The organism is Paenibacillus sp. Dod16, assembly GCF_049893405.1.
Classification (GTDB): domain Bacteria; phylum Bacillota; class Bacilli; order Paenibacillales; family Paenibacillaceae; genus Paenibacillus_AQ.
In genome coordinates this window covers 1-115,343 of sequence record NZ_JBNDYG010000040.1, presented here as the reverse complement: position 1 = coordinate 115,343, position 115,343 = coordinate 1, and the positions used below count along the sequence as shown (strand labels likewise).

Below are 115,343 nucleotides of genomic sequence, written 5' to 3'. Positions count from 1 at the left end.
GTCACGGAGGAGAGATTCCCCGCCGTTCTTAAAATGTCCCTGCTGTACTTGGTTTGTTCATCGGTCAGGCCCATGACTTCTTGGACAGAATCCACGATGCCCCTTCCGCCAGGATGGATGGCCCACAATTCCGGGAGCTTATCTCCTTTCAGCAGAACACGCATTTCTTCCTCCAGGTGAGTACCGAGCAGCTTGGGAATACGCGGCGATAAAAAAAGATCAAAGCCTGTATTGCCTACCTCCCACGTCATATCCTCCGTTGAATCCGGGAGCACGACCGAATAACCCGAGCCGAGCTCCAAATAATGTTGATGATCCGTTTCCGGGTGACCGATAACACAAGAGGAGGCACCATCACCGAAAAACGAAGCAGCAAAAAGCGCTTCCCTCTCCTTGACCGGCTGAAAATGAAGGGTGCAAAGCTCCACGCACACAATCAGAACCTGTGAAGCCGGCGCTCCTCTGACAACATCCCTTGCCATTTGAATCGCTTTAAGGCCCGCAGCACATCCCTGAAATATCAACGGCAGACGATTGACGCGCGGAGAAAGCCCCAAATGGCGAATCAACAGCACATCCATGCCCGGCTGGTATTGGCCCGTGCAGCTGACCGTAATGAGATGCGTGATTCGATCCGGTGAGATACCGGCATCTTTCATTGCCTTCTCGGCTGCTTCTATGCCAAGCGGGAGGGCCTCCCGCTTGTATGTATCCATTCGTTCCTCGGTAGTCGGGATGTCCGATTCGTCATGGGAAGGCAGATAGCGGCATTCTTCCGATGAACCAAGGTAATTGGATTCACAAGTATAACGAGTTTCGACACCACAGGATCGAAATACTCTTCGAGCAAAGCGGGCCAGGTCGGGTTGATCCTGCAGCGTAGAAGCAATTAAATCCGCAATATCCGACTGTGCCACCGAATGTACCGGCAATGCAGTGCCCATCCCGAGTATCCCAACATCGGATATACCGTTTGTATGTTTCATGCTAACCTCCTGTATCGTCTTGGAATTAAACATGATTACCCTTCCCTGGGCATTTTGAATTCGTTCAAAGACATACTCTTGAGATTAGGATAACCCGAGCATAGCAAATTATATCCAATTCAAACCAAACGCTTCATACGCATGACCGCAGTCGCAAAAATACCACGGTTTTCGTGGTTTCCTTGGCTACATATGATGGTTACACTTATGTGTAAAAGAAAACGCGATAGCTGTTGATCCTGAACGCGGATCCTGCGTTAAGACTCGTCTAACTGACTTCCTAGAATCTCAGCATTGGCAAGAAGCACCCATTGGTTTACTTCATCAGTTTATTAGTTCCCAGACTTCGTGCTCATTGACGGGCTAAACTGCTGCTCAAATTCCGTTAGCGAGATGACCTTTCCATCCACTCTCGACTGCTCAGCCGCAAACGCCATGAGATGACTTTGAACGGAACGGCTTGCCGAAGTCAGCCCTTGATCGCTCCCCCCTGACTGCACCAGTCTCAGAAAATCCTTGATCAGGCCCATATCACCGCCGCCGTGTCCGACATGCCCGCCTCTATCCTCAAAAGATATTCGCTCGATCTTGCCGCTGCCGAAGTGAATGATCTCGATCTCATTCTTCTCCATGGCGCCGCGGATTTCCCCGCGGGTTCCCATCAGCTTGATCGTGCGGCTGACATCTCGCGTAAATGCACTCATCGTAAATGCAGCCGTCACGGTGTTGGCAAATTCCAGATTGACGACCTGATGGTCCACAACGTCATTATCGCAATGGTATACGCAGCGGCCATATGGCCCCTCCAGCAACGCCTTGTAACGGGCATCATAACTCATATCATCACTGATCGCCGACGTTGGCCAATTCGTATCCTCTGTCAAATATAGATCAGGCGCATAATAGAGGCACTGATCCGAGACCGGGCATCCATCCAGACAGCGCTTGGGTGCGCCTTCCGGTGCCTGCGCTTCCGTAAAATGACTCAGCGAGCCAAAAGAGGATACACGAAGGCAATCCGAGTCGGCAAGCCAAAGCAAAATGTCGAGATCATGACAGGATTTGGCGAGAATCATAGGGCTGGAATCTTCCTTACGACGCCAATTCCCCCGGACAAAGCTGTGCGCCTGATGCCAATAGCCCACGTTCTCGTTATGCTGGATCGACATCAATTGGCCAATGGTTTCACGCTCCAGCAGTTCCTTTAAAGTTGTGAAAAACGGCGTATATCGCAGCACGTGACAGATGGAAAACACCAGCCCGGCCTGCGAAGCCATCTCGCCCATCCGGATGCACTCTTCGGGATCTGGAGACATCGGCTTTTCCAGCAGCACATGGTAACCGGCCTCTAGCGCCCGCATCGTCGGCTCGAAATGCTGCATATCCTGGGTGCATATCAATACCGCGTCCGCGAGCTTGGGCCCTGCAAAGAAATCATTCCAATTCTCGAAGCACGCCGAATCTTCAAGGCCATGCCTAGCTTTAAACTGTTCCCTCCGCTGCTGATTCGGTTCTGCAACGGCGACCACCTCAAGCTCATGGGGATGCAGCAGGGCATATTCCATATAATTGACGCCTCGCAGTCCTGCTCCGATGAGGGCAACCTTAACCTTATTCATCCGATTCTTCTCCTTTTTTGCAAGTACTTATTCTTTAACGCTCCCAACCGTCATCCCTTTAACAAAATACTTCTGCAGGAACGGATACACGACCATGATCGGCAGCGCTCCCATGAATATTTGGGCAGTCCGGAGCGTTTTCTCGCTCAAATTCTCCATCGCCTTGATCTGCTCGATCGATATCGAGGTCATTTGGGAGTTGATTGACATAATGAGCGTGGATAAATAGGTTTGCAGCGGATATTTATCCGGTGAATTCAAGTATAGAATTCCGTCAAACCAGGCATTCCAGTGTCCCACGATGGTAAACAGGCCGATCGTTGCAATGGACGGCAGGGAAACCGGCAGGTAGATACGCCATAATATTCTCCAGTGTCCGGCGCCGTCAATCGTTGCCGCCTCTTCCAGCTCCTTCGGAATCGTTCTGAAGAAGTTCAGCATGAGGACCATGTTCCAAACATTGAGTGCCCCAGGAAGAATCAGCGCCCATACGGAGTCAATCAAGCCGGTATTCTTTACGATCATATAAGTGGGAATCAAGCCACCGCCGAAAAACATCGTAATGGCAAAAAACCACACGTACGGCGTTCGGAACTTAAATTGATGATTGGATTTCGATAAGGGGTATGCGGTTATGAATACCAAAAACATATTCACTGCCGTTCCTAACACAACCCGTGTAAGCGAAACCTGAAACGATCGAAAAAACTCCACCTTTTCACCCAAATACCGGTAAGCATCCAGGTTGAAGCCGACGGGCCAGAGCCTCACTTCTCCCGCCATCGCCGCCGTATTCGAGCTTAACGAAATCGAGAGCAAATGAATGAACGGAATGATGCCGAGCAAGGTGATTGCGGATAGAACCAGCGTATTCAAGATTACAAACAGCCTTCTGCTGATCGTTGGTTTGTGCATTTTCCTACCTCCACTCCAGCCTAAAAGATCCGATAATTGTTATATTTATAAGCCGCATAGTATGTCACAGCCACGAGCGCTAGGGAGATGACGGATTTAAAAAAGCCGACTGCGGCGGCAGGTCCGAATTGCTGACTGAACATTCCGAGCCTATAGACGAAGGTATCGATAATATCCGCACCTTCATAAACCGTCGGGTTGTACATAATCAGAATCTGTTCGAAACCGGCATTGAGAATTCCGCCAAGACTTAATACACCCAGCAGGATGAGAATCGGTGCCATGCCGGGAAGCGTAATATGAATCATCTGTTTCCATCTTCCCGCTCCGTCTACTTCTGCAGCTTCATACAGCGTTGCATGGATTCCTGTTATGGCTGCGAGCATAACAATCATGTTATAGCCCATCCCTTTCCATACGTCCGAACCGATTATGATCCCACGGAACCAGTGGTTATCCAGCATAAACATGATCGGTTCCATATCGAGCGCACCCAGCAAGCCGTTTACCGGACCATTCAGGGAGAACAATTCTATGATGACGCCGCCAAGCACCGTCCAGGACAGAAAGAATGGCAGGAAGATGGCGGATTGGATAAAACGCGAGAACCATCTTCGGGTGACTTCGTTGAGAAGCAATGCCAGAATCAGAGGCACCAGTAAAAACAAAATCATTTTAAATACGGAAATGACAATGGTGTTCCACAGTACCTGCTTGAAATCGGGCAGTTCAAATACATATCGAAAATTATCAAAGCCAACGAAATCCGAGTGGAAGAACCCGGCCAGCGGCTCAAACTGTTGAAAAGCCATCACGAGGCCGGCCATAGGCCCATAAGCATAAATTAACGTGACAATAACTCCAGGCAGCAACATCAAATGCAGCAGAAATTCTTTTTTCAGCGTTCTCACAGATGAACCTCCCCGTCCATTTAAAACGGGAGGAATCTGCCAACTTCATAAAGGCTTATCCTCCCGTTCTATCATTCAAAGATTATTTGGCACTCTGCTGGCCGTACCAATCGTTGACCTCTTGCGTAATCTGATCGCCGCCAAGCGACTTCCAGCTCTGAACGAATTTATCAAATTCGTCCAGCGAAGCCCCCATGACGATCTTGGTGAAGGTTTCCTGCATCAGTTTATCGAGCTGGGATCCCTTCTCCACTTGCGTTGCCGTGGGAAGGCCGTAAAATTCATTGTTCACATAAGCCTCATTTTCTTTGATTTGACGCGTCATTCCCCAGCCGCCGTCTTTCGCCGCCCGACTGAAATACTGGCCCCAATTCACGCCTTTCGAGGCATCTGCGGTATTACCGGCAAGGTAATCCTTTGTTGCTTTGAAGACGTCGGCCACATTTTTGTAGTTCTCGTCATCCAGCGTGATTTCCGATTGGTTCGCGTCAAGCGCTTTGTTTACTTCGGTATAGATCGTATCGATTTGGGCCGGATTATAAATCCGTGGATTGAACCAATTGTATACATAACCTTTTTCCGCTTTATTCTGATCCATGTACTTTTTGTTGCCCATCTCGATGTAGAAGTTGATCATCTTAATGGCAGCTTCCGGATTCTTCATTTTTTTGTTCACGACCACGAGCTTGTTGCTGCGAATTTTGGGCACCATCGACTTCCCGGGTCCATCCAGCCCAGGAATTTGAAGGGCAATCCATTCTGCCTTAGGATCTTTATCGACATTGAGATTCAATGGCCAGTTCGGATACCACCATTCGCCGTAGGAAATGCCGACCTTGCCTGCGGTAATATCTTCAACGGACTTGTTCTCGTCCTTCAAGGCAAATTCCTTATCCAGAATTCCTTCCTTGTACCAGGACTGAAGCTTGCCCAGCGCGGTCTTTACTTCCGGCTGAATGAGTCCAGGTATAAGCTTGCCGCTGTCGTCCTTAATCCAGGCCGACTGATTGTCCCCAATGGACGGATAAGCGCCAAATCCATTAAAGAAACCTCTCAGGTCAAAGCCCCAGAAGAACAGATTCTTCTGCATCGCGATACCGTACGTGTCACTTTTACCGTTTTGGTCCGGATCCTGCTGCACAAAAGCCCTTGCAACCTGTTCCAGCTCATCCATGGTTTGCGGCGGCTGCAAATTCAGATTGTCGAGCCAGTCCTTCCGGATCCAGAGCAGCTGGGTAGACAGGAAAGGATCCTCAAATCCGGGAATCGCGAGCAGCTTGCCTTCCGACGTAAACGTCTTCATCGCAAATCCGCCGTCAGACTCCATATACTTTTTCAGTGCTGGTGAAGCAAAGTCGTTGTAAGCTTGGGTAAGATCGGCAAGCATCCCCTGCTTCTTCAGCTTCTCGAAGTTCTTCTGGTCCAGTTCCATCACATCCGGCAGATCCGCCGAAGCCATGGCTAATGAAAACTTCTGTTCAAACTGGCTGGAAGGCACCGTCCATTTGTACTGAACCTCAATGTTCAGCATGTCTTTGAGATCTTTGAAGTAAGCATTCTGTTCAGGCGTAATCCCTTGCGGTGTCCGCGGATCCTCCGGCGGATTGTAGCCGAGCACTTGCGTGACCGTGACCGTTTCAGGATATTTGCCTAGAGGGTCGGGCGGTGCCGTATTGGTTTTTGCATCCTCTGCGTGCTAATCAACATCATCTTCGCTAGTTTGATCCATCTCATGATTGCTTTCCCCCTTTATCTGGCGTAATCTTGATATCCGTGCTGCCTACGTCTCATTATAGATTCCGGCCGAAAGCGCTATCAATTTTAAGTTTTTTACATCTCTTTCACTTTTTTTACTTATTGGGCATTTCGGTATTCCTGTGGGGAAACCCCCATCTTTTTCTTGAAAAATGTCGTGAAATAAGAAGCAGATTCGAATCCGAGCCGAGTGGCAATCTCCTGCAGTTTCATATTCGTATGCAGCATCAGATGAAGCGCTCCCTCCAGCTTTTTCGCCTGGATATACTCCAGCAGGTTGTGACCTGTCAGCTGCTTGTAGTAGCGAGACAGATAGGACGGGTTAAAATGGACTTCCTCCGCAATCGCGGTCAAGGAGACATCCCCGGATAAATGCTCCAAAATATATTTATGGATCTGGTCAATCACATCGAATTTCATATCATCCTGCGTGAACCGATCGTAATCTCGCCCTTTATCTTCAAGCTCTTTAGCCTTTTCAATGTCCACAATGACCATATTTTGACCAAGCGCAGCCCTGCACTGCAGCATGGATTGTATAACATCAAGCTGCTGCCCCGAGGTATCCCACTTATGGAGCAGATTGCCGGATATCCCGAAAGAAACATGAACACCGAGCAGTTCCTCGCATTCATTTTGGACCAGCTCCAGGATGCCCCTCATATAGGAGATAAACCTGTGCCAATGCAGCTCATACTCCGGCTCATCCCCTCGAAAACGATTCCGAAGCTCCGCATCCGGCTGCAGCAGCCATACCTGTAAGGCGTCATCCAGAACAGCATGCTCACATGTAAATGAGGAGGGCAAATCGTTGATAAACGTCATCTGAACAGCTTGCGCCACATCCTTTGTTTTCGTCTCCGCTGCGCCGCTGATCCTTCCCATGATAAAGAATGCCGGCTGGTCTACATCAATGCGGAACTCCACTTCTTCATAGCGAGGCTCGGACAATAGACGATGAACAGGTTCTCCTTTCAATACCTTTCGTATCAGCTCCCGTTTCAGCAGGGGCTCGGCGATTTGAAAATGCACTTTTGCCTTTTCCGCCTGGATTCTGCGACGATTCTCCTCATCAAGCTTAGAGGAGGCCTCTTGAACAGCTTGAAAAATCGGATCGATTCCTTCGGTTTTCAGGATGTAATTATCCACGTTTTTTCGCAGTGCTTCATGCACATAATCAAATTCACTATAACCGGTTAAGAAAATGATTCGGCAATGCGGCCAATAGTATGTAATTTCATCAATCAGTTGAAGCCCGTTCTTATGGGGCATTCGTATATCGCTGACCAGGATATCCAGCTTCACTCTCATGGCAATCTCCAGCGCTTCCTTGGCGGAATAAGCTTTGCATACATCCAGTTCCAATTGTGCATGCTCCTGAAATAGCTGAACCAAGCCGTTAACGATGACAGGTTCGTCGTCTACGATCAACAGTCTATACATGATAATGCCCCTCCTCTATCCCATCGATGATAATGATCAGATCCACCTTTAAGCCGCCATAGACGCTGCGCGAGATGAATAATCCGCTGCCTGGCCCGTATTTAAGCTGAAGCCGGTTGTTCACGTTGACCAAACCTGTTTTTTCAATATGCTTCGAATCCATCGCAAGCTTATCCTGCAAACGCTGCAGCATGTCATTCGTCAACAGCTTCCCGTTATCCTCCACCGTGACACGCAATTGGCCTTCCCGGCAATCGCTGCTGATGTATAATTTCCCTTCCTCCATGCCGTCTTCAAACGCGTGCTCAAACGCATTTTCTACAATAGGCTGTATGATGAGTCTCGGAACGGTAATGAACGGAGGGATGTCCGAAAGTTCCTTATGCTCATATGTTATCCGGTTCGAGAAGCGGATGCCTTGAATCTCGCAGTAATCGAGAGCATGCTTGTATTCCGTATAGAAAGGAACCTCGTCGGAGCCGCTTCTCGTGATGTATTGATAGTAGCTTCCGAGCTTTTGCGAGAGCTCCGCTGCGCTGTCTGAGTCTCCAACCTTGCACATCATATAAATATTGAAGAAGCTGTTATATAGAAAATGCGGATTGATCTGGGACTGCAGCTGTTTCAGCTGCGAGTGCTGCAGTGCTATTTTTTGCTCATAGTTTTCCTCAATCGAATGTTTGAGCTTATGCGCCATCCTGTTGAACCCGTTAAATACGTAATGAAACTCATCTTTGCTTCTGGAATCGATCATGATGTTCAAATTATCGGTTTCGATCATATGAAAGGCTTTGACAAGCTTGGACAGAGGCCTGTGGATCATCAGATTAACCGAGAACGAATAGAGCACCATGACGGTCACCGCCAGAATAAACAACGTATAAAACCATGTAATGAATTGGCTTAAAGGCCGCGTTATTTCATTTTGGTTCACATACATGACCAGGGACAGATGCAGCGCGCTAACTTCATTCTGGATGATAAAATAGTCTACGCCATCCAGCTCCCCCGTCCCCGATACGCTTTGTTCCGGGCTGGGATTGTCCAGAATATGACTCAAAATCTCGGATGACTCATCGTCCCGCGAAGCTGTCGTTAATATGGTCCCCCCTTCTTTACTCCCGAGTAATACTTCGGATTCCGGATACAGCTTGGCAATTTCGCTTAAAGCCCCCAGCAGCTTGGATCTGGAAATTTCGATGTAGGACCAGATGCCGCCGTTGTTTTCGGTTTCAATTAGAAAAATCCGGTCACCGCTGCGGTAAAAAGAAGGCTTGGGCATAACCGACATCATGGAAGATATCCGTTCCATTTCCTTATTGGGCGTGTTGGTTACGCCCGTTGTGGTGGAGATCGTTTTCCCGATATCTTTTACGTAAACACCGGCGCTCACAATGTACTCGCTGGAGACCATGAGGGTTGCAAGCCGATCCCTGACCTGATCAATAAGCTCCACCTCTTCATAGTCTTCCAGCATGCTGCCCCGAAAGCTCAGCTTCTGCAGATCCTTGTCATTTAACAGCTGCAGCTGTAAATTCCGGATAAAATACATCTCTTTATCGAGCTGTTTGGAATAGAAGGATGCGCCTGCCGTCGCGGAGTTCAATAGGGACTCCTTCGTAACGGACATCCCCTTATAATTCAACCAAATATTCATCGAGATGAGAGGAAGTAATAATAGAATAAAAACGATGACGATTTTCTGATATACAAACCATTTCGATGCTTTGCCCGGAGCCTGAAGTTTCATGCGTTCCCCCCATTTTGTATCAACCGATCTATTATCATCTAGTATAGGGGGGCTGGCTGACATTACAACGAAATATTTTTACATGTTAGTTGTGAACATGACCAGCCATGAATTTCAGGCATAGAAAAAAGCCCCGTAGGGGGCTTTAAGCTGCTTTGAATTAAAGCAAAGGGCTCAGCACTATGATGTGGTCATTTCGAACCGATGATTTCATATTTTGGCTTCACGTTGTTGAAATCCGGATTGGTTCCGCTTACCATTAGCCCCATTCCCCAATCGAAGTGAACATCCGCTGTAGGGACATCCGCTGCATCACGATATTGGAACAGGATGTTTCTCCGCGTACGATCGCTCCGGTTCACGTCCGAGCCATGAATGGTCAGGTAATTAAAGAAGAGCACATCGCCCGCCTTGGCTGGGCACGGGGTTCCCGAAGATAATGGATACTCCTTGTGGTTCAAATAGTAAGCGCCGATATGCGGAAAAACGCCCTGTTTATGGGATCCCGGCACAACGCATAGGCAGCCGTTCTCCATATCGGCATCGTCGAGATGAACGCTGGCTGCTAACATGGTGTGATCGCGATGTGGGAAATACGGATAGTCTTGATGCATGGGAAACGCGGCCCCGTTAGCAGGAGGCTTCACCAGCATTTTCGAGTGATGCAGCTGCACATTCGGTCCGATGATCCCGTTCAACGCTTCTGTCATACGGGGATGGATTGCCGCTCGCATGAACGCGGCATCATGATAGTGCACATCGTGAAAACCTTTCAGGACCAGCTTCTTAAGCTGCTCAGGCGGCAGGAAGTCACCTTGCCAGGCATGGTTTTGATCCGATTTGGCGCGTGCCGCCCTCTGGATAATCCCCTCAACTGCCGCTCTCATATCCTCAACTTCCTGTTGATTATAAACGCCCCGGACCAGCAGGTACCCATTCTCTTTGTAAAATTGCACATCCTTCTCGTCAATCATCACCATGCACCCTCTCGATATTTTATGGAATATCTAGTTTAATTATAGTAAGGGCAAGCGAAATCGTATTTGCACGGTTATGACGACGTTTTGCAAAATTACGCCAAAGGAGCTGTAAACTGCCTTGTATCATTGGAGCAAAAGCGAGGAACGCCTTAATCGTTATGCTGGACGGCTTGAGGGTGAAAGCCTCTCATTCCTTGTCCATTACTGGGGGACCGTCCGGCATTTGACGGCCAATTCCATACATCGGCATTCATTCTATGAGATATGTTATGTGGACGGAGGGACCGGTGTATATACAGACGGAAATCAGTCTTATCCCTTATATGAGGGGGTAGCTTTCTGTACACGCCCAGGTCGGTTACATCAGATTAAAGACGTTCACGATCTGAATCTGTTGTTCGTTGCGTTTGAAGCGATGGAGAAACCATCAGCTCCCGATGTATCGGTGAAATACATGGAAGCGCTTGATCGATGTGCTGTTTGGACCGAGCATGCGGGCGAATCACCCGCCACCCAAATATGGAAATCCATGCTAATCCGGTCGGAATCCGATGACTCACTGCCTTCATCGCTTCTGCCCAAGCTGGCACATGTACTCCTGCAATCCTTTCCTGGGCTGCTCGGGGCTTCCGGCAGCTTCGAAAGCGCCCCTCTCCTATCATCCGCGTTACAGCTAATTCAAAAGGCAAAGTTGTACATAAGAGACAACCTCAGTGGGCCTGTGTCACTACCCGAAGTAGCGGCTTACCTGAATGTGTCCGAGCGGCAATTATCCCGATTGTTTGCGGAGAGCATTCATGAATCCTTTACCTCTATGGTTCGCACCGAACGGATCCGGGCAGCCGAGTTAATGCTCCAGCACACCCAAGATCCCATCAAGGTGATTGCAGAGCGAACCGGGTTCTCATCCGTTCATTACTTCACAAGGCTGTTCACCAAGTTCAAGGGCATCCCCCCTGCCGCCTATCGAGCGAAATGGGCCTTAGAGGCGGATCAACAAGAATGATCTCGCAGCCCTCCATTCACGAGGCTGCTTGTATTTCTAACCTAGACATTCGTCATCATTGCCTAGGTTAAGTCGCAGTTCAAGTATATTCCAAGCAAATGACTGCCTTGCACAGTTCCTTTGAGTAGAATAGATATAACGCATCAGCCCCGTAGGCCTGAAAGAAATATCCCGTTAACCGACCTATATATGTAAATGTCTCTCCCTCCGGCGTACGAGGCACATGAAGCAGATTGGTCTGCTCAAACCTGAGCCAATCTTCCAGCGACTCGCCCTCCTCCTGCAGATCCCGCTGGGCTTCTTCCGACATAAATCCGATGTCATCCAGGAGTCCGTTGATCTCAGGAAAGCTCAATCCCCAGCCCTTCTCCAGCTTTTCCTGGTATTCACTTTTCAGCTCATCCGACGATCCGGCAGCGCGACCGAACGACGAGTATGGGAAGATATGTCCCTTCTCTTCATAGAATTGCTTGCGAGCCATGAAGTCCCGCTCATTGTCGGCATAGGCTTCTATCAGTGTTTCATGATCGGGTTCCTGCTCGAGCAAGAAGTAGTTCCAACCGGTCTCGAAGCGATATTTACCATCCACCACATCAAAACCAAACATATCCTCCTTCGTGTACGCCGTGTGTTCGGAGGCCGTCTCTTCACCGACACTGCCTTCGTGAATTTCTTTAACGGATACAAAGTGCAGCCACTGATCCTCCTCGGGAAAGAGACATTTCAGGTTCAGGGAGAGAATCGGGAGAAAATGCTGCCGGTACCGCTCTATATCGCCATCAAAAACATCCTCATAAGCTGGAAAAGGACGAATATGCGATTTTGATATATTCATAATTGCTCACTCCTTAGGCTTTTATGAATCCATGAGATTCACAAATCGTTTCATCTTCTGCTCAAAAACTATATCATAGCGGAATTGCCGTGGGTATCGATCTTCGCGCAGCAGTTCGTACAATACCGATTGTCCTTCCTGATAGCGGACCGCAAACTCACATTCATCATAAAATTTGCGGGATAGCCGGCGAATCTCGTTATCCCCACTATGGCTCCGCCAACCCAATTGAATCATATCCAGCTGATCCAGCGGATCGCGATACGTGTCCAGCACGATGCAGGAAACCGAATCCTCCACCTCACGGAATACCAGAACATGTCCGCTGTTCACAGGACTATCGAAGTACCGTTCATATATATTTCTTACGGGAACGGTTATGTCAAGCCGATCCATCACCGCTTGGAAGTTCGGGTGCACCTTATACTCGTCAGACCATTCATCCGGATACCATACGAGCTCGGAAATTGACGCTGTAATATTGAACTCATATTTCATCTCTCGTTGCCCCCTCATAGGGGATATTCTACCATATTGCATTCCTGAGTTTGTATTCCCCACGCTTAACCACGGTGACTTGGCGTGTTATAATTCGATTAATATGCTGGAAGGGATGAAATAAATGCTGGAACTGGAAGCCGCTTTAACGAGATTCATAGAACAACAGGACTTATATAATCGGGATTTCGGGCTCTTCACCGATCATGAAATACGACAGCGGTCCGAGGTCCGGATGCCACCCGTGGATGAACGTATCACGCTGTCCCCTGAGCTGACCTATCTATATAGCCATTATGAGATGATTGACGCTATGGCCGAAGGAACCCATAAAATGAAAAACGCGGCGGTTGAGATCGGAGAATCGGCGGTTATCTACTTTGTTTCTCCTGAGCATCTGGCCCGGCAGCAATTGGGTTATCGCTGGATTAGCGACGGTGGTGAAATCGTGGAATCGAGCACTTGGCTAGCCCATCACCTCGTCATTGCCAATGTGAATGATGATCCGCTGATGGTAGACGTCCAAGCCAGTGGTTCGCCCGTATATGCCGCATTCGAAGGTGGCGAGCCAAAGCTGATCGCGAATTCGCTTGCGGATTGCTTTCACGCGCTGTCCATTCTCATTCAAGGTGCTCTTCATTTCCAAGGTGAAACCAGCGACGAAGAAACCTATGAGACCAAACCGGATTTTCTCGCCCATGTGATGCCATCACTGACTGATCTTTTGGGAAGCGAGCAAATGGATGCCCTGCTGGAATATTTATCGCTTCAGTAAAGATGTCTGATCGTTTAATCTAACCGTACCATTACAAGGTATATGTAATCGAAAGGTGCGATGATTCAATGTTCATAAGAGATAATAAATAAGGAGATTCGCATGACAGGAACTTTAACTTTAATCCGTTATAACGGAACCGAAAAACACGCTTTGGCCGGATCCAAAGCCTATGCAACCCGCAACCAAGTCAATGAACGGCCGCAAATCATGCTCTGGTTCGAGACAGAGACGGAACCCGAGCCGCTCCAGTCTTTACCGGACTCGGATGAATTATTGAACAATCCGGATGCGGAGCTTACGATTTATCTGGATACGTTAAAACTCGATGTCTTTGCTCCGCTGGAATTTACGATTGCCCAGGGTTACAACGAGAACTCCAGAAGCCTGGATGCAAGGCTGTATTATTTTGAACACCAAGAGGTAAATGATAACCGGGGACGCATTGAGTATCGAGGAAATAGCGTATTTTACGTATATTGGAAGGGGACGACGATGGACGTCAACTATTATGACGGCAGTAAGCCGGATACCCGATTGGAGCTGGAAGGCGAGTTTACTATGGAGAAATACGAGGATTGGTTATAAAGAAAAATAGATAATCTGCAGCAAAACCCTTCAACCCCGTAGAGCCAACCTTCGTTGGGATGGCTCTACGGGGGGGGATATAAGCATCCATACTGCACAGGTTTCTTGAGCCTTAAACACCAAACTGTTTCAAGTGATGGTCCAGATGCTTGTATAATCCCCTCCCCCATTGCTCCGGAGTCAATTTACCGAAGAATGCATGAGGATGCGTGGTACATTTCTCAGGTCCGTTCTTTTGGAATGCTACTATTTTTTCTTTCAATTGTTCTCTTTCCGTTTCAAATTCTCTTGGATCCGCAATCAAAATATCCGGAATCGTAGACATATTGCGGGGTAACGGTTTTTCATTATAAAATACAGGCTTCGCGAGATTCCCTACCAGCCTACCTAACCAGCCTCTTGGCGGGTTTGTGATGCCCATGGCGATATCTTGGAACGCGGAGCAGTGAGACAGCATTTGGGCAGCATCCATTTTTCCCCATACCGGTTGTGATTGAGCGCTTAATGCGTCGATTCGGTTTAAGATTTGAGTCATATCTACATGATTGAACATATTATTCATGTTAGCCTCTCCCCATAATGTAATCCATGTCTAAACACCTGATTACATTATAGGTGACCCATCTCCGGGACATTTCTTTTTGATTGCTTTTTTTAATATTTTTATAAGAGAATGAATATCATCAATCCTGTGAAGAAAAGCGAAACTGCAGCCAATAGGATTGAAACTTGATGGTGCCTGCTTTCGCGCATGTATTTCCACTCCATATATCCGCGAAAGCAGAAGATTACGGATAATAAGAACGGCCATATGGGATTGGGTCTGCTCCTATCCATCGTCCATATAAGGATGAGTATCGGAATTAATAAAGCCCATGAGCCCAGAAGATACCATTTATGCACCGGTGTATCACGCATCTCTTCCTCGCCGACGTCGATGATCTTCCTTAAGACCCATTGACCAACACAAATAACAAGGAGAATAAATGAGTATAACCCCTCCATTATCATCCTCCTTTAAGTGGAATAATAAGTAAGTTCTTCCTACAGCCATCTCATAAAAAAACCTTTAGACACCTTCACCTGTCTTTCGCGTGCCCAAAACTCCAGCTGCCTGATTCCCTCCGTCTGCTCCTCCGCGAACGTAAAACATAACTTTAGAGGTACGATTGCACGCCCTTTCAGTTTAATCCCGACCACCGGTTTCCTGTCATGGTTGATCAGCAAACATTTCACAGCTACAACGTTAATTACTGTACCGTTTATGACGATTCCGTCTTGAGTTATTTCCAACATGCCTGGTTTCATCAGATAGGTTCGATATACGGAGATGAGGAATACGGCGGAACAAAAAACTAACCACACCAAGCAGGCATAATAAAAGAAGTCCCTTTCTTCATGGCCTCTTATTATATTTCCAAGAAGAATAGCGATTAAAATCAACATCGATATCATCAATCTGATCCCTGAAGGAGCAGAAACTCGAAACATCTTCATATTCATCTTTACACTCCTATCATGAAATAATGATGGTCTGTATTCTGATCCATATGTATAGGTTCATTATACTTGAACTAACAAAATGTGGTGACCCTATGTACAAACAACAATAAAAAAAGCCCCGATTTAAGCGGCAGCTCCTGTCTTTATCCATTTACATTATCTCATATAAAAAGCAATCTGGAATTACATGATCAGCACCTCATTTTCTAATATTTAATGTTTATTACACTCACCCATCGTCTATTCCGCAGTTGCCAATTGATTCGGTTCGATCGGTTTGCTTAGCCAATGTTCGTCGGTTTGTACGTGATTCTTGCGAACGAACTTGGCAACGCTGCGCTTAAAGTCGTCATATGCAAATGCGGAAGCCAGCCGAACCACATAACCTTCCTGCTCCCCGCCGCAGTCTGACTGCTTCGTATAACAAGCCTTGGCAGCATCCTCGTCCCAGATTCCCCGGTACAAGACAGGAACCGTGACCAGCCCCAGACGTTCCGCCCATTCCTCCGTCTCATCCCATGACAGGCACACATTCAACTCATTCCATACGGAGAACAGCATGAAGTAGGACGGCAGCGCCGAATACAAAAGCGAATGCTTGGCATATACGTTTTCCCCGCAGAGACGATAACCCTCCGGAATCATATACTTGATGCCCCCATGCAGCGTCTTCACATAATGACGGGAAGGATGATCCTTGCTGTCCAGCGATCTCGCATGAATGAAACCGGGGTACATCGTGGTGTTCTCCCCGTCCATTTTCTCGGTAATGACGACCTCCTGTCCCGTAAAATGGTCCGTGTTTCGTAAAATCTTATCGTCATCCGTATACCCTCTGGACCAAGGCAAATGCATCGTTTTGGGATACTTTATTTTCATCGTTGTTCACCTCCTTATTTGCCGAAGGTATCGGCTTCTGCGAAGAAATACAGCTCAGCCAGCCTATCTTCGCCTAACAAATGATAGATTTTGGATGCCCCTGCATCCCCTCCATGCAAAATTTCCATATGAAAGCTCACAAGTTGAACGACGTGCTGAATGAATGCATCATCATACCCAAGGTCCTTCAATGTATGGCAGGCAATGCTTGCCGATACGTGCTCGTGCCCATAATAGGAATAGTACCCTCTTGCTTGCTTCCATACTTTGCAGAACGGCTTGCCCGCGTCATGGAACAGCGCTGCTAATTGCATAGCCAGCAGATGCTCGCCTTCATAGAAAGCATTGATATATTCCAGCACGGCATACGTATGCTCCGACAACGTTTTGGAATGATGCGGATTCTCCTGATCATATCCCAGCATCACATTGAAATAGGGAGATTGGGACAAGTAGAGAAATAACTCATCATGACCCGCTCTGCGTGTTAACAGCACTTCCAGTTCTTCTCTTGTAAGCTGCGTTTCGCCGTGCTCATGAACGAGATGCAGATCACTGAATCCTTCTCTCATGACAGGAAATTCAAGGTTCTTGGCATATTTCGTCATGATCTTCTCGTCGAGCCGGCGTTTTCGTCCCTTGACTCTTTCCAAAGCCACTTCATAAGGGGTTGTGCAGATATGGCATTCCACCGATCGTTCGCCAAATCGCTTCAGGAACTTCTGTCTCCGCTCCCGGCTGACATTGGTGGCATCAAAAACGACATTTCGTCCGGACGCAAGCGCCTGTTCGATCTCGGCGAAAGCTGCATCAAATACCAGATACGTATTTTTCTGTTTGGATTCGCTGCCGAACAATCTTTCACGGATCGAGTCCGTCGCAACGATGACGGCCCGCTCGCTTTTGCATAATTGTTTGGCATAATAGCTTTTTCCGCTGCCGGGTATCCCCACCAGCATATGAATGGTACACATGTTGTTCACCTCCTCCATGCCTCTAAATAATGTACCATCCTTGCGGAGTGATTGAGTAAGTAGAGAATTTTTATACTCAACTTTTACATACCTATAAAAAGGCTGATTGCAACAGGAAGAAGCCCTGCCCGGCAATCAGCCTTCATATCATCCTTTCTATCCTATCTACTCCGTGACTTTCCCTCTCGGAGCTGCTGCGGTTGTATCACGCTCCACCAGCTTGACGGGGATCAGTGTCCGGTCCGGTGTCTGTTTCCCTCTCTCGAGCCAGTTTACAACATGTTCGGCAGCTTGGCGTCCAATCTCGTAAAAATTCTGCTCAACGGTGGTCAGCGGAATCATGACATGCTCTGTGACAGGATTATTATCAAAGCCTATGATCGAAATATCCTCCGGAATACGGATCCCTCGTTCCAAACAGCGGTTCAGCAGGTTGGCGGCGATCAGATCATTCTCCGTCTGAACAGCCGTTACCCCTTCCGTCCGGTAAGAGTCCAGCAGCTCATTATAAAATCGTTCAAAGCCAACCTTCTCTCGATAATCCTTCATATTCAGCCTGATATAACGGCTATCCACAGGAAGTCCATGGTCCTTCAGCGCTTGGCAGTATCCGAAATACCGGTTGCGCACCGAAGAGGTTGATTCAATGCTGACTGCTGTAAGAAACGCGATCTTTCGATGACCGAGCTCAATCAGCCTGGATACGGCTTGATAGGATCCACTGAAATTGTCAGAAACCACCGCCCCAAGCGGCAGACTGTCAAAATATTTATCGATCGTCACGATCGGATAATCCTCAAGGCAAAGTCGATGCAGAATGTCGTAATTCGTCTGATCGTTCCGCGGATACAATATAATGGCCGCAATGCCCTTTCGGGTCAGCATTTCCAGCAGATCGCGTTCTTTCTGGGAATCGTAGTCACTTTGGTGAATACTCAAATAGTAACCGTTCGCGTTGAGCCAGTCCGAAGCTCCGCGAATATATCCCATCGTGCCGCGATCGTCTTCGGAAGGCAGGATCAGCGATATCATTTTATCCATTCCAACCGACCGCTGCTCTTGCCCACGTTGCCGGGGTTTAACAAAGCTGCCGCTTCCTTTGACACGGTAGATAAACCCGTCCCGCTCCAGCTCCTCAAGCGCTCTTCTTGTTGTAATACGGCTCACGCCGAAGGTGGAGCTTAGCTCGGACTCCGTAGGAAGCTGGGCTTCAGGAGCATAGTGGCCTGAAGAAATTTGTGATTTCAGCTCATCCATCATCACGCGATACAGCGGTGGTTTATTGTCTTTGGTCAACTTGGTTCTCATCCCATCTATATCTATTTTCCAGTGTAAATCTTGTCGTACTAAAATTATAGCGTTTGCATCATTGGCATGTAAACCGCTCCTATCTTCCTACTTCGAGTCATTTCGATTACTTTACATTTGTATAACGTTCATACTGCGCTCGTTTGATATCCAAGTAGCTCTGGGCTCCCATTTTGTCCAGAGTCTTTACGTAGTTATCCCAGTCCGTGTCCAGGCTGGCTTTCCCCGTCACAAACTTCACCCGCATCTCCTCAATGTATTTATTAATATCGGTCAGGATCGCGCTCGTTTGATTGGCTTCCTCATCCGTAGGAACAAAATCTGGCCAAAGCTCTTTAGGCGCCAACTGATTCAGCTCAGCCGGATCCGCCTTAATCTCGTCGGCTACCGTCGTCCCACGTGCCGCCATCCGCAAATCGTCGTCTGGCTCAACATATGGATAATAAGCACCATACACATTATCAACATATTGGAAAGCGCCCAGCTGCACGCCGCCCTTGTAATTTAGAATCTCGTCCTTGTATTTCGGTTTGCCGTCAACCATATCATAGGTTTCGCCCTCAAGTCCAAAGGTGGCAAAGTTAATCCCTTCCTCCCCATAGAAATAATCGATCCACTTGATGGTTTCAACCGGATATTTGTTTTTGTTGGTGATGACAAAGCCGAAGATCCCTTTGGCAGGCGGCCCAAGCACCCCGGCGACTTTATCCCCGTTCGGCCCCTCGAGGGCATGAATGCCTACATAGTTCTCGGCTGCATCCTTACCTATATATCCCGGTCCTTCCCATACAAACGAACCGATCAGATTGTTGGAGCCGTCCGTAGACCACTTCGCATAATCATAGCCTGTCGTAAAATTTTGCTGGGCCAGTGACCCGTCCTTGTACAAATCGCTCATGTAACGGAGCAGCTCTCTGTACTTCGGATCATTAAACGTTGTCTTAACCTGTCTGTCCGCGTCCTTATATAGATATTGACCGAATGCCTTGGCACCGCCTTCCCCCATGCCGAAGCTGCCGGCCAGAAAGCTCTCCAGGAAAGTCCAGTACTGCGATTCAAGCACCCACCCGAGACGGGAGCTGTCCTTCTCCCGAACCTTCATGAGCGCTTGTCGGAACTCCTCGGTCGTCTTGGGCACTTGAAGCCCTGCTTCATCCAGCCAATCCTTATTGATATACAGGCGAACGGAATTGAACGCTTTAGAGAAATCGACGTAAGGCAGGGCATAAATATGCCCGTCCGACATCGTGATGGCTCCCTTAATGTCCGGATTATCCTTCAGGAGTTTGTTCAAATTCGGAGCATGCTGCTCAATCAGGTCCTCGAGCGGAACAAATAAGCCCTGTTTGCCGTATTTCATCAGCTCGTCGGTACCGAAAGCAATGCGATAGAATGCATCCGGCAGGTCGTTGGAGCCAAGCATGACATTTTTTCGTTCGTTGACGGCGGAACCCGCCAGCTCCTCAAATTCGACTTGAATGCCGGACATTTCTTCGTATTTTTGCCACATCCATAATTGATCGGCCGGAGGATGCACATCGGTATACCCGCGCTTAACAATCCTTAGCTTGATGTTCCCGGGATCTCCGTCCGTTCCGGCCGGCTCCGGCTCCGCCTTCCCCCCTGAACCGCCGCAGGCGGAAAGCGTCAACGAAAATGACATCGTCAAGGCAAGCAGAAGTTTCATTCCTTTTCTCATATCCATATCCCCTCTTTTCATGATTATGAGTTCCAAGCGGTAATAACCACTCTCAGCATCGGCTTACCCTTTGATAGCTCCCACCATGATGCCTTTCTCAAAGAAACGCGACAGCAGCGGATACAACAGGAGCAGCGGCAGCGCGGATAATACAACGATCGCATATTTCAAGCCTTCCTTGACCATCATCTGATCCGCATATTCGGCACCGACCGATATTCCGGCCATTTCCTTGAAGTCGTTCTGAACCAGTATTTCTCTTAAAATCAGCTGCAGCGGGAATTTACTACGATCCGTCAAATAAATCATAGCGTCAAAATATGAGTTCCAATGGCCAACCCCGTAGAACAGGATCATTACGGCAATGATCGGCATCGACAAAGGCAGCACAATTCGATACAGCATATGAAAATCATTGCAGCCGTCGACGTAGGCGCTCTCTTCGAGCTCCACCGGAATCCGGGTCTGGAAGTAGGCTCGCATAATAATCATGTTGTAGGCGCTGATCGCACCAGGCAGTACCAAGGCCCACATCGTGTTCAGAAGTCCGAGCTCCTTGTTTACCAAATAAAGAGGGATCAGCCCGCCGCCGAAAAACATGGTGAAAGCAAACAGCAGCGTAAACAGTCCCTTGCCGTAAAAGCGCTTTCTGGAGAGCGGATAAGCGCCAAATACCGTCATCATAATATTGATCGCCGTCCCTATGAATGCATACAGAAGCGTATTGGCATACCCTCTCCAGATCTCGCTGTTCTCGAACACTTTGGCATAACTGTCAAGATTGAAGCCTGCCGGGAACAGCAGCAGCGGCTTGTCCCAAATTTGGCGCGGATCGGAAAATGAAGCAAACAAGACAAAGAGAAGCGGGTACAAAATGACGATGATTACCAGAATGGACAGCACTAGAATGATGATATCGGCCAGCTTTTCTCCAGGCGTTCGTTTGATGTTCAGCAGCACTTCTTACATTCCCTCCTTAATCCTGCATCGACGACCTCTACCATAAGCTGGTCTCCCCCGCTTTGCGTGCAACCGCATTAACGATAATCAGGATGATAAAATTGATCACATTGTTGAACAGGCCGACTGCCGCCGAAAAACTGTATTGGGTGTTAAGCAGTCCGCTCTTGTACATGTAAGTGGAGATCACCTCGGAGGTTTCCAGGTTCATCGCGTTTTGCATCAACAGAATTTTCTCGAAGCCGACACTCATGATGCCGCCGGCGCTCAAGATGGACAGGATCACGATGGTCGGAACGATGCCGGGAATCGTGATATGCCAAATTCGCCGAAATTTGCTGGCCCCGTCCATATAAGCCGCCTCATACAGGTCAGGCGAGATGCCCGAGATGGCAGCGCTGTAGATGAGCGAAGACCAGCCAACTCCTTGCCATACGCCCGACCAGACGTATAGATGCCAGAATTTCGATGGCTCTGCCAGATAATCGACCGGTTCCCTCCCCAAGGAAACAAGGATGGAGTTGAAGACGCCATTCGTCGGCGAGATAAAGAAGAACAGAATACCGACCGCGACCACAACCGAAATGAAGTGCGGTGCGTAGGAGATGCTTTGGGCGAATGAGCGGAATTTACGATTTCGAATCTCGTTGAACAAAAGCGCAAGCAAGATCGGAGCGGGAATGCCAACCAACAGGCCGTATAAACTGATCCCGATGGTATTCTTCAGAATCGTCCAAAAATAATAAGCGTCAAATAACCGCTCGAAGTGCTCGAACCCGACCCATGGACTGTTCCAAATGCCAAGGCCAGGCATAAAATCCTTGAAGGCGATCTGAACGCCGTACATCGGCCAATAATGCCAGATCAAAAAATAAAGCACCGCCGGCGAGATAATGATATACAACCCGATATTTCGCTTGAGCTGCCTTTTGACATGCGTCCATTTGTTGGACTTTGGAGCGGGCTGTGGGGATGCCGAGTTTAATCGGGCGTCCATGCTTTGTCATGACCTCCTTTTTCTCGATCAAAATAGTAAGTAAATATTAGCCACGGTGGTCGACTAATATCGGCTTCCGTCGGCAATGCATCACCTCCTTCTCGCAACTTACTTGTATTAACAATTTTGAATGTATTGATTATTTGTTATAACACATTCTAGTTAGCATTCAATTTCCAGTCAATATGACATCGAAAAATTGCTACTTTAGAAGTATAAATTGCACTTTTGTTATGACAAATTTCGACGGTACAGCCATTGTTAATGATGAGAAACAATCCATTCCATGCGTTTGGTTGATAACAAAAAAAAAGCCGCGTAATTCACGCGGCTGTTCCTACTATATGGACGACGATACGACGATATGGAAGAAAAGTGTCGTGTTTTTAAGATGGCTGAAGCTTTCGTCTGCTTACAGGTAACCTGCCAGTTTGGCAAGTATTTCTGCTTGTTCGCCCGTCAATATTTTGCCGGATTGTGCACTAACTTGATTGGAAAAGGCGTTCAGCATGCCTTCCTTGGCAGAGGTGTTACCTCTATTCTCGGCCTCTTTGGCATGGAGGAGTTTACTTGACAGCGATTGTGCGAGTCCTGGATCGCTCGCGGCGAAATGCGCTGCAAGCGCGGACAAGCTGTCATACGTTACAATCACCTCGAAACGAAAGACCGCTTCCGTTTTATTTCCCGCCAGATCGATTGCCTTGACGGAGATATCGTGGGATCCAGGCTCGAAGAAATAGGCAGGACGTTCAATCAGTGCATGAGAACAAGGATTGTCAGCTAACCCAGACAGACTGTCGACGGCGCTGCACGAAACGTATACAGAATCGGTTACGGTGTACGTACGCTCACCGGTGAATTCAACGACAGGTGCCGTCTTGTCGATCTGCACCTTCAGCGTCCCCGGAACCTCAGGCACGCCTGAGAAGTTAGTGGCGGAATAGGTGACCGTCGTGACGCCTTCCTTCGTGATTTCAAGCTGGGCCGTATTCCCTTTTATTGTAGTCTTCTCTATTGGCTGTGCCCCTTCCGCAGCGTATGCAATGGAGTACGCGCGGTCGGCAGAGATGGACAAGGACACATCGGAATTCACCCAGCCGTTCTCGTTGGGAGAAGGCGATAGACTAACCGTGGAGACGGGCGGCACACTGTCTTTTACCGTTACAAAGAAATCGTCATAATAGGCTGTTGCCACATTGTATCTGGAAGTTACCGCTATCAGTTTTGCATAAGCCGCATTAGCTGGAGCCTTCCCTCTTAGCGTCACTTTCTGCCATTGGGCCAATCGCGATTCATCCAAATGGGTTTCCAAGGTGGAGATGGTCGCGTTATTGCTATCAAAGAATCGGAACATAAAGCCAGGCTGACCGGATTCAATATAGAGATTCATGCCCGCCGTATATTCCTCTCCCGGAATGACGGGAATCGGATCACTCTGAACGGCAACAGATGCCGTTCTCAGCGTGTCCGTAATCTTCAGGCTGTGCGTTCCCGTGAAACTGCGTTCTGTGCTGCGATCATAGCGGTAACCGTTGCCTGGAGCGAATAACGGGCCCCAACCCTTCAACTCCTCTTCGAAGCCGGGATTGGTGATGGGAACAGCCGTATGCGGCGGTTCCTCCACGACCTCACCGTCAACTTCCATCCGATACAGGATCGTATTGGTTTGCATATCTGTGAAGTACAGGTTCCCGTCAGAATGCAAATCGAATCTGGAGGTGTCGGCCAATGTCCGATGTTCCAGCGTTTCAGGGTCAATGACCGTCAGTTTGTTGTTAAACAGCACATAGAGCAGTCCATCCTCCGACCAGCGGAGCGGGTGATGCGCCCATTGGCTGAAATTCAAGCTTGGATACACTTTTTTACTCTTCATGACTTCATACGTATCGGGATCGATCGCAAAAATATACTCATAGGATGCCCCCCAGATCAATCCGTCCGGACCTGCCGAAAGATCTCCGATGAATATCGGTTTATCCAGACCGGGAACCCGGAGTGGAAACTCGGCGATTTTTTGCTGCGTCTCCTCATCCCAGACAAAAATCTTCGCTTCCGCTTCCGTCGGTTCAGAACCCAGTCCGCCTCGAATCGTGGTGGAGCCGAACACCTTGCCGTCATGAACCGTCGTGCTGAGCACGCTCTGATTCTGGACGACATTGCGATGAACGTTGATTTCTCCGGTGACGGTATCATAAACGGTCAATGAGCCCCCCAACGTGCCGTAGCCGGATATCGTCGAAATGTACAGCTTGCCTTTGGAACTGGAGATATCCACCAGCCTCTCCTGATCGTTGCCCAGTACGGCCAGTCGCTTCGGATTGTTCATTCCAGGCTCCGTCGATAAATCGAACTCGTACAGACCGCCCTCCGGATACACGCCCATATAGACTTTATTGCCCACGGCATGAACGCTGTCGGCCTGACCGATGCTGAACGGCGTTGCGGTGTTATCCGTCAAATCGACGAGCGAGGAACGCGCCTGCGAGCCGGTGGTGATCAGCTCCGTATCGGACACGCTTTTCAACCGGTTGACAACGCCGGGCAGACCCGGAATAACAGGCGGCAACAGGTGCACTTGCTTCGTTTCGATATTCATGATCGTAACGCCGCCGTCATAACGGACGGTCACCAGATTTTTGCCCGAGTATTCCGGATTATGGGGAAATTCAACCCAATCTACTCCCCGAAATCCGCTGTTGTACTCCATTCCGGTTAACTCGACCTCATGCGTTACAAGATTAAACGTTTTCAGCTTCTTGTCGGACATATAATACAGTTTTCCGTCAAGCGAGTCCGTCGCGTGCAGCCCCGTTACGTTCTCCAGCACAACATCCAGCCAGCTTTCCGTCTGCGTATCGTAGATAAACGCCTCTCCAGGAATGCCGCTTCCGTCCGTATATCGGGCAAACAAATAACGGTTATCAATCGTGCTCAGGTCATACACGGTGTCTTCTTTAACCGGCAGGGAAGCAGCGATATTCGTTTTATCACCTGTCGCTAGATTCACGCGTACGATCTGCTTATGCGCGGTACCGGCATATATATTGCCGCCCTGGTAAGCAATTGAGCGCACATATTCCTGGTCAAGCAACCCGATGACGCGGCCATAATCTTTGGTTTGCTTTGTAGCCGGGTCATACTGATACACTTTGCCGCCGGGATAGGTTCCGACATACACGCGGCCCTGTTCATCCGTGGTGATGCTGTTCGGAACCGACTGGCCGTCGAACTGTGCCACTTGCACAGGGACATGAGTAACCGGCGAGTAACTCCACAGCCTTGCTCCGCCACCGTCAGCCGCAAGGAACAATGTTCCGTCCGGTGCCGTCGTATGTGCCCATGAGCTTTCGGAGGGTCCGATCGGAATGCTCCGCAGCAGTTTATAATCCTCCAGGTCGATCACGTTAAGATGCCCCGGCTTTCCTTTACTGGTCGCGTAAAGCACGTTGCGGCCCTCTTCCTTGCCAGTTGTACCGTTGAACACAGCCACCGTATAGTTGTTCGGGACCAGAATTTCTTCCGGTGTTCCATATGTTTTTTGGGCCAGCCTGCTCTCCCCGGAAGCAGCTGCGACACCGCTGCCTCCCGAGCATGCCAATATAAAACAAATTGCAAGCATGAAGACCTGGAACTTGCCACCCTTTCTAAATCTCATAAATAACCTCCTTGGAATCAATCGTTGTCTTCCCGAAAAACCACTGCGCATGCATGCGGCTAGCGAACGGGCGTTCGTCTCGGTTTTTGTATACGGAACCTCCTTTTTTCGATTAATTGACAAACCCTTGTTAAGTAGAATCCAGAACTTGGACCCGGGTCGTCTGGCCCGTATATTAGGCAAATAGCAAGATGGTGTCAATCGATATTTATTTTGCTTTATTACATTTATCTCGTTATGGGTCAAAGTGGATTTTGCAAAAGTGGTAGAATAATCGCAAAATCTTCATCGAAAATTTAAAGTTTGGAACCCAATAGAAAAATAACTAAACCCGAAGGTTAACAAGAAAAAAGCCGCAATTTAAGCGGCCCGGAGCAAAGTATAAATTCGTATCACACGCGGCATCCTTCCTTCTTTAGGAAGCTCTTTAGGAAATTCTTCACTTTCGTTTATATCGAAATCCCTTAATTTCTTGAATGCTTCAGTTAAGGTACAACGCGGGGATAAAAAATAAAAGACTGCCTCTCTAGCAGTCCTTCTTGGTGCTATTGAATGTTATTTAGTTACAGCAGCAACTCTTTCTTTTTGTGTTCGTCCGCCACGATTGGTGATAAACACCCCGGATAAATGAGAATTAGGCCGATGATCAGGCTCCACCCAATCGGTTCATCCAGCAGTGTATATCCCCAGATCATCGCCGTTGCAGGCACGAGATAAGTGACGGATGTCGCGAACTCGTGGCTCCCTTTCAAGACCATATAATTGAACAGAATATAGGCCACACCAGAACCGAATATGCCCAGGCCAACAAGAGAACCTATATTGGCAGGCTCCGCGATCTTGGCAAGCTCAACCGTTTCCGTTGTAAGAGCGATCACTCCACTCCCTGCCATTGCCCCAAGCAATGTCGCGAACGTTAACTGATACATACTCAGTCCGCCCAATAAGCGTTTGGATAACTGCGAACCAACGGCATAACACAAAGTAGCACCTATCATTGTCGCAAACCCAATGAAATCGACGGTAATAAATGATCCAGGTCGAATGCCGAGCAGAATGATCAGTCCGACAAGCGCGACACCCATGCCCATCCATTGAATCCGCCTAAACACGAAGCCGAAGAACAGCAACCCGACGATCATGGTCCAGATCGGCGTCGTTGCATTCAATACCGAAGCCATGCTGCTGGCCAGTGGAGGTTGTACAGCGTGATTCTATACAGCGCTCTTGCAGGCAGCTTCCATTGGTATGATTCATGAATAACGTAAGCCTGGCAGCCTTCATGTAGGCTTGCACGCCTGGCGGTACTGCCTCGGTGAAACCCCGTACTGTTTGCGAAACTGATCGGCAAAATGATTGTAACTGTTAAACCCGACATCCAACGCGGCTTCGTTCGCCGTACGGCCGGAATGGGTCATCAATAAGGCGGCATGGCGAACCCTCATTTGATTCAGATGCTCCACGATAGTGTACCCCGTTTCTTGCTTGAACAAGTGGGCCAGCCTTGACCCCGAAATTCCGATCTCTCGCGATATCGCGTCGATTCGAATATCTTCTTTTAACGATCGGGACAGCAAACCAAGGGTCTGCTCGACTCTGGGATCGAGTCTTTTGTTCATCCGCTGCGCAAGCAGGAGCAAAATTTCACGCAACGAATTCTCACACAGCGCCTCCCATAGGTCCAAACGATCCAGTGAATCTTGAAGTACATTCCGAAATGCTTGCTCGACTCGCCCACGGACACGTTCATCGGGCAGCGTTTCGACTAGAAACTCCTCATAACGCAGCATCCTGTTTTCCGGAAGTCCGGGATAATGGATCCACAGGAAGTTCCAGCGTTTCCCCTTCACAGTTCCGTATTCATGCGCGATATTGGCGCGCAGTAGGCCAAGCTGCCCGGGTCCGCAGCGCTTCTCTCCGGCAGGCGTACGGACATAGCCCTCTCCATGCAGCGTATATACAAGCAGCCAGTCCTTCATGCCATGAGGGCGACGTAAGCGATAAGCATCGTCTTGATCGAAATGGTCGCCGAATATGGTGCCGGTACTTTCTAAGGGTTTCACGTGCCTGCCCGCCGGCTTTCGCATGAACTTCTCCTCCTTTTGTACCTGTAATAACAGAATAACAGAATCCCGGTATTAATAAGCAGAAAACTGACTTCCTCTCAAGTTAAGCAGGCGATATTCTATTGTCAATAGGAAAAACAATAAACGTACAGGAGGCATTCCCATGCAAAAGCAGCCAAGAGTATTGACTCAAGAACAGTTGCAATGGTTCGAAACGGAAGGTTATTTAATCGTAAAAGGGCTCTTCCGCCAGGAGGAGGTGTCGGAAATCGAAGCAACGTTTGAGGAGATCAGCCATACTACCGTTCCTGGCCACTTTGAGCCGGTGTTGGATGAGGAAGTTGTCGAACCGCTGAAGCGTTATCCCCGTGTGATGCATCCGCACCGCTTTAATCCGACCGCGATGAAATATATGCTGCACAAGCCTGTTATGGATGTACTGGCCGATTTGTATGGCGAGCCGGCACTCGCGGCTCAAAGCATGTTCTATTACAAACCCCCGGGTTCCCGCGGACAAGCGCTGCACCAGGACAACTTTTACCTGCAGGTCGAGCCGGGTAACTGTATCGCGGCGTGGACCGCAATCGATGCGTCTAATGAAGAGAACGGCGGGTTGCTCGTCGTTCCGAAAACAAGTGATTATGCTCTGGTGTGCCCGGAGGAAGCCGACTCGAACGAGTCGTTCACCACCCATTTCGTAAAGCCGCCCAAGGACAGCAAGGCCCTCCCGGCGATCATGGACAAAGGCGATGTGCTGTTCTTTAACGGCAACCTGATCCACGGCTCCTACCGTAACAAATCCAACCGTTTTCGCCGAGCCTTCATCTGCCACTACGCCAACGCCTCGGCTGCCAAGATCGGTGCCTTCTATCGGCCATTATTCCGGGAGGACGGGACGGAAGTCAATCTCGACATCAATCCCAATGGCGGTCCGTGCGGCGTCGAATTTGATACGGCATATCCCCATTAAATTTCATGCGACCAGCGTATACCTTGATAGCGCTGGTCGTGCTGTTTTTAATCTTAATCTTCCCACACATTCTGCAGCGGAAGGCCCAGCTCGCTTCGGGCCGCATCCACAACCATCTGAATAAAAGCGGTTTTCTCCTTCGTATAGGCTTCCATGGAACTTGCGTTTAGGGCAGCCGCCCTTTTTTTCTGCTCCGTACTGCGTGACAAGCTCCGGATGAATACGCAAATAATCTCGCAGCAAAATTTCATTTCTCGTATGGAACAACGCATCATACATCATAAGGTGAACATTATGAGTCCACTTTCCTTCCGTACGCTTGGCAAATAAATATCTCCCCTGCATTCCGGTTGGAATATGCGTATAGCTAGCCGGATCAAACCTTGATTCATAATAGGCGACCGGCCGGAGCGGCGTCAAACCGACAAAGATGTCGATCACCGGCTTGGATGCCTGCCCGGGAATCGCGGTACTCCCCACATGCTCGATGGCTGCCGCTTCGGCACCAAGTCCCGAAAGAAGCGCTTCTTTTTCGGATTCAAAAGCTTCCGCCCAGCTCTGGTCATATTCTACAATGGTGATGGTATCCTCCATCACGCTCACCTCGCTTTGCTTTTATTAACCTAAGAGTGGTTTATGAAAATATGTAAGAATTAATTATATATAAAAAAATGCCTTTGATGAAGACTGAGTGGATAATAATTCCACCTCCCATTAAATTCGGCGTAAGGTACAGTATAGAAAAGCCCTACCATAGAGATCTTGGTAGGGCTGATTCATTAGGACAAGTGCATATCAACTAAAATTTTGCATTGTTTTCGATCATTGGCCAATGTTTCAAAGCCTTTCTCGACAATATCGCCGAGCGGTATGAGGCTTGTGATGACCTTGTTCCCATCAATGATACCTCCGGCGAGCAATCGAATCACCTCGGGGAACAGGTTTGCGTAAGCGTAAGAACCGGTAATTTTGGCTTCGGTCTTTACAAAGCTGTTCGGGCTAAAGGTGACCGGCTGTTCCCACAAACTCACAACCTTGAATTCCCCGCCTTTTCTCACCGCACTTACGCCGCTCAAGAATGTAGCCTGCACACCCGCCGCATCAAAGGCTACGTCCACTCCTCCGTCCGTCAGCTCCTTGATTCGTGCAACTGCATCGACTTCAACCGGGTTAAGTACGTGGGTTGCACCTAGCTCCAGCGCCTTCTCCCGGCGGTCATCGGATACTTCCACGACGATGATTTCGCTTGCTCCCGCCGCTTTCACCGCTTGCAGGAGCAAAAGACCGATCGGACCAGCCCCAAAGATGGCTGCCGTATCGCCAAGACGCAGCGTGCTTTGCCGTACCGCATGAACCGCTACGGCCGTAGGCTCGACGAGTGCTCCAAACTTAACGTCCATTTCAGCTGGAAGCTTAAACGCATTCTCCTCTTTAACAACGGCGTATTCCGCGAACCCGCCAGAAATGGAATAACCGTAACCGCCGCTGTTCGAGCACAGATTCACCATTCCTCTTCGGCAATTGGAGCAATGGCCGCAAGCGATGAGTGGTTCAACGGCCACCTGATCACCGGGCTCCACAGTGGTTACGCCTTCTCCTACTTCAACGACCGTACCGGAGAATTCATGTCCGAGAACCGGCTGCGTGCGGATTGGAAATGTACCCGCTACATATTCATGCATGTCGCTTCCGCATATGCCTGCATAATCCACTTTGAGGAGTATCTTTCCCGCTTCAAGAGGAGGAATGGCCGTTTCTTCAACCCTGATGTCTTTAGTTCCGTATATTTTCGCTGCTCTCATGATGTTATCCCCTTTGCTGTTCACGATGAATGCAAACCGTTCAAGACAAGACGAATAATATGCTCAGCTGCCTGCGCGGCGTTGTCCTCCGCAGGGGGCAAATCGCCGAACACTGGCTCGAGGAACGGGTTCTGTCTGGAAAAGATAACGGCCCCCATCACAAAATGGACGGCGTACACAATCGATTCGAACTGAAACACGCCTTGGCTCTTCCCTGCTTCCAGTATGGCTCTTAGATGTACCCAAGAAGGATAAAAGGCATTCGAAAGCATCTTGAGCCGGGGACTTTGCATCATCATTTCCTGCTGCAGGATATGAATCAACTCTTCGTTATCGTAACGGTATGCAACAAAACCACGGATAAACGCTTCAAGCGCGTTGATTGGCTCCTCCAAGTTGAAGGACAGCTTCGCAAAATGTTCATTAAGCGGTTCGAACAAAGCATAGAGCAGCTTGTCCTTTCCTCCGAAATGGTAGGATACCAGCGCTAATGCAACGCCTGCTTCGTCGCAAATTCCCCTGACGCTGGTGCCTTCAAAACCTTTTCCGGCAAACAGCTTCTTCGCTGCCCCTAAAATCTTCTGCTTTACGTCCTTTTCCTGATTCTGTACCTGTTTTTCGTTTACCATTCGATATCCATTACCTGTCTACATGTATTTGCTATTCCAATTATTCGTTAAGTTGATTCTTTGATTTGAACGTTCGTTTTGAACAATTGTTCAAGCAGCTGCGAATTCATTTTACTCCTCGTTTTTATTCATGTCAAATGTGTCTGCACCCTTGGATCAAGAGCCGCGGTCTTCCCCGCAGCCATGATCCTCGCCTCCGTATGCAGTTCATACTATCTCGCTCTTCTAGTCTTTAACCATGGAGTGATTCGCCTGGTTCTTCCGATCATTTTAGGGAGCAGCATCAATGCGACGATACAAGAAATGATCAAATACACGGACTGGACTCCTTTCTCTTCCGACAACATCTGTTCCACACTCGTACCGATCAGCAGAACAGGATGTTTCGTATCGTCCCCCGGTAAGGGAAAGGCTTCCAACTGGCCTTTGTTAGCCCGGCCAATTACCGTCACCCAATCCCCGGGGGAGACGGCATAATAACCGTAAGCCGTACCCTTGGGACTTTCCATCAGCAGCGGTCGGGATGAATTTCCTTGGTAAATCAGGGAGACATGTTTCGGGTCAACCGTCGCAAAATTCAGCGGAAGCCAGTCCGTGTAAAACCTGAACCGTTCCGCCTGAACCGTTACTCCGTTAAGCTCTGAACTTCCCCATGATTGATGGCTTCCGTTATCATCCAGCTTGTAATCGCAACCACCCTTGCCGCATTCCCAGCGGAACGGCTCTTTCTGGAGCAGAGCATAAAGATCCTGGAGCTTGCCTTCATCCGTATATGCCGCTTCTCCCCCAGCCTGACCTTCGAGACGTACATAGCCAGTCATTTCGGATGTCAAATGATGGACCGGCTGAGCTTTGTTTATAATGGTCGTGAGCCGGGCGGAATTCCAATACATTAGAAGCGATCCAAGCAGGATAATCCATCCGATCGCTTCCATAATCCGAAACCAGAACCGATCGAAGCGGGTGTCTTCGGATCGTTTACGTTGTTTTCTCGCTTTCTGCTTATATGTATGGATACCTGTACGACTGGGTTTATTTTTGCGTTGCTTGACCACGGGTTTTATCTCCTCCTCCCGTTAACGATGTCAGAGATGACAATTATCATATACGACTGCCAGGTACGCAGGGTTTCAGTCGGTTTCAGACAATGGATAGGATCAATACGGACCCTTCTACTCTTGTTCGCGACTGGATTGGCAACTGTGTAGCGGAGCATCGAAGAACGGATGAAGATTCTGCTGCCGAGCTATATTTGGCAGGATACCAATTGCAGCAAGCATTGGGAGGAAGGGAACATGTCAACAAGGAATTCGCTAAACAATTGCAAGAGCATTCCTTGACGAACCAGAAGGAGTTTACGCAGTTGATCTTGACGACCTATATGGATCTCGACCTTACGATTCCTTCGTGTTTATCCAAGACTTATAGAGGCTACGCTTATTCTCAAATGTTTTTGTTGGGCTTGATCGGTGATAAACCTAAGAATTTGACATAAATCACAATCGCCGTTATTCCTTAATAATGTCAGAGTGACTTCATCTATTAGTGCGCAATAGATAAACTTCCCTTTCCTGCCGGCTCAACATAAAAAACCGTCTACAAGTAGACGGATCGCACAAGCCAAGCTATTTCCATTTCAATAGCGGTTTCTGTGGATTTATCAATTAACCCACTTTGTCCTCCAACCGTTCAGGCGGATTTCGAGGACTTTTTTGTTTTTTTGGAACCTATTTTACGCAATCCGTGCATGCCGAACAACAACAGCGGGAGTATAAATCCGACGGTAATCGTATACGGAATCCAGGTCTTGTTGTCCCATACCAACTTGAATGGAACATTGGGGTAGATGAAGACGGAAACCGCAGCCAGAATCCAACCGAGCGGAACGACCAGAGGCTGATAGTTTTTAATATTAAATATTTGGCTTACGCCAATCGCTATGGCATAGAAATACAAGGAAATCCGATAAAACAAAGTGATAAACCACATCACGGCCATGACCGCCTCAATCCGCTGAAGAAAATTGCCGATATTGATTTTTTTGGAAAGCATATAACTCGGATACAGGTTTCTTGCTGTTATGTCTGGACCCAGTACCAAGATCGTTAAGGCAATAATCGTAAACAACACCATCGCTCCGAATAAACTGCCGATATAAACGGCTTTGTATGTTTCTGACGGTCGGTTGACGGCCCCCGGGTAGATGATCATCAACACGACATTCGGCAGAAAAGTAATGCTAACGAAAGAGACGGCGGCTGGAAAGAAGGGGTTAATCCCCGATTCCAAAATCGGCATAGCATTCTCCCATTTAATCTCTGACAATAATAATAAACTCATGGATAGAAACAGAAGAAGAAACCATGGAAAGAGCATTTCCGCTGAACGAGCCAGCACCTCAAGGCCTAAACGCACCCCAAGCACAACCAGGGCCCCAAATAGGTAGATGATCGCCTGAATCGGAGTTTCCGGCAGCATCTGGATCGTCATGAAAATACCGATCTCATGTAACACCGTAGCGGGACCGCCTAGGAACAACGTAAGCAGGAAGAGAAGGTTTATCGTTTTGCCGATCCATTTTCCAAAAAGCTTCTCGGACAACTGCATTAAATTCGTTTCCGGATATTTTTTGAACAATTGCAGCTGCAGCGCCAGAATGATGAATCCGAGGCCGGTACCGACCAAGCAGGCAATCCAGGCATCTTGCTTAGCGATGGAAGCCATACTCGAAGGAACGATAAGAATAGCACTTCCGATCGTATACAAGGCAGTTAATATGCTGACCTGACGCAGTGAAATTTTGACTACGGGCATCTTTCCCGCTCCTTTTCTTATTGGATCAAACCGATGGCAGTAAGCCAATCACTGAGCGGCTTGAATATGACCGTGATCATAGCCAAGGGCGTTGGGATATCTTTCATGACCGTTTGAGCCACGCTGATTCCCATGCCCATGATCATGAATACCGCGAACCCCCAGATTTCCCTGTATTCTTTTTCCCGGAGCATCCTCGGCAGCTCCAGCCAGGTTACGATCCCGGCTGAAGCCGCTATAATCGCGAAGTTGAGCATGAAATCGCCTCATTCCTTGATATCATTTAGAAATGAATCGTTGGTAGTTCCTGTACGCCGGATTTTATAATCCACCTGGATATGGGTCTCGAGATTCGGAAAATATCGGTCTTCCCACTCGTCCTTCATCCCTTTCCACGCCTTCGGGTGCGCACGGCGAAAAGCTTCCCCGAAGCCGAAGATGTCCACTTTATGCTCCGTTTGTACTTTAGCGATAACCGCCTCTAAGCTTTGGGTTAGTCTTTCTTCCATTTGGACTTCGAGGTCTCTTAAGGTATCAGGGTGAGACAGATCCAAGCCTCCGCACTCTACAGAGCCGATATTTCCCTCCATATTAATTCGGATATCCATTTGAGGACGGGATTGGACCATTCTTCCCTTCAGCTTCGTTTCGGACCTAAGCGTCTCCACAATAACCTTGCCATCGTTCCGGCGGCATGGTATGAAATCTACAGAGCTTTTCACGTGCCCCGTAATAAGTCGATACCCTCTGCTATCCTTCTCGTTTAACCACCCAATCTGCTTGTCCCTTTTGAAAACGGCAAGCCCCGAATATTTCAATTGGCTTGGCGTATTAATATTTTCTACATTCTTCTTCGTTTTTCCGATGTCCCGATTCCCAGTTATGATTAATCCTGTAAGCACGGGGTGTTTTCCAGTGCTGGTAATATCACTTATCAATTCATCCAGCGTTACGGCCATGCTGGGTGACCATACCTTCTCGGAGATTTGCAGCGATTCGTAAAGTTTATTTGCAGGGATGGTTTCCAGGGACGTCATGATTTTCAACGTTTCCTCCGCCGTTGCTCCTTTGGTCACAACCAAGTAGAAATCGGGTCTAAATTCATGATCCCTGGATAGCAAGTCCAGAACTTTGGCAATCCCTTCCTTTGCCATTGCCTCATCCATAAGAAACATCCGTAAATGGGAAAAATAAATTTTCCGCGGACTGATCTGTGTCATCCTCCGCGAGGCTTCAAAAATAGTGTCCCCTTCTGCCGTATACAATGTAGCAGGCGCTTAGGGACCTCCACTTCTTTTGGCGGTGAGCTGCCCGGGATTGGCAACCTGGACAGTTAAACGATAGCGGCCTTCCACCCAGTCCACCCCAGCGGCTACCGCTATGGCCAGATCGTTCAATTCCCTGCGACTCCAGCAACCGCTCAGAAGAAGCATGATGACAATATGCAGGAGAATCAACGCCGTGATCCGTTTCATCCATTTCACTCACTTTCCCGCTGGTCTGCAATAATCTATTCCCGCGATTTTTGGGGTGGTGTGCTTTTTCTGCGCTTTTGGTTGTTCTGATTCATCAGTCGGGGGCGACTCAGCAGCATCCAATGCGGGAGCCGCAATATCGTATCTTTTTGCCCCTCCGGAATTAACGGCGCGAAAGGTGACATGTACGGAACGCCGAACGAGCGTAGGCTGCACAAATGGAGAATTAGGGCGATGATCCCCACTAAGATGCCGAACAGGCCAAAGGATCCGGCAAGAGCCATTAACGGAAACCGGAGCATCCGAAAAGCAATGGACATATTAAAGGATGGAACGACGAAGCTTGAAATTGCCGTGATCGCAACCACGATGACCATGGCGGGCGAAATGATCCCCGCTTCAACGGCGGCTTGCCCAATCACCAATGTGCCTACGATGGAAATCGCCGATCCGATATTTTTGGGCAGCCGCACGCCTGCCTCCCGAAGGATCTCGAAGGTAACCTCCATAAGGACCGCCTCGACAAAGGCAGGAAACGGGATCTGCTCACGCTGCCCAGCCAGTCCGAACAGGAGCCTTGTCGGCAGCATTTCGTGATGAAAGGTGGTTATGGCAACATAGAGGGAAGGTCCAAGCAAAGAAATAAATATGCTCAGGTAGCGCAGCAAGCGCAGGAAAGAGCTGATATCCGCGCGCTGATAGTAATCCTAATCCTCCGCAGCATGCAAGAAAGAGACAAAGAGAGCCGGAACAATCAGAACAAACGGAGTCCCGTCCACGATAATCGCAATTTTTCCTTCCAGCAGCTCGGACGCAACCACATCCGGACGTTCGGTATTATAAACGGTAGGAAAAGGAGTTAACGTCTTATCCTGGATCAACTCCTCGATATAGCCGCTCTCCAAGATGCTGTCCACATCGATTCGTCCAAGCCGGGCCCGGACTTCCCCGACAATTTTTTCGTTTGCAATGCCATTAATGTACATCATGGCGACATCCGTCTGCGTCACTCGACCGATCTGTTGCGTTTCCATCCACAGTTGAGGATCCTTGATTTTCCGGCGAATCAAGGCTGTATTCGTACGCAGCGACTCCGAAAAGGACTCGCGCGGGCCGCGGACGACATTCTCCGCCGATGTTTCCATGACCCCGCGGTCCTTCCAACCGCGTGTACCTGCCGCGATGCCTCGATTCAATCCATCTACCAGAAAAATGGTGTCTCCCGACAATAAGGAATGGAACAACTTTTTATAATCGGTAATAGACTGAATCTCATTATTGACGAGGGAAATTTGTTCTAATATCTTTTGCCCGTCGAATGGTTTCGAATGTTCCGAATCTTCCCTGACCCGGGATTTTCGCAATATCTGCTACTACCATCATGATGGATTCCGAGATGATCTTTTGATCCGCCAAACCGTCCGTATAAACGATAGCGATATAGTGTATCTCCTCTTCATCCAGCGGAATTTCCCTGATCACGATATCGGTGCTGTTGCCAAGGGCTGCTCTGATATGGTTTAGATTGCTTTGTATATCCGGGCTTAAGGCATCGGGATCTGTAATCGATGTGTTAGCCGGTAGGGTATCTTTGATGCGGTTATTGACGGGATGGCCGGTTCTTCTTCGATACCGCATGGGAACATCCTTCCTCTCTCAGATGCTATTCCCCCATTATTACCGAAGAAAACCAGCTGTAAACTGTCTGATGCACATTGCTGTGTACCAAGCAGGCCAAGGGAAATTTCGATAACATCCACTCTCACAGGATGACGCGGCTGAACGAAAATTGAGTGATTTTGTATCATACGATTCAGCTCTATAACAGAAACGCTGAGGCATATTTGGGCAAATAAAAAAGAAGATACACCTGTGGAATCCCGGATTATCTTCTCAGTCAGTGCGGATATCAAATAGCTATGCGGAGAAATTTTTGTTCTCCATAACGATTACAGACTCTGTTCCAGACCTCGAGGCTGCGGTTTGTTTGGTATGTAGAACCAGTTCACGGATGTTGCTGCAGCACTGCTTCGCCCCTGCGATTAATAATGGATCGCCTATAAAACTCAATTTTAATCTTTTAGTTAAAAATCCCCCAATTGTCATGACCAATGGAACGGTAGGCGAAGTATTGGAATATACAATCGGCTCTGCGTTTTGATATTTGTCTTGAAGGATCAGGCTCAAATTTTTTAGAGCTGGAATGACAACTTTGGATGAGCCCCTTCCAAGTGTGTATACCGGATTCCCGTTCTCATCCAGCCCGTGGAAAACGAGTTTGCCCATGTCGGAAGTATTGAGTTTATTGAAATAGTCAACCGCCAGAATCTCGTCTGTAGTAAGCTGCCGATGCGTGGGTAATTTATTTAGATGATACGCGGCTGCCAGCGAGGTTGTATGGGTTCCACCGTAATCATTATAAATAAATATCATTTCATATAACCCTGCCTTCATGATGTAATGAGCTTATTATGCCTCATTAATCTATACTATATCCCATTCCTCCCCATCACCTATCCACAGTTTTGCTAGATTCAATATGATCGACATAAAAAAAGCCCTGAACATCAGGGCTTTTGCATGATTAAATCATCATATAAATCTAAACTTAGTCCAGGTAAACGGCTTTGCCGAGTTTTGCGGATTCGTAGAGAGCTTCCAAAATTCGAGATACGACATAAGCTTGTTCCGGGGTTACGACAGGATCCTTATCCTGATCGATCGCCTCGATCCATCTTCTCATCTCAACATCCGGAGCCTGCTCCTTCTTCCCGTCATAGAACGCAACTCCGCCGGAATTCAATTCGATCTCGTTGGTGTACAGACGACTGAATTTCTCGCCGTTGATGCGAAGACCGTTCTTCATGTCGGCTCCGCCTTCCGAACCGCTCAGCGTACATTTAGCTTCATCGATATCCAGCGTATTGAGCGCCCAGCTGGATTCCAGCATGATGGTCGCGCCATTCTCCATTACAATCATACCGAATGCGGAATCCTCAACGGTGAATTTTTCCGGATCCCATGGTCCCCAAGCATTTGCCGCGTTCTCCTTGCGAGACAATTCATGGTAAGTGGTACCGAGGACGATCTTCGGTTTGTAATTATCCATCATCCAGAGGGTCAAATCGAGAGCATGCGTACCGATATCGATAAGCGGCCCGCCGCCTTGTTTTTCCTCATCCAAAAACACGCCCCAAGTTGGAACCGCTCTTCTCCGTACGGCATGAGCCTTGGCAAAATAAATATTTCCGAGCTCACCGGCTTCGCATACTTGTTTCAGGTAAAGACTGTCTTCACGGAATCGGTTATTGTATCCGATCGTCAATTTCTTGCCTGTACGCTCTGCGGTTTCCATCATCCGCTTGGCATCCGCAGCCGTTTTTGCCATCGGTTTCTCGCACATTACATGCTTACCTGCTTCAAGGGACGCAATGGAAATTTCGGCATGCGAGTCATTAGGCGTCAGAACATGAATGATATCGATGCTTTGATCCTGAAGCAGCTCTTTATAGTCGCTATACACTTTAGCTTCCTCAATCCCGTACTTGCTAGCAGCAGCTTCTGCCCGATCAAGGACGATATCACAGAATGCCACAAGCTCCACGTTGTTCAATCTGCTTAAGCTCGGCAGATGCTTCCCGTTTGCGATACCGCCACAGCCGATAATTCCAATTCGATACACCTTAGACATGAATCATCACCATCACTTTTCATTAATTTTTAATCACTTCAAATATAAAGTCCTGCCTATCCATAACGCCTTAAAGAGCAGGCGGGCTTTTATGTATGTAATTCTGCCACAACATCTCTTCGGTCTCCGGATATGAACTTAGCTGCCATGACATCCACATATAAGGTATCACATCTCACTCGTTTTTTTAGTCCAACTATGCGACAAATCATATATAAAATTACGACATCCTTATGAGAAGAACATCATTAGGCAAATGGGGCTCTTACTACATATGATCCTCAGTTTACATAATATAAATTATGAAAAAATGAATTCTACCATGTAGCATGAGGGTGCCTGCGCATGGATTCAACCCTATGGGAATCCACCTGCAGACCCAAACTGCGAAATGCCATAAGCACGGCGCCGGCAGCCGCCGATAATTGAGGGTTCTGAAATTCATATTGCTTGTTGATGCCAGATTGCAAGCTGTTTATCAGCTTAGATTTCATATAAGCGCAGTTTACGACACTCCCGATGCCGGTTACCGATACATGATCCGACTTAAAAAATGAACCTATAATCTCAACACCTACCATGATTTGTTTCATGCCTTCATCGCATACGCTCCGAGCTAATGGGCTTCCAGCTTCAGCTGCTGTCGTGATAAGTGGAGCCATCTCCCCGAACTTCTTGTCCCGCTCTTGTGGATCTTCTATAAAGCCCGATAACGCCAACATTCGAAGCTGGTCCCTATTTTCGACTCCCCAATAGGTTTGGATTTGACGGACCAACGATTCATCGGACGGATGAATATTCCCGGCCAACATCTGATACACAGCATCATAAGATAGAAATCTCGCTGCGCTGGCGGCGTAATGGTGAAAATCCACATTTTTGATAGGAATCTCTCGTTCGGTTATTCCCAGAATCATGGATCCCGTCCCCGACACAACAACGATTCCTGGATTCCCCATGAATGCACCTGTGTGCGCGACAACAGAATCGTTCACGTACCATTTCGGGCAACCGAGTCCTTCGATCGCGGTTAAACGAGTTACCCACTCCATGTCTTGATCCGACTCGTAACCCGCTATTCCCGCATACAGACCCTTGACTTGATCCAATCTGCAGCCTGCCATGGTAAGTGCCCTGCGTATGGTTTGCTGAACATTCTTATGTGCATTCCTGTCTTTATGGATCGAGGAGGCTCCACCAACGGCATAGGAGAGAATATTTCCATACAAATCGCTGACCATGACGCGTGTTTGCGATCCACCTCCATCGATTCCGATCACGACCTCATGCTTCACATCCAAGACCTCCCGCGTTCTTAATTGCTAACGGCTTACAAAGACGGAGCTGAACCCCCGTCAATATTGATGGAAGTGCCTGTAACATAGGAAGCAGCATCGGATGCCATAAATACGATAACTTTTGCCGCTTCTTCCGTGTTTCCAATACGTCCGAGCGGAATGTTATGGCGCGGGTCCCGGGCATACTGTTCCCAAGCGAGTTCCGGTGATTCACGTTTCCAACGCGCTTCAAGCTGTGCACTGCGTATCGTTCCGATGCATACGGTGTTTACCCGAATCTGGTCTTTCGCCAAATCGTGACTCATGGCCTTGGTCATGGCTTGCCCTGCCGCGCGGCTGACGCTGCTTGGCATGGATGAGGCCGGCGGCGTTTTGGCCCAGGAAGTCGTGACATTAATAATCGCACCCCCGCCGGACTCTCTCATATGAGGGACAGCTGCACGGGCAAATCGAATCGCGCCAAACAGCTTGAGATCCAGATCCGATGCCCATTGTTCGTCGTCGATCAGCTCAAATGGCCTGGCAGCGGCGGTTCCGGCGTTGTTCACCAGAATATCAAGCTGTCCGTAATGCTGCACGATATCGTTCACCGCTTGTATGCAATCCTCAGGTTTCGTAACATCCGCTGCGATGGTTAGCGTTTCGATATCAGCTGCTTGTCGGATATGGTCTGCCGCAGCTTTTAACTGCGCCTCATCCCGTGCACAAATCGCAACCTTGGCCCCTTCCAACGCAAAAGTAACCGCGGTTTCAAGGCCTATCCCTCTGCTTCCTCCGGTGATTAACACGACTTTTCCTGTCAGTCCCAAGTCCATGTTCTATCGACTCCTTTACCTTGATTATTGGACAATCCCTACTAGATAGCTTCAACATCAAGAAGGAAATTCCCTCTTTCATTCCATCTATTCTCCGGCACATCGCCCCCCAAATCCCCGGTAAGCCTGTGTCAAGACAACATAAAAAAGCCGCGATGAATTCGCGGCTGCATAATCACTTCTATTGCTCTCCAAAATCATGATTGGTTTCTCTTCTTGCAAAATCAACGAACTGAAATTTATCCAATCGATGCCTCGATTCCGTATACTGGAAGAGCGTGGTATCTTCCAGATGAACGTAGCCCCGGACCACGACGACATGAGTATCGTTTCCGAGATCCATATAGGACTGGTCCATCGTAGTAACTCGTTCAACGGAGATCATTTTTTTCGAGTAGCTGATTTTCAGATGGAGCTCCTGCTCCAGGTATTGATAGATAGAATCGCCGGTAATATCTCTCGTTAGACCCGTTACGATGTCGGCAAGCAAATAATCGATATCGAGAATGATGCGCTCATCTTCGATTTCCCTGGCACGGATGACCCTCCATACAAGCCGATCCGTACGAATTTGAAGCTCCCTTGCAATTCCCTCCCCGGCCGGAACACAATCCGTCTCATATACAATCGTTCGGCTCTTTCGGCCTAGCCGTTCCGCTAGCTCTTTATAACTGACGAGCCCCGTTACCGGGAAGTTCATTCTGCCTGTATCCAGCACAAAAGAACCTTTGCCTTTTACCTTGTGAATATAACCGTTTTGTGCCAGCAAATTGAGTCCCTTGCGTACCGTTTCCCTAGTGATTTGATAGGTTGCCGCAAGCTCGTTTTCCGAGGGCAGCTTGCTGCCGGGCTGCAGAGTGCCGGTTTCGATTTTGTCGGCATAATCTTTGTATAGCGTCCAATAAATGTTGTTCGTCATCCTTTATCACCATCAGTTATTGTACCATTTTCCAGCGGCTATTACATGCTGCATCGGAACTTCAGCTTCCATTACCGAGAGTCACCTGAAGCACTCGCGTTTCGCCTGGAAACGCTTCGCCTTCAAACTCCGTAACCTTCTGAATATGTTCCTGCCCATCTGGAATAATGACCGGCGTAATGACGGGTAAACCGGCTTTCTGAATCCGTTCCATATCGAATTCAAGCAGCAGCTGCCCTTTGCTTATCTCCGCACCTGTTTCCACGTGAGCCGTGAATCCCTCTCCCTTCAAGGAGACCGTGTTGATACCGACGTGAATCAGGATCTGAACTCCGTTCGTATCCGTCAAAATAATGGCATGTTTGCTCTTCTTAATCAGATGCGCGACTTGTCCGTCAAATGGAGCATACACTTTTCCTTCGGACGGGAGGATGGCAATGCCCTGTCCCATCTGTTTATCCGCGAAGGCAGGATCCGGCACCTCAGACAGGGGAACCACTTTCCCTTTGATCGGAGCCATGATATCGACCACGTCTTCTTGAGCCGCTTCCATAGTTGGACTATTCGCCGATTCAGACGAGTCGAACGACTCGGACTGAAAACTGCCGTTCAATGCTGCTGGAACAGCTTGTTCTGCTGCATCCGAGCCAGCAGGATTCCCTTCCGTTGTACGTCGAGACTGCTTGGACAACTGGTAACGCCCAAACAGCAATGTCCCTGTGAACGGAATGACCAATACAATCGCCATGCCGAGGAAGAAGACGCCCCACTGGTTAGGGAATATCGATAGGAATCCCGGAATCCCGCCCACGCCGATCGATGAAGCCAGAACGTTGTTCACAGCCAGCAGCACACCGGCTGTTCCGGATCCGATCATGCCGAAAATAAACGGATATTTATGACGAACGTTGACCCCGAAGATGGCCGGCTCTGTGACCCCCAAGAAAGCGGAGATGGAAGAGGTAACGGCAAGTCCTTTCGCCTTCTGTTCCTTCATGATAAACATCATGGCCAGCGCTGCGGCACCTTGCGCAATATTAGACAATGCCAGCATCGGCCACAAGAACGTTCCGCCCTCACTGCCGATGAGCTGAATGTCCACTGCAAGGAAGGTATGATGCATCCCCGTGATGACAAGGAGCGCGTACAGTCCGCCGTAGATCAGGCCGCCGAGAGCGGCAAAGGAATCAAAAATGCTGACAAGACCTGAAGTGAGGACGTTGCCGATGGCAAACGTGATCGGTCCCACCAGAACAAACGCGAGGAACCCGGTCACCAACAGGGCCACGGGGGCCACAACAAGCAGCTTAATGGAGTCATGGACGCGTTTGTTCAGGAACTTCTCGATTTTGGCCAAAATATAAGCTGAGACTAGAACCGGCAGCACTTGGCCTTGATAACCGATCTTCTCCACTTCAAAGCCGAACAGGTTCCAGACGGGAACCGTACCCTCCAGCTTGGCATCGGCATACTGGTAAGCGCTGAGCAGATCCGGATTTACCAAGATCAGACCCAGTACAATCCCGAGCAGCGGGTTGCCTCCGAACTGTCTTACCGCCGACCATCCGATCAGAACGGGAAGGAAAGTAAAGGCAGTGCTTGCAATCAGATTAATAATCGAGGCTACGTCCGCCCACTCGGGATGGACCTGAATCAACGATTGTCCTTCATAGAAGATACCCGGTCCCGTAAGCAGATTGTTGATACCAAGCAGCAAACCTGCCATGACGATGGCCGGTAGAATCGGAATGAATATATCCGCAAGCGTCTTGATCGCCCGCTGCAGCGGATTTTGCTTCTTGCTCGCAATGTTTTTCACTTCATCCTTCGAAACTCTCGCTCCGCCGGTGATATCCATCATTTCATCGTAAACCTGGTCGACAAGACCCGGTCCGATCACGACCTGAAACTGTCCCTGGGACGAGAACTGCCCCTTCACCAGATCGTTCGCTTCAAGGGCTTGGGAGTCCACCTTGCTGTCGTCCACAAGGGCAAATCTTAATCGGGTTACGCAATGCGTAGCGGCTTCGATATTGTCTTTTCCGCCGACTGCCTCGACAATGCGCTCCACGTTTTTGCGATCAATGGCCATAGCTCTACGCTCCTGACATTATGAATTTAGTTGTTATGAATAAGCCACATATAGGATGCATACGGTCGAAGTGCAACGGTTGGAGTAAGGGCCTGTTCTTCCGTTGTGTTGCCAATTAACAGTTGAACCGATCGACTTTCGGTCAGCTTGTCTATCAACGTCTTCGGAATCTCGAACGAAACGTCGCGGTCGCTGAAATTGGAAATGACAACAAGCGTCTGCTCCTTGTTCGTTCTGGCATACGCATAAATTTCGGGATGACCTTCATCCAGGCGAACATATTCACCGTCCGTAATAACCGGAAGGTTCTTTCGCAATTCAATCAGCTTCCGGTAATGATGATAGATCGATTGCGGATTCTCCACTTCGGATTGCGCATTGATCAGCGGATACCGCTCATCGAGCTTGATCCAAGGCGTCCCCGTCGTAAATCCGGCTTGGTCACCGTCATTCCAGAGCATAGGCAATCTGGAGTTGTCGCGCGAGCGCACTTTGACGATGTGGGCAGCCTCCTCCGGAGTTTTACCCTGCTCCTGGAGAATGGTGTACATGTTTAATGATTCAATATCCCGAAACTCGGAGATATCATTCCATTTCGGATCGGGCATGCCGATTTCTTCGCCTTGATACACATATGGGGTGCCTTGTAACCCGTGAAGCGTTGTGGCCAGCATCTTTGCACTTTCCGTGCGGTATTTGCCATCATTGGTGAACCGGGTCAGCGCTCGCGGCTGATCATGGTTGTTCCAGAAGAGGGCATTCCAGCCGCCGCCCTTCTGCATGCCGATTTGCCAATCGGAGAGCACTCTTTTCAGCTCCTCAAAATCATAAGGCTTGAGCTCCCATTTTTGCCCGTTGGGATAGTCTACCTTCAAGTGGTGGAAGTTGAACGTCATGGAGAATTCATTCTCCTCCGGGTTCGAGTATCGAATGCAATGCTCCAAGGTTGTGGAGGACATCTCTCCCACCGTGACGAGATTGTAAGGCGTAAACACTTTTTCGTTCAATTCCTTAATGTATTCGTGCACTCGGGGGCCGTCCGTATAAAACCTGCGTCCGTCGCCCGGCGCCACCGAACCGTCGTCATCGGGAAAACTGGGATCCTTCGATATGAGATTAATGACATCCATCCGGAATCCGCTGACTCCCTTTTCCGCCCAATAGGTGAGGATATCCACAACCTCCGCACGGACCTTCTCGTTCTCCCAGTTCAAGTCTGCCTGCGTTTTGTCAAACAATGTCAAGTAATATTGCCCTGATCCCTCGTCATACTGCCAAGCTGGCCCTCCGAACTTGGATTGCCAGTTATTCGGCGGGCCGCCGTCTTCTGCCGGATCCCGCCAGATGTAATAGTCGCGATACGGGTTATCGCGTGAGGAAACCGCTTCTTTAAACCATCGATGCTCGGTCGATGAATGATTCACGACGATGTCGATCATCAGATGCATGTCTCGCTTTTTTAATTCGGCCACAAGCTTATCGAAATCGTCCATCGTCCCGTATGCAGGATCTATGCTGCAATAATCCGCTACGTCGTAACCGTTATCATTTTGCGGAGAAACATACACCGGCTGGAGCCACACAATGTCGATGCCAAGTCCTTTTATATAATCCAGCTTCTCCATGAGCCCGCGTATATCGCCGGTACCTAGGCCGGTCGTATCGTTGAAGCTCTTCGGATATACTTGATAAACCGTCGAAGTTCTCCACCAATCTTGAGACTGGGTTTCTGGGTTCAACATGAAACTTCGTCCTCCTCGTCATCTTGTATATACAGGTTGCATATAGGGAAATCATATACATGTATATACAGGTTGTCAACCGTTTAACATTTAGTACCCACTTCCCGGACGTTTCGACTACAGAATTAACAATTTAATTGGAATTTTTTTCTGATTTTGTGGAATGAATTGCTAGCCCCGAATGTCCCAAATGATAAAATGGTTTCTATCAAATGCAATAAACCCCATATGAAAAGAACGAGCTCTTGAGCTCATCCTTATCATATGGGGTATTCATTTTCCCACAGTTTATTAATTCACGGTCAGAACCGCCGTTGTTTCGCCTGCCCATTTGCCGACCGGTTTAATCGTATAGGTCGTTCCTGGCTTCAGTTTGCCCTCCTGATTAAGATCGAACACGCCTACTGCACCTTTGCGGCTTGAATATTTATAGGTTGCCATAAGCTTGCCGCCCTCTGTGTCAATCAATTCGATGCTCCGACCGGAGAACAGCTCATCTCCAGGGTCCTCGGATAATGTAATGGAAACGGAGCTGTCACTGATCGCCTCTTCTCCGATGATATCCAGCGGTTCGAAACCCTCCGCAACGAAAGTCGGGTTCGCAATCTGTGCCCAATCCGAGGTTTGTTTGCCATCCGTGGACTGGGTGAATGGTACGTATTTGGCCACGATAGGTTGTCCGCCTGCAGGCGTAATCGTGACTTCTCTGCCCTGCCCAGACGAGATGATCTGATAGACTTTTCCATCTGCGCTGTTGTTCTCATCCAATACGAATGCATTGGCTCCGCGGCCCCCGCTATAAGCGGAAATAACATAACCGTAGTCAACGACGCCGTTCGCTTTGAGTGCCTCCAACTCAAACGTATCCTGAGCCACTTGTCTAACCTCTGTCATGTCCAACTTCGTGCTATTACCTGTAAATGTACCTGCTGTTTTCCCTTTATAGGTAAGCGTATACGATGTACCCGGTTTTTGAACGGAGGTTGGGACGATGTAAGTGGATATGGAGCCCGTCTTCAAACGCGGCATGTTGGTGAGTTCAAGTCCGTTGTTAAATTCAAAATCTTCTTTGGCTTTGGCAAACGCCTCATTGTCTGTGGTCAATGGAGCATCAAAAGTGACGATCAGAGTTATCGCATTCAGTGCGCGTACACTGGTGATTTTGGCTTTTTCTGACGGAATCGCCTCATGGGCAATGCTGATCAAGTAGGCAGCTTGACCACGAGTGGTTTGGCCGTCCTCGGAATAGAAGCGCTTTGCCCAGTAATCCACGGACTTGGCATCTCGTTTCAGTGCTTTAGACACCAATTGTACCAGCTCGGCGTGGGTAACGGTTCCTCGCGGGTCAAAACGTCCGTCCGGTGCCTGCATAATATCTTGCGCCACCAGCTCAGATGCGTACCGCTCATACCACGCGTTTGGGTTGACATCCGTGAAGCTTGGCTCTGTTTCCCCTTTGCCTTCAAGACCAAACGCAAGTACAAGCATTTTCGCCAGCTCTGCCCGCGTGATCGGACTGGTTATCCCCATCGAGCCATCCTGGTAACCCTGCATCACGCGAAGCTGGGACAATACTTGAGTGGCTTGCTCTATATCTTGGACAGCCAGCGGAGCTCCCGCAGCCTCGACTTGCAGAACATGTAACGGCAGCGAAGCCGTTCCCAGAGCAGCTGCCACCATCATGGCCGCCAGTTTATTAGAATATGTTTTCATTGGTAAACCCTCCCTGAATCGTTGAAATATGAGCCTTGATTGTCATATCTCCATGATAGAGGAGAGTCCTAAACTCCCAAGAAAGCTGGGATTAAGCGTTTCGAAAACTTTTATTAACAATTTCTAAATTATTTAAACCGAAAAGCGGTAGCCAGCCCCCCAGACCGTTTCAATGTACTGCGGATTGGATGGATCCAGCTCCATCTTTTCGCGCAGCTTACGGACATGGACGGTTACGGTTGCAATATCCCCGCTGGAATCCATGCCCCATATCCGTTCAAACAGTTCCGTTTTGTTAAACACCCGGTTCGGATGACTAGCCAGAAATTCCAGCAAGTTAAACTCCCGGGTTGTAAACGCGACCTCCTGATTGCGTACGAACACCCTTCGCGCCGATTTATCGATAACCAAACCGCGAATATGAATTTCTGAGCATGGACTTGGGCTTTGCTTGCCCATAAGCCTCACATATCTCATCAAATGGGCTTTGGCTCTTGCGACTAATTCACTCGGGCTGAACGGCTTGGTAATGTAATCGTCGGCACCGAGATTGAAGGCACGGATTTTATCGATCTCTTCATTCTTGGCGGATACGATCAGAATCGGTACCTCCTTGTTCTTCCTGATGTGGCTGCATAATTCAAAGCCATTCATACCGGGCAGCTGAAGGTCCACAATGATAAGGCTGTAGTCCTCATGAAGGGCAAGCCTCAATCCCTCATTGCCTGTATGGCATAGATCAACCATAAATCCGTTCAACTCAAAATAATCCCGCTCCAACTGAGCGATGGTTGTTTCGTCTTCAATGATGAGAATACGTGCCGTCATGGATTAAAGTGCCTCCTTCATATTCGCTCGTTTGAGGGTAAAGTTCAGGCTGGTGCCGACGCCCAGTTCGCTCTCCGCCCAGATGGTACCCCCGTGTCCCTCGATGATCTGGCTGGCAATGGCAAGCCCCAAACCGCTGCCGCCTGTTGCAGAATTGCGGGATGGCTCCGCACGATAAAATCTTTCGAATATATGAGGAATCGCTTCCGGATCGATGCCCATGCCATTATCCCGTATTTCTACCGTTACCCATTCCGGAGACAGCCGGATCGAGACGCCTATGTTTTTTTGCTGCTTGTCCATGAAGTTCTGGGCATTTCCAATGATGTTGAGAACGGTTCGCTTTAATTTTTCCAGGTCGGCAATGACCTCGACAGGATCACCGGGGCGTTCCTTCCACTCCAGCAAAATGTCCTTCTCCTCCAACACGTAGCGCTGCTCATCGATGCAATCGTCTATAAAACCGATGATATCGACATGCTCATACATGAACGGAACCTGCTTTAAATCTAGCTTGGAATAGAGAAACAACTCATCCACAAGTCTATCCAGATCCATGGTTTTGGTGTAAATGATGTTCACGTATTTATCCATTTTCTCCGGCGTATCCGCAACACCGTCGCGTATGCCCTCGATATACCCTTTAATATTCGTTATGGGAGTGCGCAAGTCATGAGAGATATTGGAGATCAGCTCTTTCCGATTCTCTTCATCCTGAAGCCGCAGTTGAATCGATTCATGCAGACGCTTCCGCATATTCTCAAACGTCTCGTTTAACTGACCGATTTCGTCCTTGGAATGCAAATCCAGAGAAAACTGGAGATTTCCCTCCTTAATGTGTTCCGCCGAATTTCGGAGCAAATCAAGCGGTTTGACCACGCTGCGCGTGATCCAACGATATAACAATACGTTCGCAACAACAACGATGCCTACGAGACTCAAGACAAGTATGGGCAGCAGCTTGCGCGTGACTTCGCCGAATGGACTTCGCTCGCGAATCACGTACACGCTCCCTTTTGCCCCGTCCGAATACCGGAAATCATATTTGGCATATGCATAGAACCGTTCACCGATGTTAAGGGTATTGCGGATCTGATTGTTGTGCAGGTCATATGGAGGCAGATTTGCTTCCAGTTCAGGCTGGTTCATCGTGTTGGACTCAAAGACCTGGTCGTTTTCTCTGCGGACGTACAGTCCCGCTCGTACGGTTCTCAGCTTAAAATCGTATTCCGTCAGAAGCTCTTTGTTCTGCAGCTCATCCGGCTCGTTCTTGGCAAGATATTTTAATTCGAGGAAAATAGACTCCTCTTGTTCCGTGAGCGGGTTAATCTGGTAGTGCACTTTATAAAAATCCCGAATACCATGAGTATCGCCGGTAGCCGCAATGGTAAACAAACTGGCAGTCAAGACAAAAACCAGCAGGCTAATGACCAGCATCCCGGTATAGGACAGCAGCAACTTAATCCGAATGGACATAAAATTCGCCTAAAGCGAACCGGAAACGATGTTTCCCTGAAACATCGTCGCCACGCGTTTGGATCTTCTCGCAACGGCTTCAGCTGAACAAGAAGCTTCAACCAATACAATGCTGGCAACGTCTCCGACCTGCGGCCACACCTGCTCCCCATCATGATTAAGCGGTGTAATGCCACCGGTAATATATTGGAGCGTTTGCGCTAGAGCGCGTTCATCCACCCATCTGGATATTTCGGCCAGTCGGCCGGCGCGCTCCAGCGCATCTCCATTTCCGAAGGGAGACCACACATCAAAAATGTTGTCGCATCCGACGGCCATTTCTACACCGCGCTCGTGCAGCAAACCAACCGGCGGAAAGTTCCGGCCAATAGGCACACTCGTAATGATGGCGACCCCCGCATCAGCGAGCAGGTCCCCCATTTCCTGTGCTTGGGATGGTGGAATATCACCTAGTCCGAAGGCATGGCTGATCGCCACCTTGCCCTGCAGACCCGCCTCGATGGTCAGCTGTGCTAACCGCTTCATGGTGAAGGTTCCCAGATGATGGGCATCATGCAGATGCAGATCAATGCCCGCATTGGCTTCCACGGCGAGCCCGACCATTTCCTGCAAGGACGCTTCGATATCGCCATCCACCGTCGCCGGGTCAACCCCGCCGACCAGGCTTGCTCCTCTGCGAAGTGCTTGTCTCACTAACTCCGTTGATTTCGAGCGCAGCAAACCATGCTGCGGAAAAGCTACGATCTCATAAGATAACTTTCCTTCAAATGCGTGCAATGCCTGTTGAACCGCTTCTAAATTGTCTAATCCGGCTTCCGGATAAATATCGACATGCGTACGCACATGTGTCACCCCGGACTCCAGGTAAATATCAAGCAGATGTTCCGCACGGTCCTGCGTCAAGGTATCAAGCGCAGGAAGCGTCGCTTTCTCGATTGCCAAACGTTCAAAAATACTGGAAATCGGCGTAACGGAACGCCATCGGTCACCTAGCAGCGTTTTATCCAAATGGCAGTGCTTTTCGATAAAGGATGGCAGAAGCAATAAACCCTTCACATCGTGCTGCGGCCACTCGTCTGTTATCGTTGTGTCCGAAGCTACAATTTTCGCGATTTTCCCATCTTCTATGAATATATGGCGAATCTCCGTCTTTGTTCCCGTAATAACGCCATCTTGAACTTCATAACCGCTTTCTAACCGGGCATTGGTTAGCCAAAATGCTGAACTCATATATCTATCATTCCTCTCTCCACTTACCAGATATACGATCATGCTATCACAGGAAAAATGATATGGATAATATTTAAAAAATAGGATTTACTTAAGTTTTACATATACATAAAAAGAAAAGCCACCCGCTTGGATGACTCTTCAGATGAAGCCTTGGAAATGGCCATGCTGTTAAGGCTTTATGGCTCTTGTCGCAATAAAACTGTTCGCATAACGGTCCAACAATTTCTCGCCTCCGAAGGAATCCTCGTATAACCCGGCAATCATAAATCTGGATTGGATCTGACCTCCAATTTGCTGTTAGAATCATAGGCTCTATTCTATATTCATGGACCTTTGGTTCAGCCAGGCCTGAAACTGCTCCGGCGTGCTTACTTTTTCTTCCAGGACCGCTGTATAAATATCAAAGCTTCGCACGGTTTTGCCATATTCAGCACGGCTTGCCCAGTTATTTTTGATTCTCAAAATAGCTTCCTGGCGTTCCCGAGTCAGCAGATCAGGCATCGTTATGATATGTTTCAAGTCGGGTTGTCTCTCCGGTTCATCCACGAACCATATGTCCATCTTCCACTCCTTCCCTTGCTGAGACTTATACTTTAGGCCAATGTACAATCCATCGGGATAAGCGGGATCCGCATTGTAAACTCCGGTATCATTGATGAACTTCAGTTCCCGCACACCAGCACGCAGCATGAGTTCCGATGTGATTTGTGCTATTAATTGTTGATTCAGCCTAGAACATTTTACCGTCATGTCCAGGTCTCTCCATACCATCAACCCGAGGGCTGAGCTGCCGACACGCACCGGTTCACCTGCTTGACTTAATAACTCATGAAGTCGAAGTTCATCTGCTACCTCAGAAGCCTCATCCTGGAGAGCTTTTTGTTGCAGCAGAAGTTTGCTCTCTGCCATACGTTGTTCACCTCTAATCCTTAAGTTATATATCTCATATCGTATCACCCGATTAGCGTGCTGACCAAGGGATTGAATGCTTATAATGATCTTTCATGGATATCGTCTGAGCCGACATCGATTATACGGAATAAAATATGCGTTCACCCGACAAATAAGGCGTACAATAATCGGCGCACAGCTTCGGCATTCGTTCACGCATCCATGCATGCACGGATTCATTCTCCATCTGAAAGACATAGTATCCGATAATGGCCAGCAGCATGAAACCTTCTAACAGATCAAGCTTATCTTCTCTCGTGTGATCATAGCCATAATACCCTTTCAGGAAGATATCCCGAAGCTCTGAAGGAACCATCATGGCACCCATTGCAACATCCGTGTAATCATATCCTGGTCCGAAAAAACCAAAATCGATAAAACTCAGTTCTCCATCCGAGGTCATGATGATATTCCCCAAGCTTAAATCACCGTGGATAAGTCCCCAAGCCTCAACGTTCCTATTGTCCTCAAGGCGCGCGTTAACCAACGATATGGTTTCTTCAATAATCGAAACATCGGTGGAAGTAAACAAATCTTTCGCTAATCCTTGCTGTATAACCTCGATCATATATTGATTGTAGGCAATCCCCTGACTCGGACGCTTGTCCAGGCCCTCCTGCTCGTATTGCCTATAGAATTTGTGCAGCTCTGCAATGCGAGCCCCCAGCTTCTCGACCAATACCGGGTCGCTTACGTCTTCCTTCTGCAAGTCTCTTCCTTCCAGCCAGGTAAGCACGGAGCTGTTCCAACGCTTCCCCTCGTGTTCGATAACCGTGATCAGCTCACCTTCCCGATTACGCACAGGCCTTTGGACAAGCAGATGATTTCGGTCTGACAAGTGCTCCAGCATGTGCAGCTCACCCATTAGACCTTCGTAAGTATGCTGCTGACCTGCCATGCCGTCTTTGACCGGTTGATGTATGCGCAGCAGATATGTACTTCCGTCATGGCCTTTTACCTTGTAGGTTCGATTTTCATTATGCCGAATAAACGCAATCTCCGCTTCACGGATATCGTATTCATTCAAAATTTCCTGCAGCTGTTCTTTTTGCATGTGAAGATTCTCCTTATAGACAAAGATAAACGTTTCAACCTTCCAGGAACGTATGGTCGAAATACGCCTTGAAATCCGGATATAAAAATATCAGCGACTCTTTAAGCTTGGCATGATCCGTTCGTTCCTCATCCAGATCAAACAAGATTTCATGTTCGATCTCATAGATCGCTCCGTAACCCTCGCCTGCGTCCTCTCTTAGATCGATACACCATATCTTTCCGTACTCTTCGTCCCATGTAAAAGGAAGGTATCCCAGCCGGCACAACAAGGGATTGTACATGTTCCTGACATTTTCCAGCGGCTCGTCAACTGCTTGTTCAGGTATGACGTCAAAGTAATGATGATACGTGGAGATGAATGCTTTATACCACTCCGGAAAAGTCAATCCATACTCTTCTTCCATCGCCCCGATATGATCCTCACTCACAACGGAAGGGACCAATTTCCATATGGACCACTCCTCATCGTTATCGACGACTTTCATCTCTGCAGGAACGTCGGGACGCATCCACCTGCAGAATCCCTCCTCCGTCACTTGACTATATTTGGCGTAATAGGTCTCAAACCCCCGTTTAATATAATCGCGTATTTCCATCTAAAACGTCTCCTTATGTAGAAATTTGTTACGATTTCATATCACTATAATCTATTTTTGGGTTATTATTAGATTCGATCTATTCTATTTTGTTTACAATTCAGAAACAAGTCAGAGATTCTACCGATATAACTCTCTTATATACTCAGAGACAGCTAACGAGGAGGGACATCATATGCACAAAAAAATCGTAAAATCCATCATACCCACAGTCATCATCGGTTCCGTTGTCACAAGCCTGGCCTTATCCAGTTTTCTAAGCAGCACCGGCATTGGCAAGGCGGAAGCTGCCGCTGCAGCTTCTTCCAGCTTATCATTTACTGCGGCGGAAAACAACGCTCCTAACCGGACTATAAAAACGGTTCGTGGTTTAAATACGGTCACCAATCTATCAAGTACCGTTGTACTCGTCAACAAGCAAAGAAATCTACCATCGAGTTATGTGCCTCAAGATTTGGTCATACCCCGTATTCCGTTCAGCTTCTCAGGACCCAGTCCTAAGAAACAGATGAAACGAGTAGCGGCAACTGCGCTCGAAAAATTGTTTGCGGCTGCCAAGAAAGACGGGATCGATCTCAAAGCCGTGTCAGGCTTCCGATCCTATGCCACACAGAAGGCCATATTCGAACGCAACGCCCGTAATAAGGGCGAAGCCGTCGCTAATAAAACAAGCGCTCGTCCTGGACAAAGCGAGCATCAGACCGGGCTGAGCATGGATATATCCAGCGCTTCCGTAGGATATGCATTGGAGCAAAGCTTCGGAAATACCAAAGAAGGCAAATGGCTGAAAGCCAATGCACCGAAGTACGGATTTATCATTCGTTACGGAAAAGGCAAGGAGAAATTAACCGGCTATTCTTATGAGCCCTGGCATGTCCGTTACGTGGGCGTCTATATTGCAGGAGAAATCACGAGGCAAAACCTGACGCTTGAGCAGTATCTGGGTCAATCCCATTAATCGAAAAATCAAGAAACGGACCATAGCGGGTCCGTTTTTTTTGCCTTTGTCACTTCCCGATTTCAACTCTTGAGGTACATCCGCATATTTTTCGTCGGTTCCGACGGACAATGTACTCCGCGTGGACGAAGCACGTACATTATCAGCAGTAGACAGGTTCGTTAGCTTATGATTTTTACAAATGGGGTGAACAACGTGCCTATTAAATCGGGAAAGCAGTATATCGAACGGATTGACCGGCAGAATATCAACATTTGGTATAAAGGTGAGCCTATCAAGGGACCTTTATCCGAGCATTCTGCATTTCAAGGTCTTATTCAAACCCAGGCCGATCTATACGATATGCAATGTGACGCAAGATATATGGAACAATTGACTTACCCCTCACCCGATACGGGAGAACGGGTAGGCTTGTCTTTTCTCCCGCCAAAGAATGCTGAGGATTTGCAAAAACGCCGAATCATGATGGAGTTATGGGCGAGGCGGCATCACGGCTTTTTAGGGCGCGCTCCCGACTATATGAACACCGCGATCATGTCCTTATATACCGCTGCCGATATTCTGGAGGAACATCATCCGAAATACGCGGAGAATCTCAGGAACTATTATAAGTACTGTCGTGATCACGATATTACATTATCTCACGCCTTCATCCAGCCCTATGCATGTAAAATGTCCGGTCAGCAGGATGCTGCTGAAGACGCTATCGCGGCTAAAGTCGAAGAGATGAATCATGAAGGAATGATTATAAGCGGGGCCTTCTTGATGGCAACACAAGGGGCTACTTGCGAAGAAATGCTGGTATTCCCGACCCCTTCGCCAACGATGTCCCAGGATGTAAATCCTTCTGCGTTTGCATTTGCGGTTCCCAACGATTTACCGGGAATGACTTTTATATGCCGTGAAAGCTACGGTGCCACTTCTTCCTATGATTATCCCCTGAGCGCCAGATACGAAGAGATGGATACACTCGTCATCTTCGACCGCGTGCTGGTCCCTCATGATCGAATATTTTACTATGGGGACGAGACTTACGCCGGACGTTTATTCGGCGAAAGTCACTTTCATACGCATATCGCCCATCAAATGGCCGTCCGTTTTATCGTAAAAACCGAATTCATGCTCGGCTTGCTGGAATCCTTGGCAGATGAACAGAACATTGGACTCGAGCCCCATATGGTCTCGAATGTTTCGAAAGTGATTACATTTCTGGAAACCTTCAAGGCATTAAGACTGGCCTCCGAACAGGGCGCCAGCCATGATAAATTCGGATATCTCGTACCAGCTGCCAGTCCTCTTATCGCATCCAGCATCCTCTTCCCCAAATTCTATCCCGAGATGGTAGAGATGATTCAACTGCTAGGCTCCAGCGGCCTGATTATGATCCCTTCCGAATTGGATTTTCGATCGGAGTCAGGCCCCTACCTTAATCAATATTTAAAAGGGTCAACGACGGATGCTCGGGATCGCATCGCATTGTTCAGGCTTGCATGGGAGCTTGGTGCAAGCTCGTTCGGTGGTCGCCAAACCCAGTTTGAACGATTCTTCTTCGGAAATGCGCAGACGGCTGCCTATCGGATGTATAACCATTTTGAACAGCATGAGCAGCTTCGGAGCAGGATCAGCGATTTTCTTTCCCAAGAGAAACCTTCTTCATAGCTTGACCGGGGGATGATCCAACAATAAAAAAGATGCGAGTTATAAACTCACATCTTTCGGTTTGTTTCATGATCAGATGACTCACGAATGAGAGTGCAGGCTCAATCTGAACCGAAAGTTCATATCATCCTCGAACCACATCATGAAATTCGTACCCCATACGTTGTTATGCAGATTGAAATGAAATCCTCCGGTCAATGAAGCATACGTATTGTCAAATTGCAGCAGCCGCGGTTCTCCCGGACAAACAAGCGGCGCGTCCAAGGTTTCAATGGCCGCCGTTCCGTCCGCCCCCTCATAATATAGGCCCGTGTTGATTCCATGCATGTTCCGGTTGCCGTCCTTTACGACGAATAACGGAGATATACGTTGTCCGAGCTTATCCATCTTCCAGGCGTTAGGATTATCCACAAGAGGCGCAAACGATAACCAGCTTGCTTCCGGAAGACGGCATGCTGGTTTGCCCCTCCAGCTTAGACTTACCTCAATGACGGGCTCATTCGCATGGAACGTATAGATCGCGTTCAGTATGCGTGGAGCTCCATACTGTTTGCCGAGATTCTCAGGCAGCTTCAGTTCGGCAGTTACGAGATCATAATCGGCGTACCTCTCCAGATGCAGGGTCCGCAAGGATGCCGTATACTGCCGATGCTCCGGCCGCGGTTTGACATATTCAATGCCCGGCTTGCCGAAATCATTGTCCGCCCAGCCATGATGAATATCCAGATTGGTCATGTATTCCTTGAAGAAACGGTCGTAGTTTTCTTTGCTGAAGGTTTCATACCTATAAGTGCCAAGCCTCTGATGCTCGTTCGCCCATTCCTTCCCGGATCGATCCATCAATCGGTTAATCGATCCGTCGGCAGCAAAGCTTACCTGAAACTGCCCTAATTCGTAATGCTCGTTCGTTTCAATCGTCTGCTTGTACTGCAGCGGCTCCGAGTCTTGGACGGTATCATGCTGACTCATCCGATCCAGCTCCATTCTCGCTTCAGCTGCCAGCGCTTTCGGCAGCGACTGAACGGCCTCTTCAAGATAATCCCGCTGCTCCTGCCAAGAGCTCTCGTAATGGCTGTATGACCTGATATCATTCGCCTGCTGGCACAGGTAATCGTATTTTCTCCGTTTATTGTCTTCTACGATATCCCGTGCTCTTGCAGCGGCTAAATCCGAGGAGGAATAATTAACATAATCGACGAGATAGACCGAATTGTTCAACCCCCAGGTATGCTCGGGGATCAACATCAGACGGTTGCAGAATCGAGCGTACGCCTCGCTGTCCTTATCCAATTGACCGGATTCGATCCAGCGATCCCGAAGCCTTAGCAATTCACGGTAGCGAGCGATTTTCCAAGGATCCGAGGCAATCCCGTGTATCCACGAATCCCCAATTTCTTCACTCACGACAGGCAATCGATCTTTGACGGTACGCAGTCGCTGGGCAAATGCATCAAGTGTCGAGGCCATGATTTCCGCCCCGGGATAATCCTGCTCCAACTGTTCAAACAATGCACGGATCTCCTCTAGCGTGGATGGACCATGGTTATCATGGGTATGGGCAAAATACAAGGCATCTTCCAGCCCTTCCATGTGAAACGGTTTACCGTAACTATCCGCATAATGGACGATGATCTCCGAGCCATCGGAAGCGCGCCATACAAATACTTCCGGCACCTTGGGATTCTTGGATACCATATTAACGCCCAAATGCAAATATTGTATGCCGTGTTCTGCCAGCAGTGGGACCATGGCAAGCGTATGGCCCGGAACATCCGTCATTTTAGCGGCGATCGTGGACTTTCCGTACTTTCGATCCAAGTCGTCCGAAATGGACATTCCGAATTCGAATAACCGGGCATCCATGATTTCCGTATGCGTTGTAAACGGCAGCCCGTGCCAAGCAATGCGCCCCTCCTCAATGGCTTTTTCCATGCGCGCCCGCATCTCAGGAGAAGACGTTTGCAGATATTCATGGATTAACCACGAGCCGGTCGTCCATATGAATTTTGCGTTCCCCTCTTCGTTAGCCAACTGTTCGGACAGCTCCAAGGCCTGGGGGATGAAATGCTCCATATACCGCTCGATTACGTTCTTTCCCAAATCGGTAAACCCGATGTCCAGATGGGTCTTAAATACGACATGAACTCTTTTGATTGATGCTGTCATGCTTCACTGCCCCTTTCCACCATAAATGGCTAACCACGAACTTTGAGCCCAATTTTACAAGAGTGCAACGAACAAGTCTTTGCATGAAAGGGTCATGCTTTTGCAAAATAAGGACACCTGATCGCAACTCAGATTGAAGACCAGACATACTAAAAACCTCCAATCGAATGAATCTCGACTGAGCCCCGGCAGTTAGCTGAACTATCTTTAGTTAAACTTATCATGTACGATAAATAGGAATAGCACTTGCTCCGGAAGATCAAACGGACCCAAGGGAGAGATTGGAATCGATATGCGCTTATTCTCATACTTAAGCTCCTTTATAAACGCTTGGCGGGATTACCCGGCTGAACAAAATATGGTACTGGGGAATCGTTACACTGTTCAACAGAGGATTGGGGAAGGAAGTTACGGCATCATCTATAAATGCAGGGATCAACAGAGCGGAAACGTGGTGGCTGTTAAACAGTCGAGACCCAGCAAAGGCGATTACGCCAAAGAATTGCTGAACCGTGAGGCAGCGATATTACGTTCTCTCCAACATCCGCAAATTCCGGCATATCGGGATTTTTTCACAGACAACCGCCATACTTATCTGGTCATGTCTTATATGAACGGTGATACGCTTGAAGATTTAATATTCGAACAAGACATGAAATACGGAGAAGTCGAATGCATCGAGATCACGCTGCAGCTTCTGAAGCTGGTCCGATACATACACGACCAAGGCTATGTTCATCTTGATCTGCGGATTCCGAACGTACTGTTTAAGGATGGCAGGATCCAACTTATTGATTTCGGACTCGCGAGAAGGATTGGTGAGCCCCCTCCGCTCCAAGCACCTGTACGGAAAAAGTTCAAGGCAGACAGCTCGGCGTCCTCTGTTCAATATAAGGACTCGAAGGAAAGCGAGGATCTCCGCGACATCGGTCACTTTATGCTGTTCATGCTCTATTCCACCTACGAACCGGATCACAACAACCGGGGTGCAACCGTGGAGCGAAGCTGGCAGGAAGAACTTCATCTCTCGATTGAACTGCAGAACATGATTAGACGCTTGATGCAATTGAGTGAACCTTACTCAAGTTCTTTGCAGTTCATGCACGAGCTGCAGTCGCTCGCTAATGCAAGAGACTACCCCTCCTGATAAGAAGGGCAGCCTTTAATTTGATTATGGTGTTTCATTTATGTTACGATCCGATTAAATTATATGGAATGATGACGAACAAGAAAGGAGGATGTTTTCGCATGTTAAGAAAGATCATGAATAAGCTTCTCCACTCTACATCCCATAGTCATGGCCGTAAGCGTTACAGCAGTTCCGCGAAGAATTATGGAAGAAAATACAGCAGCAGTCATGGCTATTCGCGTCGTAAAGGTTCCTCATCCGATTACAAACACAGGCATGGCAACCAAGGTCATGGCTATTATAAGAACAGAAGAGGCAGCTCGAGCTAATCATTTCACATCATCATGGAGTACTTCACTTCATCCCTCAACTTTATTGAGGGATTTCTTTATGGCTTCATACAGTAAGGAGTCTACGCTGCCCAGCATGTCATCTGATCGTGAAGTTAACCCCGTAATAGGACAACCCTAATTTATTTGCTACTCTCCGGGAAGAGCTATTTTCCCATAAAGTACTGTACAACGCCAGCGCGCCCATCTTTTGCACCTCTATGGCCCATCCGGCAATAACAGCAGCCGCATAACCTCTTCCACGAAATTCCTCTAACGTTTCAAGCCCAGCTTCGTGAGCTCGTTCTGTAATCCGAACGCTTCGGCAAACCGACACCACCCTATTCTCATGAATGAGCGCAACACAAGGCTGGTCATAATCGATTTCGTTCGTCAGCCATTCAAAACCGGTGAGCGAATATTCGCGAATCTTTTCCGGGTTGATCCTTACCGTCTGTTTGGCCTGCGTTGTTTGATCAGGTATCCGATAACAAGGTCCGCTCGTATAGTGCTCAGCACGAAGGTGGTTCATATAAGCTGCAAAATGTTTAGGCCTCGTCTGAACCCCTTCGGTTACGATCGGCTCATCTTCAACCAAAGCCCTCAATTGCCCGGCAATTCTTTCGGGAACATCATGACGAAACCTGCAGATCGAAGAGCCGTCTATCGTTCGACCCATGAAAAACCTCGGGGCTAGCTCCTCTCCCGGCCAAGGCTCGTTAATGGTGCAAATTCGCATATTCCCGTCATGCGTAAACATCGCCCGAACATGCAATTCCATCAGAGCCGCAGCGGTTGGCTCGTTATCTTCCCTATGGTTCATGCTAATATCCCCTCCCGGTAAGAATGAATGCGCGAAGTTGGCTGCACATCACTTTCCATCATATCAGTTGTATCGAAGAACAGGCTGGGTCTAAATCGCTTTAATCAAAAAGACCCTGTCTCCCCTATCCGGGAGGCAAGGTCAAACTGAGGATCCATGTCTATTCGGTTATCCTTAAATCTTCCTGCCCAGCGAGTTCCGCTGTAATCGCGGTATCAAGGCATAGGCAAATGTAAAGAACGGGCTTAACCACAAGAAAGTTGCATACGGCGCATATTCAATGACCGGAATTCCAAGTGTAGCAGCGAAGAAGGCACCGCTTACCCCCCATGGAATCAGCGGGTTAACAAGCGTACCGCAATCCTCCAATGTACGGGACAACGTCTTCGCCGGAAGATCTCGGCGGACATATTCCTCCTTGAACATTTGACCAGGCAAAAGGATCGATAAATACTGCTCACCTGTCATGCCGTTGACCGCAATCGCAGACGCCCCGGTCATCAGAACGATACTGCTCTTCCGCTTCAGCGGCTGCATGACTTTGCGGAAGAAGGCTTCAATGACGCCGCAATGCTGAAGCAGCCCTCCCAAGGATAACGCAATCAATATCAGGGATACGGACCCCATCATCGATTGCAATCCGCCGCGGTTGACAATGGAAGCAACGGTCTTGTTGGCGATCGTGCTCTTGTAACCGCCCTGCATGACGCGGAACCAGACATCGACTGCCGTCTGCTGCTGAACGAAGGCCGTTACGATGAGTCCGGTAACAATGCCGACAATGAGTGTAGGGAGGATCGGAATCCGCTTGACGGAACAGGCAATGACCGCAAGCGGCGATAGCAACGTTAGCCAATGAATATGGAATCCGTCATTCAGCGCAGCCTTGATTTGAATTATCGATGTTAAATCCAGGCTACTCGCCGTTGGTGCCAGCAGGAAAAAGATCGTTGTCACGATCAGGGCCGGCACCGTAGTGTAGATCATGTTGCCAATGTGAGTGAACAAGGATATGCCGGCGACCGCCGGAGCAAAGTTCGTTGTGTCGGACAGCGGCGACATTTTATCCCCAAAGCAAGCTCCGCAGATCACCGCTCCTGCTGCCAGTGCCGGAGAAATCCCGGTCGTTACAGCAATCCCCATGAAGGCAACGCCAACCGTACTGACCGTCGTGAAAGAGCTTCCGGTAAACATCGACACCACGATGGTCACGTATAACGCACTCACGGCAAAATAATGCGGTTCAATATAATCCATTCCATAGTATAAAATGGTCGGGACGGTGCCGCTCATCATCCATACCGCAATCAGAATGCCGATGAGCGAAAGGATGAGAATCGGCATAATCGCCGTTTGAATGCCTTGAATGATTGCGGATTCTAGATGTTTCCAGGAAAACCCGAACAACCGCAGCAAGGAGGCGATACCCACAGTCGTTGCCAGAAGCGGTATATGCGGCTCTGCCTTAAGAATAAAGATAGAGACAAACAGTACTGCCAGTATAAACACAATAAGAATGATGCTTTTTGAGAAACTGAGATGTCGTTCCATGTTGCTAAGACTCCTTATACTTGGTCGTGACAGGGCTTCTTCCCATCCACTTGTCTATATAGATGAACTTTTTCGCTTTTATGCTTTTCGGCTTCTTTGCTTTTTTGCATTGAAGCGCGAATTACACTATATACGATACACACGAACTTCGTCAATGTACGAACCTTGAACAATAACCACAAAAAGGCGACTGCATCAAGCAGTCGCCTTTTTCTTAATGAGTATAGTTATTATTTCGCTTGAATGTAACCTTCGGCTTTCAGCAGTTCAGCGATCAGAACAGCTCCGCCAGCCGCGCCGCGCAGCGTATTATGCGAGAGTCCTACGAATTTATAATCGTAGAGGGAATCCTCGCGCAATCTGCCCACCGATACGCCCATGCCGCGCTCGATGTCACGGTCCAGTTTCGTCTGCGGGCGATTCTCTTCCTCGAAATACGTAATGAACTGCTTCGGTGCGCTTGGAAGATTCAGCTCTTGCGGTCTTCCCTTAAATTGCTGCCAGCGGTCCAGAATTTCATCCTTCGAAGGCTTGTTCTCGAACGATGCAAATACGGTAGCTAAGTGGCCATCGGTTACGGGTACGCGAATGCATTGCGTCGTAATCAATGGCGATTGGGCTTTCACGATCTCACCGTTCACGATGCTGCCCCAAATGCGCAGCGGCTCTTGCTCGCTCTTCTCTTCCTCCCCGCCGATATACGGTATCACATTGTCCAGCATATCCGGCCAATCGGTGAAGTTCTTACCTGCACCGGAAATCGCCTGATAGGTGGAGGCAACAACCTGGGTAGGTTTGTAATCAAGCAAAGCGTGAAGCGCCGGTACATAACTCTGAATGGAGCAATTCGGCTTCACGGCAATGAAGCCGGTTGTCGTTCCCAGACGTTTGCGCTGCGCGGCAATCACGTCAATATGACCCGGATTAATTTCCGGAATGACCATCGGAACGTCAGGCGTCCAGCGATGGGCGGAATTGTTGGAAATGACGGGCGTCCCCGTTTTGGCATAAGCTTCTTCCAATGCCTGTATCTCATTCTTCTTCATATCAACCGCACAAAATACAAAATCAACCTCTGCAGCTACCTGTTCCACTTGCGAAGCATCCTGCACAATAATGCCCTTCACCTGCTCGGGAATTGGCGTGGCAAGCTTCCAGCGGCCCTGAACCGACTCTTCATACGTTTTGCCGGCTGAGTTTTTGCTGGCAGAAATGGAAGTGACTTCGAACCATGGATGCCCATCCAGCAGTTGCATAAAACGTTGACCGACCATACCCGTTCCACCGACAATACCGACTTTAAGTTTTTCAGACATTCGTTACTCATATCCTTTCAATAGTGGCGTCATGTTTCCCATACATCGACTTTGATCTACCGTACGGACAAAAGCATGCAGTAAATGAGCTTCTTCTAGATAACTATTCAATCCGGTGTGATTCGTGTAGGTACCCTACCTTGAACCATCATATTTCTTTTGATATAACAAAAAAATCCCACCCCCAAGACCATAAGTCTTAGGGACGAGATTGTTATACTCGCGGTACCACCCCAAATTTGCCAATATGTCACCATATTCGCCTCATCGAGTACGGCATTACACGGTAATGCAGATACTCTAGCTCTATAACAGGAGCTCCTGGCACACCATCCGCCTCTCAATGAGGGTTCCATGTGCTGCTCTGAGTCTTTTTTCAATAAAGAACGCTTTGCCCCTTTTCAGCTGCCGGAGCTCTCTGTACAAGAATTCGTTTATTTACTCGTCTCTTCATCGCATTTGTTATGATTATTATATATAAAACCATTTCGGCGGTAAACCTTATTTATTAAATTTTCGGAAAACTCGGCTGATTTCATGAGCTGTTCCATCGATGCACACCTGTCGGAACCATTTTATGGCTGAAGTCGCAGTGCCTCCAGTTCCATTTCCCGGCGGATCGCCATTTCCATCCTCGTTCTTAATACTATGTATTGATTCACCATCGGGTGATCGTATCCCAAAACATGTTGGATCCGGCCTATCATGGAATCATCTTCATACTCGTTGCTCCATTGAAACAACTGCGCGTAGAGATCGGAGAACCGCTCATTATTCGTCGCAGCAAAACGGAGAGGATGAAGATCATCACTCAGCTTCACTTCCATCAAATCATGCAGCACCTGCAGGCTGTGAACAATGAACGCCTCTACCTCTAACGTCTCATTTTTATGTAAATCCAGCGGCATCCTATCCTTCATATCCGAAATAAGCTGACTGAACGTCACTTCGGACATTTGCATGGACATGTAGCCCCACCAGTGACTTCCGGTTCCGGTTGCATCCATCTCCCATTTCGGTTCCATCAAAATACGTCGGACCTTCGCCTGTTGCGATCGGCCAAATGCAGCGATGCCCAGGATCAATCCCGCATTGCAATCCGTAGAGGCCTGCTCCCCCCACTCCATAAGACGGGGAACCATCCGGGCATCGGTGAATTTGAAACATAGCGCCGGGAGAAATTCGGGAAAAAGCGGTTGTCCGTAAACCCGCTCCATCTCATCAGCGAATATCTCGCCATAACGCTCGCAAGGGAGATGCATCAAGCCGATACAGGCAGCTTTCGATAAATACCAATCAATTGCGGTTATGCACGCCACCATATAATCCATCATGCGGTCATAGTCCAAGTACCCGAGAACATGCAAAATCTCGCCAGGCATGTTCTCCTTAAGTTTCTTCCCATCAAAACAAACACGCGCTATATCCTCTGCCAGCTCCTGATCTCCGCATCTCATAATCGGATCAAGCAGCAGGGAACGCTTGTAATCGGAAGGCTCCTCTGCAAACAGTCGGAATAAGGCGGCTGCGTCATTCCGGTCACCATACAGGGAAGTGATCCGGCAGTATGATGCCAGAATCGTTCCATCCATCCTGGGATTGTTCTTGAAATCTCTGATGAGCTTTTCGGTGTTCCGAATCATTCTTATGGCTTCTCCTGTAACATGATGATGACATTTTTTCCTATAAACGCGGCTTTTATCGTTCGATTTCGTACACAATGCTTGCAAGTTAAACGGCTTTCGGTCTATCCGGACTTTCATTGCTCCTACATATTCTCCCCGTGGACGATAACTCCCCGGTTTTTAGCACGGTGTCCTATAGATAATTTCCCTACCCCAAACCACAAAATCTCAACTAGTGCGATGGCACCCGCCACGTCCAGCAGGACATGTTGTTTCACGAATTCGTAAAGCCTGCACTAGCTGCTGCCCCTTTTATCATCAAGTAGCTGGTCAGAACATGGATGCTTGGGAAACAGTTGTACGGATTGTCGGTGCTGTACACCAGATTTACCAACCGGTCAAGAACCCCTGTGCCTACAAGCAGCGGCCGCTCTACCGTCGTCTGGAACAAGAAAAAGATAATGTAACACGCGATGAGTCCAATACACTGGGTCAATAGTGTTCGATAATATACATTTCGGTCTCTGGAACAGAACAGAAACAGCATAATAATGATAAAAGGGTACCATACCAGATACGGTATAATGAATATCGGTACAAACGGAATTGCAGAGTCAAGATCCGTCATTAAGCTTTTTACCGGCGTATGTGCATGGTTCAATATCCCATAAAAAATGTTAAGCACAGGAATGGCCAGGATCCATAACAGCGGGAGATATGTCTTCCATTTTAAGTTCATTGGCTTCCTCCCTTCTTCGACTCTTCAGTCTCTTTAAATATATGAAACAACGACGCAATTGCGCCTGTTTTTCACACTAACCAACGATGTAGCCGTTATATCCCATGGTTTGAATGTTTATCCGGATAACCCACATGTTCTCTAATCTCCACTAACGTTTTGCTTAAGATCATCCCCTCATGCTGTACGACGATTTTGCCGGCAACTTCACAATATACCATGTCGTCAAGTAAGGCTCAAGTCGATAACCCATCTCTGTGTCATTAAAAATCATCCATAAATACAAATCGAGCAAGTCCTTTGCTGGACTGCTCGATTGGATAAGTTACTGCGTATAACCGATTTCCCCGTTCACAATCGTCATTCTGATCTTCGTCTTCAGCAGTTCATCCGGATCCATAGCATCATGCAAGCAACGATCCACAACGGTAAAATCAGCATATTTCCCTATTGCTATCGTTCCCCGCTGCCCTGATTCTCCGGCCGCCTTGGCACCACCGATCGTAAACAATTCAATCGCTTCCGTTAAGCTCAGCTTTTCTTCCGGCATATATCCATCATGTCTCTCATCCGGCTTCCGTCTCGTCATTGCAGCATGAATCCCGAGCAGCGGGCTTAGCGGCTCTATGGGAGCATCGCTTCCTCCGGAACAAGGCAGTCCGGAGCGCAGCCACTTCTTCCACGCATACAAATAGCTTGTCCGATCAGGGCCCACACGCTCCAACACCCAAGGGAAATCGCTGGCTACAAACCGGGGCTGCAGGTCAACGGCCAGATTCAGCTTACTCATTCGCTTCACCGTATCCGGGTGTACAATTTGGGCATGGATAAATCGGTCCGGAAGTTTCGAATCCCGGCTTAATGGATAAAGTTCAAGCACATCCGTCATCAACGCTGCCGCGCCGTCCCCAATCGCATGAAAAGCAACGGGAAAGCCCAGATGACGCGCTCTGCCAACGATTTCCCTTAGCTCCTCTAAAGTATGCATAGCCAGCCCCCTAGTATGAGGCGCATCATGGTAAGGATCCTTCAGCAGCGCCGTTCTTCCGCCAACCGCCCCGTCCGCGAATAATTTGACGGCCCCAATACGGTTCCAATCGTTGCCGCTGCCCGGCTTAAGGCCCAGCTCTTTCATTTCATCAAGATAACCATGAAACATCAGCTGATGGGTACGAAAGCGCAGTCCCTCCTCTCTTAGCTCTCTATGAATCCGCTGCATTGCTTCCACACTTCCAAGCAAACGGAGATCCTCCGTATGAGCTGCCGTAAGGCCTAAACGCAGCGCATCACGGCACGCCTCCAGCATCGCTAATTTCAGGCTGGCGGGATCAGGCTCCGGCTGCACCATGGCAAAAGGTATCGATGCATTCTCGTAAATGCGGCCGTTTAACCGGCCATCGGCATCCCGGCCGAAAGCGCCGGACTCCGGATCTGGCGTGTCTGATGTAACACCCGCTCTTCGGAAGGCTTCCGAATTACCCAGGTAAGCATGGAAGCAGGTCCTGGTTAGATAGACTGGATGTTCCGTTGTCATGTCGTCGAGTTCCTGCATGCTCGGAATCTGACGGTCTGGAAAGTTATGTTCATTCCAGTTCAACCCCATGATCCACTCGCCAGGCTGCGTAACCGCGACCCTTTCCCTAAGCATAGCCAGCATCTCTTCCTTAGAGGTCGCCTCAGTGAAATCAAGCATGCCAAGCTTCAGTCCATGCATACCGAGATGCATATGCGCATCGACCAGGCCAGGTAAAACGAAGGCGCCATCCCAATCCACCGTTCGATACTTCCGATCCGCCAGCTGAAGTCGCAGGTCGGCTGCGCTTCCAATAGCACGAATGATTCCGTCTTCCACAAATATCGAATCCGCTGTTGAAGCGCTATGGGGTAAAAAGAGATTTCCGTTCGTAAAAAGAACTGGTTGCATGTTTCCTGATTCCTCCGGATTTTTCCATCCATTATACCAAACGGGCATGCAGCTCGTCAGCCGGAACAGGAATAAGCCAACCTTCTTCATAACCAAACAAGCAGCCCCTTACGGAGCTGCTTGTCCAAGTTTAGTTAATTTTGGTGAACATCCATTTCTGCGCATCCGTACCATTATCCGTCCACTGCTGGACAACCGCCCCATCTGCTGTGGACGCACTGGCTACATCGACTGCCAGTCCGCTTACTTTGGACACAAGTTTGTAATAGCCTCCGCCAACATCAACGATTCTCCATCGCTGCGCATTCGATCCATTATCGTCCCATTGCTGCAGCTGAACGCCGGTGGCTGTGGACGAATTCGGCACATCAAGAACCTTTCCGCTGTGCACGGCTGTGAGCTTGTAGTACCCGTCTCCGGTGCTTTCTACCCTGAATCTTTGATTATTGGCAACGTAGTTGGTCCACTGCTGAATCTTGGCTCCCCTTGCCATGGAGACATCCACAACATCCATCACTTTGCCGCTCGCCTTGGAAGCGATCGTGTAAATCCCATCACTGATCACGTTCGATGCACCACTGTCTTGATACACGCGTACATAATCCACCAGCATCTGCGATGGGAACGGCGTGGAATTGTTCGGACTTCCAGGCCAATTTCCGCCGACTGCCAAATTCAATAATAGAAAGAACGGGCGCTGGAATTCCTCGGTATTGCCGGTTCCATTCTCAATATAGAATTCATTGAACTGCTGACCGTCTACAAACCAACGAATATATTTGGAATCCCACTCTATGCTGTAGACATGGAACTGGGAGAAATCCAAATTGCCGGATACTCGTCCATATTCGGCATGCCCTCCTGCATCCCAGTGTACGGTACCATTCACGTAAGGATTATGGTTTACCCGTTCCATAATGTCAATTTCTCCGCTTTTCGGCCAGCCGATCGAACTGATATTGCTTCCCAGCATCCAGAACGCCGGCCATAGACCTTGACCCGATGGCAGCTTGATCCGCGCCTCTACTTTCCCGTAAGTAAAGCTCTTCAAATCCTGGGTTTTGATCCGGGCAGAAGTGTAATTCATCCCGCCGTAGGATTCCTTCTGCGCTGTAATGACAAGGTTACCGCCAGTTACCTGAACATTCTGTGCCCGGTCGGTATAATACTGCAGCTCATTGTTTCCCCATCCGCCGCTGCCGGTACCGATTTCCGGTGTCCAATTGGCTCTGTTGAGCGAGGTCCCATTGAACTCGTCACTCCATACCAAATTCCAGTTCGGTGCGGCATTGACTTTGTTGACAGGCATTAGAACGACCAGAAGACTGAACAGTATAACGACACTTATTCCTTTTCTTAGCATCATGTTCCCTCCTAATTATGATCGAATTAAAGGCTTCATGGATACCTGTGCACCTCATAGCTGTTCTTCTAGCGAACCGTCTACTAAGCTTCGTGTCACCTCTCTTTCTCGTTCTCTATGATTTGCCATGCAACCAATCTATGATGGTAAATCCACTTGTTGTTCGAGGACATTACGTAAAATAATGCGCTTATATTTCCATTATAGGTTCATTATATACCACTATCAACCTCAATTTATATTTTTTTACATTTATATCAGTATTCCATAGTTCCTATCCTATCAAAAAAGCCGGTGCAAGCCCCGGCCTAGAGTCCCTTCAATATCTACCTTTTACTACCACCAATGTTTTTTTCAGTGAATGGAACATTCCCAAGCTCGATGTACCCTTTTTTACGTAAATCGTGATCTCATGTATGGCTTCAAAAAGGGGTTAATTATTCACGACATATCATAAGTTTGTTTCCATCGGGATCCTTTATGACGAACCAATGATGATGTTCAATTTCCGTCACGAGTTCCACTCCGAGCTTTTTCATGTACGCTAACGATCCTTCCAGATCCTCTGTTAGCAGCATGAACGCTGGAGTATCGATAGATGGGGCTCCCCCCGGCTGATCTCCTCCCCACTTCGGCATGGTATCCAGAATCACGCCCGTTCCTTCCATGGGCAATGGGCATAAATGACCATTCATCACCTGGCAATCATCTTCCGCTATTCCGAGTACACGGCAGTACCAGCTGCGCGACCTTTCGATATCCCGAACCGGGATGAATATGCTGCCCACTTTGTTCTTAATCGGACTTACCTCTGCATGGTTGTGATTATCACGCACTTGTTCGCTCATCTTTTTGCCTCCATGTATCATTTTTAACACGCGTGGCGTCGTAAACGGACGATACCCTTCCGGCTGCACTCTTTCGATAGGCAATCGGCCCATGAACTCCCTCCATTCTTATGCTCATGACATGATTTGAACAGGAACATAACACTTCACTCTGATCATCCCGTGATCCTCCTCTTCTTTAGGCAAATAACTCGCATACCAAAAGCGTCCTGGATCCGGCCTATACTCGGTTGACATATCGAGCCATCGATCCACTCTTTCAAGTACACCTGTCATCGTGCCAGCGGCACCTGACTCCAGACAGGCATACAATCCGCCTTCCAGCTCAACTTGTAGATCTGCTTCTTCACTGGAAGGAAGAAAATCCTCAGGAGGAGCTATATAAACCTCATAAGCAGAGCATTCGTCCAGCAGTCCACCGTCACAGTGCATGAATACGCGGATTCGCGAATCTTCCATCAATCCATTACGGCATAACCAGGCAATGGAAGCTTCATCCGCTTGTTTGACGCAATCTATACCCGTCCTTCGAAAGCGCATCACCTTAAGCGAAGACAACTGCACGATTTCAATAGGTTTCACCAGCTTGCTTCGTTCCACCGGAAGATAAAGCTTCATCCGAACGATTTGATCCCGGTTCAGCGCATATTCTTCAATGAACCCATGCTTTCCTTGCTCAAACACACTGCGGGGCAGCCACTCGGAGAACAAACGGTTCCAGGTGTTTTGAATAATGTCTTCCGCTACCGACGGCGTTCGGGCCACTGCATACAATCCGCCGTCAAGCGTCATGGAATAAAGCTCCGAATGCTTCATGATCTCGGCTTGTTCCATCGAGCCTACAGCCAGCAGTTGATAACCGAAGGGCTTGGTTTCACCATCCATGTCCACGTTCCAACCAAAAAGCCTCAGCCCATTGAGATCGATACGGTGTGATGACAATCGTTCGCGAAAATGATCGATCGCAGCGGTCTCTATACCCTCCTCATACTCGGAAACGAATAGATGGCCGATCCCTTGCAGAGGATTCAGACGGATAACCCTTACTTCAGGAAATCGTTCTGATAAGGCCCGCTCTTCCAAATAGCTTACATGCTCTTTCAGATTCATCCGTTCGAAGCTGTAAACCACCTGGGATCTTCGATATTGTCCTGGAGTCTGTCCCGTGAGTCTCTTGAAGGTTTTAATGAATGTCGGATACGACTCAAATCCGCAGCGGTACCCGATATCGATGGTCGGCAAGTCGCTATCCCGCAAGCAGTTGGCGGCTTCGTTGATTCTGCGTTTACGTATGTATTCCTTAATGGGGTGTCCCGTCAGGCTATGAAACAAACGGTATAAATTGGGCAGCGACATGGCCGCCACGCCGGCAATCCCCTCAAGTGTCAGTGATTCCGTCAGATGATCTTCGATATAATCAATGGCGCTTTGAACGATTTCACCGCTCTGCATTTCAAGTCCTTTTGCCCCCTATCTATGTGGATTGGCTATGAGGTCATCATACCAAATTCCATGCAGCAAGAACTGTACTTTTTTATCAAAAAAACATTCTCGCTACTACGAATACAAAAAAAGCATTCTCTTAATTGACGACGGATTCAGGACTTAGTTCGCCAACCATGATACTAATCGGAGTGCTCAGACGGGACGCTCTTTCAATCGGCGGCAGGTCGCTGGCTAAAAGCGTATCATAGGGCTTATTGTATCTATAGGGAATACGCTGTGTTTCTTCTGAATTGCTGCTTTTGCACAATATCATCCTTGTAACACGCATGCAGCAAGCATGGCTTAAACCAATGCCATAACCAAAAAAAGTGCTGGCATTCACGCCAACACTTCCTCTCGGGATATTTTTCTCATGATTGAACATTAACAATATAATAGAAGCAATTTAACGATCTCGATTTACCATATAATTTAATAAATGCTTGAGAAATGCCGTATTGCGCGGCATCTCCTGTAGCGCCTCCATAGCCAGGCAATAATGCTCCCACATTTCCCGACTGGCGCCTTCCTGACCCAAAATGCTCACAAAGGTCGATGTATTATTCTCCGCATCCTGTCCTCCGGGTTTCCCGAGCTGCTCCATATCGCCCTGCACATCAAGCAAATCATCCTGAATCTGAAAGGCAATGCCCGCATGGTAGGCAAATTTCTTCAATGTCGCAATTTCGGTCTCCTTCACCTGAGCGAGGATGGCAGGCATAACGAGAGATGCCTCGAAGGCAATGCCCGTCTTGTAATAACATACCGTATTCAACTCCTCCAAAGATAATGCCTTCCCTTTTGAATTCAAATCCATCGCCTGGCCCGAACACATATCTCCCGCTCGCTGAGACGAATATTGAATCAGCTTTAATACCGTTTTGGGATCAAAACCTTCAAGGGACGATTGTTCTTCGATAGCCTTCTGAATCAGGAACAAACCGGTGATTTCCGCCGTGGCGCTATCATGAACCCGATGCAGGGTCGGTCGTCCTCTACGGGTAGAGGCGTTATCCTGAGACGGCAAATCATCGAATATCAAGGAAGCGGTGTGCATGTATTCAAGCGACCTTAGCAGCGGCACGATGGCGGAAGCTTGCAGACCGTATTCGTTGACCGCCATAACCCAAGTCAAGATAGGTCTTAGACGTTTGCCGTCCCCATCGAGCGTATAATTGGCGGCGTCAATCAGCGACTCTTTCATGGGTGGAATGCCAAGGGGCTTTGCGATTTGCAAGCTGTTGTTAATCTCATTTCGAACGGTTTTAATGGTATCGATAAAATAATCCTTTTCCTTCCGCTCGTTTCGGAGCACCGTAACCATCTGGTCCCGCAGCAACTTATCGAAGAAATCCACCTGATCGGCTGTTCGAACCATTTGCTGGACAAGTCGATTGAATTCCGGGTTACCGGATGCAAAAATATCCATGATTTCGTTATATTTCTCAGCACCGACCCGTTCCTTACAACGCTTCAGGCCATTAATGGCCCGGTCCAGCATCACCTCTCGCGTCTTGGCGTCCGAATGATACACCCCATGAATCAGATGGGAAATAACCGCCCAGTACATTTCAAAAGGATTGATAAGATCTGTACGCTGACCGCGATATTTTAAATAGTACGTATACGGGGTTACCGCTCCGTCTTCCATATCCTGAAACATATCGGCAAAATCATCGGCCAGCTGGTTGTAGATACCGTAGAAGAAGGTCCGGTCCTCAAAGCCTTCATCCGCCGAAGCGCTGATAACGGAACGGACGATCAAGCGGGAGGACGATGATTTCAGGATGATTGGCAGATATAATTCCTCGTTACTGTAATTGGGATTGCCCAGATCCTTAATGCGGTCAATATGCTGGGAATGAAAAAACACATTAGACTGCTCGAAAAAAGCACGCTGCGTTTGGGGACGTTGGTGTCCCTGAATATACTCAAATGCATCCCGAAGCTCCTTATGAACGAATTGAACGAGATCCATGTTTTTCCCGCTCCACTGCCCAAGCTCCGGTACCGTTCCAGTAAGGAGCGCCTGACGTATCATCTGGGAGTACTGTTCCTTCTCTTGAGCGTTAAGTACCCTTGAATCGAGCAGATCGTCTATAAAAGGATAGGTCAACCCATAGGAATATCCCAGCCGGATAGCATCATCAAGGCGGGCTGAGCGCTCCGCAGGCGATGTCTCGACACTCATATCCTCGATGACGTGCATAACAACGCCAACGATAATTTTAATCAATTTGCGTTGAGCTTGGTCGGCATCCATCTCCTCCGGGATATGGGTCGCCACGTGCTTCAGTTTGTTAATGACCCAAATCACGGCATTCTCGATGCCTTCCTTCTGGGCCCATCGGTACAGCCCGGCCAAACTCATGTAATCCGGCGTACCTCCACCGTTCCTATTGGAAGGGCGAAGCAGAAGTTTTTTGGTATCGTGGGCAACGCGCCGAATTCGGGCCTTCGTGTCAGGCGAATTCAGGTCCATCCCCAGGTCTCTCATATAAATATAGGAAATGCTTCGATCCAAGTAATCATCCAATTCACCTGTATAATGAAGCCAGCCGATATATTTATGATAATCCCGGCTATCCGGTTTCTTCTTTCCGCGCGATAAAAAAGTCAGCCATGAAGGACGATGAATATGCTTCCTTTTCCATATTAGAATGTCCTCTGTCAGGATCGGCACATAACTCTTTTCCTTAACCTGTACATTAAGTGATGCAAAATACTGAGCTGCCTTCTGCTCAGCCCGCCGATATCCCGTATCGGCATAGTCTGTATACGCCACATTCATATGATGGAATCCCTCAACTTCTTTAAGTGTTTAACATGTACCCATGTTTATAACCTATATACGTAGAAGTTTCAATCGGGTTACATTTCAGTTTCAGCGTTGAAACGAATCGAGGCCCTGGATCCAGAGGTCCATGGCTTCCGTCACTTCGATCAACTGCTCTGCTGGGGTTAAGGAAGCTTCGTTGTCTCCCTTTTGGAAACCGTAAGAACCGAATTGTCCGTGATTGCCGCCCGCAATATCCACGTATGTCGTATCGTCCGGCAGATTCTTTCTTGCAGCTTCCCACTCGGTTCGATCAAGAACGCCATCCTGCGTACCGGTGATTTGAAGCGCGGACATATTCAATCCGTTTAGCTTGCCTCCATCATCCGCGTAGGATGCCATGAAGTAAACCCCGTCAATGACATCCGCATGTTCAGAAGCATATCTCGCAGCAAAAACACCGCCTAAGGAATGCCCGCCAATGACATAACGTCTGTCTTGATGCTCCGATATGAAGGAATCCGCCTTGTTCTGTCCGAAGACGGCGAGATTCAAAGGCATGAATGCAATGTACACGCGGTGCCCCTTCTCCGCCATTCTCTTGGCAAAAGGCGCATAACTTTCAGGCTCCACCAATCCACCAGGATAAAAAATAATGTCGGGCTGGATCACCTCCTCGCCCACCGGCTCGAAACGATAGCCGTCCTTGAGGTGTTCGACAACTACTTTCGTATCACTTTGAAACACCGCTTTCGCTTCATCGAGCGGTTTGTAAGTAAGAGAATCCAGTAGGACACTAGCTGCTATGGTAATAATGACTAATATAGACAGGGTCCATATGACAATCCTGCGCCCTCTTTTACTCCTCGATTTATTGGTTTGCTTCATTTCCATCACGGTCCCTTCCATCCAGGTATGTCGATCATTTAATTATACCGCAGGGTTAATTAAAATCCTATCGATTCGTTCAGATGGACCGTACCTCAATTCCTAACAAAAGAAGGCTGCCGATTGGATCAGCAGCCTTGAGTCACCCCTTGTATTATGAACCGGATCGTACAAACCGGAACCAGCCAAAATCAAACTGGCTTCCCGGCAGGAAGATGAACGTCACCTTCTGTTTGCCGTTCACATGCTCCAGATCGAACACTTGCTCTTCGTATCCATCAGTTTGCGTAAATTCAACAAGCTGATTGCTTTCTCCCGCCGAATTGGCAAACCGGATATGAATCGTGTTTTTATCTATGGCCGTGCGCCCGTACACAATCAGTTTTGAAGTGCCTGCTTCTGAGAAATCCATTAGGTCAAACTCGAGGGAAACATTATTTCCTATACCTTCAACAGCCTTGTCATCCATAATCGTAAAGCTATCTCCGTAGATTCGATCACCATCTGCGGCATAATTCTGCTCGAAGGCCCGATTCCCCGCTTGAAAATAAAACCCTTTGATGTGCACCTTCTGCCGCAGGACAAAGCATATTGACGTGATGCCGCGCAGCTTCTTGGACAACCGGTAGGTTTCTTCCTGATACACGTTCCACTTGGACTCTTTCTGATAAATGCAGTCGGCCAGCAAGGAGCTGCCCTCCTCACCAGGCATGCCTTCCCAGATTTGCAGCGAGTACGCTTCGCTTGAGAGTGCAAATATCGGAATGGTGATCGTATCGGAGCCATGGGGACCGAAATCGATGTCCCGAAATCCGACTTGTGTCTCGCCGTCTCTGCTCGTAGCTACGCCTCTTTCGTTCCCGTTCCCCACATCACCTTGACTGTAATCATACAGTCCTGCAGAAATGAAGGAGTATGGGTCTTTGTAGGCCGCACCCAAACCGTCAACTTGAAATTCAAGCTGGGAGATGAGCTTGGTTTTATCCGTCCCGTTCCGACTCGTACATCTCAAACGAAACTCGCCGTCGCCAAGAGCAGTTACGATGACTTCATGGCCATCGGCTTCCACACTGGCGATATTGGATTCGATGCCGGCATCATTCACGACAGCCCATTCGACCGCTTGATAAGAGGTCTCCGGTGGATGTAACAGTGCACGCACCACCATTTGCCGATTGGACGGATGAAATGATTGACCTCCTTCGCTGATCAATTCAATCTTGCGAAGCGGAAGCTCGAGCATGTTCCCCGTGAGGCACGGCCCATCTTCGTTATTCATGCTTACCGATATGCCCTTTGTCAATTCATTCTGCGCAGGGATGGATGTCAGATGTAGGCATCGGCTCTCCAAACCATTGGAAGACACTTCGATTCGAATTGGGCCAGGCTCCAATGTGGCTCCGATGATTGCCATCAGCTTGCCGCTGAACAATCTTCGGCTCCGGCCTTTGTACGGATCATAATCCGTGCTGTCTCCGTTATCGAGTCCAAGCAACCGCCCGGCACCCGTCACATGCACCTCTACCCGGTTATTCGCGTTCTCCACGGAATGGCCATCCTCATCCTCCATCGCAATTTCCAGGAAGATGAGGTCTGTTCCATCGGCTGTTAATTCTTCTTTATCCGGGCACAAAACAATACGCTTGGCATCGCCAAAAGAGGTTCTTGTATCCTCAGCCACGATACGGCCAGCTTCGTCATAAGCGATTGCTTTCAATTCGCCTTTTGAATAAGGAATCTTCCACCAACCCACCAGCTCTCTTCCGTGTGCATGGTCAATATCATGCTTACCGATGGTTTCCCCATTAAGACGCAGCTCGACGCTTGGCGCATTGGAACAGATGCGAACATCGATCATTTGGCCGTCGTTGAAATCCCAGTATGGCAGCAGATGCACCATGGGTTTCGTTTTGTAATCCGTCCAGGCTGCTTGATAGATATAAAAGGAATCTTTCTTGAAGGTTGCCGTATCGATCTGTCCGAAATAAGAGTTTTTGGTATGATACGGTGTAGGTTCTCCAATATAATCGAATCCGGTCCATATAAACTGTCCCAGCGAGAAGGGCATATCTCGCTCTGCCAGAATGCAGGCCTCCGCCGATTTCGCCCCCCAACTTGTCGAGCTGTTTCCAAGGGAGGAACACTGCTCGTCGTCATCGGCCAGAATGGACTTTTCAAACGGGAAATGATAGATGCCTCGGCTCTGTACGACCGATGCGGTCTCGCTGCCATAGATGATCCAATCCGGATGTGCCTGATGATGCTTCTCGTAATACTTCTCGGCATAGTTATAGCCTGCCACCTTTACGATATCGGCACATAGCTGAGCGTTCTCCCAAGGCATATAATTCGATCCGATGGTAACGCTTGCATTTTGCTTGGGATCGTATCGCTGGACCTCTGCCATTAGCATTCTTGTTATTTCCTGCCCCCTCTCATCCGCGTGGGTATCATATATTTCATTCCCGATGCTCCACATGATAAGGGACGGATGGTTCCGATCCCGTTTGACCCAGCTCTTCACGTCGCGCTGAACCCAATCCGGGAAAAACCTTGCATAATCATAAGGGGTTTTCGGCCGTTCCCACATATCAAAGGCTTCCGATACGATCAGCAGCCCCATTTCATCCGCAAGATCCATCCATTCCTTCGCAGGCATATTGTGAGCGGTGCGGATCGCATTAACCCCCATGTCTTTCAGAATAGCAAACCTTCTGGCTAAGGCCGTTTTGTTAAACGCTGCACCCAGAGCTCCGAGATCATGATGCTCGCATACACCGTTCAGTTTCAGTTTGCTGCCATTCAGGAGGAATCCCTGATTCGGATCAAGCTGGATATGGCGGAATCCCACGTTGTGCGATACCGATTCTACAATTTCATCGTACCGGTCAGTCGGAAGATCCATTCCAGTCACCCGCATCTCGGTAACCAACTGATACAGATGAGGTTCATCCGGGCTCCAGAGCCATGGACGCTCAACAGCTAGCGTTTGTGTATTAGTTACATTGCCAGTACTGCTAGCGTTGACGCGATTGGACACCTCTGCGATCCTTTGACCATCCTTCAGGAGCGTATGGTTGATGACCACATCATCTACGATATTCATTTCTGTGTCGACTTCGACCAACCATTCATTTTCCTGACATTTTGTTGATATATAAATGCCGTCTGTTGCGATATGGTTCGCTTCCCTTATCTTTAACCACACATTACGATAGATGCCCGCCCCCGAATACCACCGGCTGTTCGGACTTTGAAACACTACCTTCACAACGATGTCATTCTCCCCTTCTGCCAGGAAATCCGTGATTTCGTGTTCGAAGGAGGAATAGCCATACTTCCATTCACCCACGCAATGACCATTGACATAGACGGAAGAATCCATATACACCCCGTCAAAACACAGCAGAACCTGAGCTCCATCGCCATTCCACGACCATTGCTTCCGGTACCAGCCTATGCTGTTTTCATATAAATTCTCCGTGTTATAAATAAGCCAATCATGGGGAATATCCACGGGTTGGAATTTCAGAATCGCCGAATCCGTATGGTCAAGACTGCTTTTTGCAAATGTCCATCCATCATTAAATAATGTTTTTTTGTTCATGGGTGGGTATCACCTTCTTCATTTATTTAATTGATCCAAGTTGGCACATACTGAAGCCAGTCTATCCAACTATAACAGGATCTTTTAACATTTGAGCCCGCTTTTACGAAAGTTCTAAAGTTTTCAAAGGATATTCTTTAATCCCCCTATTTGTTCACCCATACAAAAAGGAGCCCCTTGACTGCAGCAAACGTCAGAGCTCCTTGCTTGTTATGGTGTAACTATAAAAAAGAGATCAAGCAAACTTGATCTCCTCGTTAGCGCCGAGTATCAGTGCAAGTACCCTGTCTCCACTTCATCCAAGACTTTTCGTGCTTGTTCAATCCACATCTCGTCCACCGATGCGTCAGGGTCGATCGGAGCCTGGAATTGATCAAAGAGAGCTCCTAATAAACGAGGTGCTGCATGCTTGTCGGTTCCCGTATTGTATATATGTCTAAATACGAATGGACGGCCGAGCTTTATCGTAGCATGACAACCGCCGCATTCGCCATCCAGGCTGCCTTTGGTGACCAGAAAAGGGATCCGAAGCCATACCATCCGCTCCTGATCCAAGCGCCTGTCCAGATAACCATGCTTATAATCCCAATTGCCGGCTAACGTAAACTCATGTTTACATAGATAGGTGTCTATATTCACAAAACGGTCTTCGATATTCTCCAATCTCGATTCCAAATTAATCATGTGCGCCCACCTTATGTTTTTAGTCCTAGGATGGACTTGAATGCCAAACCGTATACGGGAATGGTTTTCGAAATCAACATTACGATTCATTTCCATATGCTAAAATCTCACTTCCACCTCTACTAGGGGCTCCTCTCCCTTAAATTACTAGCCGTTATGATGAAAGCATTAGAATCTCCTTCATAACCCATAAATTTAATGATGTTCTTCATTATAAACAGTGACACTAGGGCATATAGAAGCCAAAAACACAACTTTCTTCCTGAGTAGTTAGCCTTAATCTTGTTCAAATTCATATAATTTATATGATTTAGTTATATTTTTCCAAATATATCATAGTTCCTTTTAAACCGATCATTTGTTCGATCTATTGCTTGCCACCTGTCCCGTAAGAACAAGGTCTCATCTTTTTTTGAGGCATCAATGCTATAATAACCCCGTTTACTAAATAGAGAATACGTGGAGTTCTCGTAGAGAAACGGAGGGAAAACATGAAAGTAAAAGGTTACCCGATGCTTGCTGGCCTGTTGGCTGTCATGCTTCTGGTGGGGCTTCAAACCCCGGCTTATGGAGAAAATGCAACAACAAAAGCAACTTGGATCTGGCAGACGGATCTGATTCAGGATGGCGGCGAAGAACTGCTTGATTTTTCCCGCGAAGAAGGAATTAATCTAATCTTCCTACAGATTGATCGTCAAATGCCGTTCGAAGTTTACGAGGCATTTATACAGCGTGCGCATGAGAATCAAATTGCTGTGCATGCTTTAGGAGGAGATCCAAGATGGGCCCTCACCGAACATCGGGAGGATATGCTCGGACTCGCCGATTGGGTGATCAACTATAACGGCAAGGTTTCGGCCGGCGCCCGATTTGACGGCATTCATCTTGATATAGAGCCGTATGTACTTGCCCAGTGGGAGGATGAGCAGGACATAATCATCAGCACCTGGGAACAAAATCTTATGGTGTTCCTGAATCAAGTATCCGGGAGCGACCTGGAGCTCGGAATTGACATCCCCTTCTGGTTTGATCAATACACTTTGGGTAATGGAACCGGTCTGAATGAATGGCTGATCGGTACATTTGACCATGTTACCGTGATGGCCTATCGGAACGAAGTAGAATCCGAGCATGGCATTCTGGACCTGACGCGAGATGAGCTTGAGCTTGCCAACCGGCTTGGTAAACAGATTCTTATCGGGGTTAACACGAAGGAAATGCCGGGTGAGCCTCACACCAGCTTTTATGGACATGGTAAGGAAAAAATGAACGCCAAATTGGAACATCTGTCCAGTGCGCTCGGTTCATATGCTTCCTTTGCCGGGATCGCTATCCACGATATTCGCAACTGGCAAAACATGTCTAGTGATGGGAGCGTACCGCCAGACGATAAGGACCCTACTTCCCCATCACCGGCCCCCGATCCGAATCCTGAACCGGGAGAAGGCGATCGCGTGCCCGATGCTGATCCCGTTACACGGGACTCTATCGTAAGAGGCACATATATATGGGAAGCCCATGAAGTAATTCAAAACAGTCAGGAAATTCTTGATTTTGCGAAGGAGAAAAACTTGAACTGGCTCTATGTAAGGCTGGACCTGGAGCAACCGTACAGCTCGTACTCGACGTTTGTTAAAGAAGCGGCTGCAGCCGGAATCGAGGTCCATGCCATGGGTGGCCATCCGATATGGGCACTTGAGGAGAACCGGCCCAGAATGATGCGATTGGTCAATTATGTGAAGAACTACAATCGCGCTGTAGAAGGCAATGAGCGTTTTCATGGCATTCATTTGGACATTGAGCCTTATGTGCTGCCTGCATGGAGGGAAAATTCGCAGCAGGTTATTTCCGAATGGACCGCGAATCTGGATGCCTTTGTTACGGAATTGAAAAAAGATTCCAATCTGGAAGCAAGCATGGATATGGCCGTGTGGCTGGATAAATACAAAGTTCCCGGACAAGATATGTCACTCAGCAAGTGGATGATCAACCGAATGGACCATGTTTCTCTCATGGCCTTCCGGGATGCAGCGGAAGGATCGAACGGGATTGTCGGCGTAGCTAAGGAAGAGATCGCATTTGCCGATGAGCTGGGCAAACCGATCAAGATTTCCGTAGAAATCAAAGCCAGCCATGAAGGAGATCATATTACCTTCTATGAAGAAGGAGCAGCTTACATGGAGGAAGAGCTTGCCAAGCTGCCTGATTTATTGAAGGATTCACCTTCCTTTACCGGTAGCGTGGTGCATGCGTATGCTTACTGGAAAAATGCCAAGCCTTAAGAGGTAAAAAATAAAAATAACCCCATCGCTCTCGAATGAGCAATGGGGTTATTTTATTCTTTGGGCTCGCTTCACGATACGCTCGGTAGACTCATAGAATAAACATGTTAGGCCAACAAAAAAGCCTGATATCTCAGGCTTCATCGTATACGCACATTGATCGATATAAGGTTTTGCCGTGGTTACGACGCCCGCCGTCTCTTTTCAAACAAATGCTCGCCCCTGAGCCACATATGATACAAATACTCAAAGCTTCCCGCAAGAACCGCAATCAGCAGGACCTCCGAGAAATCGATAGTCCAGTTTGCAACTCCACCGATGATCCACAGCATCACAAATACTAAGCCGGCATCCGCAATCGTTGCCATCATATTGCTGGTTCGGGGCAGAATATATAAATCCCCCACCAAATAAGCGACGATGCCAATACCTAATGCCGTCAAGATAGCGCCTGTGAACGAAGCATCGGTAAGCGCAACCAGCAGTGCCGTAATCAAGACTCCATGCACCAACAACTTAACAAGCAGTTTCATAAGCGATACACTCCTTTTGCGGTAGTGTATCCCTTTTGCGTTTTTTTACTCCTGCCCATGGTCCCTAATATCAACGGAAAACCATCACTCTTATTGGGCGCTGTTCCGTTCCAGTTTGATTTCAAGAACCGTGCCTTGGCCAACCGTGCTATGAACCTGAATATTCCCTCCATGCGCGATCACAATGTCATGCGTAATCGCCATGCCAAGACCTGATCCCTTATGGAGTTCTCCCGTATTGGTCCCACGGTAATAGCGATCGAAGATTCTTCCAAGCTCCTCCTGCTTAATGCCCTTTCCATTGTCCTCTATACGAATCAGGATTTGCTCATCATACTTCTCAACCTGGACCTTGATCGAAATATCCTCACGGTTATGAACAATTGCATTATAGATCAGATTGCTGATCGCTCGGCGTATCAGAATATCGTCAACCTCGATTTTAATAACCTCATGACTGCTGCTAAAATCAATGTCCCGGTTGGCATACCTGGGGTCATTGAGGGTATCGATGACGACATTGCGTACCAGACTTACGATGTTTACATTTTTCTTCTTCAACGTCAGCTCTTTATTCCTCAAGCGGGTCGACAGATTCAAGTCCTCAATCACGTCTCGCAAATATTTGGACTTTCCTTCGATGATCCCGGCGTAATCCCGTATTTCATCCATGGAGAACTGATATTCCGTGTCCTTTATCATCTCCGCATAGCCTTGAATCGAAGCAAGAGGCGTTTTGATGTCATGCGAGATATTTCCGATCCACTCTTCCTTCATTGCATCCAATTTCTTTCTTTCCTTCTCACTTGATTTCAGCTCTTGCGACAAAAGATTGATATTGGCGAACACGTCCTTATAAATCCCCTCAGGTTGATGATAGACGTTATAATCACGACCAGCTAAACGCTTAATGCTGTCGATTAAGATAAGCATGGGTTTGGTCAGCCGCTTGCTGAAGATATAAGCGATGCATAAGGCAATAAATCCATCAATAGTGATGATGGAAACACTAAAGACCTTAAACATTTGAGCAAAGTTCCGGGAATCGAAGGTTAACACTTGCCGCTCCAGGTATGGAGTCGTAAATCCAACCAAGTAACTGTAACGATGCTCGAAACCCTTCTTTTCGCCAACGAAAACGGTGGACAGCACTTCCTTCTCGACATACTTATAAATTTGCACGATATCGATGGGGGCGTACTTCGTTTTGGCCTCCTCCGGAGCAAGATAGCGGTAGATTTCCCCGCCATCCTCATCCAGAATTTGAACCCACGCTTGATTCTTCTCCAGAATCTCCTTGCCCTTCTCGCTTATCGAAGCACCCGATTCCGTTATTACGATATGTTCCTGGAAGGATCGGGATATCGATTCCGCTGAGGTTTGCCTATTTAAGATCGGAAGATCCAGATCCTCATTCACCGATTGTAGAATGAATAAGCCGATAATCACCACAATGTTCATAATAATAACGATGACAACGATAAGAACCACGGAGACCAAATACCTGCCGGTCAGCTTCCACTTCATCCCTTATTCATCCTCTACGACAAGCTTATACCCAAGGCCTTTTACCGTGAGCAGATAGCGGGGATTGGAAGGGTCCTCTTCTATTTTCTCCCGCAGCCTCCGAATGTGAACCATCACGGTATTATCAAAACCGAAGAATTCCTCACCCCAGACCTGATCATATAAACTTTCCTTGCTGATGATCTGGCCCGGATGCTTAAGCAGCAGCGTGAGCAGTCCCAGCTCTTTCGGTTTTAGTGGAATGACTTTGCCGTCCTTCTTCAGCTCTATCTTCTCTTCATCTAATTCAAAGGGGCCTTTCTTGATCACGCGATTCGGTTTGTCCACTTGCTCAGTAACATCCGGTCTCCGAAACCGGGCTTTGATCCGGTAAGCCACTTCCTTCGGACTAAATGGCTTGGTAATGTAATCGTCGCCGCCGATGGCGAATCCCAGGATTTTATCAATTTCTTCCGTCTTGGCCGATAAGAAGAATATCGGAACATTGGAGACGCTGCGAATTTTCTTGCATACTTCGTATCCTTCTCCGTCCGGGAGCATGATATCCAGAATAACAAGATCAGGCTGCCATTTCTGGAATTCAACCCATGCTCCTTCCGCTGATCCCGCAGTATACACCTGATCGATGCCTTCCTTGATCAGTACGGTTTGAAGAAGCCTGACAATATCCGTCTCATCATCAACGACAAGTACCTTTTGATCAAACGCCAATTCGTTCCCCCCCTGCTATAACCAACATTTTTCCCACCAGCCAGGCTGCTATTCAACAGAGCATGGCTCGGGAAGGGGACATACATCAAGCTTACTCCTCCGCAAAAAACTTCGATAGCGGATTCCCCTCCAGTTTATCTAACACCATCTTGCCATTCTTGTCCAACACATAGTAGTGATAAAAAGCGCTCGTGAATCCTAGAGATTCCTGCATTTTTGCCATGTACGTCTCCAAGGCTGCGTCTGTTACATGATCGCCATTCCAGAAATAATGGAGCATAAGGCGATTTTGATTGAATGGATGCTTGATCGCATACGCTCCGGAAGCACCTGGTTGATTCATGGTATCCTTCCAGGCAAAGCCCATTTTGTTGGCCCGCTCGATGATACCGGATTTCAGCGCCTGGATCACCCCATTCGATTTACCGTTGCCAATCACGATCAGATTGCTTGTCCCCAGTTCTTTCTTCAATTTCTTTTTCAATACCTGGCGATCCCGAATAACGTCATATTTCACTCCGCTGATATCAAAGAGCATCGTGAGCTGGTTCACCATGGCTTCTTGCTGCTTGCGTGCTGAACTGCTTACTTGATCACTCAGAACGATCGATAACGGCTCTCCCTGGAGAGCCTTCTCCATGATGCGGCTCATCGTTTCGTAGGGCAAGTCTGGAATTTGGTATAAGGATGTTTGATACAGCAATTGAAACTGGTCATGCATATAAGCTGTTTTCTCTTCTTCTGACAGTTGGTATTCAGGCTTAAGTACAAAGCCCGGTTCGAATAGAGCCGTGGCCATTTCGTTACGGGCCTCTTTTCCCAGCACGTCTTCAATTGTTTGGAGGAGTCCCTCAATCGTGGCATTTTTGTGAACATAGCGTTTGAAATATTCCTTCATAAACTGATCGAACTTTTCTTCGCCAACAGACCGGTACAATTGGTAAATCGCTTGGCGACCTTTATCGTAATAAACCGGACTTGCCATATCCCCCACCTCGTCATTGCTCGACGCAATGGCAAGTTCCAGCGAGGAATCGTCAAATTGAATGGATCTAAAGCCGTTCAGCTTATCCCCCTGCTTCTCGGCAAAATACACCTTGGAAAAATCGGCAAAACCTTCGTCCAGGAAAGATTCGTTCTCCGAATCGTTCCCGATCAGAGCATGGAACCACTGATGTGCAATTTCATGAACGAATACCGTGTCCTGCGCGGGATCGGCCTGGCTGTGAACCTGTCCCATTTGGATAACCCGTGAATATTCGATAGCCACGCCCTCGACGTATGACTCGACGATTCGGAATTCCGGATAAGGATAAGCACCGTATTTATCGCCAAAAAATTCTATCGCTTTAAATGCCTGATCGATATACCGATCAATGACCTGTTTCTTTCCTGGTTCGTTATCAAAATATAAATATTCGATCGTCAAGCCGTCGCGGGTAACACTGTCCATTTTGAAATTGGGACTGGCAAAGAATACGAATTCCCTTGTATTGTTGGCAACTGTGGAAACGACTTTGCGGCCGGGTTCCACGTCATTCCGTGTCGTTATCGTGCCTGGCATCGCCACCTGATAGTCGTCGGGAACATTGAACTCTACTTCATAGTCTGCAGAAGTATAATAATCGGTTTCGAACGTTGGACTGTAAGGGGTTGTGTTCCATCGATGCTTCTCTTCATCATAGACCGACATGACCGGATACCAGTGAGCGCCATTCACAATATCCTGGTAATACGATAAGCGCTGCGAACCATACGGAATGTTCAGAGAGAAGTCCATATGTATCGTTATCGCTCCTCCCGGTTGTATGGGCTCCTTCAATTGAATCGTCAAAGCCTGAACTTTGTTGTGGAACTCGAGAGCTTGGCCATTTGCTTTCACTCCTTGAATATCAATGCCTCCAAGAAAATCTTCCGGCTACTTCTCCGGATGGTTCCTGCTGATTTCTTCGTTCGATCGTTTAAACATGGACGTCTGCGTCGATTTCGAACGGTTGGCATCGGCATAAGTATGAAATACCAGCTGATTCAACGTATCCTGACTGGTGTTTTGATACGTAACCATGCTGCTTCCCTGCATGGTCATATTCTTCTCGTTCAGTCTCGTCAGGATATGATATTGAATCGGTGCATGCGCTTCAACGCTGGCTGATATTTGCGAAATGACAGTAGGGGAGACAGCTTGTGCAGCTGCACTGCCCGCGCTGATGAGCGGGCATGCAGTCAATGTCAAAACAAGTGAGGTAAGGATAGCCTTCTTCGATAGGCTCGTCGTTCTTTCTTTTAGATGAGTCACGTTATTCTCTCCCTCTGATATCGTCCTTATTTTCCTAACGTTTCAAGCTTCATCTTGGCTTTTTCCGGAATTTCGTTTGCCTGTACCTCTTGATAGGAACTGACTCCCTTTTCTTTAACATATAAACGCAAGTACGCTTGCTTCCGCAGCTCTTTGTTTGCCCTAAAGGTTAACGTCTTCGGGCTCCCTTCTTTGTCGAACCCCTCCAGGTTGTACTCGTAGTAGATGTATTTCTCCCCGTTATCCGCTTTGTCTTCCACTCGGTTTCCATCTTGGATTTGCACATAATATGATTCTGTTCCGAGGCGATTGAAGTTCACATTTTGAATCAATACAACAAATCCAATAAGGATGGCGACTAGAATACCGCCGAAGATCATCGTTTTTTTCATGACTGTGCTCCTTTATGATTGGTTATTTTATTTTGGTTACGATTTTATAGTAGGACCTAACGGTAACAACGTAATAGATCAAATAAACACAGGTATAGACGGCCATACAGATCACGACCGGAATCACAAGATTCATATGCAGAAGCTTGGACAACGCAGAAAGTGCGACAGCGCAGTGCGCAATGCCTGCAGCGAGCGGCAAAGCAAAGATGAACAGCACTTGCTGGGCTATGCTCTTTTTAACCTCACGCCGATTTACGCCGATTTTGTATAATATCTGATATCTTGCTTTGTCCGAATTGGCCTCTGTCAATTGCTTGAAATAAATGATGCTGCCTGTCGCCGTAAGGAACACAAGTCCCAGAAATCCTCCCATAAAAATCAACAGGCCTGACGATTCCATTCCTCTCGCATAATCATGATAATAGCTGGCGAATGAGGCGCTTTCCGGTAAGATGCCTTCTAGATCCTCCGTCAACTGCTTCGCTTTATCTTGATTCGATATGCCATAAGCCTCCAGCAAAATCGTGTTGGTCTGTTTCAGCAATTGCGTATACAGTTCGTCGCTTACGACCACTGTAGAATAGACGGTCCCCATATTTAGCACGCTGAATTTCTTCAATTCCTTAAAGGTAATTTGCTGCTCCTGCTTGTCCGGGTTAAGCGTGACCGTAGAACCCACATACGTCGGTGAAATTCCTTCGTAATAGGCCGGGTCCAAGGCAACGGCCTCTTCTCCGCTTAAAGTGATAGTATCTTTCCGGCCCTGCACCTTCGCCAACTCGTTAAAATCATGCTGGGAGATGACGCTGTATGTTTGGATATCATGCGAAAAAACATCGTTCAGCCCTCTGACATCAGCATCCACTTCAAGGACAGGGACGGACACATGATATAACAGCTCGTGATGCGCAGCTGAGTCGATCCGCTCGTCGGCGCGCTTGGTCACGCTGCTGTCATGGGAGATCCACATCATGCTGTTCGGGTTCGCTTGCTGGGCGCTGCTTGCATTGCTGTAATAAAAGCTGTAAGCCGTCCCAACAGCGGTAAGTGTTGTCGCGCTAAGTACGGCAATGATGGTAAGCGTTCGCGCGTTGCCTTTGATTCGATATAGAAGCTGTGAGACACCAATCATGTTCATCCCGTTCCAGAATCTGTTCTTGTTGTTTCTGGACAATTTCAACAACGTAACGGTCAGGGTACTGAACAGCAGATACGTTCCGATAATCACGGTCATCAGGATGACAAGTGGAGTTAACATGAATCCCATCGCCGCCCAAGCCTTGGATTCCAGCAGATTTTGCAGAGCAAGCCAATATCCGGTGCCTATGAATACCAGAGACAATATAGCGGTGATCCATGAAGCCTTCGGTTCCCGTTCTCCCTCCTGATCCGCATGAAACAATTCAATCAATTTGAACCGGTAGATCAATCGGTAACCCTGCAGCGATGTGATAAGCGTAATGATCATGAACACGATGGTGGTATTGATGATGGCCACAGGCGATATCGAGAAATTCGACACCGCATCATATCCCATAACCTTCATTAACAGGGATACAAAGAATCTTGTCAGCACGGAGCCTAGAGCCATCCCGGCTAGTAGAGCCAGCACACCCATCAGAAAGTTTTCATAAAATAACATCCGGCCGATTTGTTTCTTCCGAACACCGAGCAATGAATACAATCCGACTTCTTTCTTGCGCTTGCGGGTAAAGAAGGAATTGGAATACCAAATGAATATAGCCACGAAGATGATCAGCACGACGGCGGCACCGCTAAAGGCTGAACTGATTTTTGTCGATCCCTCCGTTGCGGACTGAATGGCAGTATCATATTTTAATGAAACAAAAGTAAAGTAAATGACGATACTAAAAATCATCGAAGCAAAGTACAAAAAGTAATTGGTGAAATTTTTACGGATATTTTTTCTGGCTATGCTAAACAGTGTCATCGTGCTCACCCCCAAGCGCAGCCAGTACCTCCAGAATCTGTTCAAAAAACACCTTGCGAAGTTGGTCTTCTCTATGAAGCTCCTGGTAAAGCTGTCCGTCTTTTATAAAAATGACACGTTTGCAGTAGCTCGCAGCATAAGCATCGTGAGTGACCATCATGATGGTGGAACGATCGATCTCATTCAGTTTCTTTAAGCTTTGCAGCAGGCTGGTTGCCGACTTGGAATCCAGCGCCCCTGTCGGTTCATCCGCCAATATGAGGCTTGGATTGGCCACAATGGCGCGCGAGGCCGCGGTACGCTGCTTCTGACCACCCGAGATGTGATAAGGATATTTGTTTAAAATATCGCGAATGCCGAACGTATCGGCAATCGCGTTAACCCGTTTCTCAATCTCGTCTGCAGGCACCTTAGACAACGCCAGTGGAAGCAAAATATTTTCTTTGACCGTGAGTGTGTCCAGTAGGTTGTAGTCCTGAAATATAAAGCCGAGTTGATTCCGGCGAAAATCCGATAGCTGCTCCTCGTTCATCGACACGATATGCTGTCCGGCAATGGTAATATCGCCTGCCGTCGGTGTATCGATCGTCGAGAAAATATTCAGCAGCGTGGATTTGCCTGCCCCGGATGGTCCCATGATGCCGACAAACTCGCCTTCCTGAATTTCAAGATTGATATCGTGCAATGCCGTATATTGATTCCCTTGATTACCAAATGTTTTTTCTACATGTTTTGCTTGTAATATGGTTGTCATATGGCGTTCCCCTTCAAGTTGTCGTTAGTTAAGCACAGATGTAATTATAAAAGGCGAACCTTACACGATTTTTATACGAACCTTACATAAAGCTTAACAAACTTGTTCAGTACACGAACACGAGCATGCATACTCAGAACAAAACAAAAACCCGCAGCATGGACACGGCCATGGCGGGCTTATAAGGTGTTTAACACCAAGAAAGGGGTTTGACAGATGAGGCCAACCGAACTCGAAGCCATCCGACAGCAGCTTCCCGGCTGGCTGGAAGCCAGCTTGCCATGTGTCAGCAGAGGCAAAGTCGCCGCCTACATCCCCGAGCTGTCCAAAGCTCCGCATGCTGCTCTGGGCATCACCCTTCTGAACACTATGGGTGAATCCGTCACAGCCGGGGACTGCGGGCTGCGCTTTACGATGCAGAGCATCTCCAAAGTGTTTACGCTAATATTAGCCCTGATGGACAATGGAGAGGATGCCGTCTTCAGCAAGGTTGGCATGGAGCCGACCGGAGACAACTTCAATTCCATGCTGAAGCTGGAGTTAGTAAGGCCCGGCATTCCCTTCAATCCGATGATTAACGCAGGCGCGATTACCGTTTCTTCCTTAATTCACGGAGGCAGCCCGAGCGAGAAATCCGACCGAATTCTTCAGTTTCTTCAAGAGCTATCCGGCAACGCTGGCTTGGAATATGACTTGGGCGTTTACCGTTCAGAATCGGAAACCGGGAATCTGAATCGTTCCATAGCATTCTTTTTGAAGGAAAACGGGGTCCTCAGCGGAGATGTTGAAGAGGTGTTAGAGGTGTATTTTCGGCACTGCTCAATCGCTGTGAATTGCGCCGATCTAGCCAGAATGGCATTAGTGCTGGCTTGCAGCGGTACGGATCCGCTTATCGGCAACACGCTCATACCTAGAAGGTATGTTCAAATCGCCAGGACGTTCATGACGACGTGCGGCATGTACAACGCATCAGGAGAATTCGCCATTCAGGTAGGGTTGCCCGCCAAGAGCGGCGTTTCAGGTGGCATTTTAACTTTTGTGCCGGGACGTTATGGAATCGGTGTGCTGGGCCCAGCACTGAATGACAAGGGCAACAGCTATGCCGGCGTGCATTTGCTGCAGACCATATCCCGAGAGATGAACTGGAGTATCTTCTAATGACCAAAATCCCCCTGGAGCCGTTACAGCTTCAGGGGGATTGAATCCACCGTATATGTTCTGATGATAGCACTTCGTTTGCTAAGCGGGGAATGCTCCTACCCCGTTTGGAATCGTTCCGGTTATCCTATTTTCTGAAGAACAGTCGTCCAATCCGGTCTGCAAATTCCTGCATATTCACACTGGATGGGTCTAGACGGTAATATCCGTTCTTCACGGCCTCCAATACCCAGAGCGGTAACTTCTTGCCCTCAAGGAGCGGATATACGTTGTCGTAAGCCCACACGAGATGCTCCCATCGCTTGTCGTTTCCCTCCTGAATATACTCCGATACATCGAGTACTTTCCCTCTCCCTTCCTGCAGCAGTACATTCTTCAAATGAATATCCCGCGGGTTTAAGCCCTTGCTGCGCACAAAGGAGCGTGCTGCTTCAACATCATCGATGACCTGCCTCGGAACGGGCATACCATAGAGCAAACAGTCGTACAGGGTAAATCCGGATTCATGACTGATCGCCACGTAACGCTCACCTGCTCCATAAAATACAGGAAAATAGGGGCTGCCCACCAACTCTTGATAGACCTTAATCTCCGCTTCCTTCTTAGGCTGCGCCTCCGCAGCATACAGTTTAAACGCATAAGCCGGCAAAGGTTCGTATACGAATACTGCAGCATCCGTACCAATTCCGATGCAGCGCAGGTCATCCGATTCGCCTTCAATCGTTACAGGGTCGTTCTCTCCATTCTTGAAAACTTCCATGCAAGCCAGTGCGGTCTCTGCCTGCTTCCAATGTTCGTGATTCATGGGCCACCTCATTTGGTGTTACTGGACTTAAATCAGTATGATCGTACCACACTCCAGCCACAAAAAAAATATTTGCATGCTGTGCCTGATCCTGACCACAAAAAAACCGCGAGAGCTTCTCGCGGTTTCATGCTTGCTGCCTGCCTGTGATTACTCCGGTTTCACGAAATATCCAATACCAGCGGCATATTCAATCATTTTTTCGAATAACAGCTTGTCCGGTAAAGCGCATTTTACCCCTGTGTGCTTGAGGAATTCCGAGGTTTGCGGACAAGTATACCGGTAGATGGAATTCTTGGCTCCGTCGCCTTCGAATTGTGCCATCGCCAGCTCAAGGCCTTCCTTATCCTTCGGCTGCTGAGGATCCAATAACCATGCCTCGTATTCCTTCCAGTCCATCACCGAAATGTCATATCCATAGGCTTTGAAATGCTCCACCATCTCCTCATAAGGAACGGCAGCCGGGTTGCAGATATGGAACACCCGCCCGACCGTTTCTTGCTGAAGCAGCAGTGCGGTAATGGCTTCCCCGGCATAGTTAATCGGCGTAATATCTACTTCCCATCTCACACCGGGCGCTTTCTTCAACAGCAGCATCGCTTTCAGCATGCGGTAAAACGCGTTGTTGTCGATGTTTTTCTGGAAAATTCCATTCTCCGAGTTACAGGACAAATTCCCCACGCGATAAACCGAGGATGGAATGCCTCGATCTGAACCGGCTTTAATGACCAGCTTCTCTGCCTCCAGCTTGCTGTTCGTATAGACATTCTCAATGGACGACTCTTCATATCCCGTTCCGGCAACGATGGCATCCCACTGACCGCCCAGTGCCAAATCTTCAGGGATCCCAAGCGTAGAAATAAAGTGAAAGCGGATATGCGGTCTTCTCTGAGCCAAAGTCAACAAACGGTCCGTACTCTCCACATTGACTCTAGCAAAATAGTCGGAGTCGCCAAAGTGCTTCACTTCGGCTCCGCAATGAATGATGGAATCGATGCGCGCTTCAATCATTGCAAGGTCTTCAGCTCCGAGCCCGAGATATTCCTGCTCCAAGTCGCCCTGAATCGCAATCACCCTTTTGTCCATTCGAGACTTGACCTCTTCGCCAAAATATCCGGTCATGATCTGCTCAAGGCGGGCATAGGGCTCCATCTGCTTTGTTGGTCGAACCAGACAGTATACGGTAGCGGTCGATTGTTTCAGCAGTTCATACAGCAGATGTGACCCCAAATATCCCGTGGCGCCTGTCAGCAAAATATGCTGCTGGTGATAGATGGGTTGTTCCGAACCATCGTTGATCGGGAAAGAGATCGGATACTCAGCCAAATCCTGAATAGGAAGGTCCCTATCCTCTAATTGATCGGCCGAGGCCGTTACCTGCCCCATTTCCTCTACTCGCTCCGCTAATTTTGCAATCGTCGGATACACAAAGAAATCATTGATCTTTAACTGCGGATACTGCGGCTTAAGGAGCACCAGAATCTCCAGTATTTTCAGCGAATACCCGCCGATATCGAAGAAATCGTCGTGGATGCCGATCTTGGTTTGTCCAAGTGCTTGTTCCCAAGCCGCAGCAACATCCCGCTGAATATCGTTAACCGGTGCCTCGTAGTGGGAGTCATCCTCTTCCATCTCCATCGACAATTCGTACATTGCCAGCTTCTTACGGTCAATCTTACCGGTCGGGGATAGCGGCATTTCATCCACGAAACACATGTATTTAGGAACCATGTAACCAGGTACCTTCTGACCTAAAAACTGCACCAAATCCCTAGCGGAAGCTGCCTGTCCATCATGGGTTGTATAGAATGCCGCTAACATTTTGGTTCCGTCCTCGTCCATTCTCGGAATAACCGCGATGTCCTTTACTTGTTCGTGCTTCGCCAGATTGTCTTCGATCTCCCCAATCTCGATCCGGAAGCCTCTGATCTTCACCTGCGAATCTTTACGTCCCCGGTATTCCACTTGTCCGTTCGGCAGCAGACGGACCAAGTCTCCGGAACGGTAGTATTGTTTTCCGGATTCCGGTGTTATCGGATCCAGAATGAAGGCTTCTTTTGTTTTCTCAGGCTGATTCAGATAGCCTTTGGCTACGCCGACCGAGCAGATCAGCAGCTCTCCGGTTACGCAAGTTGGACATAACTCATTATGTTCATTCACAATATACAATTCATAGTTGGCAAACGGCGTCCCGATATACACGGTGGCCAGATCGTCCGGAACCGGATAATCCACGACATGCCCTGTTGCTACAACCGTCGTTTCCGTTGGGCCGTATAGATTAACGATTGGAATCTGCAGCTTTTTCTGGAACATCCGAACGGTTTCTCCGGCCAGCGCTTCCCCTCCAACGACGATCGTCTTGATATTCCGGTATTTATGTGTGTCTTCCACAGGCAAATACGCTGCCAATTGATTAAAAAACACCGTAGGCAATATGGCGACACGGGTTGCCTTGGTTTCTGCTACGGCCTCCGTAAAGGCGTCTATGGAGAAACGCTGTTCATCGGTAAGAAGATGCAGTCGTGAACCGCAAGCCAACGATCCGAATATATCGTATACAGAAGCATCAAAGCTGAATGTGGAATATTGAAGAATGATATCCTGTTCACTCATCTGTAAATTCTCTTGATTGGCCAGTGCCAAATTCACGACGCCTTGATGGGCGATTAAGGCCCCTTTCGGTTTGCCCGTCGAACCGGAGGTATAGATAATATATGCCAAATCATCGCCTTCAACGCGGACGCCACAGGCTTCCTCCGAGTACGAAAGGAATTGTTCATCCAGACAGAAGTACTCTGGCCTTGGTTGAAAACCAGCCAGGAGTCCATCCAGCTTGGCTGTGAAGTCCTGATGCGTCAGAATGATCGCCGATTCGGTATCCTCGATAATATAGGCATTTCTTTCATCTGGATGTGATGGATCCAGCGGGATATAGGCTCCGCCGGCCTTGAGCACACCGAGCATACTGACAATTGTATCCAGGCCCCTCTTCATAAATATTGAGACGAATTGGCCTTTACGCAGTCCCTTGTCTATAAGCATATGTGAAACTTGGTTTGACAACCGGTCAAGCTGCTCATACGTTACTTGCTCATGACCTGTCGATAGCGCGATTCGCTTAGGAAATCTCTCCACAATGGAAGCAAGCATCGACACAATGGTAGGATCCTTCGGGAGCTCTTTCTTCGTGTCATTGAGTATCGAGTACGCGTTCTTATCCTCTTCTGTCAGCATAGGCAAACGGCTAACCGGAACATCTATATGTTCAAGAGCCGCGTTTGCAAGCTGTTCAAAATGCCTGCTGAATTTTTCGATCGTTTCTTCTCGATACAATGGTCGTGCATAGGATACATAGAGCGTCCACTCGTCCTTCTTCTCCTCCTGAACCATCCAGTTCAGCCAGCTGGAGCTATAAGCATAACCATTCCCATTATGGCCATAGACTGTTTGGAGCGGGAGCGGTTGACCGCTGAATCCTTCTATATCCTCAAGCGAATAGCTGCTTACTTCTATGTGCTCCATTTTGGTGGAAATTTGCTCATAGATCTGTGCGAATGAATCGCTGCCGCTTAAGTTAACTCTCAGCGGAAGGAGATTGCCCTTCTCATTGTTCACGCCGATCAGTAAATCGGTATCGTGAGTCATTCGGTATAGAAACACCACATAGCTTGTGAGCATCCACGCCTTCATGTCATATGAATCGCGGAGCCGCTTGATTTTACCGGTTTCGATATGAAGCTTCAACGTCGTGCGATCAAGCTCTTGCTGCTGAAGATGCGCTGGACCATCAGTGTACAGATAGAATCCCGGTAAAGGTAGCTGCAGTTCATTCAACCAATATTCTTTGCCTTGTTCGATCATCAATGTTGTATTCAAAGGTTTCAGCTCCATCTTTTTTTCTCTACTGTTTTTGTTCTCGCAGTACTACACACTACACACGCAATTTATTTACAAGCGCCTCCAGCTCAGCCGAAACCTGGTTGATCTGTTCTGCAGATTCAAAAATTTTGGTGAAGGAAGCCTGCTGTTCCTGGGCACTGATCCGGATCTCACCCGATACGGACGAGTTTCTCTCTGCAAGCTCTGCCAATTGTTTAATCGCTGCGGTAATCTGTTCGGTCTCGGCAACCATTTGCTGCGTAGCTGCAGACACCTCTTGAATTTGACTCGTCACCGTATCGGTTGCCACCAGCATGCCTTTAAACAGCTCACCCGTTTCTTTGACAACCTCAATTCCCTTAGCGACGTTGTGTTCACCTTCGCTGATGGCTTCTACCGCAGATGCCGTTTCATCCTGAATGTATCGAACCAATTCAATGATTTGGTCCGCCGATTTTCTGGATTCCTCCGAAAGTTTCTTCACTTCACTGGCGACGACAGCAAACCCGCGGCCCTCTTCGCCGGCTCTTGCCGCCTCGATTCCGGCATTGAGTGATAACAGATTCGTCTGGGAGGCAATTTCGGTAATAACCTGCACGATCTGACCAATCTCATGTGAACGGTTCTGCAGCTTCTCGATGATATGCACCGAGTTTTTGACTGAATGATCGATGGAATTCATCTGCTCGATAACCTGCTCCACATTGTGGTTACCACGTTCCGATTGCTCCTTCATCTGTACGGATATCTCGGAAAGATCCGATGTATTGCCGGCAATCGTTGATACGCCGGATGAGATTTCCTCAAGCGAAACCACGCTTTCGGTAATGGAAGTGCTCTGCAGAGCGACTCGTTCCGACATTTCCTCCATATTTCTAGTAATAGCTGAAGATTTGTTATTATTGACTTCCACAGCCGAGAAGAGGAATTTAGACTGCTCTGCAGACTGCTCCGATACCGTTTTGATCGTTGTGACAAGTTCATTAATATGATTGACGGTTGTATTGAACTTGGCATTGACCTGGCCCAGCTCATCTTCGCCAGCTTTTAATTGGACGGTGAAGTCACCTTTGCTCAGCTTGTCCAGCGCCCCCATTAATGCTTGAATTGGTGCGAATGTCCGTCTGATCGTGAAGTATTGCAATGCTAATACGATCAGCAAGGTAATCAGCAGCGCAAAAACCGTATTGGTGATCAATTCCTGTTTCCCGGAAGCGATTAAGCTTGCATCCACGTCGATCCCCATGTAAGCAAAAATCTCCCCGCTGGCATCCTGAAAAGGATGCAGCACGGTGATCCATGTACCATAATTATCTGTATAACCTTTGGTGGAGACGGTTTTTTTCGTTTTCAGCATCTCTCTCACGGCATCGGCATGGATCTTCGGTTGTTCGTAAAGGTCGCCCAGATTCAAGTCTTCTTCGGCAAACATATCGAGCACTGCCGTTGGCATAGCAATAATCGAGGTCTGGTTGCCACCCTCGAGCTCCGGTCCAAAAATATAGCCCTGCGCAATATTGGGATGCGTTAAGGATAGATCATCAAACGTCTTGGTAAGTTTTTTTTGGATATCCGCATTGCGATCGGTGGTGCCTTTCACCGCTTGAGCATCTTCCACAGATACGGACTTAACCAAGGTATCCATAATTTTTGCCGAATCGGATTGCAGCTGCTTCGTCAGCACGTTGTCCTGGATATAAAAACTTGCACCAATCACGATGGCCCCGGTAATAATGATATAGAGGCTCGTCCACATCATGTTTTTTGTAACAATGCTCAGATTTTTAAAACGCATTCCTTTTGATAACGATTTTGGCTCACTCACTTGGTGTCTCTCCTTTGATATCTCTTATGTATCTTCCATTTAAAATAGGGAATTCTTTCGCGAACCTGTCGCATCACCTACTTTCCTGGAAACATTGAATATTTCCGGAATTTTCATGAATACATTACATTTTTCAAAAATGTTCATCTTGAATGAACCGCTTTCCCCCTCCATCATTCTTCTGACATAGGTTCATTCCACATAAAGCTCTTGTTATGCGAAATTCCAGTTCAATAGATCCATATTCACGTTATGATTCCATAAACTTTACATCTTTTGTACTACTAATAAATCGGCATTTCCCCTTTAATTTTTAATACTTTAGTAATATTTGAATGCAAATTAGTCCTGATTTTCGACAAATATTTGAATTTTTTATCACGGCTATTGCCTTAAAGTTCCGCTTCTCAGCTTGTTTTAAAACGCAAAAAGACGACATTCCTTAAGTCTTGTGACTAAGGAATATCGCCTTTTGATTCATTGCTTTTTCGCTGACATCTAGCTAAAGAGCTCCATCAAGTTTTTTAATTTCTTTTCTAACGCGCCAAACTGTACAAAACGATCCTCTCTCAGATGCTCTTTTCCCTCTACGAATAAGAGGAGTGCCGGTGCGGTAAATATCAAATATCTCGAGGCGATTTCACCGACGGCTTCGCCTTGGATATGTCCCAATGAGATGCGAGGGAACTGCTCCAACAACTCTCTAAGTTTGGGTAAGATCGCGTGGCATACGCTGCAATCTTGTCTGGATACATATACAAAACTGAAGGTGTGATCTTGAATAAACCGCTCGATGGCCTCTATCGATCTTAGTTCTTCCAGTTCTTTCATCTTTTACACCATCTTTCAGGCGCGACAAAGGATTATGTTCAGTCCAGAACCGCGGTGATATGCGCAGACGTAACCGACCAGTGTGAGGCCGTCCAATATTTCGCTTGGTCCTTCACGTAGATAATTTGCGGCGATTCATGCTTTACGTTCAAATCCTCGGCAATTTTATTGGAAACCGGCCGGGACTCAATGACTTTAACCAGCGTGTAATCCACATCGCCGTTTGGCGCCTTTTTCAAGTAAGATTCAAACTCCGAAAGAGCATTGGAGCTAACCGGACAAGTCGTGCTGTGCTTCAAAATAACTTGGCCGCGCTCGGAAGATCTTTTCAGAATCGTTTCCCATTCTTCTATTGTCGTAATTTCATTCCATTGCATTTGATTTTCTCCCCTTGGATGTGATGTAATGCATTGCATTGCTTCTATTATACAACCAATCGCTATGATACACATAGGCTGTACCATCTTTCATGTGCAGACAGTCGGATGGCGATCATCCTCCCCCATCGATATCCTTTAAATCTTGTATGGGCTGGAGGAAAATCATATCCGCTCCCGTCACGTACTTCGAGCACAAAAAGAACCGTGATGGACGCGGTTCTCCCTATGAATATGTATGTATTCGAACGAAGTTATGATTTCTGGGCTTTCACAATCAGAAAATGAGGGTTCATCATCAGGCGAACATACCATTTGGCCATCCATTCCTTAGCTTCCGGATTGTCTTTATCCGCTAAACTGGGCTGCGGCTCGATGAGCTGATCGATTCGAAACCGTGAGGAAGTTACGTTGATGATTTCCTGAATCGGTCTTCTATAAAAGGAGACTTCGACGGGTCCGGACTCCGGTTTGTTCCAAACCTCCGTCAATAACTCACGAGCAAAGTAATCTTGGCGATCAAAATGTTTAACATCCATAAAGGGATGATGAACGGAGTAAATCAAACTGCCGCCAGGTTTCAGCACGCGCTGAAATTCGCGAAAGGTCGGCGCCCAATCCTCGATGTAGTGAAGCGTCAATGAACTTACGATAAGATCAATAGCCTCATCTTCAAAGGGCAGATCCTCGGTTATGTCGCATGCGAATACCGTCGCTTCATTGCCGACTCGCCTCTTACAGGCTTCTACCATCGCCGGACTCAGATCAACCGCTGTGACCCGGGCCCCTCGTTTAAGAAATTGCTCCGTATACCACCCCGCGGCACAACCAGCATCGAGGACGGTCATTTGCTCCATGTTTGCCGGTAACAAATGGATCATGGCCGGCCTTTCGTAATACGCATTATGTCCGCTCTGCGAATCCACATGCCGCTCGTAGTCTCCGGCCAGCTTATCATATGCGTTAATGACCTTCTCCTTCATGGTTCATTCCTCCTCCAAGTACATAATGATCCCAATATTCAGCTTGAATACAGCGAACAATACGTCCGCTCGAAATTTCCGGCCATCAAGTCCTCTTTTCGTATGTAAAATTGCAGTTCACCCGCATCCCACCAGCAAAATCCTACATCGTCGTCCGAATCGATCGCCAGCAGCAGCAGTGTATCCCGAATTTCCTGCTGGGCTCGCTCCGCGTTGCCGCCGCAATGATCGGTGATCTGCTGCATAGCCGCCTCCATGGAGTAATTGTACTCGGATCCGGTTAGCAGCATTAAAGCGGCCTCATGCTCACAATCTCCGTGCTGGGTTGAAGGATAGCCAAAGATCGTTGCAATGTCGTCAGATTCCAGGCCAGTCAATTGATGACACAGGTCCTCATAAGATTCAAAATCGTGCTCCTCATCCTCGACGATTTCGTCATCCACATATGCGTAATTAGGAGGCTCAAGCGTCGCTCTGGCTTCAATACGGTAGCCGGTGAACTCTTCCTCTAACGTGGTTTCCTCAGGAGCCCGGCGTCGAACCGCAGCCGCCGTCTGATCCTCTGTCAGATACAGAACCCGATGTTCAATATTATAGGCAGGCTCATCAACGCCAATGAAGAAATACAGCATTCCGCCCAGTGGAAGCGAAACGGTGGCATCATGAGCTGCCACATCCCTCAACTGCAGCTGTGCCAAAAACGTCATCGGTGTTCCATCCGAAGTCAGCGGCCACTCAGTTTCTTCGGGAAGATCCGGATCTCCGCCAATCCGTGAATGGCACGGCCTGGCATAGTCCTCAGCTCCCTTTTTGGATAACCGTATGCCTTGCTGGGTATGTTCGATTAAATAGTCAGCTGCATGTTCAAATTGGTGCTCCTTGATGATGTTTTGCATTTTGATCAAGTTGTGTTCGTTCAACTGCATGTCTTGTTCCTCTTCTATTCAAAGTTTAGATAATAATCATAACAAAAAACGAGGTTTTGCACGACATTCTATACCTTACCTTTACGCTTTATGATAGATATCGATCGGCTAGATTAGTAAAAAAAAGAAGCAGGCTGCCAATACAGCTTGCTTCTATCTTAACTTTACGATTCATTAACCAGCCTACCCTGGCCAGATTGACGGTTACACGTTCAACGAATAGGACGAGCGAGCAATCTCCGTGGCTTGAACCATGTTACGAAGGGATGCGACCGTTTCTTCCTTACCGCGTGTTTTGAGGCCGCAGTCCGGATTGATCCAGAACAGCTTTGGATCCAGGACCCGCAGTGCACGCTCGATCATGCTTGTCATCTCTTCCACTCGAGGTACACGCGGACTGTGGATATCATACACGCCTAGTCCGATCCCTAATCTGTACGTATTGACCTCGAAGCTATGAATCAGCTCGCCATGACTGCGCGAAGTTTCAATCGAGATGACATCGGCATCCATCGCCTCGATCGAATCGATCATGTCWTGGAACTCGCAATAACACATATGCGTATGAATTTGCGTAGTCGGCTGAACCGTGCATGTGGTCATGCGGAAGGCTTTAACAGCCCAAGCGAGATACTCCGCTTGATCTTCCTCCTTAAGCGGCAACCCTTCGCGCACCGCTGGCTCATCCACCTGAATCATTCCTATGCCCGCCTGCTCCAGCGCCTCTACTTCCTGTCTTAGGGCATAAGCCAGTTGATAGGCGATCTGTTCCCGCGAGATATCTTCGCGGACGAACGACCAGTTCATAATCGTAATCGGGCCGGTTAGCATTCCTTTCACGGGCCGGTCCGTCTTCGATTGTGCATATTTCGTTTCCTCCACCGTCATCGGTTTCTCGAATGCCACATCCCCGAAGATCACAGGCGGTTTTACGCAGCGTGAGCCGTAGGACTGAACCCATCCAAACTGAGTGAAGGCAAAACCTCCAAGCTTCTCTCCGAAAAATTCAACCATATCCGTTCTTTCGAACTCTCCATGCACAAGCACATCAAGGCCAATCTCTTCCTGCAGCTTGATCCAAACATCGATTTGCTCTTGAATGAAGCGCTCATACTGCTCATGGCTCCACTCTCCCTTACGCCACGCCTGACGTGCCTTGCGCACCTCGGCTGATTGCGGGAAGCTGCCGATTGTCGTGGTCGGAAAAATCGGCAGCTGCCATTTGTTCTGTTGAGCGACATGACGCTCCGCAAACGGCAGACTGCGAACCGGATTCTGTGAACTAATCTCAGCAACTGCCTGCTGAATGTCATGGCGATTCCGCTCTCCGGATTGTTTCAGCGCCTGAAGCGCAGCATCGCATGCTTCCAGTTCCTTGGAGATTCGGGCTGCTCCTGTGGAGATTGCTTTTGTCAAAAGAACCAGTTCATTCAGCTTCTCGTCTGCAAAGGCGAGCGCCCCTTTCAATTCTGGCTGCAATTTCGTTTCGCTGCTCACCGTCACCGGAACATGCAGCAAGCTGCACGAAGATTGAACGATCAGGCGTTCAGGGGCTACGTATTTCGTCAGCTCTTCCAATTGTGACAGCTTCTCGCGAAGAGACGCCTTCCAAATACCCCGTCCGTCGATTATGCCGGCGCCCAACACCTTATTCGCAGGAAACCCTGACTGTTTAATGGCTTGCACATTGCCTTGGTATCCGTGCACCAGGTCAAGACCGATGCCGCTAACCGGAAGCTGGATAATATCCTGATAGTTTTCAACGGATTCAAAATAGGTTTGCAGCATGATGTTCAATCCCGGTGCCGAAGCCGCAAACGTTTCATAAATGCTGGTTAACCGCTTAAGATCGGCATCGCTTAATTTTGTAACGAGTATCGGCTCATCGATCTGTACCCATTGAACGCCTTCTTGGGCAAGCTCCTGAAGAATTTGTACATAGAGCGGTAACAATTTTTCCAGCCAAGCATCCGTCTCCGACGACTGATACCCTTTGGACAACTTCAGGAAGGTTAGCGGACCGACAATAACCGGCTTGCCTTCTATTCCGAGCTTCTCCTTAGCCTCCCGATAGGCTGCAAGGGGTCTGTTTTCCGTCAGTACCGGAGCAGCCCCATCCAATTCAGGCACGATATAGTGATAATTGGTATTAAACCACTTGGTCATTTCACTTGCCGTAGCATCCTTCGTTCCGCGTGCAATACCATAATATACAGACAATGGCACAACGCCGCCCTCATAAGAGAAGCGTTTCGGTACGATGCCAAACATCGTCGCCGTATCCAGAACATGATCGTAATAGCTAAAATCATTAACCGCAATAAGATCGATCCCGCTCTCCTGCTGCTTCCGTAAATGATTCAACCGAATCTCCTGCAGCTGCCTGTGAAACTCCGATTCTTCCAGCTTGCCTGCCCAGAATGCTTCCAGAGCTTTTTTCCATTCCCGATCAGCGCCAATACGCGGATATCCCAGTACACTGCTTTTTGCCATCTATGTAACACTCCTATACAAATTGTTACAAGAAAGATATCATGTATTGATCGGTATAGTGTAACTCATATAAGCTATATCTAGTTATAGCCTATGGCTATAGCTAGATTGGTATGCGTGAAACGCATGTTTCGCTTCAACGCAAAAAAACCGCAAAATGCGGTTTTTCATAAAGGTGTCTCTATGGATAGAGTCCGTCCCCGATATGCCTATTCTCTGATCCAAGCATCCAGCAAACGAAAAGTTTCTTTAGCCGAATCTATAATCTCATCCGGATCCTCCGCTGCATTGAGCAGCGCTTCCCGGAATTCGGTCCATCTTGGCTTGGTCTCTTGACCATATGCATAGAAATAACGTAGACCCGACTCCGGACTCAGCGGCAAGAACTTCATCAATTGTTTCGTAATGACTTGGCCACCAAGTGTGGATCCCTCAATAACATACAGATATCCAAATATTCGTGCTTGGCTGCTCAGCTCTGGCAATCGGCTGCACAGTGGCAATTGTGCAATCTCATCAGGATTCATTCCCAGATGAATAAGATCTTCTTCCAATAGGTTCGATTTCGTTCGGATTTCCAGATCCAAACCAAGATGGTTCACGGCACCCTCTGCCATCAGCTGCTCTTCGGCCGGTTTAATAAATCCGTAAAATTTCGCTAAATAAGACCGATATTGATCCATGGTCAAGGTCTGATCGAAGGCAGCTTTGGCGTATGGATTCTGTTCGATTCGTTCATGCTGTGCTGCCGTCTCTTCTCTTAACCGTTCTAAAATCCGTGTGCTCATGGATAACCCCCTCAATGTCTCGAGCTGAAATGCAAGGACAAGCACATCTGTAACAAACCGCTACAATTAGGTATCGGTCAGTCGATGAACCCTGCGATTAATATATCATAACGAGAATACTATGAATACATAGCAGGCTCAAAGGTGCCCGATATCATTCCCTTAAGAGAACAAATTCGATCTCTTCAGTGCATTACCTCGGTTATGAACACCCTGTAACGGATAAAGAGATAACATTTGTTATGCATATTGAAACACCCTATAATAAGTTTACTTCGGACTGTAAAGGAGCTTATCTATGAAGACAATTGGACTAATCGGGGGAATGAGCTGGGAATCCTCCATTGAATACTACAGAATGATAAATGAGCAGGTGAGAAGCCAATTGGGTGGCCTCCACTCGGCCAAATGCCTTATGTACAGCGTGAACTTCGAAGAGATTGAACGCTATCAATCCGAGGGGAATTGGAAAAAAGCCGGTGAAACATTAGGTGAAGTTGCACTTTCATTAGAAAAGGGCGGCGCCGATTTTATTGTGATATGCTCCAACACGATGCACATGGTACTAGATTATATAGAAGAAAGAATAAGAATCCCTGTGCTGCACATTGCCGATGCTACAGCTAATCAAATCCATGAACATGGGATTCGTACAGTAGGCTTGCTTGGAACCAAATATACCATGGAGCAGAATTTTTATAAGCAACGAATAGAATCTAATGGTATTCAAGTGCTCATCCCCAATGAACAAGATCGTGAGATCGTAAATAAAGTGATATACGAGGAATTATGTCTCGGTAACATCCAATCGGATTCAAAAACCCACTATAAAAAAGTTATTGAACGGCTGATTCAAGATGGTGCCGAAGGAATTATTCTGGGATGTACGGAGATCGGATTATTAGTAAAACCCGAGGATTCCAATGTTCCACTCTTTGATACAACCTCCATACATGCCAGTGAAGCTGTTCATAAATCATTGGAAGCAGACTCTTAATTCATAATCGGATATCGTTACAAGTTATCTATGCTGTTCAGCACCAGAATCAGCCCGGCAATACACAATACCCATGACAGAATCGATCCGGAGCTCTGCGAGATTTTCAGGCGCAGCTTCTCCAGCGGACGCTGCATCACGCGGCCGAATACGAGGTGTAATCCAAGCAGTAGGATTGGAGGCAGCACCATCACGATATTATATGCAGCCAGGATGGGCATCCATTGAACCGTTGTTAACTGAGCCGTAGTCATCAGCCCGATAGCCGCAAAGTACGGAAGGGCTGTTGCTACCTCCAGCAGGGACGTCGTGAATCCAAGTCCGATCATGGCTCCGAAGCTTTTGGATCTTGGACGGCGCGGCTCGGATGTTTTTTTCGTGGGGATAAAGAAACTGGCGACAAACAGGACACCGCCGACAACGGTCATGATCCAGCTTACCGTTCGATTTTGAAAAATGCCGCTTACGGATTGCAGAACAGCATCCAAACCCAGCATAAGCGCAGCGCCTATCAGGAAGTAGAAACCCGCCACTGTGAATAAATAAATGAATAAACGGGGGATTAACCGGTCCCGTTCGGTCAAGAGCAAATACACCGTTACGCCAAGTGTAGCTGGACTCAGCATGTCCAAGAGTGATAAGGCTCCAATGGAGAGCAGCAGTTCCAACGTCAAGATGTCTCCCCCACTTCTACTTGTTCTTTGTCCTTGCGTAATACATAAATTTCGAATGCCTGTTCCATGAAATGAAGAAGGGCATCCTCGATGGGATATAATCCCATCTGCTCTGACTGCGCCGGCGATTTACGGATCTCCCACAACTTATCTATGAAGGGATCTTCATCTTCAAATACCTCAAGTCGTTTCTCATCCATCCGTCGTACAATTCTCTGCACATCCGGTGAATCGGGACCGTCCTGCATCCGCCTTTTGAGCTGCCCCAACAGAGCGATCCACTCGAGAGAGTCGGGATCCGTGCTGTTCATATTAGGGAGTAGACTTAACAACTCTATTTCGCGCTTCTCAAACATCTGCTTCCTTAACGAATGCTTTAACGATGGGTCTCTTCCAGAGAGGTGAATCAATTTCTGAATGACATCCCAGCTTGTCTCACCTTCCATCGCAATGCTGTGAAGCACGGCTCGCAGCGCCGACTCCATCTGGTTCAGCTTTTTTTGTTCGTTCATTACGAAGTCCAACTGATTCATCAGGCTGGTGGACCAGTTCCATTCCGGGTTGGAAATCATATCCGATATTTCTTGCAAACTGAAGCCCAGCCTTTTCAGAAACTGTATTTGCTGCAGCTTCTTTAATTCCTCATCTCTGTATATACGATGCTTGCCCGGTGTTTTGGCGGCAGGAATCAGCAGGCCAATCTGGTCATAATAGCGCAGCGTTCTTACCGTAATCCCCGTCTGCTTGGATAAATCTTGAATGGGAATCAACTTCATCACCTGCTTTCCTAAAGTCTCGATAACTTCACTATACAGGATGACGCTACGTCACTTTCAAGCTTTTTAACGAGTGAACGCTCAAAAAACAAACAACGCCTCTTGAAGACTCAGGGAGTCAACAACAGGCGTTATCTGATTTAATTTTTCCTACCAGTTCCAAAGTATAGTTACTGTGTCAGCCCTTTAGCGTGCAGATACGCTTTCTTGTATTCGGCTGCTTTATGGGCGATCAAGCTGTAATCCTGCCGCTTCAAAGCTTCGCTTGTCAGATCTGAGCCAATACCGACGGCTATAGCCCCCGCCTTAATCCATTCGCCAAGATTATCAAGCGAGACACCACCGGTCGGCATGATATTCGCCTGCGGCAGCGGGCCTTTGATCGCCTTGATCATCGACGGATCATACAGATTGCCAGGGAACAGCTTGACAATGTCCGCCCCCAGTTCCAGTGCTTCCTGGATTTCCTTGATCGTCATCACGCCCGGCATGACCGGAATCCGATAGCGGTTGCACAGCACGACGGTTTCCCTGCTCACGCACGGCCCAACCACAAACTCGGCGCCGCTCAATATCGCAGCACGCGCAGTTTCCGGATCAAGCACTGTACCTACCCCGATGATGGCATAGGAGGAAGGGTCTTCGGCGTTCCAAGAATATTTGCGCGACAACGTTTCAATGGCCCGGAGCGCAAACGGTACGGTCATCGTCACCTCGATCACTTTAATGCCGCCGGCAATCGCCTGTTCGGCCATCTCCACAACCTGCTCCGGTGTTTCGCCGCGCAGAACCGCGACCACGCCTTCTTCTGCTATTTTTTGAATCAGCTGCAATTTCTTCATCTTAACTCCTCTTTTCTATTCGATAACTACACAGAATACGATTCAAACGTACATTCCGCTCCGTTTATCGTTCTCGCTGAGCTGCCTGAAGCCATAACCTTCAGATGCACTCGATCCTCGGTCATCCATCCTGTATACGCAACCTCAAATCCGCCGTCAGTCTTGAATTCCGGCCTGTGCCCGGACATTTGCCGTGCGAACGCTGCCAGTTGTCCGATCCCTCTGTTCTCCGCTTCCCGAACGGTTACCGCTTCTACGGTGAGAGCTATTCGAGGGCCATGGCAGACGGCCAGATGATATCCGGACTGCTCCTTAATGTCATAAGCCGTCCCGGGGCTCAAATGTACGGCAAAATAAACCTCATCTACCTTGCCGTACAAAGCTTCCGCCTCATACAGCCATTCTCCTTCCGGTAGAACGCCGACAACCTCACCGCCACCATCACCTGCTGGTTCAGGCAGCGGATACAGTGCAAGCACCACATTTTTGTGGTACAGCACCTCCATCCACTCACTCTGGTGGCGGGGATCGCTTCCTGAGGGATCATATCCCTCTCCCGGGTGAAAAAAATACAGCTGATTTGCCTTGCCGCCAGTGCGGACAGGCAGGCTGAACATCCAGCGCAGCTGCTCGTTGTCGAACTCACGAACCCGCTCCCACAATCCGCCAGCCGCAAAATGTTCCGTCACATAAGCGTAGGAGTGCAGCTGCCGCATCTCGCCGTCAACTGATTTCATCAGAGCCTTGCGCACTTCGGTCGCTTCGCTTCGATCCAGGGCTAAACGACGATCAGCTTCCGGAGCTTCGTGGAATAGAAAACCGGCGTACTCCGTGCGCGGCATCTCCTCCGGAAGGCTGAAATCACCGAACTGGACATAATCGTGAAGCACATTGGCATCCCTCGGTGCATCATGCGGCCATCCTCTGGAGTGGGCTCCTATCCAAGCGCCTTTCAAATAATAGGGCGTGCGCAGGCTCCACAGCTCATCCAGAAGTTCATGAAGCTTCCGCTTTAATTCCGGTTCCTCCATTAGTTCCAACGCGCAGGTGAACGCCTGTGTCCAATGCCAGAACCACGGCAGGCACCCGTATTCTGCCATGCCTTCACGCCGGAGCAAGCACAGGGTATCCCGAAGACTTTGTTTTCCGTCCTCCAGAAGTTCCTTATCATTGAACCGATGGCCGAATATTAGCTTGGCTGCCGTATATTTAGCCTCATGATGATTGCACACGGTGAGCGGCTTGCGAAAAAATCCTCCGTGGTATATGTGTTCCAGTCCAGCCTCAAACTCAGCCGCCAGGCCCTCGCTCATCTCACTTTCAAACTTGCGATGGAAAAAAACCATCAAGCTCCCCATTAATTCAACCGGCAGCGCATGTGGACTCGCCTCTTCCGGCTTCGGTCCCAGGTTCAGCGGCCAGTGTCCGGACATCGGACTCTTCGCGTCCTTGTTCTGCAATCGCAGCACCCGACCCAGAACCTCCTCCGCCAGCCGTCTACCCTCCTGCCGGTTAAACTGCGGATCAATCTCAAGGTCTAGCGAAGCTGCAAACAGATAAGAGGCATAGTAGAAGTTATCACGCACATCCCCATGAAACCACAATCCGCTGGGTAATAGAGGCTGCCTCCATGCTTGTTCCGCAACGTTCCGAACAATCCGGTTCATTCTCTCTTTATAATCGTTCATTTGTTCTCCTTTCCCAATCCGATGATAAAGCTGCTTCCCAACATAATGAAAATAAAAAACGAACTTAAAGAAACCTAATTCGAACCCATATAAACATTAAAAACCTAAATGAACAAAAAGGGAAGCTATTTTTCAGAACCCATGCCATCATTTATCTTGTTTGCAGGAAAAGCCCGACCAGAGGGATTTTCTGGCCGGGCATGTTGTATCGATGAACTGTATGATCCGTGTCGTTATGGACTATTTGTCTTCCCCATCCTGTACGAAATTGAGCACAGCTTCATCCACTGCCGCGGTCTGTCCAAGGTCCGGTTGATCTGACAGCTCAACTTCGCAAGATTCGGGACCGCCTTGCAGTTCAAATAGAACCAGCTCGTTCTCCCCTTTACGCAAAAAAGGGCGGGGAATATACAAGGCCTTCTGCGGCCCCGCGTTCCAGTACCGGCCGAGATTAAAGCCATTGATCCAGGCGACGCCTTTGGTCCAGCCATCAAAGCGAAGAAACGTGTCTCCGATATCCTCCACCCGAAATCTGCCGCGGTAAAATCGGGGGAAGCCCGCGTTTTCCGACTCCGGCATGGACAGCTCTTCTTGCTCCGCCCGCCCAACATCCGTAACCGGTGTATAAGAGAGCGATGACAGCATCTCTGGCTCCAGCGGCAGGGTTCGGATCGTCCAGTCGTACAGGAACTGGTTATCGATTCTCACGCCTTCCGTGATTCCCTTGGAATCGCGGATCAGCGGCCCGTAATTGATCCGGCCCATGTTCTCGACAAGAATATCCAGCCTCGCTCCGCCTGCGGGTACGGTAATATCGAGAGGCTCTGATTTCCATCGTTCGATAATGCCAACCGGCCGACCGTCAAGAAATACCTGCGCGCGATCACGAACCTCCTGAATATGCAGCTGCTGTCCTTGCCGCGGTCCCTGAATAAATGTACTGTACAATATAAAGCCATAGGACTGTCCGAATTTTTCCATCGGCTGGGTGCATACGCTTTGTATCGGTTCTGAGAGATGCTCTAGATTGGCATCCGCAAACAGATCGGCCATTTCAGACAACGCGACCTTTCCGTAGGCTGCCTTTGGAATGGGATCCGGGAAGACACACCCCGGCTTAAAACCATGCTTGCTTAGCACTGTCCGCACCGCCTCATATTTCTCCGTCTGATCCCCCCATTCCGTCAAAGGGGCATCATAATCATAGCTTGTCGTTGTTGGTTCATATGCCTGGATGTGATTCGCTCCACTGTAAAAGCCAAAGTTGGTTCCGCCATGAAACATATACATATTAATCGAGGAACCCTTCTCAAGCATTTCATCCAGTACGCCGGCGACATCTGCCGCATCCCGCACATGATGGTCCTCCATCCAGTGATCGAACCAGCCGTTCCAGAATTCCATGACCATCAGCGGCTCTTCCGTACGATATTCCCGGTATTTGCGGAAGGATTCTTCTACCCGGGAACCGAAATTCACCGTTGCGTGCACATCGCCAAGCGTCCCGCCCAGCAGCATTTCGTCGGTTGGCCCATCCGAAGTAAAGAGAAGCACATCAACGCCGCGCCGAACCAGTCCTGCGCGCAAATATTCCAGATAAGCGTGGTCGTTGCCGTAACTGCCGTATTCATTCTCGACCTGAACCGCCAGAATCGGCCCTCCGTGTGTGGACAGCAGCGGAACCAGTCTCGGGATCAACTCGTCGTAATAATGATCCACCTTGCTTAAATAGAGCGGGTCACTGCAACGAAGCCGGATTTCTCCATAACCTAGCAGCCAGCCCGGCAAACCTCCGAATTCCCATTCCGCACAGATGAACGGGCTCGGTCTGACAATGACATGCAGGCCCAGTTTCCCGGCTATTTCGATAAACGATACAATATCGGCCATACCGCTAAATTGAAATTCCCCTTCTTTGGGTTCATGTACATTCCATGCGATATATGTTTCAACGGTATTAAAGCCGCAGGCCTTTAATTTTAATAGCCTGTCCTTCCAATATTCAGGAACGACACGGAAATAGTGAATCGCTCCCGATATGATCCGGTACGGCTGCCCGTCCAGCAAGTACTGCCCGTTCTTCCATGTGAGCATTCCCATTACAGATCCCCTCCACACCTATATAAAATCCAGCATTTATTCCCCGCAGCGATAAACCGCAATGCTTTTGATTTTCGGACTTGCTGCCGATTTCAGTACACGTAAACGCACCTTGTCGGGAGACACTGGAGCGAACGCATCGATTTTCTTATGACCGATCGCGCTGCCGAGTGTAAGCTCGAGCCACGCTCCATCAATGAAGGCTTCCAGCACATATTGACTCACCCGTTCCCCGAAAGCAATGTCCTCCATAACAACGACATGATTGATCACGCATGTTCGGGGAAGGGTTAGTTCAACGACTTCTCCCGATCCCGAGCATTCGGCCAGGGCATGACCAAACCGACGCTCGATCTCTCTGCCAAATGCCAGAAGCCGCTTTACATCGGCTTCCGGAAGCAGCCCGCGCTGGTCTGGAGCGACGTTGAGCAGCAAGGTCGCCCCATGTCCGACCGACCGATAATAGATTTCCATTAACTGATCCACGGTCAACAGCAAGTGTTCTTCATCCGGATGCCAGAACCAACGGTCTTTTCGGATGGGGACATCACATTCTGCGGGCACCCAGCCCGGCGTCTCCGGCAGCCACTTCAGCGATTCTTCGCTGAACATGCTGCCCCGCGAAGAATCGGCCGTGTTCCAGCAAGGATACGGAGCCACGCCATCCTCATTGCCGACCCAACGGATCGTGGGGGCGCCCATATTAAACACCATGGCGCCGGGCTGATACCTTTTAACGAGATCCATGATACGGGGCCAGTCATATTCGCGGCCTTCCGACCCTGCGCCGTCAAACCAAATTTCCACAAGCGGACCATAGCCCGTTAAGAGCTCCTCCAATTGTCTGCAATAAAAGTCATCATACTTTTGCGGGTCGGCATAACACGGCTCGTGCCTGTCCCAGGGGGATACATAAATACCGAAGCCGATGCCCTCTTCACGGCAAGCATCCGCGCACTCTTTTACGACATCGCCCTGACCCTCCTTCCACGGACTCGAGGCTACGGAATAGTCCGTTGTCGCCGTCGGCCACAGGCAAAAACCGTCGTGGTGCTTGGCCGTCAATATGAAATAACGGAATCCGGCTTCCTTCGCGGACCGGACCCACTGTTTAGCATCCAGGCGGTTCGGATTAAACAAAGACGGAGCATCCTTGCCTTCCCCCCATTCCTGGTCGCAGAACGTATTGATTCCGAAATGGCAGAACATCCCGAGCTCCATGTCCTGCCAGGCTAGCTGCTCCAGCGAAGGAACAACAAGCTGGTCCTTAAGCTTTCTTGATATGAACATAACTTCCCCTCCAACTCTCACCAGTCGTAAAAAAAGGGCTTTGGGGAAGCCCGTTAAATGGGCCCCCCGAAACCCGTTTCCTACCAGGATTCTCATACCTCGTGCATTGCCCCGTTACTTGACAACGCCTTTTTCGTTGATGACTTTTGTAGCCTCATCAACCATCCATTGTTGAACCTCATCAATTGGTTCGTTGCTGAGCATGAATTTCGCAAAGCCGTCATTAATGATCTTGGTCAATTCCGAAGTATCCGTCATCATGACTTTGGCTGCATCAAGATACTGGATTTCATCGCTAAACAGCGTATATTTCAACGACTCCATATCGTACTTATCCTCTTTACCGGCAACCAGCTTTGTCAACAATTCTTCGTTATTCGCTTTCTTGTAGCCAGAGAACTCGAGTCTGTTATCCGAATCGGCTGTTGTCATGAATCTCATAAGCTTGAAGGATGCTTCCTTGTTGGTGGAATTGGCACCCAGCGCCAGCATATTGCCGCTGGTGAAGTATTTTCCTTCATACTCTTTAGGTTCCGATCCTGCAGGAGGCACAGGTACAGGAGCGAAAGCTGTTTTGAAATCATGCGGATATTGCTCGGTATTGCCTGGATCCGCTACCGTAAAGTTACCTGTAAGAATCATAGCAGCTTCTTCATTAAAAAATTCAGTTCGGTAGTTCAGCTTCGCGGCAAGCACGTCACTGTAAGGTTTGGCCGACTTGTCCGTCTCCTCCATATCTTTGCGGAGCTGGAAGAAGTATTTGTAGGTCGGATCTGCCAGAATGGTCGTTCCGTCCTCATATACGAACGGATCTTTCATCATGGTTTGCGCAGGAGCGTTCATATATAGCTCCCATGTATGGAAGTAAGAACCGTAACGCTTGTCAACGCCTTCGCCCTTGGTCAGCTTTTTGGAATAGTCGCGGTAATCATCCCACGTCCAGCCGAATTTCGGAACCTCAAGTCCCGCTTCATCCAGGGCATCCTTGTTGAGCATCACATAGTTGGTGCTCTTGGTGTACTGCATGCCATAATACTTGTCTTCTAGCTTGGCATTAACAAAGTATTCGTCTTCCGGAACGAGACTTTCCTGCTTATAGAACTCGTTCAGGGGAGCAAGGGCTCCACGTGAGGCCCGTTCGAGAACTCCGCCCAAGCTTGGGAATTGAATAACATCGATCGCTTCACCGGATGAAATCAGGAAATCCAACTTTTTCAACATTTCCACGGAATCGCCGGGAACCAGGACCACATGCTCGACCTTGATATTCGGATTCTGATCCATAAATTCCTGGAGCATGGCGTCCGTACCCGCCTGTTGAGCTTCGTTATCCCAGTTGTAGTACTTGACGGTAACCTGCTTGTCCGTCTGACCGCTTCCACCGTTCGTGCTGGCACCGCTTTCTGACCCGGATTTCCCGCAGCCGCTTAAGACCAGGGTGCTCACCAGGATCGTGCTAAGAATGACGGATAATCTGTGTTTACTTTTTTTCTTCATCTTACTTCCCCCTGCACAGATAAATTGGTTGTGGTGCTGTTTTCATGTTCATTATAGGCACCCGCATGGCTGATCAAGTGCACAATTTTGAGGTTCTAGGATTACATTTTTGACTTTCCGAACTTCTGAATTTTGACTTTTGACTTCGTATCAACCTTTTACCCCGCCCAAAGCAATACCGTTTATAACCTGCTTTTGCAATGCGATGAACACAATGACCAGCGGAATGATTGCCGAAACTGACGCCATCATCATAATGGCATAGTTGTTGGTGTAGTCATCACGGAACAGCGTCATCCCCAGCGGAATCGTGTATAAATCCTTGTCCAGCAAGAAGATGAGCGGATTCTGGTAATCGTTCCAGGTCCATATGAATTTAATAATCGCTACCGTAGCAAGCACAGGCTTGCACAGCGGAACCATAATGGAAGCAAATGTCCGCAGATGACCCGCTCCGTCAATTCTGGCCGCTTCCAAGTATTCATCGCTGATCCCGTTCATAAATTGACGCAGCAGGAACGTAAAGTAAATTGAGAACATGCTCATGAAGATGATGGCCTCATGCGTATTGTAGAGTCCAAACCAGCGAATGAGCAGAAACCGCGGAATGAGCGTCGCCTGATCCGGAATGATCATGAACGAGAGCAAGGCCATAAAAACAAGATTCCGTCCCTTGAATCGAATCTTCGTCAGTGCATAACCTGCCATGGATGAGATAATCAGGGTGATTAGGGTCGTAATAATCGCTATTTTAAAAGAATTAAAATAGAAATCATAGAAGGGAACTCTTCCCATCCAGACCATCTTGAAATTGTACGCCAGATTCACCTTTTCCGGTATCCATTGAATCGGGAAAGATTCACCTTTTCCGGTATCCATTGAATCGGGAA

General features: G+C 48.3%; 96 protein-coding genes, 1 pseudogene and 1 other annotated feature (1 of these 98 running past the window's edge). Of the genes and pseudogenes, 12 read left to right on the top strand and 85 right to left on the bottom strand.

The features are described 5' to 3' along the window. From ACPV3A_RS27080 to ACPV3A_RS27045, 8 genes are all read right to left on the bottom strand, one after another. On the bottom strand, positions 1-986 hold the 5' portion of the coding sequence (locus tag ACPV3A_RS27080; protein ID WP_426202464.1) for a type III polyketide synthase. It extends 172 nt beyond the left edge of the window; the window shows 986 of its 1,158 coding nt (coding positions 1-986); it begins with the start codon at positions 984-986; its stop codon lies beyond the left edge, outside the window. A 332-nt stretch (positions 987-1,318) separates the two neighbouring features. Then, positions 1,319-2,605, bottom strand: coding sequence for a Gfo/Idh/MocA family protein (locus ACPV3A_RS27075; protein ID WP_426202462.1), 1,287 nt, complete (start codon positions 2,603-2,605; stop codon positions 1,319-1,321). Between the two features lie 27 nt (positions 2,606-2,632). Then, positions 2,633-3,520, bottom strand: a complete 888-nt coding sequence (locus ACPV3A_RS27070) for a carbohydrate ABC transporter permease (protein WP_071221824.1) — start codon at positions 3,518-3,520, stop codon at positions 2,633-2,635. A gap of 20 nt (positions 3,521-3,540) precedes the next feature. Further along, the gene (locus ACPV3A_RS27065; RefSeq protein WP_426202460.1) at positions 3,541-4,431 is read right to left on the bottom strand and encodes an ABC transporter permease; all 891 of its coding nucleotides are present in this window, start codon (positions 4,429-4,431) and stop codon (positions 3,541-3,543) included. An 82-nt stretch (positions 4,432-4,513) separates the two neighbouring features. Then, positions 4,514-6,049, bottom strand: a complete 1,536-nt coding sequence (locus tag ACPV3A_RS27060; protein WP_426202457.1) for an extracellular solute-binding protein — start codon at positions 6,047-6,049, stop codon at positions 4,514-4,516. Between the two features lie 236 nt (positions 6,050-6,285). Further along, entirely contained in the window at positions 6,286-7,629 is a 1,344-nt protein-coding gene (locus tag ACPV3A_RS27055) for a response regulator transcription factor (protein ID WP_426202455.1), read from the bottom strand. Continuing rightward, positions 7,622-9,379, bottom strand: coding sequence for a sensor histidine kinase (locus ACPV3A_RS27050; RefSeq protein ID WP_426202452.1), 1,758 nt, complete (start codon positions 9,377-9,379; stop codon positions 7,622-7,624). The genes ACPV3A_RS27055 and ACPV3A_RS27050 overlap by 8 nt, the downstream gene beginning before the upstream one ends. A gap of 191 nt (positions 9,380-9,570) precedes the next feature. Then, the gene (locus ACPV3A_RS27045; RefSeq protein ID WP_426202449.1) at positions 9,571-10,353 is read right to left on the bottom strand and encodes a phytanoyl-CoA dioxygenase family protein; all 783 of its coding nucleotides are present in this window, start codon (positions 10,351-10,353) and stop codon (positions 9,571-9,573) included. A gap of 124 nt (positions 10,354-10,477) precedes the next feature. Between ACPV3A_RS27045 and ACPV3A_RS27040 the strand changes: the two genes are divergently transcribed. After that, on the top strand, positions 10,478-11,365 hold the full coding sequence (locus tag ACPV3A_RS27040; RefSeq protein WP_426202446.1) for a helix-turn-helix domain-containing protein: 888 nt from the start codon (positions 10,478-10,480) through the stop codon (positions 11,363-11,365). A 79-nt stretch (positions 11,366-11,444) separates the two neighbouring features. Here ACPV3A_RS27040 and ACPV3A_RS27035 read toward each other — a convergent pair whose 3' ends face one another. Further along, entirely contained in the window at positions 11,445-12,200 is a 756-nt protein-coding gene (locus ACPV3A_RS27035; RefSeq protein ID WP_194542385.1) for a siderophore biosynthesis protein, read from the bottom strand. Between the two features lie 21 nt (positions 12,201-12,221). Further along, positions 12,222-12,698, bottom strand: a complete 477-nt coding sequence (locus ACPV3A_RS27030; protein WP_220685492.1) for a hypothetical protein — start codon at positions 12,696-12,698, stop codon at positions 12,222-12,224. Positions 12,699-12,822: 124 nt separating this feature from the next. Here ACPV3A_RS27030 and ACPV3A_RS27025 point away from each other — a divergent pair, with 124 nt between their 5' ends. Together ACPV3A_RS27025 and ACPV3A_RS27020 are read left to right on the top strand one after the other, a co-directional pair. After that, on the top strand, positions 12,823-13,473 hold the full coding sequence (locus ACPV3A_RS27025; protein WP_220685493.1) for a hypothetical protein: 651 nt from the start codon (positions 12,823-12,825) through the stop codon (positions 13,471-13,473). Between the two features lie 102 nt (positions 13,474-13,575). Then, complete coding sequence (locus ACPV3A_RS27020) at positions 13,576-14,061, top strand: hypothetical protein (protein ID WP_426202443.1); 486 nt, start codon at positions 13,576-13,578, stop codon at positions 14,059-14,061. 112 nt (positions 14,062-14,173) lie between these two features. On the opposite strand, the gene ACPV3A_RS27015 is transcribed toward ACPV3A_RS27020, so the two are convergent. From ACPV3A_RS27015 to ACPV3A_RS26960, 12 genes are all read right to left on the bottom strand, one after another. Beyond that, positions 14,174-14,623 (bottom strand): DUF1569 domain-containing protein, encoded by a 450-nt coding sequence (locus tag ACPV3A_RS27015; protein ID WP_426202441.1) that lies wholly within the window; start codon positions 14,621-14,623, stop codon positions 14,174-14,176. A 101-nt stretch (positions 14,624-14,724) separates the two neighbouring features. Further along, the gene (locus ACPV3A_RS27010; RefSeq protein WP_426202486.1) at positions 14,725-14,979 is read right to left on the bottom strand and encodes a DUF4181 domain-containing protein; all 255 of its coding nucleotides are present in this window, start codon (positions 14,977-14,979) and stop codon (positions 14,725-14,727) included. A 126-nt stretch (positions 14,980-15,105) separates the two neighbouring features. Continuing rightward, complete coding sequence (locus ACPV3A_RS27005) at positions 15,106-15,564, bottom strand: hypothetical protein (RefSeq protein WP_194542380.1); 459 nt, start codon at positions 15,562-15,564, stop codon at positions 15,106-15,108. 240 nt (positions 15,565-15,804) lie between these two features. After that, positions 15,805-16,443: an RNA ligase family protein gene (locus ACPV3A_RS27000; protein WP_194542379.1), complete on the bottom strand. Its 639-nt coding sequence runs from the start codon at positions 16,441-16,443 to the stop codon at positions 15,805-15,807. 14 nt (positions 16,444-16,457) lie between these two features. Continuing rightward, the gene (locus ACPV3A_RS26995) at positions 16,458-17,417 is read right to left on the bottom strand and encodes an AAA family ATPase (RefSeq protein ID WP_194542378.1); all 960 of its coding nucleotides are present in this window, start codon (positions 17,415-17,417) and stop codon (positions 16,458-16,460) included. A 165-nt stretch (positions 17,418-17,582) separates the two neighbouring features. Next, a complete protein-coding gene (locus ACPV3A_RS26990; protein ID WP_339296389.1) occupies positions 17,583-18,713 on the bottom strand; it encodes a GntR family transcriptional regulator in 1,131 nt (376 codons plus the stop codon). Positions 18,714-18,831: 118 nt separating this feature from the next. Next, complete coding sequence (locus ACPV3A_RS26985) at positions 18,832-20,424, bottom strand: ABC transporter substrate-binding protein (protein WP_426202438.1); 1,593 nt, start codon at positions 20,422-20,424, stop codon at positions 18,832-18,834. 63 nt (positions 20,425-20,487) lie between these two features. Further along, a complete protein-coding gene (locus ACPV3A_RS26980; protein ID WP_426202436.1) occupies positions 20,488-21,384 on the bottom strand; it encodes a carbohydrate ABC transporter permease in 897 nt (298 codons plus the stop codon). A gap of 37 nt (positions 21,385-21,421) precedes the next feature. Beyond that, entirely contained in the window at positions 21,422-22,381 is a 960-nt protein-coding gene (locus tag ACPV3A_RS26975; protein ID WP_071221841.1) for an ABC transporter permease, read from the bottom strand. Between the two features lie 412 nt (positions 22,382-22,793). Beyond that, positions 22,794-26,036, bottom strand: coding sequence for a hypothetical protein (locus tag ACPV3A_RS26970; RefSeq protein WP_426202434.1), 3,243 nt, complete (start codon positions 26,034-26,036; stop codon positions 22,794-22,796). 563 nt (positions 26,037-26,599) lie between these two features. Further along, entirely contained in the window at positions 26,600-27,205 is a 606-nt protein-coding gene (locus ACPV3A_RS26965) for a DMT family transporter (protein ID WP_426202432.1), read from the bottom strand. A gap of 111 nt (positions 27,206-27,316) precedes the next feature. Then, positions 27,317-28,123 carry a helix-turn-helix domain-containing protein gene (locus tag ACPV3A_RS26960; protein WP_426202431.1) on the bottom strand — a complete coding sequence of 269 codons (807 nt, stop codon included), beginning with the start codon at positions 28,121-28,123 and terminating at the stop codon, positions 27,317-27,319. A gap of 142 nt (positions 28,124-28,265) precedes the next feature. Between ACPV3A_RS26960 and ACPV3A_RS26955 the strand changes: the two genes are divergently transcribed. Then, positions 28,266-29,072 (top strand): phytanoyl-CoA dioxygenase family protein, encoded by an 807-nt coding sequence (locus ACPV3A_RS26955; protein WP_426202428.1) that lies wholly within the window; start codon positions 28,266-28,268, stop codon positions 29,070-29,072. A gap of 3 nt (positions 29,073-29,075) precedes the next feature. Here the strand turns inward: ACPV3A_RS26955 and ACPV3A_RS26950 are convergent, their stop codons facing one another. The 4 genes from ACPV3A_RS26950 to ACPV3A_RS26935 all read right to left on the bottom strand — a co-directional run bounded on the left by ACPV3A_RS26950 (position 29,076) and on the right by ACPV3A_RS26935 (position 32,558). Beyond that, positions 29,076-29,666, bottom strand: coding sequence for a GrpB family protein (locus ACPV3A_RS26950; RefSeq protein WP_426202426.1), 591 nt, complete (start codon positions 29,664-29,666; stop codon positions 29,076-29,078). Between the two features lie 185 nt (positions 29,667-29,851). Continuing rightward, complete coding sequence (locus ACPV3A_RS26945) at positions 29,852-30,874, bottom strand: 2,3-butanediol dehydrogenase (protein ID WP_426202424.1); 1,023 nt, start codon at positions 30,872-30,874, stop codon at positions 29,852-29,854. A gap of 20 nt (positions 30,875-30,894) precedes the next feature. Further along, positions 30,895-31,503, bottom strand: a complete 609-nt coding sequence (locus tag ACPV3A_RS26940) for a TetR/AcrR family transcriptional regulator (protein ID WP_426202421.1) — start codon at positions 31,501-31,503, stop codon at positions 30,895-30,897. A 212-nt stretch (positions 31,504-31,715) separates the two neighbouring features. After that, positions 31,716-32,558: a hypothetical protein gene (locus ACPV3A_RS26935; protein ID WP_339223673.1), complete on the bottom strand. Its 843-nt coding sequence runs from the start codon at positions 32,556-32,558 to the stop codon at positions 31,716-31,718. Positions 32,559-32,650: 92 nt separating this feature from the next. Here ACPV3A_RS26935 and ACPV3A_RS26930 point away from each other — a divergent pair, with 92 nt between their 5' ends. After that, positions 32,651-32,998, top strand: coding sequence for a hypothetical protein (locus ACPV3A_RS26930; protein ID WP_426202419.1), 348 nt, complete (start codon positions 32,651-32,653; stop codon positions 32,996-32,998). A 194-nt stretch (positions 32,999-33,192) separates the two neighbouring features. Here the strand turns inward: ACPV3A_RS26930 and ACPV3A_RS26925 are convergent, their stop codons facing one another. The 19 genes and pseudogenes from ACPV3A_RS26925 to ACPV3A_RS26835 form a co-directional block, all read right to left on the bottom strand. Further along, positions 33,193-34,317 (bottom strand): GerAB/ArcD/ProY family transporter, encoded by a 1,125-nt coding sequence (locus tag ACPV3A_RS26925; protein WP_426202416.1) that lies wholly within the window; start codon positions 34,315-34,317, stop codon positions 33,193-33,195. A 17-nt stretch (positions 34,318-34,334) separates the two neighbouring features. Next, positions 34,335-34,574: a hypothetical protein gene (locus ACPV3A_RS26920; RefSeq protein WP_426202414.1), complete on the bottom strand. Its 240-nt coding sequence runs from the start codon at positions 34,572-34,574 to the stop codon at positions 34,335-34,337. A gap of 9 nt (positions 34,575-34,583) precedes the next feature. Continuing rightward, on the bottom strand, positions 34,584-35,582 hold the full coding sequence (locus ACPV3A_RS26915; RefSeq protein WP_426202412.1) for a Ger(x)C family spore germination protein: 999 nt from the start codon (positions 35,580-35,582) through the stop codon (positions 34,584-34,586). A 12-nt stretch (positions 35,583-35,594) separates the two neighbouring features. Continuing rightward, positions 35,595-35,801: a hypothetical protein gene (locus ACPV3A_RS26910; protein WP_426202410.1), complete on the bottom strand. Its 207-nt coding sequence runs from the start codon at positions 35,799-35,801 to the stop codon at positions 35,595-35,597. 26 nt (positions 35,802-35,827) lie between these two features. Beyond that, a pseudogene (locus tag ACPV3A_RS26905) lies at positions 35,828-37,430 on the bottom strand (spore germination protein). A 279-nt stretch (positions 37,431-37,709) separates the two neighbouring features. Next, positions 37,710-38,225, bottom strand: coding sequence for a DUF3189 family protein (locus ACPV3A_RS26900; protein ID WP_339296378.1), 516 nt, complete (start codon positions 38,223-38,225; stop codon positions 37,710-37,712). A 175-nt stretch (positions 38,226-38,400) separates the two neighbouring features. Continuing rightward, positions 38,401-39,483, bottom strand: a complete 1,083-nt coding sequence (locus ACPV3A_RS26895; RefSeq protein WP_127590332.1) for a Gfo/Idh/MocA family protein — start codon at positions 39,481-39,483, stop codon at positions 38,401-38,403. A gap of 317 nt (positions 39,484-39,800) precedes the next feature. Then, a complete protein-coding gene (locus tag ACPV3A_RS26890) occupies positions 39,801-40,778 on the bottom strand; it encodes an N-acetylglucosamine kinase (protein ID WP_426202408.1) in 978 nt (325 codons plus the stop codon). 35 nt (positions 40,779-40,813) lie between these two features. After that, the gene (locus ACPV3A_RS26885) at positions 40,814-41,596 is read right to left on the bottom strand and encodes an SDR family NAD(P)-dependent oxidoreductase (protein WP_426202405.1); all 783 of its coding nucleotides are present in this window, start codon (positions 41,594-41,596) and stop codon (positions 40,814-40,816) included. A 181-nt stretch (positions 41,597-41,777) separates the two neighbouring features. Further along, positions 41,778-42,515, bottom strand: coding sequence for a trehalose operon repressor (treR, locus tag ACPV3A_RS26880; RefSeq protein WP_426202403.1), 738 nt, complete (start codon positions 42,513-42,515; stop codon positions 41,778-41,780). Between the two features lie 61 nt (positions 42,516-42,576). Further along, positions 42,577-44,607, bottom strand: coding sequence for a PTS system trehalose-specific EIIBC component (treP, locus tag ACPV3A_RS26875; protein WP_426202401.1), 2,031 nt, complete (start codon positions 44,605-44,607; stop codon positions 42,577-42,579). Positions 44,608-44,633: 26 nt separating this feature from the next. Continuing rightward, positions 44,634-46,349 (bottom strand): alpha,alpha-phosphotrehalase, encoded by a 1,716-nt coding sequence (gene treC / locus ACPV3A_RS26870; RefSeq protein WP_426202399.1) that lies wholly within the window; start codon positions 46,347-46,349, stop codon positions 44,634-44,636. A gap of 291 nt (positions 46,350-46,640) precedes the next feature. Continuing rightward, positions 46,641-48,062: an S-layer homology domain-containing protein gene (locus ACPV3A_RS26865; protein ID WP_426202397.1), complete on the bottom strand. Its 1,422-nt coding sequence runs from the start codon at positions 48,060-48,062 to the stop codon at positions 46,641-46,643. A 132-nt stretch (positions 48,063-48,194) separates the two neighbouring features. After that, positions 48,195-48,890 (bottom strand): response regulator transcription factor, encoded by a 696-nt coding sequence (locus ACPV3A_RS26860; RefSeq protein ID WP_426202395.1) that lies wholly within the window; start codon positions 48,888-48,890, stop codon positions 48,195-48,197. A 3-nt stretch (positions 48,891-48,893) separates the two neighbouring features. Beyond that, positions 48,894-50,366 (bottom strand): ATP-binding protein, encoded by a 1,473-nt coding sequence (locus ACPV3A_RS26855; protein WP_426202393.1) that lies wholly within the window; start codon positions 50,364-50,366, stop codon positions 48,894-48,896. A gap of 9 nt (positions 50,367-50,375) precedes the next feature. Then, a complete protein-coding gene (locus ACPV3A_RS26850) occupies positions 50,376-51,596 on the bottom strand; it encodes an amidohydrolase (protein ID WP_426202391.1) in 1,221 nt (406 codons plus the stop codon). A gap of 315 nt (positions 51,597-51,911) precedes the next feature. After that, on the bottom strand, positions 51,912-52,508 hold the full coding sequence (locus tag ACPV3A_RS26845) for a hypothetical protein (protein WP_426202389.1): 597 nt from the start codon (positions 52,506-52,508) through the stop codon (positions 51,912-51,914). 121 nt (positions 52,509-52,629) lie between these two features. Next, positions 52,630-53,604 carry a phosphotransferase enzyme family protein gene (locus ACPV3A_RS26840; protein WP_426202387.1) on the bottom strand — a complete coding sequence of 325 codons (975 nt, stop codon included), beginning with the start codon at positions 53,602-53,604 and terminating at the stop codon, positions 52,630-52,632. 34 nt (positions 53,605-53,638) lie between these two features. Then, complete coding sequence (locus tag ACPV3A_RS26835; protein WP_426202385.1) at positions 53,639-54,202, bottom strand: SMI1/KNR4 family protein; 564 nt, start codon at positions 54,200-54,202, stop codon at positions 53,639-53,641. Between the two features lie 175 nt (positions 54,203-54,377). Between ACPV3A_RS26835 and ACPV3A_RS26830 the strand changes: the two genes are divergently transcribed. Beyond that, entirely contained in the window at positions 54,378-55,160 is a 783-nt protein-coding gene (locus ACPV3A_RS26830) for a M15 family metallopeptidase (RefSeq protein WP_426202383.1), read from the top strand. Positions 55,161-55,355: 195 nt separating this feature from the next. Then, entirely contained in the window at positions 55,356-56,819 is a 1,464-nt protein-coding gene (locus ACPV3A_RS26825) for a 4-hydroxyphenylacetate 3-hydroxylase family protein (protein WP_426202382.1), read from the top strand. Between the two features lie 81 nt (positions 56,820-56,900). Here the strand turns inward: ACPV3A_RS26825 and ACPV3A_RS26820 are convergent, their stop codons facing one another. After that, positions 56,901-58,985, bottom strand: a complete 2,085-nt coding sequence (locus ACPV3A_RS26820) for a DUF5054 domain-containing protein (RefSeq protein WP_426202380.1) — start codon at positions 58,983-58,985, stop codon at positions 56,901-56,903. Positions 58,986-59,277: 292 nt separating this feature from the next. Between ACPV3A_RS26820 and ACPV3A_RS26815 the strand changes: the two genes are divergently transcribed. After that, positions 59,278-60,132: a serine/threonine protein kinase gene (locus tag ACPV3A_RS26815; protein WP_426202378.1), complete on the top strand. Its 855-nt coding sequence runs from the start codon at positions 59,278-59,280 to the stop codon at positions 60,130-60,132. A 101-nt stretch (positions 60,133-60,233) separates the two neighbouring features. Continuing rightward, positions 60,234-60,443 carry a hypothetical protein gene (locus ACPV3A_RS26810; RefSeq protein ID WP_100539335.1) on the top strand — a complete coding sequence of 70 codons (210 nt, stop codon included), beginning with the start codon at positions 60,234-60,236 and terminating at the stop codon, positions 60,441-60,443. Between the two features lie 100 nt (positions 60,444-60,543). Here ACPV3A_RS26810 and aac(2')-IIb read toward each other — a convergent pair whose 3' ends face one another. The 14 genes from aac(2')-IIb to ACPV3A_RS26740 form a co-directional block, all read right to left on the bottom strand. Then, positions 60,544-61,266, bottom strand: a complete 723-nt coding sequence (aac(2')-IIb, locus tag ACPV3A_RS26805) for a kasugamycin N-acetyltransferase AAC(2')-IIb (protein ID WP_426202375.1) — start codon at positions 61,264-61,266, stop codon at positions 60,544-60,546. A gap of 174 nt (positions 61,267-61,440) precedes the next feature. After that, positions 61,441-62,817, bottom strand: a complete 1,377-nt coding sequence (nhaC, locus tag ACPV3A_RS26800) for a Na+/H+ antiporter NhaC (RefSeq protein ID WP_426202372.1) — start codon at positions 62,815-62,817, stop codon at positions 61,441-61,443. 230 nt (positions 62,818-63,047) lie between these two features. Beyond that, entirely contained in the window at positions 63,048-64,133 is a 1,086-nt protein-coding gene (asd, locus tag ACPV3A_RS26795; RefSeq protein ID WP_426202370.1) for an aspartate-semialdehyde dehydrogenase, read from the bottom strand. Positions 64,134-64,331: 198 nt separating this feature from the next. Beyond that, positions 64,332-64,596 (bottom strand) — a binding site (T-box leader). Between the two features lie 112 nt (positions 64,597-64,708). Continuing rightward, positions 64,709-65,776, bottom strand: coding sequence for a hypothetical protein (locus tag ACPV3A_RS26790; RefSeq protein WP_339296361.1), 1,068 nt, complete (start codon positions 65,774-65,776; stop codon positions 64,709-64,711). Positions 65,777-66,032: 256 nt separating this feature from the next. After that, the gene (locus ACPV3A_RS26785; RefSeq protein ID WP_426202368.1) at positions 66,033-66,497 is read right to left on the bottom strand and encodes a phosphatase PAP2 family protein; all 465 of its coding nucleotides are present in this window, start codon (positions 66,495-66,497) and stop codon (positions 66,033-66,035) included. 325 nt (positions 66,498-66,822) lie between these two features. Beyond that, the gene (locus tag ACPV3A_RS26780; protein WP_426202365.1) at positions 66,823-68,421 is read right to left on the bottom strand and encodes an amidohydrolase; all 1,599 of its coding nucleotides are present in this window, start codon (positions 68,419-68,421) and stop codon (positions 66,823-66,825) included. Positions 68,422-68,551: 130 nt separating this feature from the next. Then, complete coding sequence (locus tag ACPV3A_RS26775) at positions 68,552-69,784, bottom strand: RICIN domain-containing protein (RefSeq protein WP_194544759.1); 1,233 nt, start codon at positions 69,782-69,784, stop codon at positions 68,552-68,554. A gap of 437 nt (positions 69,785-70,221) precedes the next feature. After that, entirely contained in the window at positions 70,222-70,725 is a 504-nt protein-coding gene (locus ACPV3A_RS26770) for a VOC family protein (RefSeq protein ID WP_426202363.1), read from the bottom strand. A gap of 21 nt (positions 70,726-70,746) precedes the next feature. Further along, the gene (locus ACPV3A_RS26765) at positions 70,747-72,084 is read right to left on the bottom strand and encodes a helix-turn-helix domain-containing protein (RefSeq protein WP_426202361.1); all 1,338 of its coding nucleotides are present in this window, start codon (positions 72,082-72,084) and stop codon (positions 70,747-70,749) included. Between the two features lie 130 nt (positions 72,085-72,214). Then, positions 72,215-72,460 carry a hypothetical protein gene (locus ACPV3A_RS26760; protein ID WP_426202359.1) on the bottom strand — a complete coding sequence of 82 codons (246 nt, stop codon included), beginning with the start codon at positions 72,458-72,460 and terminating at the stop codon, positions 72,215-72,217. 63 nt (positions 72,461-72,523) lie between these two features. Beyond that, a complete protein-coding gene (locus ACPV3A_RS26755; RefSeq protein WP_426202358.1) occupies positions 72,524-74,908 on the bottom strand; it encodes a polyprenyl synthetase family protein in 2,385 nt (794 codons plus the stop codon). Positions 74,909-75,001: 93 nt separating this feature from the next. Continuing rightward, entirely contained in the window at positions 75,002-75,787 is a 786-nt protein-coding gene (locus ACPV3A_RS26750; RefSeq protein WP_426202356.1) for an alpha/beta hydrolase, read from the bottom strand. A 148-nt stretch (positions 75,788-75,935) separates the two neighbouring features. Further along, on the bottom strand, positions 75,936-79,388 hold the full coding sequence (locus ACPV3A_RS26745) for a glycoside hydrolase family 2 TIM barrel-domain containing protein (protein ID WP_426202354.1): 3,453 nt from the start codon (positions 79,386-79,388) through the stop codon (positions 75,936-75,938). A gap of 270 nt (positions 79,389-79,658) precedes the next feature. Then, positions 79,659-80,072: a YugN-like family protein gene (locus tag ACPV3A_RS26740; protein WP_113058021.1), complete on the bottom strand. Its 414-nt coding sequence runs from the start codon at positions 80,070-80,072 to the stop codon at positions 79,659-79,661. A 491-nt stretch (positions 80,073-80,563) separates the two neighbouring features. On the opposite strand from ACPV3A_RS26740, the gene ACPV3A_RS26735 reads away from it, so the two are divergent. Further along, complete coding sequence (locus ACPV3A_RS26735) at positions 80,564-82,354, top strand: hypothetical protein (protein WP_426202351.1); 1,791 nt, start codon at positions 80,564-80,566, stop codon at positions 82,352-82,354. Between the two features lie 182 nt (positions 82,355-82,536). Here ACPV3A_RS26735 and ACPV3A_RS26730 read toward each other — a convergent pair whose 3' ends face one another. The 8 genes from ACPV3A_RS26730 to ACPV3A_RS26695 form a co-directional block, all read right to left on the bottom strand. Then, complete coding sequence (locus ACPV3A_RS26730) at positions 82,537-82,887, bottom strand: DUF2512 family protein (RefSeq protein ID WP_071224065.1); 351 nt, start codon at positions 82,885-82,887, stop codon at positions 82,537-82,539. Between the two features lie 90 nt (positions 82,888-82,977). Next, a complete protein-coding gene (locus ACPV3A_RS26725; RefSeq protein ID WP_426202349.1) occupies positions 82,978-84,414 on the bottom strand; it encodes a sensor histidine kinase in 1,437 nt (478 codons plus the stop codon). Positions 84,415-84,417: 3 nt separating this feature from the next. Continuing rightward, positions 84,418-85,125 carry a response regulator transcription factor gene (locus ACPV3A_RS26720; RefSeq protein ID WP_426202347.1) on the bottom strand — a complete coding sequence of 236 codons (708 nt, stop codon included), beginning with the start codon at positions 85,123-85,125 and terminating at the stop codon, positions 84,418-84,420. A gap of 91 nt (positions 85,126-85,216) precedes the next feature. Then, on the bottom strand, positions 85,217-87,007 hold the full coding sequence (locus ACPV3A_RS26715) for a M1 family metallopeptidase (protein WP_426202345.1): 1,791 nt from the start codon (positions 87,005-87,007) through the stop codon (positions 85,217-85,219). A gap of 36 nt (positions 87,008-87,043) precedes the next feature. After that, the gene (locus ACPV3A_RS26710) at positions 87,044-87,421 is read right to left on the bottom strand and encodes a hypothetical protein (RefSeq protein WP_426202344.1); all 378 of its coding nucleotides are present in this window, start codon (positions 87,419-87,421) and stop codon (positions 87,044-87,046) included. 26 nt (positions 87,422-87,447) lie between these two features. Continuing rightward, on the bottom strand, positions 87,448-87,813 hold the full coding sequence (locus tag ACPV3A_RS26705) for a YxeA family protein (RefSeq protein ID WP_426202342.1): 366 nt from the start codon (positions 87,811-87,813) through the stop codon (positions 87,448-87,450). 22 nt (positions 87,814-87,835) lie between these two features. After that, complete coding sequence (locus ACPV3A_RS26700; protein ID WP_426202340.1) at positions 87,836-89,767, bottom strand: ABC transporter permease; 1,932 nt, start codon at positions 89,765-89,767, stop codon at positions 87,836-87,838. Next, entirely contained in the window at positions 89,754-90,521 is a 768-nt protein-coding gene (locus ACPV3A_RS26695) for an ABC transporter ATP-binding protein (RefSeq protein ID WP_426202338.1), read from the bottom strand. Before ACPV3A_RS26695 ends, ACPV3A_RS26700 begins: the two co-directional genes overlap by 14 nt. A 216-nt stretch (positions 90,522-90,737) precedes the next feature. Between ACPV3A_RS26695 and glsA the strand changes: the two genes are divergently transcribed. Further along, positions 90,738-91,679, top strand: a complete 942-nt coding sequence (gene glsA, locus ACPV3A_RS26690) for a glutaminase A (RefSeq protein ID WP_426202337.1) — start codon at positions 90,738-90,740, stop codon at positions 91,677-91,679. Between the two features lie 127 nt (positions 91,680-91,806). Here glsA and ACPV3A_RS26685 read toward each other — a convergent pair whose 3' ends face one another. The 9 genes from ACPV3A_RS26685 to ACPV3A_RS26645 all read right to left on the bottom strand — a co-directional run bounded on the left by ACPV3A_RS26685 (position 91,807) and on the right by ACPV3A_RS26645 (position 104,589). Next, on the bottom strand, positions 91,807-92,484 hold the full coding sequence (locus ACPV3A_RS26685) for a serine/threonine protein kinase (protein ID WP_426202334.1): 678 nt from the start codon (positions 92,482-92,484) through the stop codon (positions 91,807-91,809). Between the two features lie 150 nt (positions 92,485-92,634). Then, positions 92,635-96,363 carry an amino acid adenylation domain-containing protein gene (locus tag ACPV3A_RS26680; RefSeq protein ID WP_426202332.1) on the bottom strand — a complete coding sequence of 1,243 codons (3,729 nt, stop codon included), beginning with the start codon at positions 96,361-96,363 and terminating at the stop codon, positions 92,635-92,637. A gap of 55 nt (positions 96,364-96,418) precedes the next feature. After that, positions 96,419-98,191 (bottom strand): methyl-accepting chemotaxis protein, encoded by a 1,773-nt coding sequence (locus ACPV3A_RS26675; RefSeq protein ID WP_426202330.1) that lies wholly within the window; start codon positions 98,189-98,191, stop codon positions 96,419-96,421. 498 nt (positions 98,192-98,689) lie between these two features. Further along, positions 98,690-99,022, bottom strand: coding sequence for a thioredoxin family protein (locus ACPV3A_RS26670; protein WP_426202328.1), 333 nt, complete (start codon positions 99,020-99,022; stop codon positions 98,690-98,692). A 38-nt stretch (positions 99,023-99,060) separates the two neighbouring features. Beyond that, complete coding sequence (ytxJ, locus tag ACPV3A_RS26665; protein ID WP_426202325.1) at positions 99,061-99,399, bottom strand: bacillithiol system redox-active protein YtxJ; 339 nt, start codon at positions 99,397-99,399, stop codon at positions 99,061-99,063. 254 nt (positions 99,400-99,653) lie between these two features. Continuing rightward, the gene (locus ACPV3A_RS26660) at positions 99,654-100,382 is read right to left on the bottom strand and encodes a class I SAM-dependent methyltransferase (protein ID WP_426202323.1); all 729 of its coding nucleotides are present in this window, start codon (positions 100,380-100,382) and stop codon (positions 99,654-99,656) included. A gap of 38 nt (positions 100,383-100,420) precedes the next feature. Beyond that, the gene (locus ACPV3A_RS26655; RefSeq protein ID WP_426202321.1) at positions 100,421-101,308 is read right to left on the bottom strand and encodes a YwqG family protein; all 888 of its coding nucleotides are present in this window, start codon (positions 101,306-101,308) and stop codon (positions 100,421-100,423) included. 204 nt (positions 101,309-101,512) lie between these two features. Then, entirely contained in the window at positions 101,513-103,801 is a 2,289-nt protein-coding gene (gene metE, locus ACPV3A_RS26650) for a 5-methyltetrahydropteroyltriglutamate--homocysteine S-methyltransferase (RefSeq protein ID WP_426202319.1), read from the bottom strand. 209 nt (positions 103,802-104,010) lie between these two features. Further along, the gene (locus ACPV3A_RS26645) at positions 104,011-104,589 is read right to left on the bottom strand and encodes a biliverdin-producing heme oxygenase (protein ID WP_426202317.1); all 579 of its coding nucleotides are present in this window, start codon (positions 104,587-104,589) and stop codon (positions 104,011-104,013) included. Positions 104,590-104,887: 298 nt separating this feature from the next. Between ACPV3A_RS26645 and ACPV3A_RS26640 the strand changes: the two genes are divergently transcribed. Beyond that, positions 104,888-105,586: an aspartate/glutamate racemase family protein gene (locus ACPV3A_RS26640; protein ID WP_426202315.1), complete on the top strand. Its 699-nt coding sequence runs from the start codon at positions 104,888-104,890 to the stop codon at positions 105,584-105,586. 17 nt (positions 105,587-105,603) lie between these two features. On the opposite strand, the gene ACPV3A_RS26635 is transcribed toward ACPV3A_RS26640, so the two are convergent. The 8 genes from ACPV3A_RS26635 to ACPV3A_RS26600 all read right to left on the bottom strand — a co-directional run. Then, a complete protein-coding gene (locus ACPV3A_RS26635; RefSeq protein ID WP_426202313.1) occupies positions 105,604-106,260 on the bottom strand; it encodes a GAP family protein in 657 nt (218 codons plus the stop codon). Next, entirely contained in the window at positions 106,257-107,030 is a 774-nt protein-coding gene (locus ACPV3A_RS26630) for a MerR family transcriptional regulator (RefSeq protein ID WP_426202484.1), read from the bottom strand. The genes ACPV3A_RS26635 and ACPV3A_RS26630 overlap by 4 nt, the downstream gene beginning before the upstream one ends. Before the next feature lie 176 nt (positions 107,031-107,206). Beyond that, a complete protein-coding gene (locus tag ACPV3A_RS26625) occupies positions 107,207-107,878 on the bottom strand; it encodes a bifunctional 2-keto-4-hydroxyglutarate aldolase/2-keto-3-deoxy-6-phosphogluconate aldolase (RefSeq protein WP_426202311.1) in 672 nt (223 codons plus the stop codon). A 26-nt stretch (positions 107,879-107,904) separates the two neighbouring features. Then, entirely contained in the window at positions 107,905-109,566 is a 1,662-nt protein-coding gene (locus ACPV3A_RS26620; RefSeq protein ID WP_426202309.1) for a hypothetical protein, read from the bottom strand. A gap of 240 nt (positions 109,567-109,806) precedes the next feature. Further along, entirely contained in the window at positions 109,807-111,666 is a 1,860-nt protein-coding gene (locus ACPV3A_RS26615) for a glycoside hydrolase family 35 protein (RefSeq protein WP_426202307.1), read from the bottom strand. A gap of 36 nt (positions 111,667-111,702) precedes the next feature. Continuing rightward, positions 111,703-112,956 carry an alpha-L-fucosidase gene (locus tag ACPV3A_RS26610; RefSeq protein ID WP_426202305.1) on the bottom strand — a complete coding sequence of 418 codons (1,254 nt, stop codon included), beginning with the start codon at positions 112,954-112,956 and terminating at the stop codon, positions 111,703-111,705. 114 nt (positions 112,957-113,070) lie between these two features. Beyond that, entirely contained in the window at positions 113,071-114,453 is a 1,383-nt protein-coding gene (locus tag ACPV3A_RS26605; protein ID WP_426202303.1) for an ABC transporter substrate-binding protein, read from the bottom strand. 150 nt (positions 114,454-114,603) lie between these two features. Next, a partial coding sequence (locus ACPV3A_RS26600; protein WP_426202301.1) for a carbohydrate ABC transporter permease occupies positions 114,604-115,343 on the bottom strand: 740 nt, incomplete at its 5' end.

Bases quoted from the DNA above. Each gene is read 5' to 3' on its own strand.
- ACPV3A_RS26790 (WP_339296361.1), bottom strand. From the start codon at position 65,776: ATGATTCGGAACACCGAAAAGCTCATCAGAGATTTCAAGAACAATCCC.
- ACPV3A_RS26985 (WP_426202438.1), bottom strand. From the start codon at position 20,424: ATGAGAAAAGGAATGAAACTTCTGCTTGCCTTGACGATGTCATTTTCG.
- ACPV3A_RS26755 (WP_426202358.1), bottom strand. From the start codon at position 74,908: ATGAATGTGGCGTATACAGACTATGCCGATACGGGATATCGGCGGGCT.
- ACPV3A_RS26895 (WP_127590332.1), bottom strand. From the start codon at position 39,483: ATGTCTAAGGTGTATCGAATTGGAATTATCGGCTGTGGCGGTATCGCA.
- ACPV3A_RS27005 (WP_194542380.1), bottom strand. From the start codon at position 15,564: ATGAATATGAAGATGTTTCGAGTTTCTGCTCCTTCAGGGATCAGATTG.
- ACPV3A_RS26700 (WP_426202340.1), bottom strand. From the start codon at position 89,767: ATGACACTGTTTAGCATAGCCAGAAAAAATATCCGTAAAAATTTCACC.
- ytxJ (WP_426202325.1), bottom strand. From the start codon at position 99,399: ATGCAATGGAATGAAATTACGACAATAGAAGAATGGGAAACGATTCTG.
- ACPV3A_RS27035 (WP_194542385.1), bottom strand. From the start codon at position 12,200: ATGAATATATCAAAATCGCATATTCGTCCTTTTCCAGCTTATGAGGAT.
- ACPV3A_RS27030 (WP_220685492.1), bottom strand. From the start codon at position 12,698: ATGAAATATGAGTTCAATATTACAGCGTCAATTTCCGAGCTCGTATGG.
- ACPV3A_RS26765 (WP_426202361.1), bottom strand. From the start codon at position 72,084: ATGCAGAGCGGTGAAATCGTTCAAAGCGCCATTGATTATATCGAAGAT.
- ACPV3A_RS26740 (WP_113058021.1), bottom strand. From the start codon at position 80,072: ATGATTAATTTGGAATCGAGATTGGAGAATATCGAAGACCGTTTTGTG.
- ACPV3A_RS26655 (WP_426202321.1), bottom strand. From the start codon at position 101,308: ATGCAGTTGAACGAACACAACTTGATCAAAATGCAAAACATCATCAAG.
- ACPV3A_RS26695 (WP_426202338.1), bottom strand. From the start codon at position 90,521: ATGACAACCATATTACAAGCAAAACATGTAGAAAAAACATTTGGTAAT.
- ACPV3A_RS26770 (WP_426202363.1), bottom strand. From the start codon at position 70,725: ATGGGCCGATTGCCTATCGAAAGAGTGCAGCCGGAAGGGTATCGTCCG.
- ACPV3A_RS27055 (WP_426202455.1), bottom strand. From the start codon at position 7,629: ATGTATAGACTGTTGATCGTAGACGACGAACCTGTCATCGTTAACGGC.
- ACPV3A_RS26885 (WP_426202405.1), bottom strand. From the start codon at position 41,596: ATGGACTTGGGACTGACAGGAAAAGTCGTGTTAATCACCGGAGGAAGC.
- ACPV3A_RS26615 (WP_426202307.1), bottom strand. From the start codon at position 111,666: ATGGGAATGCTCACATGGAAGAACGGGCAGTACTTGCTGGACGGGCAG.
- ACPV3A_RS26780 (WP_426202365.1), bottom strand. From the start codon at position 68,421: ATGCAACCAGTTCTTTTTACGAACGGAAATCTCTTTTTACCCCATAGC.
- ACPV3A_RS27070 (WP_071221824.1), bottom strand. From the start codon at position 3,520: ATGCACAAACCAACGATCAGCAGAAGGCTGTTTGTAATCTTGAATACG.
- ACPV3A_RS26865 (WP_426202397.1), bottom strand. From the start codon at position 48,062: ATGAAAACATATTCTAATAAACTGGCGGCCATGATGGTGGCAGCTGCT.
- ACPV3A_RS27025 (WP_220685493.1), top strand. From the start codon at position 12,823: ATGCTGGAACTGGAAGCCGCTTTAACGAGATTCATAGAACAACAGGAC.
- ACPV3A_RS26645 (WP_426202317.1), bottom strand. From the start codon at position 104,589: ATGAGCACACGGATTTTAGAACGGTTAAGAGAAGAGACGGCAGCACAG.
- ACPV3A_RS26845 (WP_426202389.1), bottom strand. From the start codon at position 52,508: ATGGCAGAGAGCAAACTTCTGCTGCAACAAAAAGCTCTCCAGGATGAG.
- ACPV3A_RS26925 (WP_426202416.1), bottom strand. From the start codon at position 34,317: ATGCCCGTAGTCAAAATTTCACTGCGTCAGGTCAGCATATTAACTGCC.
- ACPV3A_RS26995 (WP_194542378.1), bottom strand. From the start codon at position 17,417: ATGTGTACCATTCATATGCTGGTGGGGATACCCGGCAGCGGAAAAAGC.
- ACPV3A_RS26610 (WP_426202305.1), bottom strand. From the start codon at position 112,956: ATGTTCATATCAAGAAAGCTTAAGGACCAGCTTGTTGTTCCTTCGCTG.
- ACPV3A_RS26830 (WP_426202383.1), top strand. From the start codon at position 54,378: ATGCACAAAAAAATCGTAAAATCCATCATACCCACAGTCATCATCGGT.
- ACPV3A_RS26855 (WP_426202393.1), bottom strand. From the start codon at position 50,366: ATGTCCATTCGGATTAAGTTGCTGCTGTCCTATACCGGGATGCTGGTC.
- treP (WP_426202401.1), bottom strand. From the start codon at position 44,607: ATGGCCATTGATCGCAAAAACGTGGAGCGCATTGTCGAGGCAGTCGGC.
- ACPV3A_RS26620 (WP_426202309.1), bottom strand. From the start codon at position 109,566: ATGAACGATTATAAAGAGAGAATGAACCGGATTGTTCGGAACGTTGCG.
- nhaC (WP_426202372.1), bottom strand. From the start codon at position 62,817: ATGGAACGACATCTCAGTTTCTCAAAAAGCATCATTCTTATTGTGTTT.
- ACPV3A_RS27050 (WP_426202452.1), bottom strand. From the start codon at position 9,379: ATGAAACTTCAGGCTCCGGGCAAAGCATCGAAATGGTTTGTATATCAG.
- ACPV3A_RS26725 (WP_426202349.1), bottom strand. From the start codon at position 84,414: ATGAAGTGGAAGCTGACCGGCAGGTATTTGGTCTCCGTGGTTCTTATC.
- ACPV3A_RS26835 (WP_426202385.1), bottom strand. From the start codon at position 54,202: ATGGAAATACGCGATTATATTAAACGGGGGTTTGAGACCTATTACGCC.
- treR (WP_426202403.1), bottom strand. From the start codon at position 42,515: ATGACGAACAACATTTATTGGACGCTATACAAAGATTATGCCGACAAA.
- ACPV3A_RS26840 (WP_426202387.1), bottom strand. From the start codon at position 53,604: ATGCAAAAAGAACAGCTGCAGGAAATTTTGAATGAATACGATATCCGT.
- ACPV3A_RS26745 (WP_426202354.1), bottom strand. From the start codon at position 79,388: ATGAACAAAAAAACATTATTTAATGATGGATGGACATTTGCAAAAAGC.
- ACPV3A_RS27075 (WP_426202462.1), bottom strand. From the start codon at position 2,605: ATGAATAAGGTTAAGGTTGCCCTCATCGGAGCAGGACTGCGAGGCGTC.
- glsA (WP_426202337.1), top strand. From the start codon at position 90,738: ATGAGGCCAACCGAACTCGAAGCCATCCGACAGCAGCTTCCCGGCTGG.
- ACPV3A_RS26860 (WP_426202395.1), bottom strand. From the start codon at position 48,890: ATGACGGCACGTATTCTCATCATTGAAGACGAAACAACCATCGCTCAG.
- ACPV3A_RS26950 (WP_426202426.1), bottom strand. From the start codon at position 29,666: ATGGAGGATACCATCACCATTGTAGAATATGACCAGAGCTGGGCGGAA.
- ACPV3A_RS26955 (WP_426202428.1), top strand. From the start codon at position 28,266: ATGCAAAAGCAGCCAAGAGTATTGACTCAAGAACAGTTGCAATGGTTC.
- ACPV3A_RS26685 (WP_426202334.1), bottom strand. From the start codon at position 92,484: ATGAATCACGAACATTGGAAGCAGGCAGAGACCGCACTGGCTTGCATG.
- ACPV3A_RS26945 (WP_426202424.1), bottom strand. From the start codon at position 30,874: ATGAGAGCAGCGAAAATATACGGAACTAAAGACATCAGGGTTGAAGAA.
- ACPV3A_RS26820 (WP_426202380.1), bottom strand. From the start codon at position 58,985: ATGACAGCATCAATCAAAAGAGTTCATGTCGTATTTAAGACCCATCTG.
- ACPV3A_RS26775 (WP_194544759.1), bottom strand. From the start codon at position 69,784: ATGCTAAGAAAAGGAATAAGTGTCGTTATACTGTTCAGTCTTCTGGTC.
- ACPV3A_RS26970 (WP_426202434.1), bottom strand. From the start codon at position 26,036: ATGAGATTTAGAAAGGGTGGCAAGTTCCAGGTCTTCATGCTTGCAATT.
- ACPV3A_RS26730 (WP_071224065.1), bottom strand. From the start codon at position 82,887: ATGAAACTGCTTGTTAAGTTGTTGGTGCATGGAGTCTTGATTACGGCA.
- ACPV3A_RS27015 (WP_426202441.1), bottom strand. From the start codon at position 14,623: ATGAATAATATGTTCAATCATGTAGATATGACTCAAATCTTAAACCGA.
- ACPV3A_RS26750 (WP_426202356.1), bottom strand. From the start codon at position 75,787: ATGGAAATGAAGCAAACCAATAAATCGAGGAGTAAAAGAGGGCGCAGG.
- treC (WP_426202399.1), bottom strand. From the start codon at position 46,349: ATGTTGAACCCAGAAACCCAGTCTCAAGATTGGTGGAGAACTTCGACG.
- ACPV3A_RS26625 (WP_426202311.1), bottom strand. From the start codon at position 107,878: ATGAAGAAATTGCAGCTGATTCAAAAAATAGCAGAAGAAGGCGTGGTC.
- ACPV3A_RS27045 (WP_426202449.1), bottom strand. From the start codon at position 10,353: ATGATTGACGAGAAGGATGTGCAATTTTACAAAGAGAATGGGTACCTG.
- ACPV3A_RS26940 (WP_426202421.1), bottom strand. From the start codon at position 31,503: ATGGTAAACGAAAAACAGGTACAGAATCAGGAAAAGGACGTAAAGCAG.
- ACPV3A_RS26900 (WP_339296378.1), bottom strand. From the start codon at position 38,225: ATGATATTTATTTATAATGATTACGGTGGAACCCATACAACCTCGCTG.
- ACPV3A_RS26735 (WP_426202351.1), top strand. From the start codon at position 80,564: ATGAAAGTAAAAGGTTACCCGATGCTTGCTGGCCTGTTGGCTGTCATG.
- ACPV3A_RS26705 (WP_426202342.1), bottom strand. From the start codon at position 87,813: ATGAAAAAAACGATGATCTTCGGCGGTATTCTAGTCGCCATCCTTATT.
- ACPV3A_RS26960 (WP_426202431.1), bottom strand. From the start codon at position 28,123: ATGCGAAAGCCGGCGGGCAGGCACGTGAAACCCTTAGAAAGTACCGGC.
- ACPV3A_RS26815 (WP_426202378.1), top strand. From the start codon at position 59,278: ATGCGCTTATTCTCATACTTAAGCTCCTTTATAAACGCTTGGCGGGAT.
- ACPV3A_RS26660 (WP_426202323.1), bottom strand. From the start codon at position 100,382: ATGAAGGAGAAGGTCATTAACGCATATGATAAGCTGGCCGGAGACTAC.
- asd (WP_426202370.1), bottom strand. From the start codon at position 64,133: ATGTCTGAAAAACTTAAAGTCGGTATTGTCGGTGGAACGGGTATGGTC.
- ACPV3A_RS27020 (WP_426202443.1), top strand. From the start codon at position 13,576: ATGACAGGAACTTTAACTTTAATCCGTTATAACGGAACCGAAAAACAC.
- ACPV3A_RS26785 (WP_426202368.1), bottom strand. From the start codon at position 66,497: ATGAACTTAAAATGGAAGACATATCTCCCGCTGTTATGGATCCTGGCC.
- ACPV3A_RS26810 (WP_100539335.1), top strand. From the start codon at position 60,234: ATGTTAAGAAAGATCATGAATAAGCTTCTCCACTCTACATCCCATAGT.
- ACPV3A_RS26920 (WP_426202414.1), bottom strand. From the start codon at position 34,574: ATGCTCAACTTCGCGATTATAGCGGCTTCAGCCGGGATCGTAACCTGG.
- ACPV3A_RS26605 (WP_426202303.1), bottom strand. From the start codon at position 114,453: ATGAAGAAAAAAAGTAAACACAGATTATCCGTCATTCTTAGCACGATC.
- ACPV3A_RS26640 (WP_426202315.1), top strand. From the start codon at position 104,888: ATGAAGACAATTGGACTAATCGGGGGAATGAGCTGGGAATCCTCCATT.
- ACPV3A_RS26975 (WP_071221841.1), bottom strand. From the start codon at position 22,381: ATGGACGCCCGATTAAACTCGGCATCCCCACAGCCCGCTCCAAAGTCC.
- ACPV3A_RS26670 (WP_426202328.1), bottom strand. From the start codon at position 99,022: ATGAAAGAACTGGAAGAACTAAGATCGATAGAGGCCATCGAGCGGTTT.
- ACPV3A_RS27000 (WP_194542379.1), bottom strand. From the start codon at position 16,443: ATGAAAATAAAGTATCCCAAAACGATGCATTTGCCTTGGTCCAGAGGG.
- ACPV3A_RS26850 (WP_426202391.1), bottom strand. From the start codon at position 51,596: ATGAGTTCAGCATTTTGGCTAACCAATGCCCGGTTAGAAAGCGGTTAT.
- ACPV3A_RS27010 (WP_426202486.1), bottom strand. From the start codon at position 14,979: ATGCGTGATACACCGGTGCATAAATGGTATCTTCTGGGCTCATGGGCT.
- ACPV3A_RS26930 (WP_426202419.1), top strand. From the start codon at position 32,651: ATGGATAGGATCAATACGGACCCTTCTACTCTTGTTCGCGACTGGATT.